At 39.1% G+C, this 115343-nt stretch carries 97 protein-coding genes and 1 other RNA gene (2 of these 98 only partly in view); 31 read left to right on the top strand and 67 right to left on the bottom strand.

The annotated features are described in order from the left end of the window. Positions 1-436: the 3' end of a branched-chain amino acid aminotransferase gene (locus ACP6L2_RS09175; protein WP_440508928.1), read on the top strand. 638 nt of this gene lie to the left of the window's left edge; 436 of the gene's 1074 nt are visible here — the last part of the coding sequence; its start codon lies off the left edge, out of view; it ends in the stop codon at positions 434-436. 256 nt (positions 437-692) lie between these two features. Here the strand turns inward: ACP6L2_RS09175 and ACP6L2_RS09170 are convergent, their stop codons facing one another. From ACP6L2_RS09170 to pdxA, 6 genes are all read right to left on the bottom strand, one after another. Continuing rightward, a complete protein-coding gene (locus ACP6L2_RS09170) occupies positions 693-2207 on the bottom strand; it encodes an alpha-L-fucosidase (RefSeq protein WP_440508927.1) in 1515 nt (504 codons plus the stop codon). A gap of 21 nt (positions 2208-2228) precedes the next feature. Then, on the bottom strand, positions 2229-4325 hold the full coding sequence (locus tag ACP6L2_RS09165) for a glycoside hydrolase family 2 protein (RefSeq protein ID WP_440508926.1): 2097 nt from the start codon (positions 4323-4325) through the stop codon (positions 2229-2231). A 388-nt stretch (positions 4326-4713) separates the two neighbouring features. After that, positions 4714-5631 (bottom strand): tRNA (adenosine(37)-N6)-dimethylallyltransferase MiaA, encoded by a 918-nt coding sequence (gene miaA / locus ACP6L2_RS09160; RefSeq protein WP_440508925.1) that lies wholly within the window; start codon positions 5629-5631, stop codon positions 4714-4716. A gap of 71 nt (positions 5632-5702) precedes the next feature. Beyond that, positions 5703-6278, bottom strand: coding sequence for an IS1096 element passenger TnpR family protein (locus tag ACP6L2_RS09155; protein ID WP_440508924.1), 576 nt, complete (start codon positions 6276-6278; stop codon positions 5703-5705). Positions 6279-6340: 62 nt separating this feature from the next. Continuing rightward, entirely contained in the window at positions 6341-7753 is a 1413-nt protein-coding gene (locus ACP6L2_RS09150) for a CCA tRNA nucleotidyltransferase (RefSeq protein ID WP_440508923.1), read from the bottom strand. A gap of 73 nt (positions 7754-7826) precedes the next feature. Continuing rightward, positions 7827-8882, bottom strand: a complete 1056-nt coding sequence (gene pdxA / locus ACP6L2_RS09145) for a 4-hydroxythreonine-4-phosphate dehydrogenase PdxA (protein WP_440508922.1) — start codon at positions 8880-8882, stop codon at positions 7827-7829. 136 nt (positions 8883-9018) lie between these two features. Between pdxA and rsmA the strand changes: the two genes are divergently transcribed. From rsmA to ACP6L2_RS09130, 3 genes are read left to right on the top strand one after another with little or no spacing between them, the layout of a single operon-like run. Beyond that, the gene (gene rsmA, locus ACP6L2_RS09140; RefSeq protein WP_344673143.1) at positions 9019-9798 is read left to right on the top strand and encodes a 16S rRNA (adenine(1518)-N(6)/adenine(1519)-N(6))-dimethyltransferase RsmA; all 780 of its coding nucleotides are present in this window, start codon (positions 9019-9021) and stop codon (positions 9796-9798) included. A gap of 1 nt (position 9799) precedes the next feature. Beyond that, positions 9800-10966: an FAD-dependent monooxygenase gene (locus ACP6L2_RS09135; protein ID WP_440508921.1), complete on the top strand. Its 1167-nt coding sequence runs from the start codon at positions 9800-9802 to the stop codon at positions 10964-10966. Then, the gene (locus tag ACP6L2_RS09130) at positions 10959-11900 is read left to right on the top strand and encodes an NAD(P)-dependent oxidoreductase (RefSeq protein WP_440508920.1); all 942 of its coding nucleotides are present in this window, start codon (positions 10959-10961) and stop codon (positions 11898-11900) included. Before ACP6L2_RS09135 ends, ACP6L2_RS09130 begins: the two co-directional genes overlap by 8 nt. Positions 11901-11978: 78 nt before the next feature. Here the strand turns inward: ACP6L2_RS09130 and ACP6L2_RS09125 are convergent, their stop codons facing one another. From ACP6L2_RS09125 to ACP6L2_RS09090, 8 genes are all read right to left on the bottom strand, one after another. Continuing rightward, on the bottom strand, positions 11979-13124 hold the full coding sequence (locus tag ACP6L2_RS09125; RefSeq protein ID WP_440508919.1) for a BACON domain-containing protein: 1146 nt from the start codon (positions 13122-13124) through the stop codon (positions 11979-11981). 10 nt (positions 13125-13134) lie between these two features. After that, entirely contained in the window at positions 13135-14442 is a 1308-nt protein-coding gene (locus ACP6L2_RS09120) for a DUF4302 domain-containing protein (protein WP_440508918.1), read from the bottom strand. 10 nt (positions 14443-14452) lie between these two features. Then, positions 14453-15331, bottom strand: coding sequence for a zinc-binding metallopeptidase (locus tag ACP6L2_RS09115; protein ID WP_440508917.1), 879 nt, complete (start codon positions 15329-15331; stop codon positions 14453-14455). A 16-nt stretch (positions 15332-15347) separates the two neighbouring features. Then, positions 15348-16895 carry a RagB/SusD family nutrient uptake outer membrane protein gene (locus ACP6L2_RS09110; protein ID WP_440508916.1) on the bottom strand — a complete coding sequence of 516 codons (1548 nt, stop codon included), beginning with the start codon at positions 16893-16895 and terminating at the stop codon, positions 15348-15350. Positions 16896-16911: 16 nt separating this feature from the next. Then, positions 16912-20565 carry a SusC/RagA family TonB-linked outer membrane protein gene (locus tag ACP6L2_RS09105; RefSeq protein ID WP_440508915.1) on the bottom strand — a complete coding sequence of 1218 codons (3654 nt, stop codon included), beginning with the start codon at positions 20563-20565 and terminating at the stop codon, positions 16912-16914. A gap of 112 nt (positions 20566-20677) precedes the next feature. Continuing rightward, positions 20678-21835, bottom strand: coding sequence for a FecR family protein (locus tag ACP6L2_RS09100; RefSeq protein WP_440508914.1), 1158 nt, complete (start codon positions 21833-21835; stop codon positions 20678-20680). A gap of 130 nt (positions 21836-21965) precedes the next feature. Beyond that, positions 21966-22523 (bottom strand): RNA polymerase sigma factor, encoded by a 558-nt coding sequence (locus ACP6L2_RS09095; protein ID WP_440508913.1) that lies wholly within the window; start codon positions 22521-22523, stop codon positions 21966-21968. A 255-nt stretch (positions 22524-22778) separates the two neighbouring features. Further along, on the bottom strand, positions 22779-23609 hold the full coding sequence (locus ACP6L2_RS09090; RefSeq protein ID WP_440508912.1) for a hypothetical protein: 831 nt from the start codon (positions 23607-23609) through the stop codon (positions 22779-22781). 215 nt (positions 23610-23824) lie between these two features. Between ACP6L2_RS09090 and acs the strand changes: the two genes are divergently transcribed. After that, the gene (gene acs, locus ACP6L2_RS09085) at positions 23825-25738 is read left to right on the top strand and encodes an acetate--CoA ligase (RefSeq protein ID WP_440508911.1); all 1914 of its coding nucleotides are present in this window, start codon (positions 23825-23827) and stop codon (positions 25736-25738) included. A 265-nt stretch (positions 25739-26003) separates the two neighbouring features. Beyond that, entirely contained in the window at positions 26004-27194 is a 1191-nt protein-coding gene (locus ACP6L2_RS09080; RefSeq protein ID WP_440508910.1) for an ATP-binding protein, read from the top strand. Positions 27195-27218: 24 nt separating this feature from the next. Here the strand turns inward: ACP6L2_RS09080 and ACP6L2_RS09075 are convergent, their stop codons facing one another. Both ACP6L2_RS09075 and ACP6L2_RS09070 read right to left on the bottom strand, forming a co-directional pair. Continuing rightward, a complete protein-coding gene (locus ACP6L2_RS09075; protein WP_440508909.1) occupies positions 27219-28634 on the bottom strand; it encodes a M20/M25/M40 family metallo-hydrolase in 1416 nt (471 codons plus the stop codon). Between the two features lie 806 nt (positions 28635-29440). Beyond that, the gene (locus tag ACP6L2_RS09070) at positions 29441-30523 is read right to left on the bottom strand and encodes a metallophosphoesterase (protein ID WP_440508908.1); all 1083 of its coding nucleotides are present in this window, start codon (positions 30521-30523) and stop codon (positions 29441-29443) included. Positions 30524-30668: 145 nt separating this feature from the next. On the opposite strand from ACP6L2_RS09070, the gene ACP6L2_RS09065 reads away from it, so the two are divergent. The 7 genes from ACP6L2_RS09065 to mnhG are packed head-to-tail and all read left to right on the top strand — an operon-like array spanning position 30669 to position 36428. Then, complete coding sequence (locus ACP6L2_RS09065) at positions 30669-32981, top strand: putative monovalent cation/H+ antiporter subunit A (protein ID WP_440508907.1); 2313 nt, start codon at positions 30669-30671, stop codon at positions 32979-32981. Between the two features lie 7 nt (positions 32982-32988). Further along, the gene (locus ACP6L2_RS09060; protein WP_344673159.1) at positions 32989-33402 is read left to right on the top strand and encodes a Na+/H+ antiporter subunit B; all 414 of its coding nucleotides are present in this window, start codon (positions 32989-32991) and stop codon (positions 33400-33402) included. Between the two features lie 4 nt (positions 33403-33406). Continuing rightward, positions 33407-33763 carry a Na+/H+ antiporter subunit C gene (locus tag ACP6L2_RS09055; protein ID WP_440508906.1) on the top strand — a complete coding sequence of 119 codons (357 nt, stop codon included), beginning with the start codon at positions 33407-33409 and terminating at the stop codon, positions 33761-33763. After that, positions 33760-35277 (top strand): proton-conducting transporter transmembrane domain-containing protein, encoded by a 1518-nt coding sequence (locus tag ACP6L2_RS09050; RefSeq protein WP_440508905.1) that lies wholly within the window; start codon positions 33760-33762, stop codon positions 35275-35277. Before ACP6L2_RS09055 ends, ACP6L2_RS09050 begins: the two co-directional genes overlap by 4 nt. After that, the gene (locus tag ACP6L2_RS09045) at positions 35274-35750 is read left to right on the top strand and encodes a Na+/H+ antiporter subunit E (RefSeq protein ID WP_344673162.1); all 477 of its coding nucleotides are present in this window, start codon (positions 35274-35276) and stop codon (positions 35748-35750) included. Before ACP6L2_RS09050 ends, ACP6L2_RS09045 begins: the two co-directional genes overlap by 4 nt. Next, complete coding sequence (locus tag ACP6L2_RS09040; RefSeq protein ID WP_440508904.1) at positions 35747-36019, top strand: monovalent cation/H+ antiporter complex subunit F; 273 nt, start codon at positions 35747-35749, stop codon at positions 36017-36019. The genes ACP6L2_RS09045 and ACP6L2_RS09040 overlap by 4 nt, the downstream gene beginning before the upstream one ends. Next, a complete protein-coding gene (gene mnhG, locus ACP6L2_RS09035) occupies positions 36012-36428 on the top strand; it encodes a monovalent cation/H(+) antiporter subunit G (protein WP_440508903.1) in 417 nt (138 codons plus the stop codon). The genes ACP6L2_RS09040 and mnhG overlap by 8 nt, the downstream gene beginning before the upstream one ends. Here the strand turns inward: mnhG and ACP6L2_RS09030 are convergent. After that, a complete protein-coding gene (locus ACP6L2_RS09030) occupies positions 36425-37519 on the bottom strand; it encodes a lactonase family protein (RefSeq protein ID WP_440508902.1) in 1095 nt (364 codons plus the stop codon). The two genes, mnhG and ACP6L2_RS09030, sit on opposite strands and share 4 nt — an antisense overlap. A gap of 172 nt (positions 37520-37691) precedes the next feature. Between ACP6L2_RS09030 and ACP6L2_RS09025 the strand changes: the two genes are divergently transcribed. Beyond that, positions 37692-39065: a peptidylprolyl isomerase gene (locus tag ACP6L2_RS09025; protein ID WP_440508901.1), complete on the top strand. Its 1374-nt coding sequence runs from the start codon at positions 37692-37694 to the stop codon at positions 39063-39065. Positions 39066-39193: 128 nt separating this feature from the next. Here the strand turns inward: ACP6L2_RS09025 and ACP6L2_RS09020 are convergent, their stop codons facing one another. From ACP6L2_RS09020 to tgt, 6 genes are all read right to left on the bottom strand, one after another. Further along, entirely contained in the window at positions 39194-40054 is an 861-nt protein-coding gene (locus ACP6L2_RS09020; RefSeq protein ID WP_440508900.1) for a DUF4440 domain-containing protein, read from the bottom strand. Positions 40055-40076: 22 nt separating this feature from the next. Further along, positions 40077-41543 (bottom strand): cysteine--tRNA ligase, encoded by a 1467-nt coding sequence (cysS, locus tag ACP6L2_RS09015; protein ID WP_440508899.1) that lies wholly within the window; start codon positions 41541-41543, stop codon positions 40077-40079. 18 nt (positions 41544-41561) lie between these two features. Then, on the bottom strand, positions 41562-42863 hold the full coding sequence (gene der, locus ACP6L2_RS09010) for a ribosome biogenesis GTPase Der (RefSeq protein ID WP_440508898.1): 1302 nt from the start codon (positions 42861-42863) through the stop codon (positions 41562-41564). 874 nt (positions 42864-43737) lie between these two features. After that, a complete protein-coding gene (locus ACP6L2_RS09005; RefSeq protein WP_440508897.1) occupies positions 43738-44616 on the bottom strand; it encodes a DMT family transporter in 879 nt (292 codons plus the stop codon). Between the two features lie 11 nt (positions 44617-44627). After that, complete coding sequence (locus tag ACP6L2_RS09000; RefSeq protein ID WP_440508896.1) at positions 44628-45710, bottom strand: LptF/LptG family permease; 1083 nt, start codon at positions 45708-45710, stop codon at positions 44628-44630. Between the two features lie 7 nt (positions 45711-45717). Next, positions 45718-46848, bottom strand: a complete 1131-nt coding sequence (tgt, locus tag ACP6L2_RS08995) for a tRNA guanosine(34) transglycosylase Tgt (RefSeq protein ID WP_440508895.1) — start codon at positions 46846-46848, stop codon at positions 45718-45720. A 130-nt stretch (positions 46849-46978) separates the two neighbouring features. Between tgt and ACP6L2_RS08990 the strand changes: the two genes are divergently transcribed. After that, positions 46979-48121, top strand: coding sequence for a glycosyltransferase (locus tag ACP6L2_RS08990; protein WP_440508894.1), 1143 nt, complete (start codon positions 46979-46981; stop codon positions 48119-48121). A gap of 31 nt (positions 48122-48152) precedes the next feature. After that, positions 48153-48788, top strand: coding sequence for a 16S rRNA (guanine(527)-N(7))-methyltransferase RsmG (rsmG, locus tag ACP6L2_RS08985; RefSeq protein WP_440508893.1), 636 nt, complete (start codon positions 48153-48155; stop codon positions 48786-48788). A 65-nt stretch (positions 48789-48853) separates the two neighbouring features. On the opposite strand, the gene ACP6L2_RS08980 is transcribed toward rsmG, so the two are convergent. The 5 genes from ACP6L2_RS08980 to dprA form a co-directional block, all read right to left on the bottom strand. Then, a complete protein-coding gene (locus ACP6L2_RS08980) occupies positions 48854-49612 on the bottom strand; it encodes a hypothetical protein (protein WP_440508892.1) in 759 nt (252 codons plus the stop codon). Between the two features lie 303 nt (positions 49613-49915). Continuing rightward, an RNA gene (gene ffs, locus ACP6L2_RS08975) (signal recognition particle sRNA small type) lies at positions 49916-50013 on the bottom strand. Between the two features lie 81 nt (positions 50014-50094). After that, a complete protein-coding gene (locus ACP6L2_RS08970) occupies positions 50095-50322 on the bottom strand; it encodes a DUF6814 family protein (RefSeq protein ID WP_344673176.1) in 228 nt (75 codons plus the stop codon). 3 nt (positions 50323-50325) lie between these two features. Beyond that, positions 50326-51861, bottom strand: a complete 1536-nt coding sequence (locus ACP6L2_RS08965) for an MFS transporter (RefSeq protein ID WP_440508891.1) — start codon at positions 51859-51861, stop codon at positions 50326-50328. Positions 51862-51876: 15 nt separating this feature from the next. After that, on the bottom strand, positions 51877-52977 hold the full coding sequence (gene dprA, locus ACP6L2_RS08960; protein ID WP_440508890.1) for a DNA-processing protein DprA: 1101 nt from the start codon (positions 52975-52977) through the stop codon (positions 51877-51879). Between the two features lie 95 nt (positions 52978-53072). On the opposite strand from dprA, the gene ACP6L2_RS08955 reads away from it, so the two are divergent. Continuing rightward, positions 53073-53303, top strand: a complete 231-nt coding sequence (locus ACP6L2_RS08955) for a hypothetical protein (protein ID WP_440508889.1) — start codon at positions 53073-53075, stop codon at positions 53301-53303. Positions 53304-53504: 201 nt separating this feature from the next. After that, positions 53505-54347, top strand: coding sequence for an acetyl-CoA carboxylase, carboxyltransferase subunit beta (gene accD, locus ACP6L2_RS08950; protein WP_344673180.1), 843 nt, complete (start codon positions 53505-53507; stop codon positions 54345-54347). 58 nt (positions 54348-54405) lie between these two features. On the opposite strand, the gene ACP6L2_RS08945 is transcribed toward accD, so the two are convergent. Then, positions 54406-54771 (bottom strand): hypothetical protein, encoded by a 366-nt coding sequence (locus tag ACP6L2_RS08945; RefSeq protein ID WP_440508888.1) that lies wholly within the window; start codon positions 54769-54771, stop codon positions 54406-54408. A gap of 105 nt (positions 54772-54876) precedes the next feature. Here ACP6L2_RS08945 and ACP6L2_RS08940 point away from each other — a divergent pair, with 105 nt between their 5' ends. Further along, positions 54877-55212: a MerR family transcriptional regulator gene (locus ACP6L2_RS08940; protein WP_440508887.1), complete on the top strand. Its 336-nt coding sequence runs from the start codon at positions 54877-54879 to the stop codon at positions 55210-55212. 84 nt (positions 55213-55296) lie between these two features. Here ACP6L2_RS08940 and ACP6L2_RS08935 read toward each other — a convergent pair whose 3' ends face one another. From ACP6L2_RS08935 to mutS, 3 genes are read right to left on the bottom strand one after another with little or no spacing between them, the layout of a single operon-like run. Next, positions 55297-55791, bottom strand: a complete 495-nt coding sequence (locus ACP6L2_RS08935; RefSeq protein ID WP_440508886.1) for a metallophosphoesterase family protein — start codon at positions 55789-55791, stop codon at positions 55297-55299. 18 nt (positions 55792-55809) lie between these two features. Continuing rightward, the gene (locus tag ACP6L2_RS08930) at positions 55810-56514 is read right to left on the bottom strand and encodes a tRNA1(Val) (adenine(37)-N6)-methyltransferase (RefSeq protein WP_440508885.1); all 705 of its coding nucleotides are present in this window, start codon (positions 56512-56514) and stop codon (positions 55810-55812) included. 16 nt (positions 56515-56530) lie between these two features. After that, complete coding sequence (gene mutS, locus ACP6L2_RS08925; protein WP_440508884.1) at positions 56531-59107, bottom strand: DNA mismatch repair protein MutS; 2577 nt, start codon at positions 59105-59107, stop codon at positions 56531-56533. 168 nt (positions 59108-59275) lie between these two features. Here mutS and mtgA point away from each other — a divergent pair, with 168 nt between their 5' ends. Then, positions 59276-60019, top strand: a complete 744-nt coding sequence (mtgA, locus tag ACP6L2_RS08920; protein WP_440508883.1) for a monofunctional biosynthetic peptidoglycan transglycosylase — start codon at positions 59276-59278, stop codon at positions 60017-60019. Positions 60020-60173: 154 nt separating this feature from the next. Here the strand turns inward: mtgA and ACP6L2_RS08915 are convergent, their stop codons facing one another. From ACP6L2_RS08915 to ACP6L2_RS08855, 13 genes are all read right to left on the bottom strand, one after another. Then, complete coding sequence (locus tag ACP6L2_RS08915) at positions 60174-61703, bottom strand: PKD-like family lipoprotein (protein WP_440508882.1); 1530 nt, start codon at positions 61701-61703, stop codon at positions 60174-60176. A gap of 16 nt (positions 61704-61719) precedes the next feature. Continuing rightward, positions 61720-62493, bottom strand: coding sequence for a DUF4843 domain-containing protein (locus ACP6L2_RS08910; protein WP_440508881.1), 774 nt, complete (start codon positions 62491-62493; stop codon positions 61720-61722). 11 nt (positions 62494-62504) lie between these two features. After that, complete coding sequence (locus ACP6L2_RS08905; protein ID WP_440508880.1) at positions 62505-63968, bottom strand: RagB/SusD family nutrient uptake outer membrane protein; 1464 nt, start codon at positions 63966-63968, stop codon at positions 62505-62507. A gap of 10 nt (positions 63969-63978) precedes the next feature. After that, positions 63979-67302, bottom strand: coding sequence for a SusC/RagA family TonB-linked outer membrane protein (locus tag ACP6L2_RS08900; RefSeq protein ID WP_440508879.1), 3324 nt, complete (start codon positions 67300-67302; stop codon positions 63979-63981). A 256-nt stretch (positions 67303-67558) separates the two neighbouring features. Beyond that, entirely contained in the window at positions 67559-68677 is a 1119-nt protein-coding gene (locus tag ACP6L2_RS08895) for a FecR family protein (RefSeq protein WP_440508878.1), read from the bottom strand. A gap of 87 nt (positions 68678-68764) precedes the next feature. Beyond that, positions 68765-69358, bottom strand: a complete 594-nt coding sequence (locus ACP6L2_RS08890) for an RNA polymerase sigma factor (RefSeq protein ID WP_440508877.1) — start codon at positions 69356-69358, stop codon at positions 68765-68767. A 1121-nt stretch (positions 69359-70479) separates the two neighbouring features. Beyond that, the gene (locus ACP6L2_RS08885; protein WP_440508876.1) at positions 70480-71514 is read right to left on the bottom strand and encodes an isoaspartyl peptidase/L-asparaginase family protein; all 1035 of its coding nucleotides are present in this window, start codon (positions 71512-71514) and stop codon (positions 70480-70482) included. Positions 71515-71613: 99 nt separating this feature from the next. Continuing rightward, positions 71614-72948, bottom strand: a complete 1335-nt coding sequence (locus tag ACP6L2_RS08880; protein WP_440508875.1) for a DUF5121 domain-containing protein — start codon at positions 72946-72948, stop codon at positions 71614-71616. Then, entirely contained in the window at positions 72945-74438 is a 1494-nt protein-coding gene (locus tag ACP6L2_RS08875; protein ID WP_440508874.1) for a glycoside hydrolase family 30 protein, read from the bottom strand. The genes ACP6L2_RS08880 and ACP6L2_RS08875 overlap by 4 nt, the downstream gene beginning before the upstream one ends. An 11-nt stretch (positions 74439-74449) precedes the next feature. Then, positions 74450-75970 (bottom strand): RagB/SusD family nutrient uptake outer membrane protein, encoded by a 1521-nt coding sequence (locus ACP6L2_RS08870; protein WP_440508873.1) that lies wholly within the window; start codon positions 75968-75970, stop codon positions 74450-74452. Between the two features lie 18 nt (positions 75971-75988). Then, a complete protein-coding gene (locus ACP6L2_RS08865) occupies positions 75989-78958 on the bottom strand; it encodes a SusC/RagA family TonB-linked outer membrane protein (RefSeq protein ID WP_440508872.1) in 2970 nt (989 codons plus the stop codon). 195 nt (positions 78959-79153) lie between these two features. Beyond that, complete coding sequence (locus ACP6L2_RS08860; protein WP_440508871.1) at positions 79154-80788, bottom strand: DUF6377 domain-containing protein; 1635 nt, start codon at positions 80786-80788, stop codon at positions 79154-79156. A gap of 15 nt (positions 80789-80803) precedes the next feature. Continuing rightward, positions 80804-81217 (bottom strand): RNA-binding S4 domain-containing protein, encoded by a 414-nt coding sequence (locus ACP6L2_RS08855; RefSeq protein WP_344673193.1) that lies wholly within the window; start codon positions 81215-81217, stop codon positions 80804-80806. A gap of 103 nt (positions 81218-81320) precedes the next feature. Here ACP6L2_RS08855 and ACP6L2_RS08850 point away from each other — a divergent pair, with 103 nt between their 5' ends. The 9 genes from ACP6L2_RS08850 to ACP6L2_RS08810 all read left to right on the top strand — a co-directional run bounded on the left by ACP6L2_RS08850 (position 81321) and on the right by ACP6L2_RS08810 (position 91332). Continuing rightward, positions 81321-82148 carry a 2,3,4,5-tetrahydropyridine-2,6-dicarboxylate N-succinyltransferase gene (locus ACP6L2_RS08850; protein ID WP_425565264.1) on the top strand — a complete coding sequence of 276 codons (828 nt, stop codon included), beginning with the start codon at positions 81321-81323 and terminating at the stop codon, positions 82146-82148. Positions 82149-82168: 20 nt separating this feature from the next. Next, on the top strand, positions 82169-82753 hold the full coding sequence (locus ACP6L2_RS08845; protein ID WP_440508870.1) for an L-threonylcarbamoyladenylate synthase: 585 nt from the start codon (positions 82169-82171) through the stop codon (positions 82751-82753). A 1-nt stretch (position 82754) separates the two neighbouring features. Beyond that, positions 82755-83234 (top strand): DUF4920 domain-containing protein, encoded by a 480-nt coding sequence (locus tag ACP6L2_RS08840; protein WP_440508869.1) that lies wholly within the window; start codon positions 82755-82757, stop codon positions 83232-83234. A gap of 73 nt (positions 83235-83307) precedes the next feature. Then, on the top strand, positions 83308-84147 hold the full coding sequence (gene folP / locus ACP6L2_RS08835) for a dihydropteroate synthase (protein WP_440508868.1): 840 nt from the start codon (positions 83308-83310) through the stop codon (positions 84145-84147). A gap of 15 nt (positions 84148-84162) precedes the next feature. Then, positions 84163-85464 (top strand): branched-chain amino acid transport system II carrier protein, encoded by a 1302-nt coding sequence (gene brnQ, locus ACP6L2_RS08830; RefSeq protein ID WP_440508867.1) that lies wholly within the window; start codon positions 84163-84165, stop codon positions 85462-85464. 524 nt (positions 85465-85988) lie between these two features. Then, positions 85989-88241, top strand: a complete 2253-nt coding sequence (locus ACP6L2_RS08825; protein ID WP_440508866.1) for a nitric-oxide reductase large subunit — start codon at positions 85989-85991, stop codon at positions 88239-88241. 178 nt (positions 88242-88419) lie between these two features. Further along, the gene (gene nirK / locus ACP6L2_RS08820; RefSeq protein ID WP_440508865.1) at positions 88420-89859 is read left to right on the top strand and encodes a copper-containing nitrite reductase; all 1440 of its coding nucleotides are present in this window, start codon (positions 88420-88422) and stop codon (positions 89857-89859) included. A 50-nt stretch (positions 89860-89909) separates the two neighbouring features. Further along, positions 89910-90683 carry a formylglycine-generating enzyme family protein gene (locus ACP6L2_RS08815; RefSeq protein WP_440508864.1) on the top strand — a complete coding sequence of 258 codons (774 nt, stop codon included), beginning with the start codon at positions 89910-89912 and terminating at the stop codon, positions 90681-90683. Between the two features lie 10 nt (positions 90684-90693). Next, positions 90694-91332, top strand: coding sequence for an SCO family protein (locus ACP6L2_RS08810; protein WP_440508863.1), 639 nt, complete (start codon positions 90694-90696; stop codon positions 91330-91332). A gap of 82 nt (positions 91333-91414) precedes the next feature. On the opposite strand, the gene metG is transcribed toward ACP6L2_RS08810, so the two are convergent. Then, positions 91415-93481, bottom strand: a complete 2067-nt coding sequence (gene metG, locus ACP6L2_RS08805) for a methionine--tRNA ligase (RefSeq protein ID WP_440508862.1) — start codon at positions 93479-93481, stop codon at positions 91415-91417. Between the two features lie 181 nt (positions 93482-93662). Between metG and ACP6L2_RS08800 the strand changes: the two genes are divergently transcribed. Beyond that, positions 93663-94058: a DoxX family protein gene (locus ACP6L2_RS08800; RefSeq protein WP_440508861.1), complete on the top strand. Its 396-nt coding sequence runs from the start codon at positions 93663-93665 to the stop codon at positions 94056-94058. A 69-nt stretch (positions 94059-94127) separates the two neighbouring features. Here the strand turns inward: ACP6L2_RS08800 and ACP6L2_RS08795 are convergent, their stop codons facing one another. From ACP6L2_RS08795 to ACP6L2_RS08700, 20 genes are all read right to left on the bottom strand, one after another. After that, positions 94128-94589, bottom strand: a complete 462-nt coding sequence (locus tag ACP6L2_RS08795) for an Hsp20/alpha crystallin family protein (protein ID WP_440508860.1) — start codon at positions 94587-94589, stop codon at positions 94128-94130. Positions 94590-94608: 19 nt separating this feature from the next. Beyond that, a complete protein-coding gene (locus ACP6L2_RS08790) occupies positions 94609-94902 on the bottom strand; it encodes a hypothetical protein (protein WP_440508859.1) in 294 nt (97 codons plus the stop codon). Positions 94903-94991: 89 nt separating this feature from the next. After that, the gene (locus tag ACP6L2_RS08785) at positions 94992-95345 is read right to left on the bottom strand and encodes a hypothetical protein (RefSeq protein ID WP_440508858.1); all 354 of its coding nucleotides are present in this window, start codon (positions 95343-95345) and stop codon (positions 94992-94994) included. A 10-nt stretch (positions 95346-95355) separates the two neighbouring features. Beyond that, on the bottom strand, positions 95356-95931 hold the full coding sequence (locus ACP6L2_RS08780; RefSeq protein ID WP_440508857.1) for an RNA polymerase sigma factor: 576 nt from the start codon (positions 95929-95931) through the stop codon (positions 95356-95358). Positions 95932-96106: 175 nt separating this feature from the next. Then, positions 96107-96571 carry an ABC transporter ATPase gene (locus ACP6L2_RS08775; protein WP_440508856.1) on the bottom strand — a complete coding sequence of 155 codons (465 nt, stop codon included), beginning with the start codon at positions 96569-96571 and terminating at the stop codon, positions 96107-96109. Positions 96572-96598: 27 nt separating this feature from the next. Then, positions 96599-97141 (bottom strand): DUF420 domain-containing protein, encoded by a 543-nt coding sequence (locus tag ACP6L2_RS08770; RefSeq protein ID WP_440508855.1) that lies wholly within the window; start codon positions 97139-97141, stop codon positions 96599-96601. 2 nt (positions 97142-97143) lie between these two features. Further along, positions 97144-97866: an SCO family protein gene (locus tag ACP6L2_RS08765; RefSeq protein WP_440508854.1), complete on the bottom strand. Its 723-nt coding sequence runs from the start codon at positions 97864-97866 to the stop codon at positions 97144-97146. Between the two features lie 14 nt (positions 97867-97880). Beyond that, positions 97881-98255 (bottom strand): cytochrome C oxidase subunit IV family protein, encoded by a 375-nt coding sequence (locus ACP6L2_RS08760; RefSeq protein WP_344673211.1) that lies wholly within the window; start codon positions 98253-98255, stop codon positions 97881-97883. Between the two features lie 31 nt (positions 98256-98286). After that, positions 98287-99024, bottom strand: a complete 738-nt coding sequence (locus ACP6L2_RS08755; RefSeq protein WP_344673212.1) for a cytochrome c oxidase subunit 3 — start codon at positions 99022-99024, stop codon at positions 98287-98289. A 9-nt stretch (positions 99025-99033) separates the two neighbouring features. After that, on the bottom strand, positions 99034-99636 hold the full coding sequence (locus ACP6L2_RS08750) for a cytochrome c oxidase subunit 3 (protein WP_440508853.1): 603 nt from the start codon (positions 99634-99636) through the stop codon (positions 99034-99036). Between the two features lie 5 nt (positions 99637-99641). Then, complete coding sequence (gene cyoE, locus ACP6L2_RS08745; protein WP_344673214.1) at positions 99642-100547, bottom strand: heme o synthase; 906 nt, start codon at positions 100545-100547, stop codon at positions 99642-99644. A 19-nt stretch (positions 100548-100566) separates the two neighbouring features. Further along, positions 100567-101625, bottom strand: a complete 1059-nt coding sequence (locus ACP6L2_RS08740; protein ID WP_440508852.1) for a COX15/CtaA family protein — start codon at positions 101623-101625, stop codon at positions 100567-100569. A 51-nt stretch (positions 101626-101676) separates the two neighbouring features. Beyond that, positions 101677-103551 (bottom strand): cytochrome c oxidase subunit I, encoded by a 1875-nt coding sequence (locus ACP6L2_RS08735; protein ID WP_440508851.1) that lies wholly within the window; start codon positions 103549-103551, stop codon positions 101677-101679. 25 nt (positions 103552-103576) lie between these two features. Next, complete coding sequence (locus ACP6L2_RS08730) at positions 103577-104917, bottom strand: cytochrome c oxidase subunit II (protein ID WP_344673217.1); 1341 nt, start codon at positions 104915-104917, stop codon at positions 103577-103579. A gap of 41 nt (positions 104918-104958) precedes the next feature. Beyond that, positions 104959-106194: a quinol:cytochrome C oxidoreductase gene (locus tag ACP6L2_RS08725; RefSeq protein ID WP_440508850.1), complete on the bottom strand. Its 1236-nt coding sequence runs from the start codon at positions 106192-106194 to the stop codon at positions 104959-104961. Positions 106195-106213: 19 nt separating this feature from the next. Further along, entirely contained in the window at positions 106214-106843 is a 630-nt protein-coding gene (locus ACP6L2_RS08720; protein ID WP_344673219.1) for a c-type cytochrome, read from the bottom strand. Continuing rightward, a complete protein-coding gene (locus tag ACP6L2_RS08715) occupies positions 106836-107372 on the bottom strand; it encodes a DUF3341 domain-containing protein (RefSeq protein ID WP_440508849.1) in 537 nt (178 codons plus the stop codon). Before ACP6L2_RS08715 ends, ACP6L2_RS08720 begins: the two co-directional genes overlap by 8 nt. 6 nt (positions 107373-107378) lie before the next feature. Continuing rightward, positions 107379-108863 (bottom strand): NrfD/PsrC family molybdoenzyme membrane anchor subunit, encoded by a 1485-nt coding sequence (gene nrfD / locus ACP6L2_RS08710; RefSeq protein ID WP_440508848.1) that lies wholly within the window; start codon positions 108861-108863, stop codon positions 107379-107381. A 26-nt stretch (positions 108864-108889) separates the two neighbouring features. Then, on the bottom strand, positions 108890-111901 hold the full coding sequence (locus ACP6L2_RS08705) for a TAT-variant-translocated molybdopterin oxidoreductase (RefSeq protein WP_440508847.1): 3012 nt from the start codon (positions 111899-111901) through the stop codon (positions 108890-108892). 40 nt (positions 111902-111941) lie between these two features. Then, on the bottom strand, positions 111942-113225 hold the full coding sequence (locus ACP6L2_RS08700; protein WP_440508846.1) for a cytochrome c3 family protein: 1284 nt from the start codon (positions 113223-113225) through the stop codon (positions 111942-111944). A 241-nt stretch (positions 113226-113466) separates the two neighbouring features. Between ACP6L2_RS08700 and ACP6L2_RS08695 the strand changes: the two genes are divergently transcribed. Further along, entirely contained in the window at positions 113467-113928 is a 462-nt protein-coding gene (locus ACP6L2_RS08695; protein WP_344673224.1) for a methionine-R-sulfoxide reductase, read from the top strand. A 522-nt stretch (positions 113929-114450) separates the two neighbouring features. Here the strand turns inward: ACP6L2_RS08695 and ACP6L2_RS08690 are convergent. Beyond that, positions 114451-115343: the 3' portion of a LacI family DNA-binding transcriptional regulator gene (locus ACP6L2_RS08690; RefSeq protein ID WP_440508845.1), read on the bottom strand. 127 nt of this gene lie beyond the right edge of the window; only the last 893 of its 1020 coding nucleotides appear in the window; the start codon falls outside the window, past its right edge — the gene reads right to left on this strand; its stop codon occupies positions 114451-114453.

Here is a 115343-nt window from a genome sequence, read left to right as displayed (position 1 = left end):
TAATGAAGGATATGATCAAATCATGTGGACTGATGCCTTAGAGCATAAATACATTGAAGAAGCTGGTACTGCAAACTTGATTTTCCGTATTGGTGATACGATTATTACGCCACATGGCGATACCATCTTACATGGTGTAACCCGCAGAACCATTATGGAACTTGCTGAAAAATGGGGTTATAAAGCAGAACAAAGAAAAGTATCTGTACAGGAATTAATTGATGGCATTAAAGCTGGAAAAGTTACGGAAGCTTTTGCTGCCGGTACAGCTGCTACCATTACACATATCGACCGTATTGGATTTGAAGGAACAGATTACACCTTGCCTCCAGTAGAAGGTCGTGAATTCTCTAACAAGGTTCTTACCTATCTGAATGACCTTCGCTATGGAAAAATCGAAGATCCTTACGGATGGAACATGTTGGTGGGGTCTTAGGTCTTAGACAATAGACGTCAGACATCAGACGTCAGACATCAGACATCAGACAACAGACGTCAGACATCAGACAACAGACGTCAGACAACAGACAACAGACGTCAGACAACAGACGACAGATATTAGACTTAAAAAGGGATGAATTCAATAAGAATCCATCCCTTTTCTTTATATATACTATTATATTTTTCTAGCAGAGTTATCGACATCAGATTTTCAAAGTCTGTTGTCTGTTGTCTTTCATCTGTTGTCTCCCCTACATCTTCGCGTCCATTAGCTTTTCGCTTTGGGATTTTGGATTACCCATTTTCATCTTAATTACAAATGCTCGATTTGATTTGTAGGTTTCTGGGATATACACATCATAATAAGTTTGTTTATCCAAGTCCAGTCCTATATCTGCATGCTTTACTTCCAAAGCCTTTCCTTCACCTAAAATCTGTGCCGCTACAGGTACTAATTTTGCATTTTTAGCAACTGCAATTCTAGCAATATTATTTACTGGTCTATTGAATACAGTCAGGTATACGGTTGTGGAATCTTTTTGGGTATAGTAACCAAGTTTTGAAAGCGGCAGATCAACATGTCGCACACCATAAACAGCTTCATGGTTTACTTTCATCCAATCACCTAACTCTTTAGCAAGCTTATCTTCTCCTGGGTGCATATTCCCGAGTCCATCAGGACCGAAATTAAGGACAAAATTACCATTCATCGAAACGGACTGCATCAGCATATCCAATAGATCATCTGTCGTTTTGGTATATAGTCCAGACCAATCTTTCATATAACCCCAGCCATTTGGAGGTATAGTCATAACCGCATCCCAATCATTACCATCTAACCAACTGTAATCCTTAGGAAGCTTTCTTTCCCAGCCTTGTTCATAATCACCTAAAAGATTACCGTTGCTATCAAAGTGACGCTTACCATATTCATCATTTCTAAATCGTGATCCGATAATTAATCCAGGGTGTTTTGCGCGCAGTTCTTTCTCTAAATTATAGGTAAAATCATAAGATTGAATCCAAGCCTGATCCCATGTACCATCAAACCAGAATCCTTTTATTTTCGGGTAATTATCCAACAATTCTAATAATTGTGCACGAGTATATTGCAGAAACTTATTGTATTTTGCTTTCTCTGCCTCTGTTTGAGGTGCTTTATAGAAGTAATCAGGATTATTCCATTCCAAAACCGAGAAATATAAGTAAACATCAATACCTTCTGCGGTATAAGCATCCACAACTGCTTTGACTACATCCTTTTTAAAGGGTGTTTTCGTAATGTTATAGTCAGTTGTTTTGGTTGGCCAAAGTGCAAATCCATCATGATGCTTTGTTGTAAAGATCATGTATTTAGCACCCATAGCTTTTGCTTGTTTTGCCCAACGTTTTGCATCAAAATCCTTTGGATTAAATTGTTTATAGAGATTATCATAAGTCTCTTTCCAATTCTTTGGTGCATTTGGGCCACTCCAAGAGCGAATCCACTCCGATGCCGCTGCTCCTTTACGCGCACTGACACCTTCCCACTCATTCCCTGGAATCGCATATAGCCCCCAATGAATAAACTGTCCCAAACCATAGTTACGGAAAGCCTCCATATTAGCATCCTTACGGTTTTTATCGGTCAGTGGTCCATACTTAATTTCCTTTTTCTCCGTAGGCTTTACCTTTGGCCCTGTCCATTGCGCCTGAGAGGTCTGTCCAAGTAGGATAAATCCCAACAAAGCAAGCGTATATTTTAACATCAACTTATTCTTCATCATATATTAATCGCTTTTTTAAGATTAGTTTAAGGTCCAAACCATTTCGTCTGTCAACTCTCCCTTAGCACCTTTTCCCTTAGCGACGATCTTGTTTTCTCCTTTTTGCAACTGCACTTGATTGACAACCCAATGTTTATCATTCTCACCTTTAACAGCTTGGTATGACTTTCCATTTACTTCAACACTAACATCTTTCAAATTGGAAAACAATTGAATCTTTGTTTCTGCTTGCGTACGTTTATTATCTCTTCTATTAGCCAGATAAATCATAGGCTCTGGATTCCAGTTAGCCTTATACCAATAGAAAGAATCCTTTTTCCTTTGACGATCGAATGTAATTAAGCCTTTTAGGTTTCTTGCATTCACTCCTCCTCTATTCCAAGCAGGAACAGCAAATTCAAACATATTCCATACATAGGAAGCTACAATAATTGGATTCTTCTCAATGGCAGCCCATTGTTTGATATGTGTCTCTGTCTGATAGTTCTCCTGAAAGGATTTTCCAGTCACCACATCCTTCGGTTTTTCAGTAGATTCTTGACCGATATCGATATTTCCATCTGCTCCATATTCAGATAGCATCACTTTATAGTCAGGAAAATTCTGTTGTACCTTCTCTGCCCAAGGCCCTAAATCCTCGATTTTACCACCATACCATCCGAAGTAATGGTTGATACCTTGTACATCGGTGGTAAGGTTTTCTTGACGATCAATCACATTATATCCTGTCACGGCTACAGAATAACGATCTGGATCGATGGTTTTGATAATATCGTTCATCTCGCGAGATAATACAGGCACTTGCTCATCAGCTGTTTTAGAATACACTTCATTATGTACACCCCAGATGTAAATGGAAGGGTGATTGAAGTTCTGTTTCACAAGCTCTGCAATCTGCTGCTTAGCATTGTCATTTTCGTAGTAAGATACGCGGTTTACAAATGGTACTTCTGCCCATGTAAGGAAACCTAATGTATCTGCTAGTGAATAGACTTCAGGTGATTGCTGGTAATGCGCTAAACGAATAGTCGTTACACCCATTTCCTTCATCAATTCAAAATCTTCTTTATGTTGAGCAAAGCTTAATGCAGATCCAAAACCTTCACGATCTTGGTGTCTACATACGCCATACATTGGGTACTGTTTATCATTTAAGAACACCCCTTTTCCTGCAATAATCTCCACTTTACGAACTCCTAAAGGTTGTTTTACCGCATCCAATTCCTTTCCATTTGACATCAAACGTGCCGTTAGTGAATATAAATACGGATCACGAACACCATCCCACAAACGTGGTGACTTCATCTTGATTTCTTGGTTCACATAGGTTACACCTTGCGGACTGATTTTGACAGGCTGTTTATCCGTACTGATTACTTTACCATCAGCATTACGAATCTCCACCCATAACTCTGCATTTTGCGTATGCTTTTCTTTGGTTTCTAATTTTGCCTGTACATGAATGTTCGCTTGTTTAGCTGAAACATCCTTCTGACGAATGTAAATACCCGACGAAGCAAGATCTGTAACTACGAAACCAGTCTTATTTGTTTGAATAAAGTGAACCGGACGGTAAATACCGCCATATACTGGAAATAAAAATTGGTTGATTGGAATAATATCCTTGCGTGATTTATTGTCCGTAACAACAACCAAGGTATTCTCTTTTTCGTAATCTACAGAATTTGTGATCTCAAAGGCAAACATACTGTAGCCACCTTTGTGTTCTCCTATATAATTCCCATTAATAAACAATTGGGCAACTGCTCCTACACCTTCAAACTTAATGAAACTACGTTTCTCTTTATCTCCCGGTTTCATCGTGAATTTCTTTTGGTAAACAGCTTTACCTTCATAGAAATTCCGATCTTTCTGCATGTCATCCTTATTATAAGTATGCGGAAGATTGACATTTTCCCATACTTCAAGACGCGTCCATTGATCTTGGTTCTCAAAATACTTGGAACCGTTGTTAAAATCAGTGAAGAAGGTATTATTATTGGCTTTGTAATATTGCCAATCACTGTTGAAAGGAACGTCCGTTCTTGTTTGTCCGAATGAGAAGGAAATGCCAAATAGGCATCCTGCAGCTAAAATGAAAGATTTCTTAAAAAACATAGTTATTTAGGGTATAACAAAAAGCAATATACATATTCTCTTTTCCAAACCAATATATCAAACGTTTGCACGAGATTATATCTATTGGGTTACAAAGCCATCACGTTTAAAATTACATCAAAGACTTGAAACTGTCAGATTATACAATTGACAACATAGATAATTGATAATTTTAATTTTCCTGCATAAAACGTACTATAACGTTTTCGTGAATCCGAAACTATAGAAATTGAAAGGAGAGTTGAAACTAGTAGACACGAGGAAATTCATAGCATATTGCCATTATAAAACAGTTTAATAAGGAAAATGAAGTAAAAAAGGTGTTCGTAAAAATAAGGTTACGAATGTAAGAGGTTTGGATAAAAATTTAAATCTGCTCGTTGTCAGACTATATAGACCTTTCTTGAAGAAAGGCTAATATTCCATTTAAATCATTGGGTTCAAACCAAGTCGTATCGCCGTATTTCTTAAACCATGTAATCTGTCTTTTGGCATAACGCCTTGAATTCTGCTTGATCTGCTCAACAGCAGTTTCCAAACTGATATTCCCATCAAGGAAATCGAATAATTCGGCATAGCCAACGGTTAACAATGCTGGTTTATGTCTATAGTTCGCCAAACTTTTAACCTCATCCAATAAACCCTCTTCCATCATGATATCCACACGCTTGTTGATGCGATCATATAAGAATTTACGATCGGTATTGAGGCCAATGGTAATAATCTGAAAAGGTCTTTTCGCTTGACCTTGTTTTAGGAAATAGGAAATAGGTTTACCAGAAGTTTCAAACACTTCCAATGCTCGAATGACACGTTGCGGATTATCAATATCAGCTCGTTCATAATAAGCAGGATCGACAGCTTTTAAGCGCTCCTTCAAAGGTTCGAGCCCATTGGTATGAAATTCCGTATTCAGGCGATTACGCAGCTCCTCAGGTGCCTTAGGTAAATCATCAAGACCCTCACACAGTGCTCGAACAAATAAGCCTGACCCTCCGACTGCAATAACCACATCCGTACTTTTAAACAATACAGCCAAACGGATTAAAGCTTCACGTTCAAAATCTCCAGCCGTATAATCTTCCTCAATAGAGTGCGAGTCAATAAAGTAATGATTTGCTTGTTCCAGTTCCTCTTTACTGGGCTTGGCTGTACCAATAGCCATCTCCCGATAGAACTGTCGGGAATCTGCAGAAATTATAGACGTATGAAAGTGTTTGGCCAAGGCAATTGCCATAGCAGTCTTGCCGACTGCAGTAGGTCCAACAACAACAATTAAAGTCTTCTTCTTTTCTGCTTGATTCATTTTGTATTTAAAAAAATAGATGATAAAATTGCTTTATCATCTATCCTATCTAGTAAGTTAAAGATTTCTTTTTAAAATTCCTCACTGGAATTATTGTTTCCCTCTCCCCCTTCTTCACCTTCCTCGTCATCAAACATATCGTAATCATCCTCCTCATCTACACCGTATTCCTCTCCTCCTTCTTCTACATAATCATCATCGTCATCTTCTTCACCTGCTACCGGGAAGTTAGCAGCTGTAATAGCCTTCGGTGCCTCACCAATCTTCTTGAATAATGATGGATACTCTTTTCCTTCCTCTTCTTTTAAGATTTTGATAAGCTCCACATGGAAATCATAGGGACGATCAAAGTTATAGATGTAATAGAATTTCTGATGCGGATCATCAATGAATTTGCTCAAACGAATATCTTCCATTAATAGAACACCTGCATCTTTTTTGCGAGCGTTTGGTTGAAAGGCTATTTCTGTTCCTTTCTTCCATTGGTCATTACTTACATAAAATGACGATGATTTTTCTAAATCATACCCTGTCGTTTTTTGTATCATTTCATGTAAGTCTAAGAATGTAGCTTTCGAAGGCATATCAACTTCTCTATATACATCCTCATAATCTTCAAATGTTATCCTAAATCTATAAATTGCCATGGTATTAATTCCTTATTTATTGCTAAGATTCGAGCAATAAAGTTACGATTTTTTTAAAAATATTATGCTTCTTTAAGTGGTTCTAAGCCTAAGCTTTTCCCTTTTTCAACCATGAAGGCTAAAGCTTCATTTCGAGAGTTTGGAATATCGCCTTCTAATATGGCCTCTCGTATGGCATTCTTTATTTGTCCCACATGTCTGCCAGGTCCAATACCGAAAACCTTCATAATGTCATCTCCATCAATAGGAGGCTGCCAATTACGTATTTGATCTCGTTCTTCAACATCCTTCAGCTTCTGTTTAACCAGGTCAAAGTTCTCGCGGTATTTCTTTTTCTTGTATTCGTTTTTTGTGGTCACATCGGCATGACACAGCATCATTAGTGCATCTATATCATCCCCTGCTTCAAACAATAAGCGTCTTACAGCAGAATCAGTCACGATATCTTGTGCTAGTACAATAGGTCGCAAATGCAATAGAACGAGTTTTTGAACAAACTTCATTTTCTCATTCAGCGGTAATTTGAGTTCGGCAAATAGTTTTGGAACCATCTTTGCCCCGCGATCCTCATGACCATGAAAGGTCCACCCGACCTTTTTATCAAAACGCTTGGTAGCAGGTTTGGCAATATCATGCATGATAGCAGCCCAACGCAGCCAAAGATCCTCTGAAAGCTCAGAAACATTATCTAACACTTCCAAAGTATGGTAGAAATTATCTTTATGACCTTTACCATCCACATATTCTACTCCATAGAGTTGACTCATGGTTGGAAAGATCAGTTCCAACAAACCAGTATCAAACAGGTATTTAAATCCTATAGATGGTTTTTTGGCTAGAATAATTTTATTTAATTCATCGATTACACGCTCCTTAGAAATGATCTTAATGCGGTCTGCTTGTTCAGCAATGGCATTTAAGGCTGCAGCATCGATACGAAAGTTCAATTGTGTTGCAAAGCGAATAGCACGCATCATGCGTAAAGGATCATCAGAAAATGTAATTCCTGGTTCTAAGGGAGTGCGTATAAGCTGATTTTTAATATCTTCAACCCCATTGAAAGGATCTACTAAAGCACCATAATCTGCATCATTCAAGGAGAATGCCATCGCATTGATGGTGAAGTCACGACGATTTTGATCATCTGCTAGTGTGCCATCTTCTACTATCGGCTTACGGGAATCACGACGATAAGACTCTTTTCGAGCACCAACAAATTCAACCTGAAGACCTTGATAGTTTAACATGGCGGTACCGAAGGATTTATATACCGCTACTTTCGTATGCAGTTTCTCCCCCAGCTTATTGGCAAAATCAATCCCAGATCCTAAGACTAATATATCGATATCATCTTTTAAGGGTCTCCCCATTATTCGATCACGAACAAAACCACCAATCACATAGCAGGAAACCTCTTCTTCCCTCGCTAATTCTCGGATAATGGAAAATATAGGATGACTTAAATTCTCACTCATAGCAACAAAGTGCAAAAGTAATGAAATTTATAGACAACAGATACGCTGTCTTTGCTTAAAATTAGGAAAATGCTTAGTCTCTATCCTTGCTTAGTCTACGGAAGGCTAAAGGATTCTCCGATAAGACCGCTTGTTCTCGACGACGGTTCACAATATGAACTGCTTCAAAAATAGCCGATAAGAAAGAAGTTTCAGAAGCTATGTTTTTACCAGCAATATCATATCCTGTACCATGATCTGGAGAAGTACGAACATCAGGTAACCCTGCTGTGAAGTTAACCCCAGTACGAGAAGCAATATGCTTGAATGGTATTAAGCCTTGATCATGATACATCGCTAGGACCGCATCAAATTTCGTATAGGCATCATCTGCAAAAAAGCCATCAGCAGGGTAAGGCCCAAAACAAAATATACCCTCCTCATAAGCTTTCTTAATGGCAGGAGCGATGATATCTTGGTCCTCTGTTCCTATTAAACCATCGTCACCAGCGTGTGGGTTTAAGCCTAATACAGCAATCTTTGGTTTTTGAACCCAGAAGTCTGTTTTTAAGCTCTCATTCATCATTCTGAGCTTCTCCAAAATAGCCTCTTCAGTAATAGAAGCTGCGATTTCTTTTACAGGGATATGACCCGTAACAACGCCAATCCGAAGATCTTCACTGACCATAAACATTAGCACATCTTTGGCTTCAAAGAAATTCTGCAAATATTCGGTATGCCCTGGGAAATTAAAACCTTCTTGTTGGATATTGTGCTTGTTAATAGGAGCTGTTACTAAGGCATCAATTACACCAGCTTTAAGATCTTCTGCCGCACGCTGAAGGGAAATAAAAGCATATTTACCGCCGATTTCGTTTTGCTCACCTAAGCTAATCTTCACATCCTCTTGCCAACAATTGATCATGTTGGGGCGTTTAGGATTTGCCTGATCAGCAGAATTGATCACATTAAAACTAAAATCATTGACGCCTATGGCTTTCCGATGAAATGAGGCTACTTTGGTATTCCCATAAACAATGGGGGTAAAGAAATCTAGAATTCGGTTATCCATTAAGGACTTAATAATAACCTCTAATCCAATACCATTTATATCACCTACAGAGATTCCAATTTTTAGCTTTTCACTCATCTTTATTGCGCATTTTATAGTCAAAAATAACAAAAAATAGCAACAATAGGCTCAAACTTGCTAAAATGACTCTTATCCAACTGCATTCGCCCTATCTGTCCGTTTAAAAAATAGTATCTTTGCGTAATTTAAGCTTATGGGATCAGTTCGTGCAAAGAAACATTTAGGCCAGCATTTCCTCAACGACAAAAATGCAGCTCAACGTATAGTAGAAGCCTTAACCCCTTCCTTGGGATTTAAACAAGTGTTAGAAGTAGGTCCAGGAATGGGCGTACTCTCCGACTTTCTATTGCAACATGAAGAATATGAAACCTTCCTAATTGATGTTGATGATGAATCCATCGCCTATTTGGACGAGAAATACCCACAAGTGGGAAAACGTTTAATACATGGTGACTTTCTTACGCTAGATTTTTCTGCCTACTTTCCAGATAAGATGGCAGTTATTGGAAACTTCCCTTATAACATTTCATCGCAGATTCTGTTTAAAATCTTGGAGGAACGAAACAAGGTGGTTGAAATGGTTGGTATGTTTCAGAAAGAAGTTGCCGAACGCTGTGTGGCAAAACCAGGCAGTAAAGAATATGGAATTCTCTCTGTCTTTTTACAGGCGTACTATGATGTTTCTTACTTATTTACCGTAAAAGCAGGTGCGTTTAACCCACCACCAAAGGTATTATCAGGGGTCATGCGCATGGTACGAAATGATCGAGAATCCCTAGACTGTGATGAAAAATTGTTTTGGCGTATTGTAAAAGCTGCTTTTAATCAACGCAGAAAGACATTACGCAATGCCTTATCAGGTGTTATTCCAAAGGATCAGATGAGTGATAATCCACTTTATGAATTGCGGGCAGAACGATTATCCGTCGCAGATTTTATTCAGTTAACCAACGAAATAGGAAATAAAGAATAGCATGCATACAGACAGTGAATTTGCGATTATTGGTGGAGGAGTAGCAGGATTAGCCACAGCCATTATGTTAAAAGGACTAAATCGTGAATTTACATTGTTTGAACGAGTCTCTAATCTCCGCGGAATTGGTGCTGGATTTGGTTTAGCTGCCAATGCTATGCAAGCCCTAGAACTTCTTGGTCTCCGAAAGGATGTGGAAGAAATTGGCTATTACCTCGACTCCTTTGCTATTCTCAACCAAGATGGAGAAATCTTGGTGAACCCAGATACCCAAAACATCAGCAAACGCTATGAACAGCAAAACTTCGCTATTCATCGAGCTGACCTCCACCTTTATTTATTAAGTCAGCTTGCACAAGATCAGCTTGTCCTTGGAAAATCTGCCCAAAGGATTGAAAAATCCGATAATCAGATTCAAGTATTTTTTGAGGATGGCACAACACATACTTGTAAGTACCTGATAGTTGCCGATGGAATTAAATCTCCAATTAGACAGCAACTCCTACCAACATCACATCCACGCTTTAGTGGCTACACCTGTTGGCGAGCAACCATCAATAACAGCGATATCAAACTTAAAAAAGGGACTGAAACCTGGGGAAAACATGGTCGATTTGGGATGACTCCGCTAAAGAACGACCGAATCTATTGGTACGCTTGTATCAACGGACCGGCTAATTCCACAAAATTCCAAAATTACACCATACAGGATCTTCAAGATAACTTTAAAAATTATCATAACCCGATTCCAGAAATTCTTGCACAGACGAATCAAGACCAGGTAATCTGGAATGATATCATTGACCTTAAGCCTTTGAAGCAATTCGCTTTCGACAACATCCTACTTATCGGAGATGCGGCACATGCCTGTACCCCGAATATGGGGCAAGGAGCATGTCAAGCACTAGAAGATGTAGCAGTCCTTCAAGATGAATTAAGAAAGAATAAGTCCGTAGAATTAGCCTTTCAACATCTGGAGAACCGACGTTTGGCTAGAACCAAATACATCATTGATACTTCTAGAAGTATTGGATCTATTGCCCAATGGGAGAACCCGATTTTCATTGCCATTCGAAATGGCTTGATGAAGCTCATGCCTCCAAACATGGGTAACAAGGCCTTGGAAAAGCTCTTCAAGGAAAATTTTATGACCATAAACAATGAATAACATGCGCATATTAATCGTAGATGACCTACATGATATCTTATTAGAAAAGTTTCAAAAGGCTGGAGTAGCTTTTGACTATCAACCCGAGATGGAAAGAACTGCTGCAGAACAAGTAATTGATCAATATGAAGGTTTATTGATTCGATCCAAGTTTCAGGTAGACCAGGCATTTATTGATTTAGGCAGTAAGTTAAAATTCATCGGTCGTTCAGGAGCTGGTATGGATAATATTGATGAAGCTTATGCTACTAATAAGGGCATCGCCTTATTCAGTGCAAACGAAGGCAATCGAGATGCTGTGGGAGAACATATGATTGGTATGTTGTTAAGCTTGATGAATAATTTAAACCGAGGAGATCAGGAGGTCCGTCATGGACAATGGCGTAGAGAGGAAAACCGAGGATACGAATTAAAAGGTAGAACTGTAGCCTTGATTGGCTATGGTAATAACGGTCAAGCCATGGCGAAAAAACTCTCCGGTTTTGATGTACAAGTCATTGCTTACGATAAATATAAAACAGGTTTTTCCGATCTGTATGCTCGAGAAGTCTCAATGGAAGAAGTTGTTCGACAAGCCGATGTATTGAGTTTTCATATCCCATTAACAAGAGAAACTAAAGGTATGATTGATGAAGAGTATTTGTTCCATTTCCGAAAGCCTATCTTCTTTTTAATGGGTGCTCGTGGAGGTATTGTTCAAGTGCCAGCTGTTCTAAAGTACTTAGACGAAGGAAAGATTCTCGGAGCTGCTTTTGACGTATTGCCTGTAGAGAAGTTCCCATCATTAGCTGAACAGGAATGGTACCAAAATTTAATTAGCAGGGACAATGTCTTATTAAGCCCACATGTTGCTGGATGGACCTTTGAAAGCTATTATAAGCTATCATCAATCCTAGCTGACAAAATAATAGCTTGGTTAAAAAACCAAGAATAATATCAGCTGCTGGGTAGACCAATAAAAAAAGGGACATCATCACGACGTCCCTTAGCAATTATTAATAAAACATTGAAACTACTTTTCTAATCGTAAATCCAACATATACACATATGGTGCAATGGTACTGTAACGGCTCATAGACACCGAACTGAATCGATATGCACTGATGGCCAATCCATCTGCCGTATAGTATTTTAATAAGGATGGCAATAAAGCGCCATTATCCCATTCGTTGAATTTCTCAAATTTATATTGTGTACCAGTACCCACGGATTGACCACTTGCTTTTAACAAAGGATCAGCTTTGGTACTAAATGCCTTGGCTGCTATATTATAAGCTGCAGCATAAACTTTCACCATATTATTATTGATGATGTCATTCGCTTTAGGCTCTACTAAACCACTCACTATTAACTGACCAGAATTAATCTGTATCGATGCGTCAGGGTTATAAGTAACATCAATATTAATGCGGTTATTACCCAAGACAGCCATAGGTGCCGTAGTAACCGTAAATACTGTACCTGGAATCTTCTCCTTAATGGTAACAGGAATTCTCACGCGCTTGCTCTCATCCAATGTTGCATGATCAACATAGGAAAGAAAAGCAGCACCCATAAAGTCTTCATAAGAGAAGATATTAAACTGTGCCAATTCCAAAACAACCTCTTCATTTCCATACATCAAAGTTGCTTTAGCTGTGCGACGTTCATTAAGATCCGCAGGAGCGAAATTATTCGCTTTTAAAAGTAATGTATCACCAACGATCTCGTAACTCAACCAATCTTGATCAAACTTTACCTCATAATCAATATTGCTGATCACATTGATTTTTTTGACTCCACCCTTTAAGGAATAATTAAGATTACTCAATGGGGAATTCACCTCAAACAACAAACCTCTTTGCGTTATTGGAACTACCAATTTCTTACCATCATTAGCAGTGATATGAATTAATGTAGTTCGATTTGTCTTGGAATCGTTTTGCTCCATGCTGACATGAATTATATTTCCCTCAGTTTGGATGGTACACCATTCATCTTCTACCGTAGCAGAAAAATTGGTTGAGGATAACTCAATTGTCCCGGTATTAGCCAATGGACCATTGGCTACTTTCGTTTCTAAAACAGCAAGCTCGGAAGCTACATCATCTTTTTTACAGGAATACAGCACGACACTAAGAATACTTAGCATCAAAATGCCTTTTATTATTTGCTTCATTTGCTAAATTTTATTGTTTAGTAAGCTTCATGTTAATCATGAAATGCACACCTTGTTCATTATCATAGAATTCTTTGTTCGTGCCAACCACTTTATGTAGCGCCAAGTACTTCATCGGGAAACTTCCCAAGATTCCTTGTCTAGTATATTGCGACATAATATTTAAAATAGGTTTTTCACGAGTTCCTTGCATCCACAAGCCGCCCATCACAAAGGTGGTACTGGTTTCAAATGTTGGAATGACATAGCCCAACAGGTTTGAATCATAACCAACAGTCATCCATAGATTCCCGGATGAACCATTAGGAACTTTGCCTAAATTCTGTGGTTTAAACAATAAGTTTCCATTGGAATATTCTAACTGAATCGGTTGAATAAATGACTTGGAAGTCAAAGTAAAGGTCTTGCCTGCAACTTTCTCCGTAATTTTCACCACCTCATTTTTAGAACCAACATTACTTACGTAAGAGAATACATAATCACCAGGGATGTCATTGTATTCCAATTGTACAGCTTGAAGTGCAATTTTAGCATCGTCTTTGGCTGTAAATCTTCTTTCCTCCGGGTTGAAAACAAATTCATCATATTCCTTTACTTCGATGCTTACAGGAGACTGCAAATCAATTCCCTTATCCGAGACAGCATAATAAGTCACTTCTTCTGGTTTATCGGTGTTATACCACTTACTCTGATCTAAATTGACAGCTACCCCATTAGTTGATCCATTCGCTAAAATATCGAAACGCATCATTTTACTTAAAGTCGTTTTTAAAGCCTTTACTTCATTAACGTAAGTCTGGAAATCCTTTTCTTCTGCTAAAGGACGCATGATAATCTGATTCGCGAATTTCTTTCCTCGAAGAATGATTTTTTGTGGAGTCACAGAGACCATAATAAACTCAAAGTCTCCTCCTAAACCAGAAGGATTGGAACCTGTTGCTTCCGAATAGTAATGCAATATTGGATTGTAACTATCAAAACTTAATATAGGACCATTCTCCGAAGTAAATGAATATGTAGAAGAAACGGTAGTCCCGGCATTCACCTTATTGGCGGTCAGTTCAGATGCTAAATCAACTTTACCATCCTTAAATTTCGCCAACATCTTATAACCGCCTTCTGGGCTATTAAAATCTCCGTAATAATAATCTATACTCCAACCATGTGCTGCATTCTGTAGGATCTCATTATAGGCTACAAAAGCTTCATTCATACGTTGGGCTGAAGATTGATCAAAAGTCGCATCTTCAAAACGACTACATGCATTCAGTGTCAATGCGAACACCAGTAATAATGCTATTTTTTGTAATTGCTTCATGTATTCGTTATTAATTAAAGTCCTCAAATTGAAGTTGAGCTACTCGTTCAGAACGACGTAAAACCGTAGCACGTAAATTATCTAATTCAAAACCCCATGAGTTTCGAGCATATTCCCTGATGATCTCTAATTTCTTATTGATCAAAGCTGACCCTGTAGTTCCTGCTTCATTTAAAATAGTGCTCCACTGCTTATCTGTAGAGGTAATAAAAATCGAATAGGTCTCTGCGAAATCCTCATTAGGTTCATTCATCGCATAATTTGAAACAAATCCTTTGTTACGGGCATCAGCAACACTTACGTAAGACCAATCATCCTTAATGTATTCCGTTTCTGTAATCTTCTGAAAATCGGTACTGAAATTCTTATTCTGATGTAAAATATGTGAGAATTCGTGGTGAATAATGTGGAAGTAATTCTCAATTTGCTCTGTCGCATCCAATGAAACAGTATTGATCTCATACATCGTGATCTTAACACCTCCTTCAGCTGTAGCCATCACTTTCGTATTTCCACTTTCAAATGCTGACGAACCTACGAACATAAATTGTTTTGGAGCATATTTACGGGTAAAGTCCACACCAATTACTTCATCATACGCTTCCAGCCACGCATATTTCAGAACCTGAATCATTAATTGTGATTTTTTAATATCAGCAGGCACCAAAACAAATCTAGGATCAGTATTGATATCGTTGTATTTGTATAATACATCGATATTGTATGGATAGGAAACATTCTTCGTTATCCAATGATCAAAATTCGTGAGTGTAGCCGGGTCAGTTGGCTGAAAGATGGAGTTGTTCTCATCTACAGCATCATCTTTTCGGCATGAGCCTAGAAAGATTGCCAATACTGCTAGGATATAGATTATATTAAATTTTTTCATCTCTTTATAATTGAAATTATCTTGGGTTTGGCGTCATACCTGCACCTATGATTTCTTTAGGTATTTGAAATGCACGACGAGGATCATCTACTTTCATTTCATCCATGATACCCACCTCGTTATTCTGTACCAAACGGCGGTAAATCACCATACCGTAACGTTTGATATCATTCCAACGCAATCCCTCATGCATGGTCAGGATTCTACGCATATGTAATACCGCATGTACCATATTCTCTTGATCCGCTGTAAGCGCATAATCAACATTTAAAGCTTTTTTAGGCGTAGGAACATCATGCTTGTAATAAGCAGTGTTCTTATAGAAATCCAATATTTTTTGCTTCGTTATGTTCTTTTTGATGGTATAATTGCCATAGAAAGTCAACATATCTTTTGCAGCATTGTCTACATCTCCTTTAAGGGCATACGCTTCTGCACGGGTTAACAACGTCTCATCTGCTGTGAAAATAGTCTGAACAGAATGTACATAACCAATCTTGTTGATGATATCGGTAAACTCGAAATAAGCACCAATTTTATAGGAAATCATCTTCTTGATATTGGCATCATAATTCATGGCGCGGAAGTTCAACAAGGCATAATCTTCCCATGGTCCTGAAGAGTTTGTTGCTTCGTTATCAGCAATGTACTTCGTATAGGAATAACGACCACCTCCACGGTATGGACCATGACAATATCCCCAACTTGAAACCGCATCTATCAACAAATAATTTGCCTTTTCATCCTTACTGATGTAAGCATTTGGCTTAATAAAATTGTTGGCACTTAATTTCTGTAAGGCATCCCAATTTCTCAAATCCGCACGTGCATCTGCACCCAATGCTTTCGAAGCAGCTGTAATAGCTTTATCGTACTCCCTATGGTAAAGGTAAAAACGTGCTGCAAATGCATTTGCTGCTTTCACGTTAAAGTGGAATTTTGGTTGGCTATAATAGGAGTCACTGATCAATGGTAATGCCTCCTCAATATCAGCTTTAATTCGTGCATAAGTCTCTTCCACTGTACCACGCTCATGCTTTGTGATCAGATCCTTTTCAATCTTATCGGAATATGGAATTCCCAAATCCGTCTTGCTTGTCGTGTTGTTATAGGCATGGCTGAAGGTATTGACCAATACAAAATGACTATAAGCACGGCACATCAAAGCTTCTCCGCGAACAGCATCTAGATTAACTGGATTACCCAATTTCGCAATAGCCTCTAATGCCGCATTCGCTGTTCCAATCGCTCCATAATGTTTAGACCAAATCTCGTAGGTGTTGTCATTTGAAGCCTCCGTAATATCTTGCCACAGGAAAGATTGCACATGAAAACGATCGTATGCTGTAAAAGCATCACCGTTGTAATCCGCATTATCCGATGCCATTTCATTGACCCAATAAACAGATGCTCCAGGATAAGCAGAGATCAACAACTTCTGAATCTTCTCCGGCGTATCTAACTCTGTTCTGGAATCTGGCGGGGTATCCAAGGTCTTGTCACAAGAACTCAAAATAGCCGTTGCAGCTAATGCAATTAATATTTTATTATATGTTTTAATCATGATATTTCTAATTTTATTAAATGCCCACTCGTACAGTTAAGGTGTATTGTTTTGGTACTGGCGCAGCAACACCTCCTGAACGGAAGAACTCTGGATCCTGACCATTCAATTTCTTATCCGCATAAATCAAGAATGGATTCGTCGCTTGTAATTTCACCGATAGATTATTCATTTTTGAACCAATCCAATCTTTAGGGAAATCATATCCTAAAGAAATTTCCTTCATACGGATAAATCCACCATCAGCTACTCGGAAAGAAGAGAAGTTGTAAGCATTATAGGCAATTTTCATATCTGGATTGTCATCCGCATACCAACGGTTTACAATTGCTGGAATAGAGGTTACACCCTCATCTCCTGGTAGCGTCCAACGGTTACTGAACTCTCTTGGCATAGCACGCATGTCATCATATTTACTCTTGAAAACCTGATCTAGACGAATCACATTCCCAAAAGAATAAGTCATAAATACATTCAAGCGGAAGTTTTTATAAGTAAAGATATTCCCTAAACTTCCCATGGTATGTGGATCTGCTGAACCTTCATACTTCAAGAACTTCAACTTCTCAATAGCATTCTGCTGAAAGTCGATGTCAAAAGTTGTCTCCTCACCATCTTCATTAATGAATACTGGAAGACCTTCACGATCCAATCCAACAAAAGGAATAGAGAAGATGGATCTAACTGGATAGCCTTCTTTCACATAACCTGTACCTTTTACCAGGTCTACCACACTTGATGTCGCATCCAATTTGGTAATATTCGTTTGGTTCCAAGCCATGGTAAAGCTGGTATTCCAATTGAACTGCTCGTTCATGATATTTTTAGTGGTCAAGGTGAATTCCACACCTTTAGACTTCATAGCCGCTACGTTACCCCATTTCAAGGATTTACCAGCAACCCCATCGGTATAAATTGGACCGATCAAATCAAAATTATCACGTGTATACCAGTCTGCAACCAGGTTAATGCGGTTTGAAAGAAAACCCATATCAACACCCACGTTTAACTCATGTTTCTTTTCATAAGTCAAGTTATTGTTTGGAAATTCCGTAACCATCAATCCACTTTCCTTCATGTCGGAGAATGGACGCCAAGGATTGTAACTATGAATAATCATATTCGCATTATTCACATAGTCAACTCCCGATTCACCCGTCAAACTATACGATGTACGCATGGTCAAATGAGAAAATACAGGCTTTAAATTATCAAAGAATGTTTCATCATGCGCATTCCAAGATGCCCCCACATTCCATGTCGGTAACCAACGTGCAGAATTTGCTGAACCTAATCTGTTACTACCATCATAGCGAACGGTAGCCGACAAATTATATTTGTGCTTGTAAGAATAGGTCGGGTTAGCATAAAAACCTACTTTACGCGATTTGGTATGGTTCAAACCATAATAGTCTGTCCCTTGCTCAATACCTTGTTTGAAGAATTCATAAACATAAAAAGGAATTTCTCCTAATGCATATTGCATTCCCCAACCATTGAAAAAAGATCTTTCACGGTCATAAGAATTGTATTCCCCACCTACGTTCAAGTTTAAAACATGCGTATTGGCAATGGTTTTAGTATAGGCTCCTGATACTCGGAAATCTTGCCCCATCATACCATAGTCTGTACGGCGATAGATACCTCCTTCTGGTAATACAGAAATCGGCAATGCATACGGATTATTTGGATCTAGGTATAAGAAGCTGTTATTATCGCGAATGGTAGCATCATCCATAGAGCGGTAAGCCAAAGCCTGGTTAGCGTTGTCTAAGATGTTATGTTGTTGCGAAGAATTTTCGTATTTGAATGCTCCTAAGGCAGAGAACTCTAAGCCTGGCATAGCGCGCCATCTCAATTCTCCTTGAAATTTCAACCCTGAAACGTCGATATCGATATAATTGTTCTCCAACTCATGAAGAATATTAAATGGTGCATAGTTACGCGTATAAAATGTATTCACTTCCAATGCACGCGAAGTATTCATCGCGTAGTTGTATGGGTTGATATCAAAATTACGCTTCACCTCACCAAATACTGGGTCAGTTTCCTGACTTAAAGTACCGGGAGCACGTTGCTTACGGTTCGAGGCATTTGCAATTAAGTTTAAGCTCAAATTAGGGATGATCTTATAACTCATGTTGAGGTTGGCTGTATAACGATTGGTCTTACTTTGCTTAGTCCATCCTGGATCATTCATTGCCGATAAGGAAGCATAATAAGTGGAACGCTCAGTACCATTGGTTAAACTCAAGGAGTGGTTTTGCATGATGTTGTCATTGAATAACACATCAAACCAATCGGTATTGCGCATTTCTGCTGCACGTAAATATGCCAACTTCTGTTCTTCCGTATTCGCTAATCCAAACATTCCTGTTGTAGGATCGTATGTATTCAAAAGCTTATACATATGACCATAAATTCCGGAATTCTGCGCTCGGTAGGTCTCCCCAAAGTTCAACCATCCCTTGCTTTCCATCTCCTTATATATACCCATCTGTTCCTGCGAATTCATAATATTGAAGTCACCATAGCTAGGAATCTGACGTGTAGTATACTCACCGGTATAGCTTAAACGGCTCACACCTGCCTTACCCTTCTTCGTGGTCACAACGATTACCCCCGCCATAGCGCGTGCACCATAGATAGAAGTTGCTGAACCATCCTTAAGGATTTGGAAACTCTCAATATCGTCAGCATTTAAGCCTGCGACCGCAGAACTGATCAAAGTAACCGCATCCCCGGATGATAAATCATCTGCACTCACTTCCGTCACATCTTCCATGATAACCCCATCAACAACCCATAATGGTTTAGAACTACCATAAATGGATGTCGCTCCACGAACACGGATCTTTGGTGCTGTACCAAATGTTCCCGATACGTTTTGTACAGATACCCCTGCAACACGGCCTTCTAAGGAACGGCTAATCTCAGGCATACCGTCGATTTTCATGTCCTCAGCATTCAATTTTGTTGAAGCACCAGTAAATAATCGTTTATCAGTCTTTGTTACCCCTGTAACTACTACCTCCTCAATCACATCTTCCTTCTTCACCAAAGTCACACGGATATCTAAGCCTGCAGATACCTGTTGTCTATCATAACCCACATAGCTGACAATTAACTTAGCATTACCATTTGGAACAGCAATACGGAAATGTCCTAAATCATCCGTACTTACGCTGGCAGTTCCTCCAACCAAAGTAACGGATGCACCGGCGATGGGTTTACCATCTTCCGAAACAACACGCCCTGAAGCTTCTAATTGCTGCTTTTCACTGCTGTTGTTTTGCCTGGGGTTCGCTGTATTGACACGCTTGATGAACACCTGTCTTCCTTCAATGGAATAGGTATTCTGCGTCCCTGCAAGTAAACTGTCGAATATTTCTTTTAAGGTTTTATTATCCGCTTTGACTTGAACCTGTTTGTTCGGATTGTCAATATTGCTGGAATAAAACACCAAAACACCATAGCTCTCTAACTTTTTAAAGGCATCCACTAAACTGGTGTTACTGATATTGACCGTCACCCGTGTTACAGGATTTTCGATCTCTTTTTGCGTAGCAAAGGCTTCGTTCGTGCTGTAGAAAAGAAGCAGCGAACTTAAAACAAGGCTTTTGCAATACCGTTTTGTAAAGGTATAGCTGGCCTTTTCAAATTCTTTCATAAATTTGTTAATCAGAGTTATTAATAATAAGATGCGCGACAACGCATTTTTTAGGGCAATACAGAAATCGTATTGCCTTTTTTTTGATTAGCTAGGTTCATTACTCATTTCTTTACATAGGCTTCTGGTATAGTTTATATGTGTTGTTTTCTTTTCTCATTTGTATATCCAAGGAGAATGCTACTCCTCGTAAAACTGCCTGCAGATCCTCCTGTAGATCCAAATAGCCAGAACATTTTAATGTCGCAATTTTTGGCTCATAGGCAATACTTGCCCCATAATACCGCTCCAAATTGTGGATTACATCCTGTAGCGGCTGGTCTTTAAACCGATAAAACCCATCCTTCCAGGACGTGAAAAATGTTACATCCACTTTCTTCACCTGTTCTACTTGACCATTTTTAAAATATGCCTGGTCAGGGCTTAGCAGATATTCACCTGCTTTACTTTTCATCCGCACACTTCCTTCCACCAGCGTAACTTGATGTTTTGCATCTTGCTCATAGGCATGAATATTCAAGCTGGTACCCAAAACCTGTACATCAAACTCTTTGGTATGGAATACAAAAGGTTTCTTCGGGTCTTTAGTCACATCCGCATAGACCTCACCATTGACGCGGACCTCTCTTTTATTGTCGGAAAAATGACTTGGAAATTGAATCGACGAACCTGCATTCACCCATAGTTTTGTACCATCTGGAAGTACTAAGGACATTCTTTTTCCTAGTGGAACATGAACCTCATGTTGTATGGCTTCTTCTTTCTTGGAAAGCTCAATGGTTTGGGTATTGAGCTTAACATTCTCTGCATTCGAGAAATCCAACACCGCTTCTTTCCCTGAAATCTGTAGCGTTTGATCGCCGTTCGTTACTAAGCGTATCCCGGTACTATCTTCTGTTGCTGCTAATATTGCTTCTGAATTATCGCTAATCGCAGTGCGTTGAAAGTAAAACCATAAGGATGCTCCCACTGTTGCCAATATGATGGCTGCAGCATAGCGATAAAGATTTCGGATTTTTGGCTTTGTCACCTGCGCATCTTGAATGCGCATAAACAACTCCACTTTCCGCAAAGGATCCATTGGTTGTGGAACACCCAATAATTTCTGACGCGCGTCAAGAAAGGTAGCCTCCGATATTTTACCTTCAGCAAGTAGGTTTTGCCAAAACAAATCACTTTCTGCTGTTGGATCAAGCATGGAGCTGATGAAAAATTCATCACTAAGGAATTCCGTAACGGTCGTATGAAAATGGTAGTTATTTACATTCATAAATTAAAGGTCATTGAAGGCCTGTTAATTTAAGGACAGTAGCTTTTCTAAAAAGTACTCATGGAAATGAAACTTTATTTTAACTTTTTTAAAAGAAAAGATTTAAACCGCTGAAAATAAGCGAGATTATTTATGAAAAAAGTAGAACCAATAGGATCAAAAGGGTTAGGAAAGCCTTAAGTTTTTTAACAGCCGACTGGGCAATATTTTTTGCAGACTGTGGGTTGATCTGCAAGTGTTCGGCAATCTGCTTAAAGCTCATGGTTTTAAAAAACCGAAAATACAATACTTGCTTTTGTCGTGGACTTAATTGAGCTAAACCTTCTTTTAACAATTGTCGATCAATTTGAGATTGCTCCTTCAAGATCCATTGTTCTTCCATACTAGCCTCCTCGGCATCGTGCAACTCCGGATTTAGTTCAATAACCTTGACTTTGGAACGCTTGTTCAACAAGGTATTTTTTAATGCAATAAATAGATAGACTTTTAGATTTTTGACCGTTTGGTACTGTCCTCTTTTATGGTAAATCTTAACGAACAATTCCTGGATAGCATCTTCAATATCTGCAGCCTCATAGCCTAAATTTTGGCCATAGCCATACAGGGCATCCACATATTGATGGTATACCTGTGCAAAGGCAGCTTCATCCCCCTCTTGCAACAAATTCCATAATTCGAATTCGTTCATTCTCCAAGAATATTTCTTTGAAACCCTAACCTATTGAAAACAAACAGATAGGATTAATAACCATTCATTAATTCAAGATAGACGTCCTCTTCTGAGGAAAAATTTAATAATTATTTAACAAAAGAAATAAAAATAATTTTGTATTGCAATAACGGAGTTAATATTAGGCGATGCTTGGAAAAAATATTGCCATTCAATGAAAATTTAGCAATTTACAAGCTTGTAAAAAAATTGTTATTAGGAAAAGAATCGGACTCAACCCTGCCAAACCCAAACCGCAAACCATTGTACAATCAGTGCCATGTCCAATAAGTAAACATGGTGATAATGTTTTTTGTCGGTGAAAATAACAAACTTAAAAAGCAGTAACACGAAAACACTGGTCAGCACCATCCCCCATTTTACAGCAGGTGAATAAGGTGATACCAGCATTAATAAAATATGGAAAAGGCCCATTCCATAGGAAAGTAAAATAGCCTTTTCCTTACCCAAGATTATCGGTATAGTCTTTAACTTATAATAACTATCCTGTTCATAATCTCTGATATCAAAAGGCAGGGTACATAAGAGTAAAAATAGAATTTTGACCAAGCCCAAGTAATTTGCCATATACCAATCAATAACAGCATGATTAGCATATAATTCCACAACCGGCAAGCCCACACTACTTAAAGACCAAACCAAGGCTATATAAAAGACCTTTAAACCTGGAACTTGTCTTAAGCCTATTTTTTTACCTGCAATCTGTACTATTGGAACAGCATAGGCCAAACTGACCATACCCACAAAACCTAAGAATAAGAGCGTCAGTATATGCAAATGTAACAAGGCCCAGGCGGTTAATAGCACAGCAAGAATGCTGAAGGCCCAAAGAAATCGCAAGTTTTTACCAATCCATCGGGTCCGCTGATAAGGAGATGACTGCGGATCCTTGGGCAAGGAAAGATAAAGACTCAGGTTGTATAAAAGTAAGGTTGTAGCCCCTTCTATCACTAAAATATAGGGATTAACCGGTAAATCTAAGATGATATAGGTTAAAGCACATTGCGCAACAGCAGCCATCGCAATAAGGAAGTTGCTATTCACAAAAAAATAATATAGGCGCTTTAATATTTCCACAATAAATCCTAAACAAAAATGCAATTTATTCAATCAAGCCACCTAAAAATTAGTAAAACATATTAAAAAAAATTAAATTAGCTCTGCTGCAGGCCTATTTAACGTCATTTAATAAGTAATTGACCGAATTAAATAATTCCTAAGGCAAATATAATGTAGACCTATAATTTTATTTTAGAAAGATGAGTTTTCAAATTAAATCTTTTGAGGAGTATCAAAAAGCTTACAAAGAGAGTGTAGAAAATCCGGAGCAATTCTGGGGAGGAATTGCAGAGAATTTCTTTTGGAAGAGAAAATGGACAAATGTCCTAAAATGGAACTTTAAGGAACCGGATATTAAGTGGTTTGAAGGGGGAAAGCTAAATATAACCGAAAACTGTTTAGATCGTCATATCTATCAATTAGGTGACCAACCAGCTATTATCTGGGAGCCTAACGATCCACATGAAGCTCACCGTGTTCTTACCTATAAGCAGTTGTTACAAAAGGTAGAGCAATTTGCTACTGTGCTAAAAAACAACAACATCCGTAAAGGAGACCGTGTTTGTATTTACTTACCAATGGTACCTGAATTGGTTATCGCAGTTTTAGCATGTGCGCGAATTGGTGCTATACATTCCGTAGTATTTGGAGGATTCTCCGCACAATCTATTGCTGATCGTATCAACGATGCCGAATGTAAATTGGTTATCACCTCCGATGGTGGTTTCCGTGGAAAGAAAATCTTAGAGCTGAAAAGTATTGTTGATGATGCCTTAATGCAGTGTAAATCGGTTGAAAAGGTTATTGTATTGACTCGCACGCGTACGCCTATATCTATGATAAAAGGTCGTGATGTATGGTGGGAAGATGAAATTAAGAAAGTGGAAACTCAAGGCAATCCAGCTTGTCCTGCTGAAGAGATGGATGCTGAAGACACCTTGTTTATCCTTTATACTTCCGGTTCAACAGGCAAACCTAAAGGGGTAGTGCATACCACGGCGGGTTATATGGTCTATACTGGATACACCTTTGCCAATACCTTCCAATACCAACCTGGGGAAATCTTCTTCTGTACTGCAGATATCGGTTGGATTACGGGACACTCTTATATTGTTTATGGACCGCTATCGCAAGGAGCAACATCCTTGATGTTTGAAGGTATCCCAACCTATCCAGATGCTGGACGTTTCTGGGATATCGTTGATAAATACAAGGTAAATACGCTGTATACCGCTCCTACAGCTATTCGTTCTTTGATGGCGTTCGGAGATGAGTATTTAGAAAATAAAGATCTTTCCTCGCTTCGTGTATTGGGTTCAGTAGGTGAACCTATCAATGAAGAAGCTTGGACTTGGTACCATGAGAAAGTGGGTAAAGGTAAATGTCCAATTGTGGATACTTGGTGGCAAACGGAAAATGGTGGACACTTAATCACACCTATTGCCGGAATTACACCAGAAATCCCAGGATATGCAATGCTACCTTTACCAGGAGTTCAGCCTTGCTTAATGGATGATACCGGACAAGAGATCGAAGGAAATGATGTGAGTGGTAACTTATGTATTAAGTTTCCATGGCCAGGTATGCTTCGCACCACTTGGGGTGACCATGAACGCTGTCGCCAAACCTATTTCTCTACCTATGAAAACATGTACTTCACAGGAGACGGCTGTTACCGCAGTCCGGAAGGTTATTACCGTATTACCGGTCGTGTCGATGATGTATTGAACGTTTCAGGGCACCGTATCGGTACCGCGGAGGTTGAAAATGCCATCAACATGCACGCCGATGTGGTAGAATCTGCCATCGTAGGATACCCGCATCCAGTGAAAGGACAAGGTATTTATGCTTATGTGATTGCTAATCACCATATCGACGAAGAAAAAACACGTCAAGATATCTTGCAAACCGTGACACGTATCATTGGTGCTATCGCTAAACCAGATATTATTCAATTCGTAACAGAATTGCCGAAAACAAGATCTGGAAAAATCATGCGCCGTATCTTACGCAAGATCGCAGAAGGCGAATTAAATAGCCTGGGTGATACTTCAACCCTACAAGACCCTAACGTGGTGGAATCCATCATCGAAGGCTCCAAGAAAATGAAATAAGCTCTTCGGACTTATCCCCATAAAAACCCTATCGTTTTGATCAGAAGTCTTATGACTTTTGACAAAGCGATAGGGTTTCTTCATGCTATAAACTTAGACATTTTTCCCTCTCTTTACATGAAACTTCGAATCTCCTTTAATAAATAAACTCTTTCCATATCTTAAAAAATTTCAATATTGCTCTTTACAAAAAGCAATAATAAATATAAAATGCTTTTTATAAAAAGCATTAATTACCTATATTTGCTTTATATAGAAAGCAATTATGGAAGAATTATTATTGGAATTTCAGGCTAAACTTCTCCGTCAATCCTTGGAATTTCAACGGTATTTGTTGAATGAGTTGGATTTAAATAACCGCTTGATAGCGATTAAAGGCGCGCGGGGTTCTGGCAAGACAACACTTCTATTGCAATTAGCAAAGCTCCATCTTCCACAATCCTCCAGTCTGTATATTAGCTTGGATCATATTTACTTTTTTAACCACAATTTATATGAACTGGCCAAGCAATTTGCTTTGATGGGGGGAACACATTTATTGCTCGATGAAGTACACAAGTATCCCAATTGGTCCAGGGAAATTAAACTGATTTATGATAACTTCCCCGAGCTGAAAGTCATTTTTACCTCCTCCTCCATGTTGGAAATCTACCAATCAGAATCCGATTTAAGTCGAAGAGCTGTATCTTATATCCTAAAGGAATTGTCTTTTCGGGAATTCATCCAATTGGAGACGAAAAAGAATTTACCAAGCTATAGTTTGGAAACGATTTTAAATGAGCATCAACAAATTGCTGCTGCTTTACTCCAAGACATCAAACCCATACCTCTTTTTGAAAAATACCTGCGAATTGGTGCATATCCCTATTATCGGGAAAATGAACAGAGTTATGCGCAAAAACTGATTAATACCATTAATCTAATTATCGAAATCGATATCCATGCGGTTGAAGATATGCAGTACGATAGCTTGGTAAAGCTAAAGAAACTATTGATTACCGTGGCGACAAGTGCACCCTTCACACCTAACATTAGCAAACTCAGCGAAAAAGTGGGTGTTTCACGTAATATGTTGGTGCACAGCATCAAGCTGTTGGAACGAGCAGGATTGGTCAACGAATTATACAAAGACAATAGTGGTATAGGTGTCTTAACCAAGCCAGAGAAACTTTATTTGAATAACAGTAATTTGATGTATGCCCTTGCTAAGGAAAATACCAATATCGGTAATGTACGAGAAACCTTTTTCTTGAATCAATTTAAAGGTTTGCATGAAATAAATCTTGCCGAAAAAACTGATTTTATCATTGACAAAACCTATACCTTTGAAATTGGTGGAAAGAATAAAACCAAAAAGCAAGTAGCCCAACTAGATAAGGCATACTTAGCAAAGGATGGAATCGAAATAGGGTATTCCAATATCATTCCCATTTGGCTTTTTGGTTTTATGTATTAGTGTTTTTGTGTCTTATTATAAACCTTAAAAGCGATAGCCTAAATAGAATCCAGAACTTGTCGGTACTATTTTAGGTCCATTCTGCATAATGGAATTAAAAGCCCCGCGGTAGTTCACACCAAAAATATACTTAGAATATTCAAATCCAAATCCTGCCTGGAATCCCCATTCATCTTTTCGAAAGTCGGAGTTGAAGTCCAATTTTTCAGCACCGTTCTTTCCATTAAAGTGATTCTTATAATAGGCACCGGCATTAACATAGAACAGGTGTCCAAATTTCAAATCCAACGGTACCATCAGTGAATTGCGATAAAATCTTCCTGCAGCAGATCGACTGGCATTTTGATCAAAATGAACACCCAAATCTAAAGCATACATCTTGCTTAACCTGTAACTTGCGCGAAGTCCTAAAGCAAATCCTACTTCGGCTTTGGCATCGTAGAACTCTTCCTGATACAGATGCTTTCCGGTATTCAATTCTCCTAAAACCGCAAAACGTAATGGTCTCATGATTGCTCCTGGTTTCTTTTGTAAGCGCTTCATCACGTTTTCGGCACCCACCTCTGTATGATTGGCCAAGGCTTCAACAAAACGTGAACTAAATTTAGCAATGCGCTCCATTCCATGATAATCCAACAGATCTGCTTTATCCTCAGGTTTATGATAAGGCGACTTCAAACCCGTAAATACATGTATGGCAGGTATTCCAGATGTCCCAAAAGGTTCAGTATCGGTATATGCCTCTGTAGATGCGGATAGATCTTTCAATGGTATCCCTTGAGCGAGTTCCTTTGCTAATTCAGCACCCCCTTTGATATGCCCAACACCCTTTAACGTCAATCCCTCATTTTTCTGCAACATACCAACCATATCAAAACTAAACATGGCCTTCATACTTAAACGCTCCTCCTTAGTCAATTCCTTAACAAAATGATTCGAACCGATCAGACCAGACTCTTCAGCATCAAATGCTATAAAAAGTATAGTACGTTTAGGCTTGTTCTGCTGAAAATATTTCGCCAACTCAATGATGGTTGCTACCCCGGATGCATTATCATCTGCTCCAGGATAATAAGTTGAGGTTCCAGGCCTATATCCCAAATGGTCATAATGCGCCCCTAAAACTATAATCTCCGATTTTAAAGCCGGATCTGTCCCCTCTACCATTCCAACTACATTTGTGGCCTTCACAACAGCTAACTTAATCCGCAAATCAAAGTTTTGCTCATAAGAACCTTTGTAAGGTTGTAATTCTGCTTGTTTGAAATGCTGAAGAATATAAGCCTTAGCAAGCTCCTTCCCTTCAGTCCCTAAACCTCGCCCCTTCAATTCTTCCGAAGCCAAATAATGAACGTGTTTCGACAAACTATCCTTAGAAAGGCTTTGCGCATGAACCTGAATGGACCATATAGCTAATACGAGTAAAAATAATTTCTTCATAAATTGGTTTTTAAAACAAAAATAGAAGATAAATTAAAATGATAAGCAATACTATTCGTTAAATAGTGTCAAATATCGGATTGCTTTCAAATATCCCAATTGTCCACTTCTTTACCAATCTTCAATTAGGAACGGAATGTATTTCCCTTGGTTCAGGCTCTAGTTTTATTCGAGACGCCTAGGGAATTTCTAGGGATCTGATATGGATCTCCTTCGGATCTCGTTCGCTTCTAACCGAACGAGATCCGAAGGAGTTCCGAACAAGTTCCGAAGGAGATCCGTAAGAGTGTCGAATAAAACCAAAGGAGAGACTATTAGACAACAGACAAAAGACAACAGAATTTAGAAACGAAAAAGGGGGAAATAGATGTGAGATATGAGACCGCTACGCTATTAGATTTGAGATAGAAAGGGTGTTAGGTATAGGTATTAGGTTGGGATTTCCCGTTTAATGTAGGGGCGATGCATGCATCGCCCGCCATGCAAAATTAGTTTTACCATGCCCAACTCAGAGCAAAGCAAAGAGTCTTAGCCCTATGGGCAGTAGTTAGTATTTAGTATCAAGTAATTAGACCTATGGCAGGATAGTAATTATACTGTTTACCACTCAGGGCGAAACAAAGGGTCTTAGCCCCATGGGCAGTAGTTAGTAGTTAGAATATTTTTTTAATAAAGAAAAGAGACTATGTACAACACAATGGGGCATTATTTTTTGATTCATAACCTTAAACAAGAAAGGGTCAACACCGTGCGTTGACCCTTTCTTATGGCAAATTATCCTCTGTTATTTTTCAACTAAATCGACTTTAGTCAATCGAAAACTCAAACTCTTGGTTCTTTTCTGTTTTATAGGCGAGATGTTGTGTTGCTGGGGAGATGGCGAAAAGAGGTGAGAAGGTTTTTACTTTCACTGTTTTTCCATCTGGCAGGAATTCCAAGTATCTTAACCAGCCATCACCACCATTGCCATGCCAGCCTCCGCCCATTGCTTGCGCATTGAAGGTCATCTGAGATACTGTTTTTCCGGCAGCATTCTTATCCTGACGGAAACCTAAGTGTCCATCGAATTTATCGGCTTCTCCAATATGTCCAGAAAATACCAAGCGGATGTTTTTAGAAGGTTTCACTAATTTCTCAAAAACCGCAGCACCATAATTCGCATCTTCGATTTTATATCCTTGCTTTACAATATGTTGACTCTTCTTATCCAAGAACACATGGGTTAACAAGATCACTTCATGATTGGCATAGATAGGTTTATCCACGATCTTTTTTGCCCATTGCAATACAGTATCTCTAGGAGCAAATTCCAATACCATAACTAGTATCTTTTTACCGGAAGGAACCTGGAATTCAAAGGTTGCATTGACTGCAGTAGATGCTCCATTAAGGTTTGGACCTACATCACGTAAGGCACGAGCATTCAATCCGTTTTGTTCTGCGGAAAAATATTGGTCATAATGCGTAGAACGATATTCGGCACTCACATGTCCATAATCGTGGTTTCCTGTAGCCAAGACGTAAGGTAGGTAGCCATCCAAACGTTGGAAAGCACCGCGGATGTTCGTCCATTGTTGACGGCTGTTTTGGTTTGCGGCTTTACCATTGGGATTCATTAAGTCGTTCTGTTCCACTAAATCGCCGGTACAGAGGACAAATTGCGTATTCAATGAGTCTGCAGTTTCTTTGACCCAGGTGGTCATCATATTGATGATGCCCACATTACGTTCAAATTTGACATAAGATTGCGGGTCTGGCAATAAAACCAGGGACCAGGAATTTTTATCACTTAGTTTTGGTTTTTGATAAACCTGCTGTGCGAAAGTTTGTCCCACAGTCAGAAATAGTCCTAGTAAAAGAACATAAATTAGGATAGGTTGTTTTTTCATAACGGTGTTAAATTGTATCTATAAAACTAAGGATAAAACCTAAGGAATGGGATAATTTTTTCAGTTTTAACCTTAATTTAACCGGGAAAAATGCAACATTTTTATTATTTTTAGCCGATTCCCTTAATTTTCTAATTGTTAGTTCATGTTATTTACTATACTTCTTGGTCTGCTTTCTGCTCTCCTGTTAATACCCTTCGGTTCGAGGCTTAAATCCAAGTGGAGTATAATTTTGCCCTTAGTTCCTACAGGGATTTTCGCCTATTACCTTGGTTATTTGCCCAATATTGTTGAAGGTTCTTCTGTGATCCAACAAATTAAATGGGTCCCAAGCTTAGGGGTAAATTTTGACTTACGATTAGATGGATTATCCATGCTTTTTATGCTATTGATCACGGGCATAGGTGCTGGGATATTCTTCTATGCAAGAACTTATTTGAAGGGTCATCCCTATTTCGACCGCTTCTTTGGTTATTTATTTCTGTTTATGACCGCAATGATGGGTTTAGTCCTGTCTGATAACATGTTGTTGTTATTTATTTTCTGGGAATTGACTAGTATTAGCTCCTTTTTCCTCATCGGATTTAACAACGATCAAGCGGCTTCTCGAAAGAGTGCCATGACTGCTCTCACGATTACCGGGATGGGTGGTTTCTTTCTTCTAGCAGGATTAATTCTATTGGCGAATATCGCGGGGACCTATCAGATTTCAGAACTTATTGAGCATAGGGAGCAGATCCTTAATCATCAAAGTTATCCACTAGTCCTTCTTTTCATCTTCTTAGGTGCTTTTACGAAATCGGCTCAATTCCCATTTCACTTTTGGTTACCGGGCGCCATGAAGGCACCGACTCCAGTATCGGCCTACCTACACTCAGCAACCATGGTAAAAGCAGGTATATATCTGCTCGCTCGATTCTTCCCTATTCTAGGAGGTACGGATTTATGGTCTTATCCTTTGATGATCGTCGGTGGACTAACCATGCTATTTGCAGCGATACATTCGCTATTTCGAATTGATTTAAAATCCATTCTTGCATATACCACCATTTCAGCCCTAGGGATCTTAGTATTTCTATTGGGTTTAGGCTCCAGAGAAGCTATTATTGCGGCTTCAGTATTTATTCTGGTGCATGCCTTATACAAAGCTACCTTATTCCTTGTGACTGGAATTATTGACCATGAAACAGGAACCAGGGATATTACGAAACTAGCTGGTTTAAGAAAAGTGTTACTGCCTGTAGCAATAGCCGCAGGTTTAGCCGCATTGAGCAGTGCGGGCCTACCATTAACCTTTGGATTCATTGGAAAGGACTTGATTTATGAAGCAACCCTTCATGGACCTTCAAACTTGATTTGGATATTGACGGGTATTGCCGTCGCCACGAATATCTGCTTAGTTGCAGCTGGATTTATGGCCGGAATAAAACCTTTCTCTGGTAAATTACCTGATCAGTTTAGTAAGCTACACCTGCCTTATCCATCCATGTGGATACCGCCATTGGTATTAGCCTCATTGGGACTTCTATTCGGGATATTTCCTGGATATGTAGGAAAATGGTTTAGCATGGCGACTGCAGATGCCATTTTTGGGTCAGAGACCCAAATGAAATTGGCGATATGGCATGGTTCCTTTAATACCGTATTGATCTTAAGCTTAGTTACCTTAGCCGTTGGAACCCTGCTTTACTTGGCCAACAAACCAAGTACGAAGAAATTAGGACTGATTGAACAGTTCAATGGTATATCAGCACAGAACATCTTAACCCGTTATAGCAACGACATACTACGTTTTTCCAATTGGTACACCAACCTTTTACACAATGGTTTTCTACGCTCCTACTTACTAAAAATCATTGTCTTCGCAGAAATACTTTTGATTTATAAGCTTTGGGTGAGTGGACCGATATTAATTGATTTCGACAACCTTACTCCATTAACCATCTACGAAGTAGCTGTAGTCATCATATTATTAGGAGCATTGGTAATTGTCGTTACGACGCCATCCCGATTAACCTCCGTGGTTGCGATGAGTGTCATCGGATACTGTATCTGTTTGATGTATGTATTCTACAGTGCACCAGATTTGGCCATGACGCAATTCTCCATTGACACCCTGAGTACAGTCTTATTCGTATTGGTTTTGTATAAGCTTCCGGGCTTCTTAAATCTAGCATCTGCGAAACAGCGTTATCGAGATACGGTAGTCGCATTAGGTTTTGGAATTATATTATCCATCATCGCCTTGAAGGTAATGTATGAACCTATACAAACGCAGACCAGTGATTTCTATGGGGAGAACGCCTATATCATGGCAAAGGGGAAAAACGTGGTGAACCTTATCTTGGCGGATTTCCGAGGAATCGACACAATGTTTGAAACCGTGGTATTGGGTATTGCTGCCTTAGGGGTTTATAGTTTATTGAAATTAAGGTTAAAATCGTCAGAAAAAGAATAACAACATTATGCGAAGTATCATATTACAGACAGCAACACGATATTTATTGCCCATATTGCTTTTATTTTCATTTTTCCTATTACTTCGGGGCCATTACTACCCAGGAGGAGGCTTTGTTGGCGGCTTAGTGGCATCCATTGCTTTTGTCTTACATAGTTTTGCCAATGGCGCTGAAGCGACCATGAAGATTTTACGTAGAAAACCCTTGTCTTTAATTCCTATTGGTTTGGGAATATCAGCTGTTAGCGTGGTGTTACCAACGTTTTTCGGTTTACCACCGATGACAGGATTGTGGTGGGAAGAGAAAATCCCCGTAATAGGCATGATTGGTTCCGCCTTATTTTTTGATTTAGGCGTTTATTTGGTCGTTGTAGGCGTTGTATTAACCATATTGTTCACCATTTCATTAAATAAAGACTAGGCCTATGGAGTTATTATTGGTCGCGGTTCTGGGTTTACTGTACGCTGCTGGGGTTTTTTTAATCCTGAGGCGAAGCATGGTGAAGCTATTGCTGGGTATTATGTTGCTTGGTAATGGCACCAACATTCTCATTTTCCTTTTAGGGAGCATCACCAAGGGGAAACCTCCGGTTATTGATGCAGACCACAATGTATTTCAAGATATTTATGCAGACCCTATTCCACAAGCGTTGATCCTAACGGCTATCGTTATCAGCTTCGCTTTGACTGCATTTGCGATTGTATTGCTAAAAAGGGTTTATGCCCTAGTGGATACTGATGATTTAGATGACTTAAACACGCCGGAAGAAGAAGATATATGATCGATAACCATATTTTAGCCCCTGTATTCATCCACCTATTCACAGCAATCTTACAGCTGATTGCTTGGCGGAAGACCATCTCTCAGCGTTTCCTGAGTGTGGGCGGAGCTTTTATCGGTCTGCTTATTGCCATCCGATTGTTTGCCCAAGTTTATAATGAAGGTCCATTGCATTTGAATGCGTCCAATTGGGATGCCCCATTTGGAATTGTCTTTGTGGCGGATCCACTAGCCACCACTATGGTGCTCTTAACTTCCATTGCAGGCTTTGCCGTATCCATCTTTTCATCCATCGGATTGAATAGACAACGAATGCTCTATGGCTATTTCCCGATTTTCCACTTCTTATTGATGGGATTAAATGGTGCCTTCTTAACAGGAGACATCTTTAACCTGTATGTGTGGTTTGAGGTAATTATCATTTCTTCTTTTGTCTTAATGACCTTAGGTGGCCGAAAAGCACAATTAGAAGGGGCGGTGAAATACATGTCCATGAATATTCTGGCATCGACCTTCTTCCTAACCGGGATAGGGATATTATACGGTATTACAGGTTCCTTGAATATGGCAGACCTTGCTTTAAAGATTCGGGATTTCCCCAATAAACCTTTGGTTGGGGTGACCTCCATATTCTTTATCATGGGCTTTGGTATTAAATCCGCTGTATTTCCGCTGTATTATTGGTTGCCTTCATCCTACCATACACCACCTTCCGCAGTTGCGGCAACATTTGGTGGTCTATTGACCAAGGTAGGTATCTACGCTATTTTAAGGGTGTTCAGTTTGATTTTCATCCCAGATGATTTTACACGGACTTTATTTATGGTTCTGGCAGTTCTAACCATATTGACAGGCGCTTTTGGGGCAATGGTCAAGCCGAACATACGTCGCCTTTTTTCCTATCTCATTGTTTGTCATATAGGATTTATGCTTGGAGGTATAGCCATGTTTAGCAAGATTGCATTGATGGGAACCGTATTTTACTTGATTCACGATATCATCGTAAAGACCAATATGTTCCTGATTGCCGGATTTATCCGTCAGGTTCGGGGCACGATGGATATGAATAAATTAGGTGGCTTGTATAAGGATTATCCAATAATTTCACTCATCATCGCACTGGTACTCTTCTCCTTGGTTGGTATCCCCCCATTATCGGGATTCTGGCCAAAGATTTACTTGTTTCAGGAAGCTTTTATCGAGAAGCAGTATTTCTTTGTTGCAGCCCTGATTATTGGAAGTTTAGTAACCTTATATGTCATTGCTAAAATGTGGGCCGATGTTTTTTGGAAAGATGTTCCAGCAGATGTCGAGGTGGAAAACAAGTTTGAGACCATGCCCCCATTCAAGAAGATATTATTGGTCTTACCGATTTTGTTATTATGCGGGGTGACACTATATATCGGTATTCAAGCCGAAAACATCGTTTTGTTGGTGGATAAAATCACCAACGAGTTAATGGACACAAGCCCATACATCCGTACCGTGTTGGGCGATAAAGCTTTTGAACAATGATCAAGTTTTTTCTAATGAACCTCCTGCTATCCTTTATTTGGGTAGCATTGACAGGCCAGATGAACTACTCGAACTTTGTGTTCGGCTATTTATTAGGTTTTGGGGTGCTATTTATCATGAATAGGAATGAAACGGATCAACGGTATTTCTATAGGGTACCCAAGATTGTTAGTTTCTTCTTCTTCTTTCTATATGAATTAATCAAAGCGAATGTGCAAGTTGCATATGACGTTATTACGCCTAAATACTTCTTTAAACCGGGTATTGTGCGTTATCCGGTAAATGCTACAACAGACTTTGAGATTAATCTATTAGCAACTTTTATTTCTTTAACACCAGGTACGCTGATTATGGATATCAGTGATGATAAAAAGGCCATCTATATCCATGTGATGTACCTGAAGGATGAAGAGGCATTTATTCGGAGTTTAAAAACAGGGGTTGAACGTAAATTATTGGAAATATTGCGATGAGTTTAGAGACCTATTTTGATTTTGTAATTCTCCCGATATTGACCATTTCGGTTTTATTAGTCTTTATCCGTTTGTTTAAAGGTCCTTCGGTGGTGGATCGGGTGATTGCCTTGGACTTGATTATCACGATTGGGATTGGGATTATTACGGTTTATAGTATCCGGCAGGAACAAGAAGTTCTATTGGATGTTGCTATTATTTTGGCACTGATTGCTTTCTTAGGCACGATTGCCTTTTCGTATTACATAGAAAAACAACAAGATGATTGATTGGATATTGGGATTTTTGAGCACCGTAGGTGCCTTGTCTATATTGTTTGCATCCATTGGCGTATTAAGGATGCCCGATTTCTATCTGCGCCTTTCCGTAACGGTAAAAGCTTCAACATTAGGCGTAGGGCTCTTGTTGATCTGTGCAGCGATTATGTTCCCGGATGATGTATCGGTAACCACCAAATCCATAGCAATTATATTTTTCTTGATCCTAACGGCACCTATTGCGGCGCATATGATTGGAAAAGCAGCCTATTTCATTGGCACTCCACTTTGGAAAGGCACAGTAACCGATCAACTGAAAGGCATGTACAACAAAGAAACACATTGCTTAGAAAGTGACCCTAAAAAGGCGCAAAAGCATCCCGAAGAGACCATCTCCAATGATGAAGACGAAACGGATTAAAAGATTAAACAAACGGGTTTAAAGGCTTTAATACGTTTTCCAGAATCGCTCAATAACCCAGTCTTTTTATCACGTTTAAAAATTATCACCTCATTGCTTAATTGATTCCCCACCAATACGAAGTTTTGATCTGGAGAGAAATTAAAATTACGCGGCCCTTTACCAAGAACAGACTGAACCTGAATTTTATTTAAAGTACCATCTTTTTGAACAGCAAAGGTACTAATCGTATTTGCATCAACCCGATTGCTGGCATAGACAAACTTGCCATCTTTGGATATCTTAACATCTGCTGCACCATCCTTACCTAAAAAACCTTCTGCATTCATGTTGATGACCTGCTTTTGTTTCCAGGAATTTCCTGTTTTTTCATAAACAACGACATCAGCAGACATTTCCATCAGTGCATAGAAATACTTTTTGTTAGGATGAAAGGCGATGTGTCTAGGACCAGCCCCCTTAGGGGTTTGTATGGTCTCTATTTCATTAAATTGGTATTTCCCGTTTTCTAACTTCACCGCTAAAACATGGATTAAATCTGTACCTAAATCAGAAACGTAGATATTCCCATCAGGACCTTGAAAGGCGGAATGTATATGCGGTGCCTCTTGTCTTTTGGTATCGACACTGGAACCGCTATATTTTTTAAAATCATCTTGGCGGATGTGGCCATTCGTATCGATAGCATACAAATCTAAAGCTCCACCCAAATAATTGGATACAACAGCATATTTCCCTTTTTTGTCGGTTATGACATGGCAAGGTGCCGAGCCTGTGGTTGGTAGTTTATTTAAAAATTGTAGTTTCCCATCTTCTATACGGAAAGCCGAAACGCTTTGATTTCCATCGGTCAGTTCATTTGCTGCCAACAAGATGTTTTTGTGACGAGCAAGGAAGGAAGGTGAAGCAGTTTCAGTTTCTGACAACAAAGTAGCATCTCCAGTTTTGGTATCGAATGCGAATGTATAAATCCCCTTACTTTCATTCTTTTGGGTGTAGGTACCGATATAAAGTGGAATTTGTTGAGCTTGTATGTGTTGGCTATGGAGCATAGCAAAGAAAATTAAGATAGGTAAAAGGCGTTTTATCATCTGTTAAATATGGTTAAATCAGCCTAAATGTATAATGCAATGATTATTTTAGCTGAACTTTTAAAACGGTTGATTAAGAATATTATTTTATTTCAGTCATAAAAGTAGAAAAAAGGCATAATATTTAATAATTTTGCCGGAAGACTATCTAAAATAGCGCGTAACAAACAGAATGAAAAACCTTTCAAAGATTATTATATTACTTCTTGCTGTATTTACTGTACAAGCAAATGCACAAGAAAAGCTTATTGACCGTGTGGTGGCTACTGTGGGTTCCAATGTGATTTTACAATCGGAAGTGGAAGCTCAATATGCCCAATACCTCATGAATGGTGGTACACCGGATGAAAGCTTCAAATGTACAGCCTTACAACAATTAGTTATCACCAAATTATTGGCTCAACAAGCAGCTATCGACTCGATCGAAGTTTCTGAATCAGAAGTTGATGATCAATTAAATGCCCGTATGCGCGAAATGATTCAACGTGGTGGTGGTCAAGAGCGTGTAGAAAGCTTATTGAAACGCTCCATCTTACAGTACAAGGAGGAAATGCGTCCTGTATTGGCTGAACAGTTAAAGGCTGAACGTTTTCAACAGAACCTAACACAGAAAGTTACCATTACTCCTCAAGAGGTAAAACAATATTTTGAGTCGATTCCTAAAGATAGTTTACCTTATTTCAATACAGAGGTAGAGATTGGTGAAATCGCTATCTTCCCAGAGTTGACCAAAGAAGAGAAGAATATTTTCAAAGAACGTGCAGAGAAATACCGTCAACAGGTTTTAGCAGGTACTGATTTTGGTACAGTTGCTCGTTTCTATTCAGAAGATAAAGGTTCAGCATCACGTGGTGGTGAAATGGATTTCCAACCAAGGGAAACATTTGTAAAGGAATTTGCTGCCATGGCATTCCGTTTAAAAGAGGGTGAAATCTCTCCAGTTTTTGAAACCGAATATGGATTTCACTTCTTACAGGTATTACAGCGTCGTGGTGAGGATGTAAAAGTGAGACACTTATTGATCTTGACTCAACCAACTCAAGCGAGCTTAGACCGCGCAAAAGCGAAATTAGACTCGGTACAGAATTTGGTAACTACCGGCAAGATGAGCTTCAGTACTGCAGCTTCGGTGTTCTCGGATAATAAAGAGACCAAATTTACTGGTGGTATGGTTATCGACCCAAGGTCGCCAACTCGTTCTACTGTAATTTCCGTAGATGGTTTACCGAAAGAATTGTTCTTGGCGATTGACCCATTGAAACCAGGTGAATATTCTAAACCTTACCAGTTCCAAGATGAGCGTACAGGTAAAGTAGGATACCGTTTCAATTTATTGAAAACTCGTATCCCTCCGCACCAAGCAAGTATGGAGCAGGATTTTGCCAAAATCAAATACTTCGCTCAAGAGGATAAAGTTAGACGTCGTATGAGTGAATGGTTTGAAAAGAAAATGAAAACTACCTTCGTAAGCATCAATGAGGACTTCGGAGCATGTGATGAGTTAAGACTTTTCCAAACCCCAGCAAGCGATATCGCAGCGAAGTAATTCGCACAATGACCATATAAAAAGGGGTGAATCTTATCGATTCATCCCTTTCTTTTTATTCTTGATTGAAAACTCCAACTATCGAAGTTGTTTATTTGCTAGCTCAACAGTAATTGTTTCAAACTTGTTTATCTTTCGAACATCATCTCTAGAATGACCTTCCAGTTGAAATCGTCTTTTAGCTGCCATATACGGACATAACTAAATTTAACCACCTTGTCCTTCATCCCTACCGTTGCAGTTCCGTAGGTGTAAGCAAATTCACCACTATAGGCACGTCCTACATCGCTAGGCTTAGTGTCGATCTCAATACGTTCTTTTTTAAGAAAATTCAGGATATTATCTCGACCCTCAATCTCATTCTGCCATGGGAAGTAAAAACGAGCATCATCGGCTAAGAATTCTTTATAACCTGTTCTTGTATCAGCCTTCAGGATAGTAGAGAATAATTCATCCGTTTGGAATACCACCTCCTCACGTTGTTCCAATCGTTTGGTAGAACGGTGTTTTAGATAGTTTTTATCATCTGGTTCGTAATACTCTAGTTCTCCAGCTTTTTTCTTACCGAAGTTTTCCACTTCAGTACGAATATGTACTTTCCAATTACCTTTTTTATCACGGCGCCATACGGTCAAATATTGGCCATAACGTTTCGGGGATCCTACTTTTTGGAATTCCATAGGGCCTGAAGTCACCCCCCAATCTAAACTCCGAGATACCAACACTAGATTGGGATTCCAAGTTAACAAATCAGGAATGTTAGGTCTATTATCGAGATAATTAACCGCATTCACGGGTGATGGCACGTAAAACGTGGATAGTTTATCCACCATATATTTAAATCCGGTATGCGGACCTTCCGTTTTGGATAGATTTGCTGCTGTTTTATCCACATTTAATAACCCACCTACCTTATCTGGTAGTTGGGCAAATGCAGATACAGATACTAATGCAGCGGCTAATAGAGTTAAGCCTTTTTTATAGATCATTCTTAATATTTTCTCTACTTAATCAAATCTTATTCCAAAGTGTTCCTTCCTTGCTATCCTTTAGTTGGATACCAATCTCCGTCAATTTCTCACGGATGCTATCGGAAGTCACAAAATCTTTGTTTTTCTTGGCGTCATTACGGATTCCAATGATGATTTGCATCAAATCATCCATGCTGTCCACATCTCCTACTTGGTCATCTTTAAGACCTAGGATATCAAATACGAAGGCTTGGATAAAACTGCGTAATGCTTCCAAATCTGTAGCATTTATGGTCAGTTTATTATCGTAAATGGAATTAATGATACGCACAACTTCAAATAGCTCCGCTATTAAGACAGGGCTATTGAAATCATCGTCCATGGCAGCATAACATTTGGCCTTAATTTCTTCCAGATTGCCAAAGTTAGATTTTGAAGACGGGCTGATTTTTTCCAATAAACTAATGGCCGTCATCAGACGTTTATAGCCTTTATCGGCTGCCTCTAATGCTTCATTGGAAAAGTCCAGGGTACTTCTATAATGCGCTTGCAGCATAAAGAAACGAACAGCCATTGGAGAATAGCCTCTAGTCAACAATGGATGGTTACCAGTGAATAATTCACCTGGAAGGAAACCATTTCCTGCTGATTTAGACATTCTTGCTCCATTAACAGTTAACATATTCGTATGCATCCAGTATTTAGCCGGTGCTGTATGGTTACATGCCTCTGATTGTGCGATTTCATTGGTATGGTGGGTAGCGGCTAAATCCATTCCTCCACCGTGAATATCGAATTGATCACCCAAGTATTTGCGACTCATGGCTGAACATTCAATATGCCATCCTGGGAAACCTACTCCCCATGGTGATGGCCAACGCATGATATGCTCCGGTTTAGCCTTGATCCATAACGCAAAGTCCAAACGACCACGTTTCTCGTCTTGTCCACCTAATTCTCGGGTATTGTTCAGCATATCCTCCAAATTGCGGTTGGTCAAGATGGTGTAGTTGTATTCCTTCACATATTTCTCTACATCGAAGTAAACAGTACCATTCACTTCGTATGCAAAACCATTCTTGATAATCTCTTGAACCATTTCAATCTGCTCGGAGATATGTCCGGTTGCAGTAGGTTCAATGCTAGGCGGCAAGGTATTGAACATACGCAATACATCGTGGAATCCTAAGGTGTACTTTTGTACAATCTCCATAGGTTCCAATTGCTCTAGCTTGGCCTTTTTAGCAAATTTATCGTCTCCCTCATCATTATCACCTTCTAAGTGGCCAGCATCCGTTATGTTACGAACATAACGAACCTTATAACCAAGGTGAAGGAGGTAACGGAAAATCAAATCAAAAGAAACAAAGGTTCTACAATTCCCTAAGTGCACATCACTGTAAACAGTGGGTCCACACACATACATCCCTACCATATTTGGATGGATAGGCACAAATTTCTCTTTCTTACGTGTTAAGGTATTGTATAATACGAGATTATGATTCATATTGATCTGCTGATTCGTTTATTTTTGTCTAAAGAAGATTTGGATAGGAACTCCAGAGAAATCAAAGTTTTCTCGAAGCTTATTCTCAATAAATCGCTTATAAGGATCTTTAATGTATTGTGGCAAATTACAGAAGAATGCAAACATTGGTGATCTTCCTGGTAATTGCGTAACATATTTAATCTTGATGTATTTTCCTTTGGTTGCTGGTGGTGGATATTTCTCAATAATCTCTAACATCACATCATTTAATTTGGATGTAGGGATTTTCTTAGTTTTATTCTCATACACCTCCATAGCTGTTTCTACAGCTTTGAAAATACGTTGTTTCTCTGTAACAGAAGTGAAAATAATTGGCACATCGGTAAATGGCGCAATCTTCGACTTGATAGCATCCTCAAATGCTTTTGCTGTCTTATGGTCTTTCTCTACGGTATCCCATTTATTCACAAGTAGCACAATACCTTTTTTGTTTTTCTCCGCTAAGTGGAAGATATTGATATCCTGCGCTTCAATACCATCTTTGGCATCAATCATCAGGATAACTACATCAGAATCCTCTAGAGCTTTGATAGTACGCATGACCGAGTAGAATTCGATATCCTCATTTACTTTGGATTTACGACGAAGTCCTGCGGTATCGACCAAAAGGAATTCATGTCCAAATTGGTTATAATGAATACGGATGGAGTCACGGGTTGTACCAGCGATAGGAGTTACGATATTACGTTCCTCACCTAAAAGTGCATTGGTTAAGGAAGATTTACCTACGTTAGGTCTACCAACAATGGTAAACTTAGGTAATTCGTCCTCATCTTCCTGATTTTCATCCAATCCTTTAACAACCTCATCAAGTAATTCACCGGTTCCAGAACCAGTCATGGAAGATATGTTAAACACTTCGCCTAATCCTAAGGAATAGAATTCATGTGTATCGTGGGTTTGCTTTGCACTATCTACTTTATTGGCAACGACAAATACGGGTTTACTGCTACGACGTAGAACATCGGCAATTTCATCATCAAGATCAGTGATCCCAGTTGTAGCATCTACGACAAAAAGAATCGCGGAAGCTTCATCGATAGCAATTAATACCTGGTCGCGGATAGCCGCTTCGAATACATCATCTGATCCGTGAACAAAACCTCCGGTATCAATGACAGTGAATTTTTTGCCGATCCATTCGGCTTGTCCGTAATGACGGTCACGGGTAACACCACTAAAATCATCTACAATAGCCTTACGACTCTCCGTAAGACGGTTGTATAAAGTGGATTTGCCAACATTTGGCCTCCCTACAATTGCTACAATATTTGCCATATTTTGTTATTCATCTGTTACCTCACGGCAACAGTACAGTTCTTTGTAAAAGTACAAAGTTACGCAATAATCAAACATAATTGGTCAGAAATCACAAATAGGAATACATTTTACAGCTAATATGTCAAGCTTTTACATCCAATTTACATGACTCCCTAAATTATGTAGCACAGCAAGGAAGTTCACAGCCATGAAAAAAGACTTATTCTAGCTTATTAACAATGGAATACACCTTAATAAGCATAAAAAAAGGTTGCCTGAAGATCAGGCAACCAGACATTGATGTGTCTTGAAAATTAACAGTTAGAAATATTGTAATTACTATTTGTATCCGTTACCGAAATACAGCAGTAAGTTTTATTGTCAAGTATAGTAATCCCCCCATATCCTTCTCCTATTTCCCTCCAGTTTATCATTATTATTCAGGTCATATTTCTTTGATTTTCTATGGAAAAATTAACCCATTTTGTTAATAAATCTCTGAAATAAACACAAAATAAATATTATTTCAACATATAAGAAAGAGTGCTTTCCTATAAATTCAATGAAAATATACGACATTCTTTCTAAGAAACAAAAATCAAAAAACACGCAACCGTTTGATTGCAATTAAATATAAAGTAGCTATACACTACCATGTAACCGCAAATTATAACGAATAAAAGAAATAAATTAAAAACGGAGCAACTTAGTTTCATTTATGAAACAAGGGATTCGTGTCATGAAAATAACGACACTTAAAAACTTTTTAAAAAAAGTTTTATTTATTAGGAAAAACAACAGAAATATTACGTAAAAATATTAAAATCTCAAGCGATTCTATGAAAAGCAGTTCTACCTGAATAGTTCTATTTAATAGATCGAGTTCTACTGGCTACCACTTTAATTTTGTTTTTAGATATGGATATATAAAAACAGCTCCCAAGATGATAATGGCACCAAAATAAAATCCGGTACTCATCGCTTCCCGTTGACCAAAAATCATCAATGCCAGGATAATTCCATACACTGGCTCCAGGTTAGTGGTCAATGCTACGGTGAAAGCCGATAGCTCCTTCATAACCGCAACCCCCAATACATAGGCAAAGGCAGTACACAATCCACCCAACAACAATAGATACAATAAATCCGATTGGCTAAGGTAGAGCTGTTCATCAAATTGACCAACCACAGCCAACATGATGGAAACAACAATAAACGCACCTATCATCTCATAGAATGTGATGATCGTTGGGCTGGCCTTTTTCACCATCCTTGCATTAAATATGGAGAATATACTGGCACAGAACGCACAGGAAAGACCATAGACTATCCCCCAGAAATATTGAAATTCAAATTTAAAGATGAGGTAAATTCCAAAGATTATCAGAAGGCCGACCATCACATCAGAAATAGCAATTCGCTTCCTGTTGATGATAGGTTCCAAAATGGACGTAAAAAGCGTTACGGAGGACAGCGTAACGAGCGTCACAGATACGGTAGATATTTTAATCGCATGAAAGAACAATACCCAATGCAGTCCAACTAAACTTCCGACAGCCAAATATTGACCCAACTGCGCCTTAGTGACACGGATACTTCTACGCTTAAACATAAAGAAAACCCATAGCGACAAGGCAGCAATCAATACCCGATACCAGACCAAATGTAAAGCTGATACAGAAATCAATTCACCAAGTACCCCGGTAAATCCCCAGATAAGGACCGTGAAATGCAATATTAGGATATTGCGATTAATCGTAAGGTTTGACATGTTAACCGCCTTTATTTAGGCGCCTTCTTTAATAGATAAAAACTAATGAATAGAAATATTACGTTTGGAATCAACACCGATATTAAAGGATCCAAGCCTCCCTTGATGGAGAACATACTCGAGAATCTTTCCAATACGATGTAAATACAGCTCAGGGCAATTCCTAGACCCAAACTTAACCCTATACCTCCTCTGACTTTTTTCGAGGACAGGGAAACCCCAATAATGGTTAGGATAAAGGCTGAAAAGGGATTGATAATGCGTTTGTACTTCTCAAGAAGCAACTCATTCATCATTCCTGTACCACGAATTTCTTCCTTACTGATGCGGCTTTCCAATTCTTTTTGACTCATGGTGGTAAAGACATTCTCGTAGACATCAAAATCCTGAGGCGCCATATCTAAAGTGGTATCCCGCTTCTCACCGGAATCCATACGTTCTTTCAAACCGTAAATATGTCGGTTGGTATAACTGTGGATACTCCATTTATTTTGTGTAGAATCCCAAGTAATACGCTCAGCCATTAACTTTTCAGTCATCCTGTTGCCGTCAAACTTCTCCAAACTGAAGTTGTACCCTACTTTAGCCTTGGTATCGAAAGAACCCATATACACGTAGGTATTGGAGTCAATCTGCATGTGTGTAGAAGACGATGTATTGGAAACTTTATTTGGCTTGACATAGACATTCTCAAAATCAACTTTGACCTTATTGGTAAAAGGAATGACATAGACGTTGGAAACCAAGGTCATTGCACAGATTAATCCCGAACACAACAGATAAGGCCTAAGCATTCTATTGAAACTCATCCCTCCACTGAGGATCGGAACAATCTCCGTTTGGTCAGCCATCTTGGAGGTAAAGAAAATAACGGCTATGAAGTTAAATAGCGGCGTCAGCATGTTGATAAAGAAAGGCAAACTCCCCAATGCATAGTATTGTAGGAATACCTTGGACATGGGTGCCTTATACTTGTTAAAATCATCGATTTTCTCCGAAATATCAAAGATTACGATGACCACACAGAAGATGGCTACCGTAAATACAAAAGTAGACAAGTACTTTTTAATGATATAACGATCGATAATTTTCATGCTTCGATTATAATCTTTGTCCTAATTTTACAACCATCTTGTTCTTCCAATCATAGAAAGTACCATCGATGATGCGTTCTCTGGCTTCATTTACTAACCAAAGATAAAAATGTAAGTTATGTAATGATGCAATTTGCGCTCCTAAAATCTCTTGCGAGCGAATTAGGTGGCGTAAATAGGCTTTGGTATGGATTTGATCAACTAATAAATCGCTTTCTGCTTCGATCGGACTAAAGTCATCCTTCCATTTCTCATTCTTGATATTGATAATACCCTCACGAGTAAACAACATGCCATTACGAGCATTTCTGGTTGGCATCACACAGTCGAACATATCAATACCCAAAGCGATATTTTCTAAAACATTTACTGGAGTACCTACGCCCATTAAATAACGCGGCTTTTCTTTAGGCAGGATGTTGGTCACCACTTCAGTCATGGCATACATCTCCTCCGCAGGTTCACCTACTGATAAACCGCCGATAGCATTCCCTTCGCGATTAAATGAGGCAATTTTCTCAGCAGATTTCTCACGAAGATCTTTGTAAACTGACCCCTGCACAATTGGGAATAAGGTTTGATCATAACCATACAAAGGTTCTGTACTATCAAATCGATCACAACAACGCTTTAACCAGCGGTGCGTCATATCTAACGATCTACGCGCATAGTTATAGTCACATGGGTATGGCGTACATTCATCAAATGCCATGATGATGTCTGCACCGATGATACGTTGAGTGTCCATCACATTCTCTGGAGTGAATAAATGCTTGGAACCATCGATATGTGAGCGAAAGGTTACCCCTTCTTCTTTAATTTTACGGACTTCGGTTAAGGAGTATACTTGATAACCCCCAGAGTCAGTCAAGATGGGACGGTCCCAATTGATGAACTTATGTAAACCCCCAGCCTTATTCAACACATCTAAACCTGGACGTAAGTACAGGTGATAGGTATTCCCTAAGATGATTTGTGCTTGAATATCATTAACCAGTTCATGTTGGTGAACTGCTTTTACTGTTCCCGCAGTACCAACGGGCATGAAAATAGGTGTTTTTATGGTACCATGAGCAGTTTCTATCTCCCCTGCTCTTGCTCTTGAAAAATTATCTTGTGCCTGAAGCGTAAATTTCATACTTATCCTTAATCGACCGCAAAAATACTATAAAATTCCGAGCGATTGATATATCCGGCATTTAATTAGTAATTCTTAACAACCTTTCACCCGTATTATTACGATAACCTGTATCTTTGCCCCTACTTTTATGTTAGCTAATTTTCATATCGACCTGAACAGCGACCTAATTCCTTATGGAATTCTCTTGCTGTTTTTGGTATTCCAACTTTACTTTATCCTGTTTGTGTACAGCAAGCTTGCACGCTATCGTGTTAAATCCTATCAGGATCTTGCGGATAAAAAGCCGGTTTCTGTACTAATCTGTGCCCATAATGAGCAAGACAACTTACAACAATTCCTTCCGAGCATATTGAATCAAGATTACCCAGACTTTGAGGTAATTGTAGTGAATGATTGCTCCAGTGATGAAACCAAATGGATTTTACAGGATTTTGCAAGTAAATATTCTCATTTACGAATTGTGGAAATCAAAGAGCACATTCAGCTTAAGCATAGTAAGAAATTTGCACTGACCATGGGTATCAAGGCCGCGAAAAATGAATACTTGCTGATGTGTGATGCAGATTGTGAACCAGTAAGCAGAAATTGGATTAGCGAATTAGAAGGAGCATTTCAAGAGAAGAAAGAGATTATCCTTGGTTATTCCCCGTATTTCAAATACAAGGGATTTCTCAACAAGCTGATTCGTTTTGAAACCAGCCATACAGCCATGAGCTACCTATCTTATGCCTTAAAAGGAGATGCTTATATGGGAGTAGGTCGTAATCTTGCTTATACCAAATCTCTATTTTTCAAAGGCAAGGGGTTCAATGCGCATATGCATATTAAATCGGGCGATGATGATTTATTTGTAAACAGCAATGCAAATTCATCGAATGTGGCTATTGCCATTCATCCCGATGCGATTGTGGAATCAGCTCCTAAGACGACTTGGAAAAGCTATTACAAACAAAAGGCTAGGCATTCCGGAGCTTCCGTGCTTTATAAAACCAGACATAAAAATATGTTGGGCATCCAATTGGTTACTGCTGTTTTGTTTTATCTGGCTATAATCGCTGCTGTAGTGATAACACCTCAGTATTGGTACCTGGCATTGGCAGCTTATTTAATTCGATTAATTTGCCAACTGCTGGTCTTCAAGCCTATCTATCGTAAATTACAGGTAGCTGACCTTTTAGTTTGGCTTCCCCTTTTAGATTTCTATTATTATTTTTACATCTGTTTCAACGGTCTCTTCAATCGAAAGAAAAAACAAAAGACCTGGAAATAGCATCCTATTGAACATTTAACAAAGCAATACCGTGAATCCAACTGTAGATATTATTTATCAATATTTCCCAAAACTTACTGAGAAGCAAAAGCAACAATTTGCCCAACTCGAAGAAGTTTACCCTTTTTGGAACGACCAGATTAATGTGGTTTCTCGCAAGGATATCGAGAGTTTATACTTGAAGCATGTCTTACACTCTTTGGCTATCGGCAAGTTCGTTGGTGAGTTCAGCCCGAAGACTCGTGTGCTTGATGTAGGTACCGGTGGTGGATTCCCAGGTATCCCATTGGCGATTTTATTTCCGGAAGTACAATTTCATTTGGTAGACTCCATAGGGAAGAAAATTAAGGTGGTTAGGGAGGTTGCACAAGCATTAGGATTAACAAATGTGGAAGCTGACCACATGCGCGCAGAGGAACTGGATTACAAATATGATTTCGTGGTTTCTAGAGCAGTAACCCGTCTGGGAGATTTCCTGCCATGGGTTAGAAACAAGTTTGAGAAAAACGACAAAAATAGCATTCCTAATGGCATATTATATTTAAAGGGAGGTGACTTGAAGGAAGAGATCAAAGAGGCTAGAGTCAAAGCTGAATTACATCCTATCTCCAGTTATTTTAAAGAAGACTTCTTTGACACTAAATATGTCGTTTATATTCCAATGTAAGCGGAAATATATAAAACAAAGAAAAGCCAGTATGTAAAAATATACTGGCTTTTCTTTTAGAACTTTTAAATGGATAAATTCTCTTTCTTTTGTTTTTGAAACCAATCATAAAAGAAATTGGCCAATTTACGTTCTTCAGGATCAACATTACGATTATAACTAAATCCAACCCTTTGAACAGTTTTCTTTTGATTATTCATATTATGAAAATCTATTGCTACACAAGTACCATTAAATCTTTCTTCTAAGGAATTTGCCATCACATTCATAACCTTTTCACCTTTTATACGCTCAGCAATGTAGGCAATGTGTGAAATGGCTTCTCCATTTTCCTCAGCCTCGTAAACAACTTTCTTACATTTTTGGCCATTTAATAATGTATCTCCTTTCAACACATATTTTGGAGCAAGTGTCGACATTAAAGAATCAGTTTTTAAAAACATAAGTCCCATTTGGTCCGTTGAATTATTTAAAATCTTTACAAGGTTTTTATTTGTATCAAACTCATATGTTTTTTTAGTCGTATAATCTGTCAGGAAATAACCTCCTAAAGAATCTTTGGAACTAGAAACAATTTTTTTAAAATCATTTTCCCCATCTAATTCAATATCTGATGTAGTTTTATATATAGTATTTTTTTGGATTGCCAAACCCTCTATCATCAGAACTTCTGTTTGTTTTAATACGTCAGGGATATTATCAAATTCCCATTTTACCTTCAGTAAATAAGGGTTTGGTTTATTGCTTTGCTCCTGAGCAATTAACAATTGCAATGAGCCTAATGTGACTAAAGTCAACAAAATAAAGTTTTGGAAGATTTTCATTACTTAGTGCTGTTAGTGTGTGCTTTAGAAAATATAAATTGTTTACCGAAACTACATTTTTTAAGGACTCAACACAATAGGGAACAGCTAAAAACATACTCAGGAAGGAAAATATAATATTAAATTAACATCGTACAGAAAAAACCACAGGCCATCTAATTTAAATTAAAGATGGCCTGTAAAATTCAATCAATGATATGTGACCGATTGAATGAATAATTAAGGAAATATGTATAATTAAAAAATTCGTTGAGAATATGCTGCGGTGAATGTTTTTTATATCCTTCAAAAAAAGGCATAAAAAATGGGTAAGCCCCCTTTATCGCACCGCTCAACCAAATACCCTTGCTTTGTTCCCAACCTGGGGGAGTCAATGGGAGCTGGTCGTAAAGGACTTACCCACGGCAAAATTAACAATTTTTTAATGTTTTCGAAAAGAAAATAGCACTTATGCGCTATACCGCTGACATTCAGCCAAAAAATTACATCTTGTCTTCCCGATATTCTCCTTTTAAGGCAAAATAACCGAACACCGCCAAGCCAATACTGATGATGGGTGTCAGGATAAACAGGATAATTATCCCAAATACCACATCTTCTTGATGACCGGACATAATCTTGGGTAAACCAAACTTCGCAATACAGAAATATGCCGTAAGTAATGCCAAGGCTATCCAGACAATACCTAATATTTTTTTAATGTTTTCCATAGTCTAACTCAAATCTTTTGCTACCATATTCTTATTGATATATAAAGCCCCTATCACAAAACAAACTGCGGATATAATAATGGGATACCATAAACCTGCTAAATAGAAATTAGGGTCTGCTGCTGTTTTAGCTGTAGTAGCCAAATAAGTGGATACCGCAGGTAAGAGCCCTCCAAAAATACCATTACCTATATGGTATGGTAAGGACATGGAGGTATATCGAATCTTAACCGGAAAGATCTCAACCAAAAAGGCTGCTATCGGACCATATACCAAGGTGATGTAGATAATCTGAATGAAAATCAAAGCAATTAATGCCACATAATTACCTCCTGAGAGATGGACCGTAGTTTTCTCCAACATCTTCACCTCCCCAACTACCGCTTGACCATCTTTCTCCAAGTAGCGTCGGTGTTCCTCTTTTAATGTGGTTCCATCAGTAAATACACGGTTTATCGTATGTACTTCCAGCAAATCATCATCAATTTGTTGTTCTTTGGTATCTTCTGATCTGGAAGCAACAACCTCTTCTTTTAAATCTGGGTTACTCAGCTTATACATGGCTTGATAAATCGGCCTATAGGTCAATACAGCAAGTAACATCCCGATTAACATCACCCATTTACGTCCAACCTTATCCGAGAGTTTACCAAATACCACAAAGAATGGAGTGCCAAATAGCAGCGCTATCCCCAATATGGTATCCGCTTGATCGGAATGTACCATCATGACCGTCTTCATAAAAGACATGGAATAGAACTGGCCTGTATACCAAACCACCCCCTGCCCCATAGCGGCCCCAAATAAAGCCAATAGAACAAATTTCAAGTTGTATTTATTACCAAAACTCTCTTTCAAGGGGTTTGTTGAAGTCTTACCCTCTGCTTTCGCTTTTTTAAATTCAGGCGACTCATCCATGTTTTTACGAATCAGGTACGATACATATACCATTAATATTGATAACAGGAAGGGTACTCGCCAACCCCATTGGTCAAATTGTGTTTCAGTCAAAACTAACTTTGTCAACAAGATAACCACCAAGGAAATAAAGAGTCCGAATGTTGCAGTGGTCTGGATCCAGGAAGTCCAATAACCCCTCTCCCCATGAGGAGCATGTTCAGCAACATAGGTCGCCGCACCACCATACTCACCTCCCAATGCTAAACCTTGCAATAGACGCAGGATAAGCACAATCAGCGGCGCAAAGAAGCCAATCTGTTCATAGGATGGTATTAGCCCTATCAGGAAAGTAGCACCACCCATGAGCATTAATGTCACCATGAAGGTGTATTTACGCCCTATCAGGTCCCCTAGACGCCCAAAAAATAAAGCCCCAAAGGGGCGTACGACAAAGCCAGCTGCAAAAGTGGCTAATGTGGATAAAAAGGCTGCAGTAGGATTATCTGCTGGAAAGAATTTGGTGGAAATAACCACCGATAAACTCCCGAAAATAAAAAAATCGTACCACTCAATGAGGGTTCCTAAGGAAGATGCCCCGATAACCTTCCAGATCCCTTTCTTACTTACTTGTTCTTGCATAGATGTTTATTAGGTTTAAGGTAATTTATATATTTTCCCCGGTAGGGACTGTACTATTCCTTTCATCTCCATTTCCAACAATACGAGCGCAATTTTACTCTGTTGCCAATCACAATAAATAGCCAATTCGTCAATCGAAGCATGCTCTACCTCCTTCAAATAGGTAAATATGCGTTCTTCATCATTATTCAAGTCTGCTAGCAGGCTTAATTGCGTTCCTACATCTTTCTTGCTTGCTGTATCCAGATCCCATTGCATCAATTGAATAAGATCTTCCGCATGCCGTATTAAATGCGCTTTATTATTCCTGATCAACTCATTACAACCTACTGAATAAGGTTGGTCAACTGGACCAGGAAAGGCACATACATCACGATTATAACTGTTCGCAATCTCTGCTGTTATTAATGCGCCTCCCTTATTTGCTGCCTCTACCACCACTGTAACATCCGATAGACCTGCAATAATGCGATTGCGCATTGGAAAATTAACACGGTCAGGCAATGTTCCTGATGGGAATTCAGATAATAAGCGCCCATTCTCCAGAATCTTTTCAGCGGTCTCCCGATGCTCAAAAGGGTAAATCCGATCAAGACCATGACCTAATACGGCCACATTTCCTATTTTCTGTTCTACTGCTGCACGATGAGCCAGGATATCAATTCCAAAAGCCAAACCACTCACCATTAATACATCCAAATCGGATAAACCCTCTAGTAGAGCTTCAGTCAATTTGCGACCATAATGGGTCGCATTTCTAGTGCCTACAACACTTACTATTCTTTGCTTATTCAGGTCTAAACTCCCCTTGCTGTAGAGAAGCATAGGCGCATCATCACAATTTTTCAGTCGATGAGGAAAACGATCATCCTCATACCAAAACAATTCAATTCCATGGTCTTGTATATACCGATATTCTGCTTCAGCAGCTCGCATATGGGCACCTGAAACCAATTCATCTATTACAGAACGCGTAATCCCCGGTATTCGTTTTAATTCTGCAGGTTTACTTTTAAAAACTTCTTCTAAACTGCCAAAGTAGGCCAATAATAGTCGACTTGATTTAGGTCCGACACCTTTAATCTTAGTAATTGCAATCTGCTCTATGGCATTCATTCTTGGCTAGTTGAGTCTAAATATAAGGAATCAGACTACCTTCTGCAACATCCTTAAAACTTAAATGCTTAACTTTGTGCTTCTAAAGAAATAAAATGGAACTACAAGAACCTTTTGATATTGAGATCAACGGAATTACTTATTCCGTATTCCCGGACGAGAAAGATACCTATACCGTTTTTAAGGATGGACAAGAATATGTGCAAATCATTAAAGACACCGAAACTACTTGGTTAAAGCTGAATCCTGAAACTGGACTTCCGATGTTCGGAATGGATGAAGAAATCAACCTGATCGGTTCAGAAATCAATAAAAATATTTCATAATAAGCCCATAAGCACAATTTCTCCAAACTGAAAATGGAGAAATAACGGAATTGAAATGCATCCTATGCTACAATCGATAAATAGTCTAAGCAAATGAGGGCTAATTGCCAGTTAGTCAATCAGCTTTTGGGGGCAATAACAATTCCTCCTACACATATTAGATATTTTTTGTTTATTTGTAATCCGAATTAACACGAGTCTATGAGTTGGTTTAAAAGAAACAAAGCAGGAATACAAACTGCTACGGAGCATAAGAAAGAGGCACCTGATGGGATGTGGAACAAATGTCCTAACTGTAAAAAGCCCCTTTTGAATGTGGAGCAGGTAGAAAACAAATACGTTTGTCATTATTGTGATTATCATATTAGAATAGGCTCTACCGCATATTTTTCGATTTTATTTGATAATAACGAATACACGGAACTCTTCCCGAACCTGAAAGCAGGTGATCCCTTACATTTCGTCGACACCAAACCTTACAAAGACCGTTTGCTCGATAGCCAAGCAAAGACTGGCTTAAATGATGCATTACGTGCTGCTGTTGGTAAATTGGACGGTCAAGAAATCGTAATTGACTGTATGGACTTCTCCTTTATCGGTGGATCTATGGGATCAGTAGTAGGTGAAAAAATCGCACGTTCCATTGATTACTGTATCGAACATAAATTACCTTTTATGTTGATCTCTAAATCTGGTGGTGCACGTATGATGGAAGCAGCTTTCTCTTTAATGCAGATGGCTAAAACATCCGCAAAGCTAGCTCTTTTGGCACAAGCAAAACTTCCTTATATCTGTTTATTGACTGACCCGACTACCGGAGGTGTAACTGCATCTTACGCGATGTTAGGTGATATCAATATCGCTGAACCAGGAGCATTAATTGGTTTCGCAGGTCCTCGTGTCATCAAAGAAACCATTAAGAAAGACCTTCCTAAGGGATTCCAAACTTCTGAATTCGTATTAGAACACGGATTCTTGGATTTCATTGTGGATAGAAGACAATTAAAAGAAAAAGTATCGACCTTCTTGAAATTAGTGAAATAACCTAATTCCAATTGAGACTTTAAAAAATAGAAAGCCGAACATTTGATGTTCGGCTTTTTTATGACTTCTCTTTCCAACTTCGCAGATATTTAAAAGAACTAAAGACCTTGCGATCTCGGAGGTAATACAAGTTTTCTTCATTTTGAAATGCCTCTCTTTCATAGGAGATATTCAAATAGGCTTTGAAAAAGTGTCGATATTGAATCAATCGGAACATAAACTCCGTCAGATAAAGAAAATAGAAAGGAATAATCAACAATTCTAAAGCTTGACGAATGTGAATATTTTCATGGTTTATCAGCACCTTATCTTTCTTATAAGCAGGGTGTTTTAAGAAAATAAAAGGAAAAATAGTAATAGCTTGCGCTTTACCCCAAGAGAAGAACTTCGTCCAAAATGCACTGACAATAACTTTTCCTTTCATAGATATTTCTTGCTTTAAAGGTATAAATATCCCCTTTAATTTATAGTTTTTTTGAATATCAAACTTAGGTTGTATATTTGTTTAGGTCACCAAATGGATAAATAGATGCCGTACAAAGAACGCGAAATCAACAAATTATACTATACAATGGGCGAAGTAACCGAGATGTTCGGTGTAAATGCTTCTCAAGTTCGTTTTTATGAGCGTGAATTTGATATTCTTCAGCCTAAGAAAAACAAAAAAGGCAACCGTCTATTTACTCCAGATGACATCGCGAACCTAAAAATAATCTTCAATCTTGTTAAAGACAAAGGTTATACCCTACAAGGTGCCCGCGATTTCCTTCGTAACAATAAAAACGAAGCAAAAGAAAATCAACGTGTTGTAGATTCATTAGAAAAACTAAAAAGCTTCTTATTAGAGGTTAGAGATAGTTTGTAAGAAATATTCCTTGATTTAATTCTCTGCTTTCTTTTTCAAAAAAGCTTATACTTTTTCGAATATAGAATGGTGAAATGATGTGATTTACCACCTAGGGTTCAACTCGATCACTTCCAGATTCTCAATGCGGTCAGCATGAATGTCAAAGCGCATTAATGTCCTTTGCTTATGCCACCCTTGCTTTCCGGCAGCACCTGGATTCAAATGCAATAACTGTAATTTGGCATCAAATTGCACTTTCAAGATATGAGAATGCCCGCAAATAAATAGCTTTGGTGGATTCTTCTTAATCTCCTCCCTAACCAATGGGCTGTATTTACCGGGATAACCCCCGATATGTGTCATCCACACATCAACTTCCTCACAAGTAAAACGCAGATTCTCTGGATAAAGATTTCGGATATCTTTATTATCAATATTACCAAAGACGCCTCGCAATGGTTTAAAGGCAGCTAATTGTTCAATAACTTCCATAGAACCAAAATCACCGGCATGCCAGATTTCATCACAGTCTTTGAAGTACTCAAAAACAGCCTCATCCAAATAACTGTGGGTATCCGATATTAAGCCAATTTTCATAAGGTAATGCGGATCGAATTAAAAAGCTAAAAAGAAGGGTTGGAGCAAATGATTATAGGCATCCGAATAGATTCCTCGACCTTTATAGATGATAAATTCTTCCGTTTTCTGGTCTTTAGAATGACGAGCAAATCGAATAATACAACGGAAGCTTTCTGAATCGGCAAAAGAACGAATATTTACCTGTCCATCCCATACTAAACCCAATTTATCCGCTTCGGTTTTTAAGAAATCTTCCAATTCTACCGGAACGATTAATTGAAAAGAACCTTGCTCAGTCAGGTGTTTGGCAGCAAATTCCAACATCCCGATAAAGAAAGTATCATCGGTATGTTTTGCTAACTTCTTACGCTCGTCAGGGTTATGTAGGGAATTGATATAAAACGGTGGATTGGAAACAATTAAATCAAATTGCAAATCATTCTTCCAATGAAAGATATCGGAATGCAACAAGTGCATGCGATTAGTAAAAGGCGACTGATCAAAATTCATTCTAGCGGTTTTAGCGGCAAGATCATCAATCTCCACGCCCCAAACCTCGGCATCCTCAAAACGCTGAGCTAACATCAATGCAATGACTCCTGTACCGGTCCCTATATCCAAAATACGATTCACGGATTCCGCCTCTGCCTGTGCTCCTAACAAAACACCATCTGTGTTGATGCGCATAGGAACATTATTCTGATCTACTGCGAATTGTTTAAACTGAAACACCTGACCCATAACCTACTTACTAGAATTAATTCTTTAATAAACGCTGTATCTCATCCAACTTCATCAAGGCCTCTACTGGAGTTAAGGTATTGACATCCAAATTATTCAGCATATCCCGAATCTTTTCCAAAACCGGATCATCGATGGAAAACATTTGCAACTGATAAGCTTGCTTCTGGATCTTACGCATACTATCCTTGATCTTCTCCCCTCCGGTACGCTCCTGTTCCAATCGTTTTAAGATGTCATTGGCGCGCGCTATAAGCTTAGGAGGCATTCCAGCAAGCTTGGCTACGTGAATACCAAAACTGTGCTCAGAGCCGCCCGGAACAAGCTTACGAAGGAAGATCACCTTGTTGTTCAATTCCTTCACACTGACATTGTAGTTCTTGATACGCGGCATGGAAGTACACAACTCATTCAATTCATGATAGTGCGTAGCGAATAAGGTTTTTGCACGACAGGTAGGATGGCTATGTAAAAACTCCGCAATTGCCCAAGCAATGGAAATACCATCATAAGTACTGGTACCACGCCCAATCTCATCCAACAGAATTAAACTTCGGTCAGAAAGGTTGTTCATAATACTCGCGGTCTCATTCATTTCCACCATAAAGGTCGATTCTCCAGATGAAAGATTATCTGAAGCCCCAACACGGGTGAAGATCTTATCCACGATTCCTAAGGTCGCTTCCTTGGCAGGAACAAAACTACCTATCTGTGCCATAAGGACAATCAATCCAGTCTGACGCAACAAAGCCGATTTACCCGCCATATTGGGTCCAGTGATGATAATGATCTGTTGTCCCTCTGGATCCAAGAAAGTATCGTTGGTAATGTAGTCCTCACCTATAGGCAATTTCTTTTCAATTACCGGGTGGCGACCACCTTTGATATCAATGATTCTGCTATTGTTGATTTCCGGTTTTACGTAATAATTCTTTTCAGCGATCACCGCAAAGTTTAACAGCACATCCAGTTTGGCCAACAATTGAGCATTTAACTGTATGGGCTTGATATAAGCTGCGATATCTTGCAACAATTCGGCATAGATTCTATTTTCAATGACTTGAATCTTCTCTTCTGCCCCTAAGATTTGTTCTTCATATTCCTTCAGCTCCTCGGTGATATACCGCTCCGCATTAACCAAAGTCTGCTTACGAATCCATCCTTCTGGCACCTTATCCTTATGGGTATTGGTAACTTCCAGGTAGTATCCAAACACATTGTTGAAAGCAATTTTTAAAGAAGGAATACCAGTGGCATCTGATTCACGTTTCTGAATCTCCAACAAGTAATCTTTCCCACCGAAGGCCACCTTACGCAATTTATCCAAATCAGGATCTACCTGATCAGCAATTACATTTCCTTTATTCAAGGCAACCGGTGGTTCCGCTTGTACTGTATTCTCTATTTTATCGCGAATAATCAAACAAGGATTCAGTTGTTCGGCAATCACCCTTAGGGATTCCGACTCTGCACCCGCTGTTAATTCCTTTAACTTTTCAACTGCATATAGGGCTCTCTTCAATTGAATGATCTCCCTAGGATTTGCTTTGAGTAATCCTATCTTGGAAATCAGTCGTTCTAAATCCCCGACATGTTTAATCTCTCGAATTAATTCTTCCCTCACATCCCGATGCTTATGGAAGTAATCAACTACTTGCAAGCGTTCGTTGATCGCCTTCTCATCCTTCAATGGCATGATAATCCAGCGCTTTAACAAACGAGCCCCCATTGGGGAAGAGGTTTCATCCAATACATCCGCTAAAGTACTTGCATTCTCATTGGCAGAACCTACTAATTCCAGATTCCGAATCGTAAAACGATCCAACCACATGTAGCGGTCTTCCTCAATTCTGGAGATATTGGAAATATGTTGTAGATTTCGGTGCTCTGTTTCATTCAGGTAATGCAAAGCTACACCTGCTGCAATTAAACCAACATTCATGCGGTCAACACCAAAGCCTTTCATGGACTTTACCTCAAAATGCTTCAGCAACTGTTCATCCGCATAATCGCCTGTATAAGGCCATTCATCCAAGGTATAGGTATAATAACTGGAACCAAACTGTTCCATAAATTCCTTAGCTTGTTTCTTCGGCATAATCACCTCGGTCGGCTTAAAGCCTTGAAGCAACTTATCGATATACCCCACATTCCCTTGTGCCACCAGGAATTCCCCGGTTGAAATATCCAGAAAAGAGACCCCAACTGTACTTTTATCAAAAAATATAGACGCTAAGTAATTATTGGACTTCTGCTGAACGATATTCTCACTGTACGACACCCCAGGCGTAACTAATTCGGTTACTCCACGTTTCACAATGGTTTTCGTTTGCTTAGGGTCTTCCAATTGATCACATATAGCAACCCTTTGTCCTGCACGCACTAATTTTGGTAAATAAGTTTCTAGGGAGTGGTGTGGAAATCCTGCTAATGCCGTCTCCGATTCGGTACCATTTCCACGCTTTGTCAAAACAATACCCAATATTTTGGCGGCCTTTACCGCATCTTCTCCAAACGTCTCATAAAAATCCCCCACCCTAAACAACAATAAGGCACCGGGGTACTTGGCCTTTATTGTATTATATTGCTGCATTAAGGGAGTTTGTTTCTTCTCTTTTGCCAAGGTATGCTTATTTTGAATGTGATGTAAAAATAGCAGAATTGTCCCGATTTGCAAAACCGAACAAAAAGCAATGTCAACAGTGAAATTTGACCCGAAAATTAAAAAATACCTCTTATGTTTGCATAAATTTTCAATGCCATGGCTATCAAGCGTTCTACCAAACAGAACAAGATCAAGCAAAAAAACAGTAAAGGACAATCTTTTTTCAAAACGAAGATATGGCCTTACCTGTGGCGTGCCGTGTTAACTCTCATTGTACTCAGCATACTCTGGGTGATAGCCTTACGTTTTACCAATCCTCCGATTACTTACTTGATGTTGAAGCGTGGCTTCGAACGTAAAGCTGCTGGTAAGGAATGGAAGATTGACCGCAAATGGCTGGATTATGAGGATATATCCGATAATTTAAAAAGAGCTGCCCTAGCTGGTGAAGATGCCCATTTTATGACTCATAATGGCTTTGACACCAAGGCCATCTTTGAAGCAATCGAAAAAAATAAAGGCGGCAAATCCCTTCGAGGAGGAAGTACCATCAGTCAGCAAACCGCCAAAAACGTATTCCTTTGGCCTGGCCGTTCTTGGATACGCAAAGGCCTGGAAAGCTATTTCACGGTTCTGATTGAAATCTTCTGGAGCAAAAAACGAATCTTAGAAGTCTACCTCAATGTCATTGAAATGGGACAAGGAGTATATGGTGCTGAAGCAGCTTCCCAATATTATTTTCATAAATCCGGGAAAAGCTTAACCAAAAAAGAAGCAGCACTTATTATAGCCATTCTACCAAGCCCACAGAAATGGGATGCCAGAAGACCTTCGAATTACATCAATAGACGTGCAAACAGCATCGTTCGTTATTTGAATTATTATAAAATTCCGGAGTAGACTATTATTCCTTCTAATGAAATAAAAACAGCTATTATAACCAACGCGTCAAAATTAAGGCGGTTAAGCAATGCTATAACCGCCTAGGAATTACAATCAAACTAAATAATAAATTCTAAAACTCTTTTTTGAAACAATCTCCTAACTGCTTTTATTAAAAAGTTGGGGTATAGGTAAATTCATTCACAACAGGAGAAACGTACATAACATCACGAGCTACTCCGGTTCCCTCGAGTGTAAATGCGGGACTTGCGCTCAAATTGCCTGAAGCCTTAGTAAACATTCTAATCTTATAATTATTACCCACCTTTGTTCCTACCATCACATAATTATAAGAAAAGACATCTTCAGTATATTTTCGGTGCCTAATAAAGGTCACCTCCTCACCTGCAGGCAAAGCAAATTGACGTTGCTCAACTTTGTTGGACAAATTTCTTGACCAAATCTCATTTGCAGTAGCAAAATATAGCATGTTTTCATCTCCGTCTAATAAGGTGTAATTGCTGGCATTATACAGCTTATCCGTTACTTTCAACGTATCATTATCCATCTTAAAAGCTGTCTTACTTGGCGTAATGTCAGTAAGTATCTTCAAGGCTTGATTTGTTTTATCCTGAAATACAGCATAGGCTTTGGCGGTTGTTTTAAAGCCCATAAAAAGCATGGTTTTGTTGTTTTTATTTGCGGACATCTCCGTTTGTGGGCGTCCGTTACTAAGACCGATATCATTTATACCCGTCATTATGGCACCTGTACCTGTCGTCGATACAAAAGAACTGCTGGTCTGATCAAAAAAGTATGGATCAATATTCCGCCAAGAATAAAAATATTTCGATAACTGATATGGCGAATTCTTATCATCTCTGATCTTAGCTACGCCAAATTGACCTGTATTAGCGGAAAGTGTATAAAGACTGTGGCAATGACCATCATTCACCATATAAATTGCAGACTGCCCTAAAGCAACAAGACTAGGAGATTTTACAGCTGGTGGTTCATAAAATAAGGTATTATAACCGCGTAATTCTTTTAACGTATTGATGTAAGTCGCAGAAACATCCTTATCTGTAACAAAGAACAAAGTTCTAGTGTTCCCTAACACACCAGTTACCTCGGATCGATAATTAGAGAAAAAGGATAATAATTGCGCCTTCCCTTGTAATTTACGGCCATTCTGCACACTATAGACATTCTCCAATTTGGAATCAGGAATGATATTCTCCGGAGTAAGAAACAAATCCAAGTCCGCTTGAGTACCATCATCCTTAGCAACATACCACCCTCGGGTAAAGGAGGTAATGATATTCACATCCGCGGTAAAATGCTTCGTATATTTCGTATTCTTATTGGTCACACTAAAAACCAATACCCAACCTTTGGCTGGTTGTGTCACCAGGTAATCCAGTTTTCGTTCATGACCAATGGTATCTACAATCCGAAATGAACCAGGAACATCGGCTTCATAAATCCACCATTTATATTCAAAATTCGCATTGGGATCATTTGATTTGACAATTGGATCGATATCAAAACGATCTGTACCTGATAATATAGTATAATCGCCATCAAAACCTTCAACAGTAATGATTTCAGGATCTAAAAGGCTATAATTGGTCTTATCCTTGACACATGACATCACTAAAAACGTAAGACCTAAATAAATTATATTGTGTAATAACTTCATGATCGTATTTTTTTAATTACGGAAAAACAACCAGGTTGCCGTTTTCATCGACTAGTGGATTACCCGGATGGGCATTATTATAGTTTACAAGGTTTGTTTTCAGCTTGCCAAGCCAGAACTGAAGTAGTCCATATTCAGATGGCAACCCGACCATAAAATCTTGATCCCACCGTTGTCCGGTACTTTCCACCATAAATTGATGCTTTACTAAACTGTACTCACCATAATAGTAGGTTGAAGCACTAGCACTCCAGGCAAGAGGTCTGCTTAATTGATCAGTAAATTCAATTTTTCGCCATAACTTACTCGCTTCACCAGTTTTAAACTGGTCATTTTCAATTACCTTAAACTTCAACAACATGGTACTGCTTTTTAAACTGGGGTCTCTCAACAATATCACGGGCACCCGTGCATGCATGGAATCAGCCTTAATCACATAATGTTTGCTTGCCTTTGAATCTGTAAAGGCAACATAGTGTTTGCCTGCAACAGCATTCTCCCCTTCTGTTACATTTTCTTGTTGTAAGGTAAATGCGCGATCTACTTTAGCTAGCTCGCCAACGGTATAGATATCAAAAAAGACGGTATCTTCCTGAACCGAAGGCTCTTCATAATAAAATGTATAGGGCTTAACCGTATCTGCCATTTCATAGCCCTTAGCGTATAGTCTATAAGGTGTTGGACCAAATTGAATTCTTGCCGATTCATTAAATTTAAAATACGCATCCTGTTTACATGAGGTTATGGCAATAGCAGCCAAAACAACCATGATGTATCGTAAAAATCTCATTTGAAAATCTTTTAGTATGAATTAATAGATTCTGTTCTTGGCATTGGAAACAAGTAAGTAAGTTTTGCCGATGCGGGACTGAATAAGACATTTGCCTTAGGGGCATTTAATCTTTTATAGGCAAAATAGGATTGTCCTTCTGCATAGAACTCTTTTCTAAACTCCTTTAAAATCTCAAACTTCCTCGCTTCAAGATCACTCGGCAAAGTCGTAGTCGCAATATTCCTAGACTGTTTGAAGGTAGTCCAATAATTTTGCGCTTCAGATAATGGAGCAGCCTCACTGGCAATCATGTACATCTCACTCAGCCTAAGCATAGGGATTTGCTTATAGTCAACTGCAATACTTGATGGACTCTGTGCAACTTTATATTTCTTGATTATATAGCATTTCGCTTGATTTGGTAATACGATTAATTCCCAAAGATTCGCCTCACGGATATCTGTACCGGTATTACCATACAATTGATTGGTTATGATGGTAGCACTAGTCCCCTTTTTAATGGTTCCCATTGCATATGTGCTAGCATACCTGTTATACATACTAAAATCATATAAACCAAAAAGATGTTCATTAGTCAATACAAAATCCCCTGCAGTTGAAAAATCAGCAGCAGATCCCAACCTAAACTTAGTAGTACCATCCTCATTTTTCGCATCTATAACCAGCTTGGCACTTTCATAAGCTTTCTCTGGCTCATTAAACCACATATAGGCTCTAGCTTGAAGCCCTTTAATAGCAAAATAATTCATCCGAATACCACGATAGGCCATATATGTATCCACAGGATTGTATCCAGAAGAAATACCTGGATTTTTAAGTTGGGTTAAGGAATATTTTAATATTGGGTCAACATCCTTAACCAAATTTTCAGCATCTGAAAGATCCTTTAGCAACAGTTGCTTATAAGAATCAAAGGAAATCCCTGCATTTGGAACTTTAGAAACAGTCGTTACATAGGGAAACTTATTTCCTTCTTCAGGAGCTGTGGGAACCGGTCCAAATAACCTTATAATATCCAAATGACAATAAGCACGAATGGCTAAACATTCTGATTTTATAGTTCTATATAATTCTTCGTTTGTAAAAACGGCCTTATTAGCATCGATATGCTCAAGGATTGAATTGGCACTAGCAATTATACTGTATAGCTTTCCGTAGACTGTTTCAAAGGAATTCAACACGCCTTCATCAGCAAAATTATACAGTCCAATACGCTGGGGCGTAGAACCCGATACCACATCCCAACTTCCTATCAATTGTTCCACTGTAGTTTGGGTCATCGCAGCCCCATAGGCATCCGAAGAATTCATCTGTATGTATAAGCCTGTCAAGGCATCTTTAAATCCACCTTCTGTACTAAACAGCTTGTCTTTAGGCATTTCTGTTTTAGGGGTTACCGTTAAAAACTTCTCACATGAAGTGAATAAAAACACCCCTATAAAAGCCAGAAAAATAAAAAATAACTTTTTCATGTCTAATTAATTAAAAGGTTGCATTGACTGTAAATGAAAGTTGTCTTGAGAATGGATAAGATGTACCCCTTTCTCTCCTGATTGAAGACATATAAAATGGCTCCGCCATATTTGCACTGAAATTAATTGCCTGCAATCTTAGTTTTCGTAATACATTCTCCGCTCGTAAATCATATTGTAAGCTGATATTATTACAAACCAGTGTATTTTCATCCTGTACAAAGCGTGAGGTTTTATAGGTTGGCGAGGTTACTAGCAGCCCTTTGAAAGCAGCCATATCCCCCGGCTGTTGCCAACGGTCATCGTATACCCGTGAGTCAACATTGTACTTATAATTGCCACTTTCTACTTTGTTAACCAAGGTGCTATTATACTGTTGTCCACCAAACCTATATCGGAATGAAGCATTGATCGCAAAGTCCTTGTACCGGAACATCGAGCTGAAATTTCCAAACAACAATGGATCTGTAGTACCAACCGATTTAATATTTGCAGCATCCCAAGTGTAAGTAGGTAAACCATCAACCCCAAGGTATAGCTCCTTTCCGGTACTTGGATCAATACCCAAGGATGGAACCACCCAAATGTCATTGCTCGAATAGCCTTCCATATATAAAACTCCAGGGTCTGTTGTTCCATTCAATATGATACTCTGCGCATCTTTCAGTGCTTTGGATGTCTCTATGACTTTATTTCTATTACCCAATACTGCAACAGTCACACTCCAAGTATACTTTTCAGGATTAGCCAGAATTAAACCTGTTGCTTTAATTTCAAAACCCTTATTTTGCATTCGACCAATATTTTCAATATAGCTCGCAAAACCGCTTGACGCAGGTAAGTTGATCGATGAAACCAGATCTTTGGTTGTTTCCAAGTAAATGTCTGTTGTCAATTTCAATCTTCTTTGTAAAAACTCCGCATCCATACCAACATTGTATTTCATGGCTTGTTGCCACTTCAAATCCTCATTACCTAATCCTAACAGATAAGAACCCATCCAATTGAAATACCTTTGGTCAGTATAATATCCATATGTTGATAAGGCTTGGTAAGCATTGAAGTTTTGAGATCCTGTAATACCTGTTGACCCACGAATTTTAAGTCGATTGATATAAGGGTTACCGAGGAGAAACTTTTCGTTATGCAAGTTCCATCCAAGGCCTGCAGACCAGAATGGCGCCATCTTCGTTTTTGCACCAAACTGCGATGAACCATCTATGCGTACTGAAAAATCTGAAAAATAGCGGTCGGCATAGACGTAGCTAATGTTCCCTGTTAAACCCACAGCTCTCGACAAACTCTCCGAACCCGATGGCTTACCATTTTCACTGTATTGCAAGGCCATGGAAATAAAGTCAAAATCTGAATTTGGGAATCCTTCCGCCAGAAAATTATATCGGGATAATTTACTTTGTCGAACATTAAAATCTACCCCGCCAGTAATTTGATGTACCTGTGAGAATACTTTGGAATAAGCCAAATTCAATGAACCATCGTACCTAAAATTATTGTCTATGCTATAGGCATAATCTCCTTTTCTGAATACATCATCAACACCGTAATTGGCAAATGCCGTATGTTCAGCAGGTCTAAATTTATCATATTGGACATTTCCTTTAATAATACCCAGCTGTGCTCTTAAGGTTAGTTCGTCTATAATATTCCATTCTACTGCAGTATTGTTTACCAATTCAGAAGTCTCTGATTTTTCAAATGTATTCAGGTTGGCGTTAAATAGTGGGTTTACAGGTAATGTATTCCAGTAATATTGGTAATCCATATTTCCAGGGTCTCCTAATACCTTCAACACATTTCCATTTTCATCAAAAGCTCGCCAGTAGGGATTCATTCTTGCATATTCACTGAATGTTCCATAAGGTGACTCATTTGATTTCCCTTGGGTAATTTGTAAATTATTTCTAAACCGCAAATTATTGTAGGTGTAAGCCAAGCTAATGTTCCCGTTAATGGTATTCCTGGAAGAACCCTTCATAACACCTGCGATATTATTTACTTGCGCGGAGGCCGAGTATCGTAGAGATTGGTCACCACCTTCTACTCTTAAATTATGTCTTTGACCAATACCTGTTCTCAAAGGCAAAGCCATCCAGTCTGTTTCTACCCCTCGATTTACTTCATTCAAAAGGTAGCTGTAATATTTTTTCAAAGGAAAATCTATCTCTGTATTGGCGTGGTTATAGTAATTAGCTTTCCACTCCAAGTCCAATTTATCCTTGGCATTCAACAAACTGTAATCCGAAAGATCAGGCATCTCTAGGTTTACATCAGCACGATAGTTAAGCCTTAGTTTACCCATTTTCGGAGGTCTAGTTGTAATAACGACTACCCCATTGGAGCCTCGGGAACCGTAGATAGCAGTTGCTGCTGCATCTTTTAACAAGGTGATTGATTCCACCTCATTTTCATTCATATCATATAACTTCTGAAGGCTAGATTCAAAGCCGTCCAAAATAATCAAGGGTGTATTCAAACCCACACGTGTTTGATCTTGAAGCTCTCCAATATTTGGGATACTGGAGCTTCCCCGCATTTGAATCTCAGGTAAACGGTTAGGATTTGACCCAAATGTATTGCTCTCAATGATATTGAATGATGGATCTACATTTCGTAAAGATGTAATCAAATTTCGATTTCCAAAATCTCGAAGCTCTTTTGCTGTAACGGTGGTTGAAGCTCCAGTAAAGCTTTTATCTTCTTTCTTAAAGATACCGGTCGTAATAACCACCTCTTCTACTTTCGCTTCCTTTCTTATCAAGCGTATAATCATCTTATCACGGTCTAAGCTTGCTTTTACTTCCTTACTTTCAAATCCGATATAAGAAACTACCAACACTTCATTCAATGCTGTTATCGGCAAATAAAAGGACCCGTCCTTTTGGGATAGTGTGCCTTTTGTCGCATCTGATTTTAATTTAATTGATGCGCCTTCAATGGCATTCCCCTGCTCGTCGACAACTTTACCAATGATTTGTGTCTGATCCACTTCATGCTCCCCAAGCACAGGTTCAACCTTATTTTCATTGAATCGAAAAATAATACTCTTCTTATCTACTTGATAATTGATATGTTCATTTTCCTTTATCCAATCCAAAGCTTCCAAGAGCGGTTTGTTATGGAACTGCACTTTTATTTTCTTGTCTAAATCAAAGTGGGTGGAATGCAATAACACATCGTATCCTGTCTGTTTTTGAACTTCGCGAAATAGCTGTTTATAGCTTATTTTACCACTTTTGATGGTAAGCGTTTGTCCAAATGACGAGGCACTTGCATGTATCATGCCGACAAGTAAAAATAACAGCGTCAATTTCATAGCGAGCAATAACCGTGTTGGAATACCCAACGGATTTATATATTTCCTTGTAATATAAATTTTATACATTTGTACATACGATTTTTGAATCGCTTTAGGTTGTTTGACCTAAAACGTTCTCATTAATTAAATCTGTGTTCTTCATAATACAGTATCAATAAGGGCTTCTACTTGCCAGACGGAGCCCTTTTTGATTTATAGAGTACCTTGAAAATTAGGGGCTTTTATTTTTCATAATTGGCTTATAATAATTGGTTTATTTCTTACTTATTTCAACGCCATCCTTCCCAATAGTGAATTTCGCAACACCAGTGGATTCAATTTTTTCGATAACAACCGAAATATTTTCACTCCTGTTAATCAGCCCGAAAATTTTCTCCTTTCTCATCTCAGCATCCTTAAATGTATACTTGATGTTGTACCATTTCGCTATTTTGAGCATAGCGGATTCTAAAGTCTCATTATCAAATAAAAACAATCCATTTTTCCAGGCAATGGCGTCTTCTGCATTTACTTGGTTAACCTCTAATCCTGTTGTTGATAAAGCAAGTTCTTGCTGTGGTTTAAGATGACTGACCCCTTGATCAGTGACAATTTTTACACTCCCAGAAAGAAGTGTTGTTTTATTTACTTGTTGCTCACTATAATTCGAAACATTAAACTTCGTCCCCAAAACATAAATCTGCTGTTTGCTTGTTTTTACGATGAAGGGTTTTTCATCATGTTCCACCTCAAAATAGGCTTCTCCTTCTAATTCAACGGTTCTTGTTTTCGCTTCAAATTGCTTTGGATACTTTAATGTTGTCCCTGCATTTAACCACACCTTAGTACCATCTTCCAAAGACACTTGATATTGTCCGGCATTTGGTGTTTGCAAGGTCAGAATAGCATGCGGATTATCAACCTGATCAGTAGAAACCTGACTTCCATCAAGATATTTTATATGGTCTCCCATTTGTATTCCGGCATGAGCAGAACTTAAGTCTACACGTTCACCATTTTCCAAAATTAATTGAGCACTATTAGTCCCCGCTTTATAATCATAGCCTTCTGTGGTTACAATTCTATTGGTGACTTCAGCCCTTTCACTTTTATAATACGTTCTAATCCCAAAGGCAATAAAAATTAATATAACAGCAGCAATACTATAGGACCATGCAGTTTGCCATATTGATTGCTTATCATCATTGATATAGCCAGAGTCTTCCATCAATCTATAAAGCATTCTAGCTTTAACCGTATTCTCCTCTTCTGGATATTCGTTATCCTGCTCGGCAATAGAATAATACCAAGACATCAGCTCCTCTCTTTCTGAAGCTGTTATGTTTCCTGATTGAAAAGCGTTAATTAACTTATTTAAGCGTTGGCTATTCATTTCCTTAGGTCTTTATTATACGGAGTCATGAAAAAGAAAAAACCCTACATCATAAAAAACAATTATTTTTTGGAAAGTCTGATTACGCTATTTATGTAGGTATTTGTTGATAAATTCGATAGATATCAACAGAAGAAGGCCATCTTCTGTCATGCGCTTTTTTATAAATTTAATGGCTCGAGTTAAATTAGCCTCGACACCTTTCTCGGAAATATGAAGAATATCTGCAATTTCCTTGTTTTTCATACCTTCAAAACGACTCAACTTAAAGGTCAGCTGACATTTGTCGGGCATGGTACTTAGAACTTCCTGAATGTATTCTTCAAGGAATATTTTATCGATTATAGCCTCTCCATCTAATACATTGTCGACCTCTAAATTTTTGGCTATTAATTCTTCTCTGTTTTTCCCCTTTCGGTAATAATTGAATATCGAAAATTTAATGGATGTCATCAGAAAACCTGGAATATTAACAATTTGCTGACTACTTCTATTATCCCATAGTTTCATAAAAACCTCATGAACTATATCTTCAGACAGTTCAATATCCTTCGTATGGTTCCAAGCATGCATTAAGAGCTTCTTCCAATATTTATCGTATATCCCAGCAAAAGCCAAGTGATCTCCTTCACTCAATCTCTCTAAAATCTCGGACTCATTGCTGAAAGGTATGATGGACATTATTAGACTATAATTTGGCTTATGTTAAAGCAAGTATAATTAATTATAGTAAAATATACAATTGTTAATTAATTTGACAAGCTCTGTTTATAGGTTAACAAAAAGAGTATCAAGCGAGGAATTCTTGGTCTGGAGTATGAGGTGTGGGTTAGAGGTGTGGAATGTGGAGTGAGCGGTCGAAGCATGCTTCGACCCTACTGTTATGGTAGTAAAAAATAAAAAAATTACGAACGTCTGTAGGGGCGATGCATGCATCGCCCGCATAAAATAGAATCAAATTAATCTTTATGAAACTATTTGATTTAAAAAAACGGGCGGACATTCCGTTCGTTCTCGTCGGGGATAAATCCCCTTCCCTCGAACTCACTCAGTACCGCCCCTACCTTACGTGCTATCTAGATAGTTTGTTCTTAGGTGATTAGTAGCACCTATGCGTAAGGGATTGTTTGCTGGAAATTATTAACGGTCGAAGCATGCTTCGACCCTACTGTTATGGTGGTAAAAAATAAAAAATTACGAACATCTGTAGGGGCGTTGCATGCATCGCCCGCCCATTAACAAACTAAAAAACTTCATAGTTTAAAGATCTTCCACTTTCGGTGGAAGATGACGAGCGAAAGGGGGATGAATTGAGACTCTTCGCGTTGCTCTGAGTTGTAAATAACGAATTTGGTGTCCAACATAGGTCTATTTACTAAATACTTTCTACTATATACTGCCCATTGGGCTCAGGCTCTTCGCTTCGTTCTGAGTTGTAAGTGACGTGATATCTATCCCGCCAATAGGTCTAAATACTCCGTACTATATACTTAATACTGCCCATTGGGCTATGTCTTTTGTCTGTAGTCTCATCGTCTCTCCTAAGGGTTTGCTAGGGGTTTCATTAGGGTTTGCTAGGGGTTGGATTCGAGAACCCTTCGGATCTCCTTCGGAACTTGTTCGGATCTTCTTCGGATCTCGTTCGGTTCCGACCGAACGAGATCCGAAGGAGATCCCTATCAGATCCTTAACAATTCCCTAAGCGTACCGACTCCAACACGAACCAAATACGAGTTCAATACGACCACAACATAACCGAATTCACTTGCTCGTTGAATCCAAAAGAATATTTAAGAGAATGGTTATTTATAGATGAGCACTTCGATTTTTCCATCAGCAGTAACTGTACCACGGTACATGCCTTCAGTATTGAATGGCATGGCAACTTGGCCATTTTTATCTATGGCAATCATACCACCGTCGCCTCCCATTTTTCCTATTTCGTCGATGGCCTCTTGGCTAGCTTGTTTGAGTGGTAGTTGACCGTATTTCATTTTCGCGGAAACATTAAATGCCGCTGCGGTACGGATATAATATTCGCCCCAGCCGGTACAAGAGATCGCCACAGTTTCATTGTCAGCATAAGTTCCAGCACCAATAATAGGCGAATCACCTACACGTCCAAATTTCTTGTTGGTCATGCCGCCAGTTGAAGTGCCTGCTGCTAAATTACCTTGCTTATCAAGTGCAACACAACCTACGGTTCCAAATTTCTCATCCTTAAATACTGGAGGCAGTTGGCTTTGTTGTGCATCATGGTCTAATTCCATGCGTTCCTTATCGCGTTCAAGTGCTTTTTGCAGACCATCCCATCGAGATTGTGTCCAGAAGTATTTGGGATCTACGATTTCCAAGCCTTGTTTTTGAGCAAATTCCTCAGCGCCTTTGCTGATCAACATGACGTGCTCTGTCTTTTCCATCACAGCTCTAGCGGCTTTTATGGGGTTCTTGACATTAGTTACTCCGGCAACAGCACCCGCTTTGCGGTTCTTCCCATCCATGATCGAGGCATCCAATTCATTTTTCCCTTGATTGGTAAATACAGCACCCTTTCCAGCATTGAAAAGTGGGGAGTTTTCCATCACCTCAATGGCAGCAACTACCGCATCCAAACTTGTTTTGCCGGCTTTAATCTGATCATAGCCTTTTTGCAATGCCTCGGTTAAGGCTTCAACATAGGCCTTTTCCATCGCTTCCGACATGTTTTTCTTGAGAATGGTTCCTGCTCCACCGTGAATGGCTAATACATAGCTTGAACCATTTGCAGTTTGGGCGTGACTGGATTTTATACTGCTCATCATCGTAAAAATCAATAAAATTAAACTGATGCTTTTCATAAAATAGAGGCTTTATACAAACATACTCAATATTGCCTTAAAAAAATAGACCGGTCCTTTGCAGAACCGGTCTATGCTATATGAATAGTTAGTGATTTATTACTTCTTGGTTACTGTTAATACACCTTTGGTATTTCCGGCGGATAAATCAACAATAAACTCATAAGTAGCACCTTGTTCTAAGGTTTTACCAGCAACCAGACCTAGGTTACCAGGGTCACGGCCATTTTTACCATTACCTACAAAAACAATATCGCTTGTCGTCGTCAAATCATCTTTTATTTCCCCACCCCAGTTTTTCTGGTGGAAGAATTTGAAATTGATGTTATCAGCTTTAATGGATTTACCGGCAACTACAGTAACACGGTATTTCTTGCCACCAATTGGCGCCACACAAATCGCATTTTCAGGGGACCAGCCAACTTGGCTACTCGCTACATCCGGTTTACCGATACCTTCTCCGATAATCCAGATTGCTCCAGTTCCATCAGCATTTAAGGTCGCCAGGTTATTGCCGCTCATTGCTTCTGCATAAATGTATTTCTTTTCGAAATTGGCATAGAAACGATATTTACCAGTCAAAGCATTGAAGGAGAATTTAGATCCATCCTTACGGACAAAATCACCATCAACCGTCCAAGTAGCCACATCCTCAATTCCATCAATAACAATTTCCTTATCTTTTTCGATCTGCAGATCTACACTGTATAAATTATCGTTGATCTGCTTCATTCCTTCACCATTAAAAGCATAGCCAATAATAAATGGAGCAGCTTCATAAGTCAAGGTATTGAAGGAAATAGTATATACACCAGAAACCGAGTTGGAAAAAGGAATGTTTTGTGTAATTCCCTGAGTCACTGCCTCACTCTCCCAACCAAAGTTGATGACATTACCATTCGCGCCAAATTTTGGTGCTTCCAGATAGCCACTTACCTTGAAAGGAAGGTTTTCGGTCAACTCATATTTATTCAAGGCAACACGATTCATTTTATAGGTTTTCGTTGCAGTTACCAAGTTGATAAATGGAAAATCAGGTCTGGTAATCGCTACTTCCTGTTCCAATTCCTTCTTCACGAGCTCAACGTTCTCTAAGGTAAACTTCAGTGCAGCTGTACCATTAGGAATGTTCTTCAATAAGGGAACAAATAGTTTTCCTGAGTAATCCGCATAATACTTGGTACGGATTATTTTTTCGGCAACCACTTCACCTGAGAAAAGTAATTGCGCTTTCAATGTCGACAAGGCTACCCCTTGATCCTTAACATTGACCGTAAATTGCAAGCTATCTCCCATAAAGGATGCTGTAGGAGCGGTTTTCACCTCAATAGTTGGGGATCCTCCTCCGATAGCCACAATAAACTCATCCTCCTTACACGAATACAACAGTGTAAAAAGACATAATAAGGCGGTATAATTGATTAGTTTTTTCATTTTTTCCAAGTATAAGAGACTACGGAATTTGCAGGGATTTCATAACCGAAGTTATTTTTTCCATCCTCCAAGACAATGCGTGTAGCCGATCCAGAATCATTTGTAATTACAAAAGCGTAGGAGTTATCGGTGTTTTTAAAGGCGGCATAAGTCAGTCCATTACCTTTAAAGCCCTCTGTACCTATGCGTACGGCACCAGGTTTAACAACCGATGAAAGATGCCCGATGATGTAGTAGTGAGAATTTTTACGGATGGTTTTATAATCGGATTTGCTGATATCTACTGCACCATAACAAGTTTGGCAACCACCCTCACGGTTAGGCCCTTTCTCCGAGTCTAACATCAAGTTCCAAACAATGACTGCCTTGCTGTAATTATTCACTGTACCTAAAGCCACTTCTCGCATATCTTCTGTCAGGCGTTTTCCCAACACATTACCATCATTCCAAGTACCGATAGAGGTCTCGGTAAAGACAATATCCTTCTGTGGTGCCTTTTGGTGAATATCCAATAACTCTGCTTTATCCCCACCGTAGTTATGGTAAGCAGCACCGGCAAAGAAAGCTGCTGCTGCAGGATCCTCATAAATCTTGATCGGGTAATCTTGCTGATCCGGCATATCGTCATAATTGTAATTATGGTCAAATGCATAGATTTTAGTGCTTAAACCAGCAGCTTTGATTTTTGGACCTAAAGCGTTCTTTACAAAAGCCTGTTGCTCGGGCCAAAACATCAACATGGATGCCGAGTTCTTATCGTTCAAGGGTTCGTTCTGCGGTGTAATGGAATAGATATTAATACCTTCTGCAGCCATTGCCTGAATCCATTTCACAAAATAAGTTGCATAATCCTGGTAGTATTTCGGGTTTAAATGACCTGCAGTCCAAGAATTAAATGGTTGTAGGTCGGTCAAGTTATTAACCTTCATCCACATGGGTGGTGTCCATGGGGAACCCATAATCTTGATGGTCGGATTAATAGCAATAATCTCCTTCAAAACAGGGATTACATATTTCAACTCTTCTTCTTGAAGGGCGAAATTTTCAATTCCGGGTTTATCCGCAAGGGAATATTCAGACAGGGAGAAGTCAGAACAACCAATTGCGATACGGATATAGCTTTGTCCCATTCCCTCAGTTGGAGAAAAGGTTTCTTTTAAAAACTTAGCCCGATCGGCACTGGTCATTTTTAACAGGTTATAGGCGGTAGAACCTGTAATAGCAGAACCAAAGCCATCCATGGTTTGGTATTTGGTGTTCTCCAATAGCTTTATGGTCTGCGAGGACATATTGCTGGTCTTATTGAAATTCACAAAAGACTTTTTGAAATCATGACTTAAGGATCCCGTAGTTGTGTAGATCATTACATCGCCTGAGGTTGGTCCTACAGGAACAACAGGTTCACCTCCATTGCCTACATTGTCATTGCCACAAGCGGTGAATACGCTGGAGAATATGCTTACTGCTAAAATATATTTCTTAAAGTTCATACGTCAAAAGTTTAGTATCCTAGGTTTTGTTTGATTTTAGGATTTTGGTCAATAATAGCTTGCGGAATAGGCAGGCGATAGGAATTTTCATTGAATTGATACACTTGGGCTTTACGTCCTGAATCCTTAGCATAAACGGCATTCATAACCGATTCTACTTTGTTCAGACGAACTAAATCAAACCAACGCTGTCCTTCAAAGGCCAATTCTAAACGGCGCTCTTTTAATAAAGCTTCCAGCATCGACTCTTTGCTAGCCTTTGCAGCAGCAGTGAGAACAGGTAGTTTTACCCTCGTGCGTACCTTATCAATAATTTCGGCAGCAGCCGGTAAATTCGGTGCATCACGCATGATCAAAGCTTCTGCTTTTAACAACAGAATATCAGCATAACGGAATTTGATAATATTACTAAACGCCGAACGGGTCTTGTACATGAATGGATAATTGTTGGAAGGGTAATAATTACTCCATTTTGCTTGGTAATACACTATGGATTCGGTGTATCGAATATTATCTGCTTCCGTAGTAAATGCCTTGATTAAATCACGAGACGGGGTTACCCATTTTGCCCAATCAAAAGCATTGTTATAATTGGAAAGATCACGACCGAACATCCAAGTTACCCAGTTGCCATTACCACTAAAGAATTGTGTTTCGAGGATACTTTCTTTTGAATTACGTTTCTTGGCATCGGCAGTACCTTCCAATACTCCGAAAAGGTCGCGGTAGTCTGCCTCCAAATCAAAACCTTCTGTTGCCAATTCATCAGCATATTGAATCACTTTTGCGTAGTCACGTAAAGGTTTTTCAGCATATACCTTAGCAAGAAGTGCTTTTGCCACTGATTTACTGAACTTTGTTTTATTCGCCGGATTATTAGCTGGCGCATCAGCAATCGCATCTAACAAATCTTTTTCAATTTGTTGATAGGCTTCTTTCTCTGGTTTTTGATCTGGAAAGTAATCATCATAAACATCTTCCAGATTATCTGCGGTAATATCATCCGCAACAACGGTTACAACCGGGATATCTCCCCAAGTTCGTACCATATCAAACATGACCATTGCACGGAAAATCTTCGCCTCAGCCTTATACTGCTTACGGACCGCCGCGGTTAATGAATTGTCCTTTACAGAATCAATAAAATTGATGAGGATATTAACACGAGCGATATCTTCCATAAAGCGGTTCCAATCACGCTCCATCACCGAGTTGGAGCCTTCAATCGCATTTGATTCATAAGGTACAACCTCAGCACCGGTTGTTCCGGCATAAGCATTATCCGAGTGGGATTCTGCAACCAATAATTTATCCAAATACCAGTGTTCTTGACGATCACGCATTTGGTTATATATGCCCGTCATGGCACTTTCTACTGCCGCACGGTCTTTAAACACTTCTCCTTTTCCTTCCTCATCAATCCCCTCGGTAACATCAGAAAAGTCCGAAAGAGGATCTTTATCCAATGAACAGCTCGTTATGATGCCCAACAGCAGCATAAGGAACAGACTATTTATAAAATTTCTTTTCATGGCTTTCATTATTAAATCCTAAAACTCGACACTTACTCCTAAAACCAAGGCTTTACTTTGCGGATAGGTTCCCCAATCTACACCCTGTACACCACCATAGCCACCCCACTGGTTAACCTCCGGATCAATACCTGTGTACTTCGTAAGAGTCAACAAGTTACTTGCCGATACAAATGGTTGTAATTTATTCACCCCAATTCTACTTAAGACTGCTCCTTTGATGTTGTAGGACAAGGAGATGTTTTTCAAACGTAGGTAGCTTCCATCTTCAATAAAATACGTGGAGTTCAACATGTTATATCCTGCTTTAGGCACTTCGGTAACTTGACCAGGTACGCGCCATCTTTGTAATACTCGGGTTGATTGGTTTTTACCGTCATACATCCCTTCTGTGTCCATACGGGAAGCATTGAAAATATCATTGCCTTGAGATCCTTGAATGAAAATATTTAGGTTAAATCCTTTGTAGCTAAGGCTATTGTTAAATCCATAAGTAAACTTCGGATTCGGATCTCCGATAATGGTACGGTCAGAAGAGGAAATACGTCCATCACCGTTGATATCTCTATAGTTCATATCACCTGTCTCTGGATTTACACCTTCTGCAATATAGCCGTAGAAAGTTCCCATCGGGTTTCCTGGAGAATTGCGCACTGCGTAATCATTCACATAGTCCACAGTTTTCGCATCCGGGTAGAATGCTTGTGTAGCTAATTTCTCTAGTTTATTCTTATTGAAGGAAATATTGAAAGTAGATTTCCAAGTCAAAGGTCCACGTAGGTTATCGGTATTGATGTTCACTTCAAATCCTCGATTGGACATTTCGCCTTCATTACGTGTAATGGAGTTCAGCTGACCGGCACCAGGAATATTTACGGTTGTCAAAAGACCGGTAGTTAGCTTGTAGTAATAATCCAGGTTCACCGTAACACGATTGTCAAATCCGGTAAAATCTAGACCTACCCCTGTTTGCGTGGTGGTTTCCCAAGTTAAGTCCTTGGTTCTTAAGTTCGCTGGTGATATGGTTACAACGGAATTCTCTTTTCCTTCCTCAAACCAAGGAACGCGGGTAATGTTGTATCGTTGTAGATAACTATAGTCATGAATTCCGGACTGATTTGCTGTTTTACCCCATCCTCCACGAATTTTCAGGTCATTAACCCAGGTGACATCTTTCATGAAATCTTCTGCCGAAGGACGCCAAGCGGCGGAGAAAGAAGGGAAGCCTGCCCAACGGTGATTTGGATGCAATCTGGATGAACCATCTGCACGCATATTGACCGTGATCAAGTATTTGCTATCGTAGTTATAAGCAAGACGGCTGAAATAGGATAATACGGCCCATTCAGAAGCACCTGTGCCAGTGCCTGTCCAGGAGATTTTATTAGCAGCATTTAATGTCTCTATTTGATCAGACCGGAAATGAGAACCATTAATCCAACTGTTCATGTATTTGGAATCACTCCAAGAAGTACCTCCCATTACCAAGACATTGTGTTTACCAAAATCTTTATTGTAGGTCAACACATTATCAAAGGTCATTACGGTATTCATCGCTCTGGTATCCGAAGCTTCACCGTATTGGTTCCTGCCCCAAGATGTGGATAATGGATCCAAGAATGTAGTAGAAAGGGTATTTCGACGATCGAAGGCAATGGAAGTTTTAAAATTCAATTCTGGAAGAATATGAATTGTTCCACTTCCTGCTGCTAAGATTCTGTTTTCACGGTTTTTGTTTTTGGCTGTTCTAGCCATGTTCTCAATGGGGCTAGTCAGGTTTAAACCGTAGAAGTCATTGTAATATTGACCTGCATTGAAAGCATCCCAAATAGGCGCATAGGTTGGCGTATTGATTGTTGCTAGCACGACACCACCACGGTTTGAACCCGTACCCGAGATAATATCATTGCCGTTATAGTCAGCATAGGATACATTGGCGTTCACCGTTAACCAATCGCGTACTTTATTTTCAATATTTGCACGGAAGTTATAACGCTTATAGAAAGCAGTATTGATAATTCCTTTATCGTTGACATATCCACCTGAAAGGTAGTATTTCAAGCGTTCTGTACCATCGGAAATAGCAACTTGATAATCCTGGGTAACACCATTCTGAAAGGTTTCATCAAACCAATTGGTTTGATCGGTCAGGTTATCCGGTAAGCTGATGATTCCGATTTCATCCATTAAATCCTTGTACTGTGCGGTATTCAATGGATCCAATACAGAAGTCACTCGGTTATGGGTAGCCAAGGCATTGAAGTTTATTTTTGGATTATTTGTTTTTCCACGTTTGGTGGTAATTAACACAACCCCATTAGCTGCTCTGGAACCGTAGATAGCGGCTGAGGAGGCATCTTTCATGATTTGAATGTCAGCAATATCGGATGGTGCTAGGAAGTTGATGTTATCCACTGGCACATCATCGACCACATATAATGGGGCATTGCTTCCATTAAAGGAGGTTGTACCGCGGATACGGATAGATGTCTCACCGCCTGGTTTACCGTTTGGCTGCGTGACAGATACCCCTGCTGCTTTACCTTGAATTGCTTGGTTGGCATTGACAATAGGTCTCTCCTCCATATCATCGAGCGATACGGAAGATATAGCCGTGGTCACATCCTTTCGCTTAACAGCGCCATATCCGATGACCACGATTCCTTCTAAAGCCGTACTCGATGCTTGCATGGAAATGGTCATTTCCTCTGATTTGGCAATCACTTCCTGGCTGTTGTAGCCTACGAAAGTAATACGAAGTTTAGAATTTGAGGGAACATTCGCCAAGGTGAATTGTCCATCAACATTGGTTGAGGTGGCTGAAGAACCACCTACTAAGTGAACCGAAGCCCCAGCTATCGGCGCGCTTGTGGATGCATCAATTACTCTTCCGTTGACCGTTAGGTTTGTCTGGGCATAGGTGTCGCCAAAACTTAAGGTAAAAAGAATAAGCAAAAGACCATAGGTTACTCTGGTAAAAAGTTTCATAAGGACTTATAGGGTTATAATTTAAAATGATTCAGGTAGATCCTGTTCTCACTCTAACAAAGTTAAGCATGGAATTAGCCTATATTACGAAATCATAAGGTAAGAAAACAAAAAAGTAAACCAGGTAAAGCTAAAAACACTACATATCAACGCTATAGCATTAATAATTTTAAAAAAAAGTAAAGTATTTTAGGCTTAAATACTAGGTTTTCCAATCTCTTTGATGCGTTCATCAAAGTCTTCTTTGGATCCAACAACCTTATTTTTCACTTTGACACGGTAGTTGTAAACTGTCCTTAGGGAGTAGCGTAGGAAGCGTGCAATTTTAGTGGAATCGGAAATTCCCAAGCGAATAAGGGCAAAGATCCGGAGCTCTGAATTGAGGAGTTCATCCGGCTTTAAGGTTATCTGTTCTTCCGGTTTTAGTAGTTTATTGAACTCATGGATAAAGGTCGGATAGAGACTGAGAAAGATCACATCGAAATTATGGTAAAGATCATCCAGCTCTGTCTTGATGTAGTCTTGAGATTTTAATTCCTTATTCAGCTCATCGTATTGTTTGTTCGACAATTTCTTGAGCATACTTTTCCGATTATGATCCAACTTATCGATGTAAGAAGAGCAGAGTTCAAAGAATTGAGCCATATACTCTTCCTTGATCAGGTTAGTTTCCTGAAGATCTTTATTCACTTTAAGCAGCTCTGCATTCAGCAATTGTAATTCCTGATTGACATCACTGACATGCTTTCTTGCTTTCTTGATGTGCTTCATTTGCAAATAAACAATAATCAACACCAGAAGTAGAAGAAAGGACATAATACTAATCGTATATAAGAAACCGGTTAATTGTTTCTTACGGGCTTGTTCTTTCTCTTGGAAGGCAGAATTGATAATGGGGTAAAATGAGGAATTCTCAATGGTTCTATATCGCACATTACAGAACAAGGCATCATCTAAGGCCTCCTGAATATAGATATAAGCCTTATCAATATCGTTTTTCTCAAAATAGACTAAGGCTAAACTCTGTAAGGAAGCGTTGTCTTTTACGGAGTTTTTGATATCAGTAATGGCCGACATGGCAAAATAATAGATTTGCTTCTCTCGATCAGACCTGCTTTTGTGGACTATCCCCAATAAGTAGGCTATTACAGCACGTTCGTGCTGGGGCTCTTTGTATTCTTCGAGCAATTGTAGAAGTTCTGCTTCAGCCTTATCCTGGTTATTACTGAATACATTTCTTGTCGCCAATATAAGACGGTAATCAACCGAGTTCTTCGGAATAACAGCGAGTAAGGAATCCCGATATATCTCGCTTCTTGTAAAGTATTCGATGTAGTTGGTACTCTGACCATAGTGCGAATAGAAGTCTGAATAGGTGCGGTAATAATCGGCTAAAAGCTCTGTTTCAAGACCATTACGGGGAATTCCTTTGAGGATATCATTGGATTCGATGAATCGACCAGCTGAGGAATACAAGCCAGCAAGCTGAATGGCAGATTGGTTATGTTTGAATTTATCCTGCAGGTCATTGGCAATCTTCAGGTTGAGATTGACATAGTAAATCGCCGAGTCCATTTGGTAGGTCCTGAATTCCTCATAGAGCTTGGTATACAGTTTATATCGGTTCTCAGGTTCTACATTATTATGGAGTCGCTGTTTCGTTTGAAAGATTTCACGAAGTTTAATGCGTTCAAATTCAAGTTTGCGAGCTAGGGTATTTTGCAATTCTTTTTCCACGGAATCCACAGCAAGGCGATTATCAACTTGGTTCGCCAAGGCAAACTGACACAAGGCCAATAGCATTCCTAGAAAAACTGTTCGCAAAAACATAATAAAGGTTATGGTTTAATCTTCCTCTTTCTCTGCATCCCACCAGTCGCTCTTGAGGTCATCAATTTCACGACGGTCTTTTTTAGTTGGTCTACCTGTACCCCGATCACGCTTCAATATTGGTGCGTGGAATACAGATTTGAAACCATAGGTTTCTTCTACTGGCGTTCTATCTTCGTAAAACTGTACTGCGGTTTTAGCATCGGAACGACGCTCCAATAATCCAGTTACATAAATCAATTTACGCTCAATTCCTTTCTGTACGGAATATTCATCCCCTACTTTCACAATAGCGGAAGGTTTCACATTTTGCCCGTTCAATTTCACCTTTCCGGCCTTACAAGCCTCTGTAGCTAAACTGCGGGTCTTGAAAATGCGAATTGCCCATAAGTATTTGTCTATCCGTAATTTCTCTTTCACTTCTGCCATAAGACCAAAAATAAGCATTATTCTCAATTTTAGCCTCTGCATGACCGCAGTTGTCATCAAAAATCTCCATATTTGTGTCCTATAAAATATAAGTTCAATAAACATGATGACAGAAATCAACAACTTAAAAAAACTCGTAGAAGAAGCTTGGGAAAACAGACAATTACTAGAATATAAAGAATATTTTGAAGCCATTTCCTTTGTTATCCAGATGTTGGATGAAGGAGATCTACGTGTAGCAGAGCCAGTTGGCGAGCGTTGGCATGTGAATGACTGGATTAAGAAAGCCGTAATTCTTTATTTCCCTATCCGTGGTATGAAAGAGATCAAAAACGATCCATTCGTTTACCACGATAAAATGAAATTAAAGACCAACTATAAAGAAATTGGTGTTCGCGTAGTTCCTGGTGCATCTGCACGTTACGGAGCATACTTAGCAAAAGGGGTTATTATGATGCCTTCTTATGTTAATATCGGCGCTTATGTAGATGAAGGTACGATGGTTGACACTTGGGCTACTGTAGGTTCATGTGCGCAAATCGGTAAGAATGTTCACCTAAGTGGTGGTGTTGGTATCGGTGGTGTATTGGAACCTGTTCAGGCATCTCCAGTTATTATTGAAGATAACGTATTCGTGGGTTCTAGAGCAATTGTTGTAGAAGGTATCCGTGTAGAAGAAGAAGCTGTATTAGGAGCAAATGTCGTATTGACCGCATCTACTAAAATTATCGATGTATCGGGACCTGAGCCTATTGAATACAAAGGATATGTACCTGCTCGTTCAGTTGTTATTCCAGGATCTTACAGCAAGAAATTCCCTGCTGGTGAATACCAAGTACCATGTGCTTTGATTATCGGTCAACGTAAAGAGTCTACAGATAAAAAGACTTCTTTAAACGATGCCCTACGCGAGCATAACGTAGCAGTTTAATAAATAGAACATAAAGATTGATGCAACAACGCGTAGCCATAGATCGGGAAGACTTTAACCAAGCTTTAGAGACACTTAAAGCTGGTGGCATTATCCTATATCCCACAGATACTATTTGGGGATTAGGCTGTGATGCAACCAATCCGGATGCCGTGGAGAAGATTTTTAATCTGAAAGGTCGGGATAAAGGAAAGAGCATGATCGTCTTGCTGGGCAATGACAACCAATTGCAGAGCTATGTGCAAGAGATTCCTGATGTGGCTTATGAATTAATTGATGTTAGTGAAAAACCGCTAACCATTATCTATTCAAATGCAAAGAATCTGGCAGCGAATGTAGTTGCTGAAGATGGCTCCGTAGGAATACGAGTTGTCAATCACCCTTTTTGTGAGCAATTGATTCAACGCTTTCGCAAGCCTATCGTTTCAACATCGGCTAACTTTTCAGGACAACCATCAGCTAGAAACTTTGCTGAAATTGACCCTATTTTGATAGAATCTGTGGATTATGTTGTTAAATTTGGTCAAGATGATCTTACCGAAGGTAAAGCATCGACCATTATGAAGTTAGACCCCAGTGGTAAATTTGAGTTTATTAGAAAATAATATGAAAAAACTAATCGCCATTTTCGTGGCTGTATTTGCTGTAATCAGCGTCAGCCATGCACAACAAGCTATCACTCCAGCAAAGGTTGGTGTGAACTACGGTAAGAAGATTGATAAAAAAGGAGCAGTATCTGTTCAGCAATTGGAGAAATCCTTAGCTAAACAGGAAAACTTCAATGGTAAAATCGAAGGACAAGTTGTTCAGGTATGTACCAAGAAGGGATGTTTCCTAACGATCAAACGTGAAGGTCAAGAAGAGCCAATTATGGTTCGTTTTACCGATTATGGTTATTTCGTTCCTCAAGACTTAGTTGGTAAAACTGTCGTAGTAGAAGGAAAAGCTAAAGTAAAAGAAACTACCGTAGAATGGCAAAAGCATTATGCCGAAGATATGGGTAAAAGCAAAGAGGAAATCGCTAAAATTACCAAACCACGCAAAGACATTTCTGTAGTTGCTGATGGGGTTTTAGTTGTAAAGTAATCTTAAAAACCTTATTTTGGAGGCTGTAAATGAAAATTTACAGCCTTTTATTTTTATTAAGCCCTAGAACTTTATGTCTTTATTTCATTCAGCAGCCTGCCAGAGCATTCAAGTCAATGGTGAATTGATGGATTTCCTTAAACCAAAGGTAATGGGGATCCTTAATTTGACACCTGACTCTTTCTTCGATGGCGGACAGCATGAAGGTGTTTCAGCAGCGTTGGAGCATGCTCAGAAACTCCTGAATGAAGGTGCTGATATTTTAGATTTAGGTGCTTATTCCAGTAGGCCAGGTGCCAAAGAAATCTCCGAGCAAGAGGAACTGGATCGAATGCTTCCAGTTATTGAGGCGCTGAAAAAGGAGTATCCAGATGCTATATTATCCATTGATACCTTCCGTGCGAAAGTTGCTCGTGAAAGTATTCAAGCAGGTGCTCATATCATCAATGATATTTCTGGAGGGACATTAGATCCCAATATGTTTCAGACTGTAGCCGATTTGCAGGTTCCTTATATTTTGATGCATATGCGCGGAACTCCGTCTACCATGACGAAGCTAACGGATTATGAAGATGTAGTCAATGATGTTGCAGTACATTTAGGAAATGCTGTAGCACAACTACGTTCCTTAGGCGTAAAAGATATTATTCTGGATCCTGGTTATGGATTTGCAAAGACAGTTGCACAGAATTACGAGCTATTAATGCGTGTGGATGAATTGCATTATTTTGGACTGCCTATTTTAGGGGGGATATCCAGAAAGTCCATGCTTTACAAGAAATTAAATTTGAAACCTCAGGATGTACTTCCGGGGACTATTGCCTTAAACACCTTACTATTAGAACGCGGGGTACAAATCCTACGTGTGCATGATGTAAAAGAAGCCAAACAACTTATTGACATATTTTACTAAAAACAAGCCCTTATTTTGAAAAGAACTAGAGACATTATCACCATTGGTTTTGCCCTATTTGCCATGTTCTTCGGAGCAGGAAACTTATTATTGCCGCCATATATTGGTATTCAAATTGGCGACCACGTTCCACTGACCATCTTAGCATTCGGATTAACAGGAATCTTATTACCCTTCTTTGGGATACTTTCCATTGTCAATTCTGGTGAAGACTTCAACGATCTTGGCGATCGTGTTCATAAAAACCTTGCCCCTATATTGGGAAGCATTATTATGTTGTGTATTGGTCCAATGATTGCCATTCCGCGAACTGCGGCAACAACATTTGAGGTTGGAATTCTTCCCTCCTTCCCTGATGCAAAGCCAATCTGGACTTCCATTATCTTTTTTGCTGTTACATGGGCATTGACCATAGCACCTTCCAAAGTTGTAGATATCATCGGTAACTTCCTTACACCACTACTCTTAGTTCTTTTAATCGGGCTAATCGTAGTTGGGGTATTAAACCCAATAGCTGATTATACACATACTGATCTAAACGCCGGAGAATCTTTTACCTTAGGTTTTATTGATGGCTATCAAACCTTGGATGTTTTAGCCTCGGTTATTTTTGCCGGGATTATTATTACGGCCTCAAAAGCTAAAGGCTATAAAGACATTAAATCTAAAAACAAGGTAGTAATTGCAGCAGGTGTGCTGGCAGCAGTCTGTTTATTTATTATCTATGGTGGATTAATCTATTTGGGTGCTCGATCAGGTGTTGAGGATCCGAGCATGAAAAGATCGGAATTATTGATCTTCATCTCCAGATCCATTCTTGGACATTATGGTACCATTGCCATTGCTATCAGTATTGCGCTGGCATGTTTAACAACGGCCATTGCTTTAACTTCGGCTATTGGGACTTTCTTCTCGGATTTGACCAATAATAAATTGGGCTATAAAGTACTTGTAACACTTTGTTGTGTTTTTTCCTGTGTACTTTCCATAACCGGTGTAGATAACATCATCAGCTTTGCCTATCCAATATTGAGCTTTGTTTATCCCATCGTCATTACCTTGGTGATCTATTATGTCTTATTTGGTAAGTTGGTGAAAAGTAGGCTTCCATATTGGTTGGCTTTGGCGGGATCTACCTTAATGGCCATTGTAGGTTTGTTTAAGCAATTCAATCTGCTTTCAGCGAACATTATAGACAAATTGAATCATATTCCTTTCTTCCAATATGATCTGGGATGGGTAGTCCCTTCTATTGTATTATTTATTATCGGGATATTAATCAGTGGCCTAGGAAATAAAAATACTGAAACAGTATAATTCATCTGCTGGCTTATTCTCCTTAAGGTTATTCGAAATAATAAGCTTAACCTTTACCTCAAAAATAAGCCAGCATACCATTAATTCTAATAATTACTGGCATTATTTGCTTCGGAAGAAGGCTTATTGAATTTTATAGCAAAATTTGACTACTATCTCCTTGCCTTCTTCTCTAAACCTTCCCTTTTCTTCTTTAATTATTTACCTCGGCAAATTCTGTCTATTGATATCTTCAAGATGGTTATTTATCCTATTTAAGGTTTAAGCTGACTGGCTCCTATCCTACTAACCCACCCAAAAGTTTAATTAAAAATTGTTTTATGAGATAAATAAAATCATCCTTTCTTTTAAAACAATTGATAGTAGGGTCAAAAAATTAACGTAAAATCTCTTTCCAATCAAAATTATTGCAGGCATCACTTTTAAATGTGACGGATCAAATTGTGTAGTTAGCGTATAAAAGACATTTTTGTCTTAAATAGAAAATATAATATATATCCTCCTCACTATTTGAACGAAAAGCTATGAAAAAAGAAAAGAAACTCTGGTGGACCTTTATCCTAGTCGTCCTCCTTTCCTTTACCGTATTACTCTATTACGGTTATGAGATTTATCAAGTCTCTCCTCCTATTCCTGAACAAGTTGTTGATGAAGCTGGTGAAGTTATTTTTACAGCTGAAGACATTAAAGATGGACAAAACATTTGGCAAAGTATCGGTGGCCAGGAAGTAGGGTCCATTTGGGGACATGGGGCTTATGTAGCTCCCGATTGGACTGCTGATTGGTTACATCGGGAAGCATTACATATCCTTGATCGCTATGCACAAAAAGAATATGCCGCAAATTATGAAGAAGTAAACGACGAGAAACAAGCCTTATTGGTTACCCGTTTAAAAAACTATATCCGTAAGAACACCTACAATCCCATTACAAAAAAACTAACGATTGATGCAGATCGTGTAGATGCCTTAAAAGCTTTATCCAATTATTACAAAGGATTATTCACAGATGATCCAACATTTGATCAATTACGGAAGGATTATGCTATTCCGGTGAATTCTATTAAAGATGAGGCAAGAATGCGTAAGATGAATGCCTTCTTTTTCTGGGCAACATGGGCTACGGTTACAGAACGCCCGGGTGCCAATGTTTCCTATACCCACAATTGGCCGAATGAGAAGCTGGTAGGAAATGATGTGACCATGGATTTATTGGCTTGGTCAGGTGTAAGTATTATCCTATTGATCTTTTGCGTTGGTGCATTGGTATTATGGCAAGTAAAACAAGGCGAAGATGATGAACTGACTTATCCTTCTGAGGATCCTTTATTAAGACAAGGGATCACCCCTTCGATGCGATTGGTGAAGAAATACTTTTGGATCGTCAGCCTATTGATGATCGTCCAAGTGGGCTTGGGTATTGTCACAGCACATTATGGTGTAGAGGGTGATGGTCTTTATGGCATCCCAATCGATCAGTTCTTGCCTTATGCAGTTACTCGAACTTGGCATACACAATTGGCAATTTTCTGGATTGCTACTGCATGGTTAGCAACAGGTTTATACATTGCCCCTGCAGTTTCTGGGAAAGACCCTAAGTTCCAGGTATTCGGGGTTAATTTCCTTTTCATTGCATTATTGATCATTGTGGCAGGTTCTATGGTTGGCCAATGGTTTGGTGTGATGCAGAAGCTGAATTTGGTTGAAAACTTCTGGTTTGGTCACCAAGGTTATGAATATGTTGATTTAGGACGCTTTTGGCAGTTATTCTTATTTGTTGGATTATTTGTGTGGCTTGCTCTTATGGTAAGACCACTCCTACCAATCTTAAAAAAAGGTGGCGAAGAAAGAAATCTAATCATCATGTTTTTGATATCCTGTTCAGCAATTGCCTTATTCTATGGCGCAGGATTAATGTGGGGAAGACAAACCAATCTTGCTATTGCTGAATACTGGCGTTGGTGGGTAGTACACTTATGGGTAGAAGGATTTTTTGAAGTCTTTGCCACAGTGGTTATGGCTTTCCTATTTGTCCGTCTAGGTCTATTAAAACCGAAGAGCGCAACAGCTAGTGTCTTGTTCTCCACCATCATTTTCTTAGCTGGAGGTATATTAGGTACTTTCCACCACTTGTATTTTTCTGGGACTCCAACAGCTGTCATGGCATTAGGCGCTACTTTCAGTGCTTTAGAGGTCGTTCCATTAACCATCATTGGCTTTGAGGCCTACCATAATTACAAAGTCTCCAAAGCCACTAAATGGCTCGAGGATTACAAATGGCCAATTTACTTTTTAATATCAGTAGCTTTTTGGAATTTCTTAGGAGCCGGAGTATTTGGCTTTATCATTAACCCTCCAATTGCTTTGTATTACGTGCAAGGCTTGAACACCACTCCTCTTCATGGACATACCGCCTTGTTTGGCGTATATGGTATGCTAGGAATAGGACTGATGCTCTTTGTACTTCGCAGCTTATATAGAAATGTCAAATGGAATGACAAGTTATTACGAATAGGATTTTGGAGCTTAAATATAGGACTTTTGGGAATGGCTTTATTGAGTTTACTTCCTGTTGGGATATGGCAAGCTATTGAAAGTATCTCCAAAGGCATGTGGTATGCTCGATCTGCTGAATTAATGCAAGAACCAGGAATGGTATTCCTCAAATGGATGAGAACTCCTGGGGATGTAGTATTTGCCATCGGAATATTTGCCTGTGCCTGGTTTGTGTTTGATTTGACATTGAAGAACAAAACACCAAAAGAACCCAAACAGTAAATAACACATTTTGAGCTCATTCTGTTAATGGATTTTAACTCAAATCGCTGATTTGTCATAAAAATGTAAGTAAAATTACTTTTTTCTAGAGGTATATATCATGGTAGATTTTACCGAATTGGCGGAAATTTACTCCAAAAGATAGGATAACAATTTTTGCTCATTAAAAGCAAGTAATATGAAAGAACACATGAAAATATGGAGTCTGTTTGCTCTCCTAGCCTTAGGGTTATGGTCTTGCAAAGGCTCTCCAGGAAACAAAGGTCCAGATACTTCAAAAATTGAAGTCAAAGGGGAAACTTTAGCTGAATTAACATCACCTCCTTTTGTTCCAAAACCAGTTGGAAAGCGTGAGGCGACTAAGCTTAAAGTAAGTTTGGAGATCCTTGAATTGGAAGGTGAAATGGTGGATGGTGTGAAATATACGTATTGGACATTTGGAGGTTCTGTACCGGGACAGTTTATTCGGACACGTGTTGGGGATGAGGTGGAGTTCTTATTGAAGAATCACCCAGATAATAAATTACCCCACAATATTGACTTACACGCCGTGACAGGACCAGGTGGAGGTGCTGAATCATCTCTAGTAGCACCAGGACATGAGGTTTCCTTTTCCTTTAAGTGTCTAAATCCAGGCTTGTATGTTTACCACTGTGCTACTGCACCTGTTGGTATGCACATTGCCAATGGAATGTATGGTTTGATCCTAGTAGAACCTGAAGGTGGATTAGAACCTGTCGATAAGGAATACTATGTGATGCAAGGTGATTTCTATACAGAAGGAGCTTACGGAGATAAAGGTCTGCAAGCTTTTGATATGAATAAAGCTATTAAAGAAGAAGCAGATTATGTGGTATTTAATGGTAATGTGAATGCCTTGGTGAATGACAATGCTTTACAAGCTAAGGTAGGACAGAAAATTAGGTTGTTCGTAGGTAATGGTGGACCAAACTTAGTTTCTTCATTCCACGTTATCGGAGAAATCTTCGACAAAGTTCATGTAGAAGGGGGCGACTTAATCAACAACAACATACAAACAACCTTAATTCCTGCGGGTGGTGCAGCTATTGTAGAATTTAAAGTGGATGTACCAGGAACCTTGGTTATGGTCGATCACTCCATCTTTCGAGCCTTTAATAAAGGTGCCTTAGGAATGATTAAAGTAAGTGGACCAGAAAACCATAAGATCTATTCCGGTAAAATTATGGAGGGAATTTATCTACCTGAGGGTGGTACCATCCAGAAAATGCCTGGAAAGAAGAAAGAAGAGGTCATTGTTGCTAAAACACCGGAACAATCCATTGCTGATGGTAAGGCAATATTCAGTCGTACTTGTTTAGCTTGTCACCAAAGCGATGGTAAAGGTATCAAGGCGGTATTCCCTCCATTAGCCAATTCAGATTACTTGAACAAGAGTAAAGACAAGGCTATTGAAGCTGTTATACATGGTTTGAAAGGTGATATTATGGTAAATGGTGAAAAATACAATTCGGTGATGCCTAGTCAATCTTTATCCGATCAAGAGGTTGCCGATGTATTGAATTACGTTTATAACAGTTGGGGTAACAATAAAACAATTATTGCTCCTGCAGATGTCAAGAAAAAAAGAGGTGGTTAATTAAATAAATAATTCTGGGGTAGTTAACTGCCCCAGAATTTATCTTTATTATGGCAAGAAGAATCTACTGTGGAATATATTTACTGTTGTTAATCAGTTTAAGCTTTGCCAAAGTGCAAGGACAGGAAATGGTAATGGTAAAAAAAGGAAGTTATGTTCCTTTATACGGATCAGCAGATAAAAAACCTGTTCAGGTAAATTCTTTTTTCATGGATGTATATCCTGTAACCAATCAAGAGTACCTTCTCTTTGTACAATCCAATCCCAATTATTCCAAATCAAAAATCAAGCGTCTATTTGCCGATAAGTCTTATTTGAATTATTGGGTATCTGACTTTGATTACGGGCAAGCAAGTCCAAAATCGCCAGTCACAAATGTTTCTTGGCATACAGCTAAGAAATATTGTGAATCCAAAGGCAAAAGATTACCAACTATGGATGAATGGGAGTATGCGGCAATGGCTGATGCAAAGAATATGGATGCTAGAACACGAAAGTCATACAATCAATATATCTTAAAATGGTACGAATCTCCAAAGACCTATAATCAGGAAGTGGGAAGCACCTTTAAGAATTATTGGGGAGTATACGACCTACATGGTTTGGTATGGGAGTGGACAGCTGATTTCAACTCTATGTTTCTTTCTGGAGAATCCAGGAAAGATAAAGGAAATGATGATGAATTGTTCTGTGGGAGTGCTTCTATTAATGCCAGTGATTTAATGAACTATGCTGCTTTCATGCGTTATGCATTCCGTGGAAGTATGAAAGCACCTTATACCGGTAGAAATTTAGGTTTCCGCTGTGTAAGAGATATAAAATAAACTGCTTATTATGAGAAAAGCAATGAAAATAATCAGGATGCTACTTTGTATAGGGCTTCCTGTATTCTTCTTCTCCTGTCAGTCAAACAATCAGGAAGAAAAGAAAGAGCAAGAACAAGCTTTAAAAGAGGCCAAAATAAGTACAGATCTATCTGATTTGTCCATTTATAACTTGCCTTCTACTTGGCAAACTCAAGACAATAAAGAAATCGAATTAAAAGATCTGAAGGGTCAAGCTGTTGTTGTGGTTATGATATATACCTCTTGTCAAGCTGCCTGTCCTCGTTTAGTAGCCGATATGAGACATATTGAAAAAACAGTTCAGGCGAAGTATAAGGATAAAGTGAAATATGTATTAGTAAGTATTGATCCAGAAGTTGATACGCCAGAACGTCTGAAAACATTTGCTAAAGAGAACGAAATGGATGGTCCGCAATGGTTATTCCTTCGCTCCAACGAAGACAATACCAGAGAGTTTGCAGCAACGTTAGCAGTAAACTATAAAAAGATATCACCAATAGATTTCTCGCATTCCAATATCATCAGCCTATTTAATGAAGAAGGTGAATTGGTTTATCAGCAAGAAGGTTTAGGAGTAGATTACAGCCCTACCATCAAAGCTATTGAAGAAACAGCAGAGAAGATATAATAGGAATGTTATTTAGTAATCAAAAGGGGCGTAGAAATAATCTACGCCCCTATTTTATGTTTATATTGGAGTAATATACGACTTATCGAATAATACTACCAGCAGATACATCCGAGATAGGATTTACAAAATCAAGTCGACCATTAGCGTCTTCAGCCATTAAGATCATACCTTGAGATTGAATACCTTTGATTTCACGAGGCTCTAAGTTCACTAAGATAGAAACTTGTTTACCTACGATTTCCTCAGGCGTAAAGTGCTCAGCAATACCTGATACAACTGTACGGTTATCAATTCCTGTATCGATGGTCAGTTTCAACAACTTCTTCGTCTTTGCTACTTTTTCAGCAGTTAGAATCTTTCCTACACGGATATCCAACTTACCGAAATCATCAAAAGTGATATTTGCTTTCTGAGGAGCTTTAAGTGCTGATGCAGCATTTAAAGCTTTCGCATTCGCTAATTTGTTCAATTGAAACTCAACCTGTTCATCGGTGATCTTGTCAAATAACAACTGCGTTTCACCTAGAAGATGTCCACTTTCCAATAAATCAGACTTACCTGCTTCATCCCAATTCTTCGCAGCAAGATTTAGCATTTCAAAGATCTTGGTACTTGTGAAAGGCAAGAATGGTTGTCCCATAACCGCTAGGTTAGCCACGATCTGTGCAGCTACAAACAAAACAGTTTTAACACGCTCTTCATCGGTCTTAATCGCTTTCCAAGGCTCTTCATCCGCTAAGTATTTATTTCCTAAGCGAGCAGCATTCATAAAGTTTGCTAAAGCCTCACGGAATCTATATTGCGATAAGGATTGTTGAACCTGTCCTGGGAATTTAGAAAGCTCAGCAAGTACTTCTTGATCTCCGGCTGTCAATGGAGATCCCATTAACACCTTCCCATCAAAATACTTGTGTGAAAGTACCATTACCCGGTTCACAAAGTTTCCTAGAATAGCTACCAACTCATTATTTACACGAGCTTGGAAATCTTTCCATGTAAACTCACTATCTGAAGTCTCCGGTAAAATAGAAGTCAGCATATAGCGTAACTCGTCTTGTTTACCAGGGAATTCCTCCAAATACTCATGTAACCATACCGCATGATTTCTTGAAGTTGAAAGCTTATCCCCTTCTAGGTTCAAAAATTCATTTGCAGGTACATTCTCTGGAAGGATATATTCACCATGGGCATGTAAGATAGCGGGGAAGATAATACAGTGGAATACAATATTATCCTTTCCGATAAAGTGAATCAAGGTAGAATCATCTTCCGGATTAGCTTGTTTTTTCCAATATGCTTCCCAATCTTTACCTTCATCAATCGCCCATTGCTTTGTAGCAGAGATATAGCCTATCGGCGCATCCAACCAAACGTATAGTTTTTTGCCTTGTGCTTCATCCAACGGAACATCCACTCCCCAATCTAAATCGCGGGTCATAGAACGTGGTTGTAAACCTGATTTCAACCAAGACTGACATTGACCAAATACATTGGATTTCAATTCATCTTTCTTGCCTTCAATTAACCATTTCTCTAACCAAGGTTGGTATTTATCCAATGGTAAGTACCAGTGTTTGGTTTCCTTTAAAATTGGCGTTTTACCACTTAATGTCGATTTAGGGTTAATAAGATCCGTAGGATTTAAGGAAGTACCACATTTTTCACATTGATCGCCATAGGCACCTTCATTATGACAATGCGGACAAGTACCTACGATATAACGATCCGCTAGGAACTGATGATATTCTTCATCATAATACTGCTCTGAAAAGCGTTCGATGAACTCACCTTTTTCATACAAGTTAAGAAAGAACTCTTGCGATAATTGATGGTGAATAGGCTCCGAAGTACGGTGATAGATATTGAAAGATATGCCGAATTGCTCGAAGCTTTCTTTAATTTGTTGATTATACTTGTCGATAATCTCCTGTGGAGTTACCCCTTCTTTTTTTGCTTTAATGGTAATTGCTGCCCCATGCTCATCTGATCCACAAACATAGACTACATCTTTTTGGTTCAATCGTAAGAAACGAACAAAGATATCTCCGGGAATGTAAGCACCGGCCAAGTGACCAATGTGCAAAGGACCGTTTGCATATGGCAATGCAGAGGTAATGGTATAACGTTGTTTGCTAAATATATCCAATGGAGTGAGATTTTATTAATTCTGCTAACAAAATTGTTAGGCTAGCAAAGATACAGCAAATTGGCTTATTTCACTAAGTATTAGTACAAATTCCATGTCCTCAGAAGTGCTTTTTCGACAAATTTTAACCCTAAAGAATTTTATGTATATTGGGACAACATTACACTAAATTAAAGAAGCTATGCAAAATTCAAAGACCGACACGGGGTTATTAATTATTCGACTGGTATTAGGTGCTACAATGCTAGCCTTTCATGGTCTCCCTAAATTAATGGGAGGAGTAGAGACTTGGACCAAGATTGGTGCTTCCATGAGCCATCTAGGTATTAATTTTATGCCTACGGTATTTGGATTTTCTGCTGGTTTGGTAGAATCTTTAGGCTCTGTATTATTGATCTTAGGTTTATGGACAAGACCTGCAGCTATTTTCCTTTCATTGACGATGGTTGTTGCTGCTGCTAATCATTTAGCAAAAGGTGATGGATTATCCGGAGCTTCCCATGCCATTGAGTTCTTAGCCGTATTCGTAGCTTTTGCCATTATGGGGCCAGGTAGATTGAGCGTCGATAAGAAATAATAAAAAGAAATATAGCATAAAGGGCATCCCGATTTGGAATGCCCTTTATCTTTACATCTCTGGCTGCTATTATGAAATAGCAACCTCTACATCTGCTTCTTGTTTACTTGGGTCTTTCTTTAAGATGACCGTCAATACACCATCCTCATAGCTCGCATGAATACCATCCAATAGAATCTCATCTTCTAATTGGAAAGATCTTTCAAATGCTCCGCAGTCAGTCTCTTGGTAAACAATCTTCAAGTCCCCATCCAATTCTTGAGCTGTACTGCTGATGGTCAAAATCTGGTTTGCAATAGCGACTTTAAACTGATCCTTCTTACGTCCTGCTGCAAAAACCTGAACTTGATAATACAAATCATTCTCCAAAATATTTGCTGCTACGCTATTTCTACGGTCTTTCATAAAACCAAAGCCTTCCGTGGAGTTACAAAAATGTTGCTGTATGCGATCAAATGCATTTCTACCAGCGCTGGAACAGTTCGCCTTATTCATATGATATCTGCCAAATGTGTTATTTCTTCTAAACATGTTATTTTATTTTTAATGATTAATAAATAGGGATAATACTAGGTTTTGCCGATTTCTTAAAACCAACTACAGGCGCTACAGCCTGTCTTTGCTGCGTATGCATGCGTAAATACGGATCTTCATGCAATAGCTCTGAACCAGTGCTTTCTTTTTTCCAGGAACGGATAATCCAAGCGAACAACATCCCTAATGCCAATAAGATGGTTCCGAAGAATAAGAGCTTAAATAATGCGCTGATAATAATACTTGCCAATCCGACTATAGCTGTTAGTCCGATCAAGCGTGGGATAATCAATTTCAATTTATTTTTCATGTGTTTTATTTTTAATCTAAAAAATTAAAGGCCTTTGTTCTGGTAGACGACAAAGACCTTTAATTACTTTAAAATATTTGGAGAATATTTTATTTACCCTCTTCTTCTCTTGGTTTACAACGATCAGCAAACCTTCTCCTCCACTCTTCGCGGAACCTTGATTTATCCTCATCATCCAATGTTGGACAGGAATCATTGCCTCCGCGGAATCGACCTCCACAGCGACCCTTAGATTTAAAGCCACCACCCCCAAATAAAATCTTGGAGAGGACTAGTAATCCCAATGCCTGCCAATAGCTAATCGCTTTGAGATTAAATATATCTGTCATCAACTGGTTCCATAGAAATTGTACTAAAGCTACCAACAGTAAAGCTCCGACAATCATGGCTAAACCTATAAAGACAAACTTGCCTTTTCTTCTTCGTTTCCAATTCTTTTCCATCCTTATTTCCTTAATGTTTTAATTCATCATATAATCCCTGCAACCGCAATCGCAGGTGTTTGACCGCATAACCTTTACGGCTTATGATGGTCTTTAAATTCTCTTGCTGCAAATCCGCTATCTGTTGTAGGGTGAGCTGTTCAATTTCATTTAATAAAAATACCGAACGCTGCTTCTCGGGCAATTCATCCAATGCCTTATACAACTCATCCCAAAAAATATCCTTGAATAATTTAGCCTCCGGGCTATTAGAATAATCGGCTATTAGAAACTTCTCGAGTACAGCAGTCTCTTCTTCCAGGTTCTCGGTCAGCTCGTCAAGCGAGTCTGTCTTCTTCTTACGGTAGCTATCGGTAATCTTGTTTCGGGTAACAGCATATAACCAAGCCCCAGCATTCTCCAACTGATCTATATTCGTAAGTCGTGAGAACTGAAACCATACCTCTTGCAAAATATCTTCAGCATCAGCAGTCTTTCGAACCCTGGCTTTTACAAAGCTCATCAATTGGCTACTGTATTTCTTTACCGTATCCGAAAATGACTTGGAATTCTTTAACTGCATTTCTTCTGGCTGTATGCTGTCCATATCCACGTAGACGAATCAAAAAGCTTTTTACTCTAAAATATCTTGATTTATTTTTTGTCCTGTGGATTTATGAATAATTCTGTAAAACTAAACATTAGTAGATACACTTTAGCAAAACCAGCAGGCACAAAAAAAGTCTCCCCAATTGGAGAGACTGCTATATTTTCAGAATGCCTTATTTACATTGGAATACCGAAGCATGCCAGCTGTCTTTAAAAGGCACTTCCCACTTGGTGGAAATATCATCTGCTGATTGAATCAGGTTATTGAATACAGGAGTTTCGGCATTTATTTCACCTTCTTGACACTGTGCTGCAAACACATCTCTAGAAACCAATTGAATATTGCCTTCTTTATCACGATAGGAAATCAACATGCGATTAAATAAACCGATGTTCAAATCCTTTTCCAATTGCTTTAGAATGTGTACAGATTTATCAATGGAACATCCCGTTACTTGGGCCATGGCCTCATCCACCGTAAAAACAACAAAAAGATTATGCTTGATTTCTGCCTGTCCTGCTAACTGGCTACCATGCGCAGTCCATTCCCGAACAAAATCAGCCAATTTCTCTTCCGCCAAACGTAATTCCGGCTGCGTAAAAAAACGATCTGCTTGATAAATCCAAACTCTTTTCATCTGTTGGCTTGCCAATATTTTAAAGAATTAATGTGCGTAATAAGGAGAAATCATCAAATAAACGATGACACCAGTTACAGCTACATATAACCACATAGGATAAGTAATACGAGCTAACTTCTTATGACGCTCATACGCTCCAGCTATCCCTCTTACAAAGGTAAACAATACAAAAGGTATAATAACCACCGAAAGAACGATATGCGTGATCAGAATGAAAAAGTATATATATTTAACAGCACCTTCTCCACCAAACTTAGTGGATTCCGAAGTCATGTGATAACCGACATACATCAATAGAAACAAGGAAGAAAAAACCATGCATAACTTAATCAAGTTTTCATGGACCTTTACATTACCACGTTTTATAGCTGAAACAGCAATCACCAAACATACTGCTGTTAACCCATTAATAGTCGCATAAATCGGAGGAAGGAAACTTAGTGGTTGCACATCATATCCAAGATCTCTCAAATTCACACGAAACAATACGGCAACAGCAAGTGGAATTATGATGGCTAATGCCCAAATAATACCTTTATACTTCTTTTCTTCAGCGGTCATTCCCATGTCTACTTTCTTTCTACTTTTAATGGATGATTACGAACTTCTTCAACCAATTGTACTTTTACTTCATCTTCCAAGCGATCTATCTCTGAGCGAAGACTGATGTCATAGAATCCACGAATACGCTTCTTGGAATCTATTAATACCAATTGATTACTGATAACAAATTTATTAGGATCTCCTACTACAGGCATAGCCTCGATTAACATGCTCTCTCTAGCATAGCTAAAGATATCTACATTTGGCTTGTTTACCACAAACCAATGTGGATTTTTACCTTTCTTAAACGAACTGATGTACTTATCCATATCTGCAGGTGTATCCGTAGAGTCTACATCTATTGAGAAAAGCTGCACTTTGGGATTGTATTTAAAGCGCTCAGCAATAACATTCAAGTCATGCATTAACTGCTTGGATAAGCCTTCGTCTTTGGTATAGAACAAGTGAGCGACGGTAATGATGGTATCAGAACCTAAAAACTGAACCGGTTTACCATCATAGTTGATAAAATCAACGGTTTTAAGCTCATGAAATGCAGTGTCGGGTATTTCTCTACCCATCACACGTTTCATCTTTCCAGTGAGGTGTTTTTCACCATATACTGGAAGTTTAATGTACTCATTGGAGCCCATTTTATTAACCAGTATATATAAAAATCCTGGCACGAATAGAACCAATGCCAGGATTATTAATTTCGATATATTTTTCGAACGAGTATTTTTACTCATTAGCAATAGATATATTAATGAGGGAAAATCGGTTGATGATTCATTGCTCCGTGTAAGAAACCACCTTCAATTAACATTAAGATGATGAAATAAACGATAAGAATGAACCCTACACTACAACATACAATAAAGCTTGATTTCTCAAATTTCAAGTGCATGAAGAATGCGATAATATAAAATGCTTTTACTAATGTTAAAATGATATAGATAACATTTACTAAAGTTCCTTTTTGAAGGATACCCCAATGGTGTACAAAGCCTAGAGCGATTAAGAATTCTAATGCTGTTAAAGCTAATAGTACAAAGAATACGGACCAGATACGTTTTTTATCCATTCCTTCGCCGTGTGCATGTGCATCGTGGCTTGCAATATGATCGTGATTACTCATTTGTCTTATATATTTTATTTGTCCGTAATGATTAAACTAAATAGAAGAAGGTAAATACGAATACCCAAACTAAGTCTACAAAGTGCCAGTAAAGACCAACTTTTTCAACCATTAAATATGTTCCTCTTCTTTCGAATGTATTGTTCAAGGTCATGGAAAGCACGATGATGTTTAATAAAACACCGATAGTTACGTGGAAACCATGGAAACCTGTAATCGTAAAGAATAGATTAGAGAATTGAAGTGCTGCTGTATAAGATACTTCTTTGGTGAAGTAAGGACTCAGTGCTTGCACGATGGCATTGTCATCGGTAAGACCAGTTGCAGGGTTATGTCCGAACCAGAAGCCCATATGGTGTAAGTGATACCACTCCATAGCCTGACAGCTCAAGAAACATAGACCTCCTAATACAGTCCATAACATCCATTTTACAACTTCCTGTTTGGAGTTACGATGGCCTGCTTCTACGGCTAATACCATTGTAACGGAAGACATAATCAAAATAAAGGTCATGATACCTACGAATACCAATGGCTGTCCGGAATCTGCGATACCTGGAATCGATTGGAATACCTTATCGGCATCGATCCAAGATGGCTGCGCAAATTTCTGTGCTCCATAATAAATAAGGAACGCAGAGAACGTAAATGCATCCGATACCAAGAAAAACCACATCATGATTTTTCCATACTCTAAATTCCAAGGTGATTTACCTCCGCTCCAAGGTCCGTCTTTTACCTTATCCAATTGCGATACTGTTGTACTCATTGTTTACTGTTATTGATTCAAAAGTAAGAAAACATAAATATATATCCATAATAGGTCTAGAAAATGCCAGAAAATAGTGGCAAGTTCCATCCGGAAAACATTACTGTCCTGTGAAATGTTTTTAGACGCTCCAACAAAACTACGCACTAACACCAATATTCCGGCTATGATGTGTGCCAAGTGAAAACCTGTAAATATGTAAATGAACGATTGTGAAGCATTCGAGTTAATGAAGAATATTCCACGTTCTGTTAACACGTTCCAAGCTTGAAACTGTATGAAAAAGAAAACTATCCCTAAAGCTATGGTAGCTAATAAGAAAAGCTTTTGCTTTCCAAAATTGTGATCTTTAGCGGCTTTATAAGCCAAGTGCATCGTCAAGCTGCTGATTAAGATAACAGCTGTACTATACATGAAAGCATAAGGAAGAATTGTTTTGATACCCTTATCTACCCCACTGTTCGTATATACGATAAACCCACTTGAAAAGGCCGCAAACATCATGAACATCCCAATCATGCCTAACCAAAGGTTAAACTTCTGGGCTTTTCTTGATTTTTGTAAGTCTGCGTTTAGCAATTCCTGCTTATCCATTGCAATATTTAATTCCATCTATTTTAAAAAGGTTTAAAATCTAATAACAACAACAATTGTGTTATCGGTAAGTATGCAAAAGAAGTAAACATAATCTTCTTTGCCGTACTCACTTCCATTTTAACCAAATGCTGGTACCCATACCAAGTAAACAGCAATCCGCCAAGTAAGGACACGGATGTAAACACCCAGCCTCCTATCCCGTAGTACATTGGCAATAATCCTGCGGGTATCATCAACAAGGCTGATATAAATATGAACCAAGCTGATAACTTATCTTTTCTCGTTGTTGGTAATAAACGAAAGCCTGCTCTTTTGTAGTCTTCATCTGAAACCCAGGCAATAGCCCAGAAATGTGGAAACTGCCAGAAGAATTGAATAGCAAATAACACCAAGGGTGTGATCACTACAGCTTGTTCGCTTACCTCAGCATACGCTAAACCAAAACCTGCAGATTTAAATGCTGCATAATAGCCAATCAGTGGTGGTAATGCTCCAGGAATGGCGCCTACCCAAACGGCTATTGGTGATTTCTGCTTTAACGGTGTGTAGACAAATGCATATAAGAATATGGAAAACACAGAAAGTAGTCCAGCGATGAAGTTTAAATTCACTAAAACCAACGTTCCAAAGATCCCCATAAATACACTTAAGATTAAGGCTTGACCTGTAGTCATACGACCAGCAGGCAAAGGTCTATCCATTGTGCGCTTCATCAACTTATCCAAATCACGCTCAATGATCTCGTTAAACCCATTGGCCGCTCCGGTAACTAAAAATCCACCGAATGTAAGCAAAGCCCAGTTATACCAGATAATATCTCCTTGCTGCGTAGCACCAATTAAAAATGAGATCGATGCCGAGAAAACTACCGTCAAGGTAAGACGTAGCTTGACAAGCTTGTTAAAATCTGAAATAAATTCCTTCATAATCAAAATAATCCCCTACCTAATCCTCTACAAGTACTGGCTTTGGTGCATTCAACAATAACAATAAATAGTATTGTGCACCTACGAATAAACTTGCGACAACCAAATGTACCGTCTGCGCGACAGCGGGAACATGAAACCTTGCTAATATAATCCCTGATAACATTTGAATACAAACCAACACAAAAGAAATCAATGCATACTTATATTGGACTGTATTTTGAATATTCAATGACTTGACTTTTAAAAACAAGAACACCGTAATGGCCAATGTTAAATAAGCTAAGATCCGGTGAATATGATAATTCAAACCGATTGAATCAATCCATTCAGAACGCATGATATCCGTTTGTTTAAGGTGATCAATTATCTCTCTAACTTCTGTTCCATATACTACTTGTATAACTAATAGTACGATGGATCCTAAGGTAATCAGCTTTAATCCTTTTGGGATACCAGCTTTCAGAATAGAACCATTTCGAAGTGTTGTAGCCCAATAATACGTATGAATACTTATACAAACAATTACTAAAGCCAACAACATGTGAATGGTAATTACCCATGGTGTTAAGTTGGTAGATACGACAATTGAGCCTAGCCAGGCTTGTATCACAACGACAATAAGATTAAGAACGCTCCATATTGCTATGGCTTTTTTCTTTTTCCAATATGTAAAAGAGTAGAATGCAGTAAACAGCATACAAAATCCGGCAGTTACACCAGCTAAACGATTCACATATTCCGTCCAGGTCTTGGCAGCATTGAATTCCTCATGAACTAAGATCGACTCATCATGACGAATCTGATCCGCGAGATTTTTGTAACCAAAAAACTCAATCATATTGGCAAATCGTTCGTTCTTTTTAATCCTTCCCTCTACATAATGTTGCTCATAACCTTGCGGTAATTGAGAAACATCGGTAGGTGGAATAATACGGTTAAAACATTTGGGCCAGTCTGGACATCCCATTCCTGAACCTGTACTTCTAACGATTCCTCCTGCTGCTATGACAATAAAAAGAACGAATATCGTGATCTTATTTATCCGAATAAAACGCTTTTCAGCTGCTGGATACATGGATCTCTACTTTTACAAATGATAATCTATAAAAGAGAGGTAGGTTTTACCCTACCCTTCTGTTTCTCTGTTATGCTCACGGTTATAAACCTTTTGAGCTTCAATTCCTTCTTCGTTGCCTTCCCAATCATGAATCAAGTTAGAACTCATGGTTTGTGAATGCGGAACGCTTTGAGGAATAAAATCTTCATCATGTCCTGGTTTAGAGTAATCATACGGCCAACGGTAAACAGTTGGGATTTCTCCTGGCCAGTTACCATGGATATGTTCTACTGGAGTAGTCCACTCTAAAGTATTCGCATGCCAAGGGTTTTGAGGAGCACGTTTTCCACACCAGATCGAAGAGAAGAAGTTCCATAAGAACGCTACTTGACCTACTGCTGAAACAATCGCTGCCCAAGTTACTAACAAGTTAACCGATACCCATTTCTCCATGAAAGGGAACTCAGTGAATGCGTAGTAACGACGTGGAACACCATCAATACCCATAAAGTGCATTGGGAAGAATACCAAGTAAGCACCAATGAATGTTAACCAGAAGTGGAAATAACCTAGACGCTCATCCATCATACGGCCGAACATCTTAGGATACCAGTGGTAAACACCAGACAACATACCAAAGATAGACGCAGAACCCATTACCAAGTGGAAGTGAGCTACTACGAAGTATGTATCGTGTAAGTTGATGTCTAATGTTGCATTACCTAAGTATAATCCTGTCAAACCACCTGATACGAAGAATGATACCATACCGATAGCAAACATCATCGCAGGAGTGAAACGGATATTACCTCGCCATAAAGTGGCAATATAGTTGAAGGCCTTAACAGCTGAAGGTACCGCAATGATCAACGTGGTGATCATGAACACCCCACCTAGGAAAGGACTCATACCTGTTACGAACATGTGGTGACCCCAAACGATGAAAGACAATACGGTAATACCTACTAGGGAGTAAACCATCGCATGGTAACCGAAGATCGGCTTACGTGAGTTTGTCGAGATAACCTCAGAAGTCAAGCCTAATGCAGGCATAACTACGATATATACCTCAGGGTGACCTAAGAACCAGAATAAGTGTTGGAATAAGATTGGTGAACCACCTTCGTTAGGAAGGATTGTACCACCAACTACTAAGTCTGATAAGTAGAATGATGTTCCAACCGAACGGTCAAAGAACAACAATACTACTGCTGATACCAATACTGGGAATGATAATAAACCTACGATAGCTGTTAAGAAGAACGCCCAAATTGTTAAAGGCATTTTCCATAACTCCATACCTTTTGTACGCATGTTTAACACGGTACTGATGTAGTTAACACCACCTAATACCTGAGAAGCGATAAACAAGGTCATACTGATTAACCATAAGGTCATACCCAATCCTGAACCTGCAATGGCTTTCGGCACGGCAGAGAGTGGCGGGTAAATCGTCCATCCTGCTGATGCTGGACCACTTTCAATAAAGAAAGAAGCAACCATAATCACACAGGCAGTGAAGAAGAACCAGTACGATAACATGTTCATCAATGGTGATGCCATATCACGTGCTCCCAATTGATAAGGGATAAGTAAGTTACTGAATGTACCTGATAGACCAGCTGTCAATACGAAGAATACCATCATGGTACCGTGGATCGTAACTAATGACAGGAAGAAGTCAGGTTTGATACGACCGCCTTCAGCCCATTTTCCTAAGAATACTTCTAGAATAGGAAATTCTTTATCAGGCCAGGCAAGTTGAATCCGGAATAGGACCGACAGGATCATAGCGAATACGGCCATAATGATACCTGTGATCAAAAACTGCTTTGCAATCATCTTGTGATCCTGACTGAAGATATACTTCGTCAAGAACGATTCATGATGGTGACCATGGTCATCGTGATGAGCTGCGTCGTGCGATATAACTGTAGTTGACATATGTTATTATATATTCTCTATTCGATTAATTAATTGAAGCTGTTAAGTCTTCTTTCTTCTTTCCTTCAGCGCCATTAAGCTCAGCAAATTCCTTCTGAATATCTTCCGTATAGAATTTAGCTTGTTTGCTTAACCACTCTGCGTATTCAGCTTCAGTTACCACTTTAACTGTTTTTTGCATGTTATAGTGGGCCTCTCCACAGATCTTCGCACATAACATCACGTAATCGTATTGAGGATCATTCATCTTATCACGCATTTCCTCCGTTGTTGTAGTCGGAGTAAATTGGAAATAATTCGTCATACCTGGTACCGCGTTGATTTGTACACGGAAATCTGGAATGTAGAATGAATGGATAATATCTTTTGATAAAATATGGAAACGAACTGGTTTGTTAACCGGAATAACGATCATATCACCTTTAACATCGTCCCAAGCAGCTTTGTCATTGAAGTCAATACCATAACCGTTTAATGGAGTCGTTAATTTGTAATTACGTTTACCGATTTTTCCGTCAGCTCCAGGATAGCGAACTGTCCATTGGAACTGCTCTCCTAATACCTCTACTTGTAATGCTGATTTCTTTAAGTCCTCAGGAATGTTGGTGATTTTACGCCAAGTAAAGAAACCAAACAATACTAAGATCGTTAATACCACCGCAGGAACGATTGTCCATAAACGCTCAATCGCATCGTTGTGAGGGTAGAAATAAGCTTTGCGTTTTGCACGCATTCTGTAGATAAAAGAGAATACCAATAATAAGATGTGAACCAATACCAATACCACAGTAATGATGATGGTTGTGATAATAAACATGGTATCTACTTCTTTACCGTGCTCGGTTACTGCTGGTCGCCAAGACCAAGCTCCCCAAACGGCATATCCGTAGTAAACAAATCCTAAGAAAGCAATTAAGAATACCAACATCAAGGTTGCTTGAAGGGTATTGTTTGCCAAAGGATTATATGTTCCATTCACGCGTTTTGTCAACACGTAAATTGAATGTACTTTTCCAATTACTGCTACTACAGCACAGATTACCAAGAAGAATAAAATGTAATAAGTCAAGTTTTTGTAAACCTGAGGATCAGTTACTTTTTCTTCTTTTTGTGTGCCAGAAGCTACAGGCGTCACACTAGAGCTAGCTGTAGATGCTGCTGCTACGGAAGCTGTATCCGTTGCTGCTGCTGCAGTCGTGTCTGTAGCGGTCGCTGCCGAGTCCGCTGTCACTGCTGTTTGCTCCACCGCAGTAGTTGCAGCTGTTGAATCTTGTACCGAAGCAAATGCCGGCGCTGCAAATAATAGGTTAATAGCTAATAAGCCTCCAAACAAGGACTTAAATCTGTTATTTATTTTAAACTTCATTTTTTATAAGACGTTTGAACGTTATTTCAACTTAATCTCTATTAAATCTGATGATGCAAGCTCTCATCCAAGAATGGATGATTCTTAGGTGCCAAAGCATGTTTGCTTATTTTGGTCATGACCAAGAAAGTGAACAAGCCCACAAATCCTATTGCAGTACCGATCTCAATAATACCGAAACCTCTTTCAGAACCTACGGTACCAGGCATAATCATAATATAATAGTCTAACCAGTGACCACATAATAACAAGATCGCTACGAATAACATCATGTTTAATTTACGTTTTGCATCACGGTCAACCAATAATAATAATGGCGCCACAAAGTTAATGATAATGTTTAACCAAAACCAAGGTTTGTATTCTGGTTCCCAACGTTTGTAGAAGTACACGGTCTCCTCTGGAATATTCGAATACCAAATCAACATAAATTGTGCAAACCAAACGTAAGTCCAGAAGATGGAGAAACCAAATAATAACTTACCTAAATCATGTAGGTGGTTTTCATTAACCCAGCTCATGTATCCGCCTTTTTTCAAAAGAACCAAGATAACGATGATTACGGCTAATCCACTTACCCACATCGCTGCGAAGTTATACCATCCGAACATGGTCGAGAACCAGTGAGCCTCTAAAGACATCACGGTATCAAATGACCAAATTGGAGTAGTAAATCCGAAGATTACTAAGAAGATCGCAGAAAGCTTAAAGCTCTTTTTGTAGCCGTTAAGACCACCTGCTAAATCTTCGTTATAAGATAACTTAGCTAAAATGAAAGCAAAAATAGCGTAGCTTCCCATGAACAAGATCTGACGGATCAAGAATCCTGGTACATTTAAGAAAGCAGCTTTACCAGCAACTAAGGCATCATAATTAGGGCTGCTCGGGTCAGTTAACCCATCAGCGTGCCAGTGGTGGTATAGGTTGTGTGAAGTTAATCCTAAGCCTACGATAACCAATAAGATGATGGAAGCAATCGGAAGGATGCTAGCCATCGCTTGAGGAATACGTAGAAGGCCTGCAGACCAACCAGATTGAGTAACCAATTGTAAGGCGATGAAGAAAGCTCCAGCAGCACAAACACAGGTAAAGTAATATCCCATCAATAATAAATTGGCATATGTACGCTCAACCATGATATGGTCACTAGAAAGTAAGCCGAATGCAATAGCGGCTATTCCTACAACGATTGCAACCAAACTCAGGACCTTAGCGATACCTGCGAATTGAAATTGCTCGCTGAAATTATAATCGTGATGATGATTGTGAGTTCCCATTTATATTATCAATGTTAGATTATTTTTTTTGTAATTCATGAACGAACATTACCACTTTCCAACGTTCCTCTGGATTTAACTGCGAAGCGTGAGAACCCATCGCGTTGTATCCATAAGTAATGGTGTGGTAGATTTGACCATCAGATAGATCGGCCATTAATGTTCCACGAGTTGATTTTGCTCCTGAAGATCTATGATAAGATGGTGGCGGTGGGAATTTCTCCAATTCACGCTCTCCTCTTGAATCATTAACCTTTCTATCTTTTGTCAATGGGCCATCACCATTTCCATCTTTACCATGACATACGGCACAGTAAACTTGGTATAATGCATCTCCTTGTTTCAAGTTAGCCTCAGTTACCGCTAAAGGATTCTTAACTTCTAAGCCAGCTTGTTGGTATCCTTCAATCGTATTCGGATAGTCAAAGCGTACAAATCCAATAGGATCTGTTGCTGCCGGTGGTAATTGTGCTGTTTGGTTATTCTTAAAATTTGGGTTTGGCTGATCGGGATTAAAAGCGATCGGCTCATACATATTAGGCGAGAATTCCCAGCCTGCACTACGCGAAGTTCCATCCCCGCAAGCAGAAACAACCGCTGATAAAGCGACAGCTACACATACAGTTCCAAGAAAATTCTTCTTATTCATAACTAACATATTTTCTTTCATTGTATTTAACTTCAACTGCGCCTGCTTCTTTCAATAAGTTATCGATCAAAGCATGGTCAGTATTTTCTTGGGCATCAATTGCTACGATAAAACGATCATCTGTCGCTCTTAAATCCATAACTCGTGGTGTACGGCCTGGAAATAAATGGTTACGGAAGAAGAATGTTGCCACCATGCCTAAAGCACATAATAAGATGGTAACCTCAAATGTAACCGGTACAAAGTTTGGCAATGGCATCGATGGTTTACCACCAATGTTCATCGGCCAATCGTAAGCCATCGTATAAAACAATAAGCTAAATCCCAATGTAGTTCCTAATGCGCCAAATATAAATGCTGCAATTGGTAAACGTGATGGCTTTACTCCTAACTTCGCCTCAATTCCGTGGATAGGCATTGGAGTGAAACAATCAAAAATGCTAATGTTATTCGCTTGCAACTTATCGATCCCGTGCATCATTTCATCAGGATCCGCAAAACTTCCTAGTATATATTTTGTATTGCTCATTGCTTATTAATTTTTAATCTTTAACGCCTTAATGTCTTCCTCTGTCACTGAATCATACTTATCCAACGAGTTTCTGAAGTATTCCACTTGATCCTCAGGGAAAGCTCCTTCTTGAACCAATTTCGTTTTCTGTTGTAAACTCGCGCTCTTCAACAACAACTTAACCTCTGCAATCGCAATACCCGGTAAGAAACGTAAGAACAATAAGAATAAGGTAAAGAACAATCCGATAGATCCTACGAAGATGCCTACGTCAACCCATGTAGGGTAGAACATTGCCCAGGATGATGGCAAGTAGTCACGGTGTAGCGAAGTAACGATAATTACGAAACGCTCAAACCACATACCGATGTTTACAATGATGGACAATACCCAAGAGATCGGAATACTTGTACGGATTTTCTTGAACCAGAATAACTGAGGAGAAATCACGTTACAGGTCATCATCGCCCAGTATGCCCAAGCGTAAGGACCCGCAATACGGTTTGCAAATGCATACATCTCGTATTCTGAACCGGAGTACCATGCAATGAATAACTCCGTTAAATAGGCGATACCTACGATTGAACCTGTTACCATGATGATCTTGTTCATCGACTCGATGTGGAACATGGTAATGTAGTTCTCAAAGTTCATCACTTTACGAAGGATCAACAATAAGGTTTGTACCATCGCAAATCCAGAGAAGATCGCCCCTGCTACGAAGTATGGAGGGAAGATCGTCGTGTGCCATCCTGGGATAACCGAGGTAGCAAAGTCCATGGATACGATTGTGTGTACGGAAAGTACAAGTGGAGTAGAGATACCTGCTAAGATCAAGGAAACGATTTCAAAACGTTGCCAAGTCTTTACAGAACCGTTCCATCCAAAAGACAATACCGAATAGATTTTTTGTTTTAATCCAGTAGCACGGTCACGTACTGTCGCGATATCAGGTAACAAACCACAGTACCAGAATACTAATGATACAGTGAAGTACGTGGAGATCGCGAACGCATCCCATACTAGTGGGGAGTTAAAGTTCACCCAAAGTGATCCGAATTGGTTAGGCAATGGGAAAATCCAGTATGCTAACCACGGGCGGCCCATGTGTGCTACAACGTAGGTAGCGGCACAGATAACGGCAAAGATTGTCATCGCCTCAGCCGATCTGTTGATGGAGTTACGCCAGTTTTGACGGAATAATAATAATACTGCGGAGATTAACGTACCGGCGTGACCAATACCTACCCACCATACGAAGTCGGTGATATCCCAGGCCCAGCCTACTGTTTTGTTTAATCCCCAAGCGCCGATACCCGTCCAGAACGTGTATCCAACACTCACTACCCATAACATTGCTCCTAAGGCGGCAACCGTGAAACCGATCCACCAAGCTTTGTTAGGCTTATTCTCTACCGGAAGTAAGATATCATCTGTAATTTGTGCGTAGGTGATATCCTTGCCGGTGATTAATGGTTCTCTTAATATTGATTCGTTATGCGATGACATAGTTCTTTTATTTCAGTCTGAATAAATTAAGCTTCAAATGTGTTTCTTACCTTCGTCATATAACCAATATTTGGTTGTACGTTGATTTCTTCTAGCACGTAATAAACGCGTTCGTTACGTAATGCTTTTGAAACTTCTGACTCCGGATCGTTTGCATCTCCAAAGATGATAGCATTTGCAGAACATGCTGCCTGACACGCCATTTTGATATCCCCGTCCTTAACTTTACGGTTCTCCATCTTCGCGTGCAATTTACCTGCTTGGATACGTTGAATACACATTGAACATTTCTCCATAACACCACGTGAACGTGTAGTTACATCTGGGTTCAATACCAATTGCGTGAACTCGTTGTTTAGATAGTTATCAAAACGTGAGTCATTCCAGTAGTTGAACCAGTTGAAACGACGTACTTTATATGGACAGTTGTTCGCACAGTAACGTGTTCCAAAACAACGGTTGTATGCCATATGGTTAAGACCTTCTGATGAGTGTACTGTTGCCAATACCGGACATACCGTCTCACATGGTGCGTGCTCACAGTGCTGACATAACATCGGTTGGTGTACAACTGTTACATCTTCGTAATCAAGACCATCTGCTTTTGCGATTTCTTTTTCTTTCGTTAAAGAAGCCTCACCATTGTTTAAGGTATAATAACGGTCAATACGCAACCAGTGCATTTCACGACGACGGCGAACCTCGTCACGGCCTACAACTGGAATGTTATTTTCAACGTTACAAGCTACAATACACGATCCACAACCTGTACATGCGTTCAAGTCAATCGCCATCACCCAACGGTGACCTGGTTGCTCAAACTTGTTCCATAAATCATATGTCTGGTGCGTATCAGAGAAACGACCTGACTCCGAGTTAGGATCTTTTAAGTATTTCGCGAATGAAGTCTCACGTACAATGTTACGTCCTTCAATCGTGTGGTGTGTTTGTGTTTGTGCTAATTCATAGATTCCTGATGCTTTGCTTACCGTCGCTTTAGCCGAAAACTGAATTGTTCCGTTTACTAAGCTTGCAAATGGATAAGCATTCACACCTACATCATTTCCTGCTTTTCCTACTTTCGTACGGCCATAACCTACAGCTACTGAAACAGTACCTTTAGCTTGACCTGGTTGTAAGACTACCGGAAGATCAACTTTATAACCGTTAGCTTCAACTGTTACTTTTCCAGTTTCTTTAACGCCTAACTCTTCTGCATCAACCGGGTTAATAGCAGCATAGTTGTCCCAAGTTACTTTAGATACTGGATCTGGTAACTCTTGTAGGTAAGCGTTATTCGCATAACGTCCATCACGGATGGAAGTTGATTCGTATAATTTTAATTCTACGCCTCCAGCTACACGTTTGCTATCGTTAGTGATCGCTGTAGCAGCTGCATTTACATCTGCATTAGCTGTGTATGCTGAACCTGTTGTAGAACCTTTGAATACAAAACCTTGTTGCAATACATCTTTCCAAGTTTTTCCTGTACCTGCAAGGATATTTGCTTCCCAAGTTTCTTTAACAAAATCATGAATGTTTTTGTTAACACCAGCCCAGATCAATAAAGATTGTTCTGCTTGACGTGTGTTGAAAACCGGGTTAATGGTCGGTTGAATGATAGTAAATAAACCTTCTTTAGCGGATGAATCTCCCCATGCTTCTAAGAATGTACAGTTTGGAGCAATTGCTTTCAATTCTGAAGCAGTCTCATCTGCGCGGTCTGAGAAAGATACCGAGTAATCAATTTTTGCTAAAGCAGCTTTTACATCATCAGCTTTGTAATAACTGTAAACCGGGTTACTGTTCAAGAAGAATGCTACCCCTACTTGTCCAGCTTTTGCAGCTGTTAAGAAGGTTTGGAAAGCAGCATCAGATCCCTGATGTTGTTTAGAGAAGTTATCTAAGTCAATGATCGATCCGTAAGCTCCAAGTGCGGAGTTGATCGCATTAACCAATACTTGTGTGTTGATGTCGTTCGAACCGGAAACAACCACAGCAGCACCTCTTGCATTTACCAGCTCTGCAGCTGCCAATTTCAAGATTTTAGTTGCTTTTGCATTGGTTGTACCACCTGCTACCGAAGAACCTGTCACCGCATTGTATAATGCGATTAATACTGCTCCTTCTTCTGAAGGCTTGATTGCTGCACGAACGTCTGCATTTGAACCAGTCATCGATAGACCAGACTCAAATTGAATATGACGTGACATCTTACCACCTTTAAGTGATTTGTGGTCACGGTTTTTAATGTAATCTTGCGTATGCTCTTCACCCGCTAACCAAGAACCTAAGAAGTCTGCTGCAACTGATACAACAACTTGCGCCTTGTCAAAGTGGTATGAAGGGATAACAGCTTTACCGAAAGAAGCTCTGTTGGCTTCTAGTATACCGCTGTAAGAAACTGCATCAACCTGTACATGGTTAGTAGCAGGATATTTTGCTGCTAGAGCAGCAATTGCAGCTAAAGTAGAAGGACTGTTAACACTGTCAGAAACAATAGTAATTTGTTTACCTGCCGCTTGCGCTTTGTTTAAGGCATCGATAACTGCTTTATCCATCTGCGCCCAACTTACATCCTTACCACCGATTTGTGGAGCTTGTAACTTAGACATGTCGTAAAGATCCAAGATAGAAGCTGTTGTGCTAGCATCTGTACCTTGGTTCAATCCAACTGCATTTGGGTTCGCCTCTAAGGAAATAGGACGTCCCTCACGAGTTCTAACGATTACACTCTGACCATTGAAGGAGGAAGCGTAGAAGTTAGGGATACCCGGGGTAATTTCTTCTGGTTTGATAACATAAGGAACTGCCTTATGAATTGGTGTACGGTTACACGCAGCTAATGTTACAGCGCCTAAACCGAAACCCAAAGCCTTTAAGAAATCACGACGAGGCGTCTTTGTACTTAAACCAGCTTCGTTTAACACATCTTCTACAGGAATAGACTCAGCAAACTCCCCTTTGCTTCCTTCAACAAAAGCAGGTGTTTGATTCAATTCTTCTAAGCCTTTCCAATATTTTTTATTGCTTTCCATTTAAGCTATATATAAGATTCTGTATTTCTAAATTAATTCATTAATAGTGACACTTACCACACTCTAATCCACCGATCATTGCAGCTGTCATTTTCTCACCTTTTTTCAATTTCTCGTGAGCTTCAATCAATTGATCGTAATAAGCATTGTCCTTATTAACTTCAGTTGATTTGTGACAGTCCACACACCATTTCATGGTTAGTGGCGAGTATTGGTAAACTTCTTCCATATCCTGAATAGGACCGTGACATGTTTGACACTCTACACCTGCAACAACTACGTGTTGTGAGTGGTTGAAGTATGCAAAGTCAGGTAAGTTATGGATTCTAACCCATTCGATAGGTCTAGTGTTTGTTCCATAAGTTCTTGTATCTGGATTCCAGTCTACTGCACGGTATAATTTAGCAATCTCTGGTGAGATGTTTCCATCATAGTGATCTGAAGCTGTTACGGTGTTGTGACAGTTCATACACACATTAGCAGACGGAATAGAGGCATTTTTCGATTTAAATGCACCACCGTGACAGTACTGACATTCAATCTGGTTAACCCCAGCGTGAATTTGGTGTGAGAATTTAATCGGCTGAACTGGCTTGTAACCTTGGTGAACACCTACGTTCCACATAGTCTGCCATCCCATTACACCTAATAAACCAACCACCATTAAGACTACAAAACCTACTAACTTCTTGTTTTTCAAGAATGCCTTAGCAAATTTCGCAGAACTGCTTTCACCAACTTCTTCGTGTTTTGCTTGCGCCTCAGCAATTGCTGCTTGGTTGTTCGCAATAACACGCTCTAAAGTTTTTGTAACACGGTTCAAAGCAAAGATAACAGCAACAGCAACTACGAATAAAGCTACTAAGCCGATGATCATCATCGTATTAGCATCTGAACTTGCAGCCCCACCACCAGTTGCACCAGCAGCAGCTTTCTTTTCTTCCATCTTCACTTTCTCAGCATCCAAGTAAGCTACGATGTCTGCAATGTCGCCTTCAGATAAACTCGCAAATGGAGTCATCACTGTTGGAAACTCTGCTTTCAACGCTACAGCTTGCTCATCGCCAGAATCAATCATGCCCTGAGGGTTGTGAATCCATTTCACGATCCAGGCCATATCTCGACGCTCGGATAAGCCAATCAAATCTGGACCAACACCTTTTCTTCCCATAGTGTGACACGACTGACAGGCGTTAGCCTTGAATAGCGCAGCACCATTCGCAGCATCCTGCGCATGCGTGGTTGTAATAACGGCAAAAAACAATACCAAACTGATTGATATTGACTTCGCAAGTCTTCCCAAAACGGATGAGATATTTCTCATATTTAGCACTTTATACTATTTTATGTGTAATAATTAATTGTTGACTCTCTACTACTGGTACACAATACCGTACAAAACAATGCACAAAAGTATAACTTATTAAGCAATCCCTGACAATTTGATGACGTAATTTATCAATTTATAATCATTCTAAATAGGTTGCTCTAAATAGCCCCAAACGCTCGAAAAATAACATTAGCCTGATCTTTCTCCTCAAATTTTTTCTTAACTTAGTCTACTCATGAAAACAATATTTTGCATATTATTTACTTTCATTTTCTACGGTTGTGCACAGTCGCAACCGCCTAAATCTACTAAGCTTATGAACGACAGCAGCAAATATAACAGCCTTACCCCAGAAGAACAGTATGTCATCCTCCAAAAAGGCACCGAAAGGCCTTTTACTGGCGAACTATTAAACAACAAAGCCCAAGGGACTTATGTCTGCAAGCGCTGCGATGCCCCATTATACCTTTCCAAGGACAAATTTGAATCGCACTGTGGATGGCCAAGTTTTGATGATGAAATCAAAGGGGCCGTACGCAGAGAAACGGATGCTGATGGACGTAGAACGGAAATTTTATGCGCCAAATGTGGCGCTCACCTTGGCCATGTTTTCGAAGGTGAAGGCTTTACCGCCAAAAACACCAGACACTGCGTCAACTCTATTTCCATGAAATTTGTTCCTCTTGAGAAAAAATAATCAAGAACAAGGAAAAATTTAATTTAAAAATATTTAAAAGGACGAAACTCAATTCGTCCTTTTTTTGTCTCTAAAAATTATTGCAAGTAGTCAAACTTTAAAAATAGGATAAAATAAAAGCCATAATAACTGGATATTTTACAATACTCAATAATGAAGTCTTCTTGTATTTCAATACTAGATCTTTTGTCTATTGTCTGTTATCTAATCGTCTTTCTAAGGGGTTTTCTTCGAGACTCCTTCGGATCTCCTTCGGAACTCGTTCGGATCTTGTTCGGATCTCGTTCGGTTAGAAGCGAACGAGATCCGAACAAAATCCTATAAAGATCCAAGGAAATTCCGAGAGAATATCAAAAGAAAACCCAAGGAAACCCTAACCTAACACAAGGTTAAATAGAACAAAAGGATAAAAGAATAGCCCCGAAAGTGGAAGGGTTTGGTTCTTACCACCTTTTGGGGCTATGTATAAATTTTATGAAGAGAAATAGCTGTTCTCTTACTTATGTAAACGGATTAATTCGCTTAGCCGACTACTTCTTCTGGAATTCGAGATGAACCGCGGATTTGCAATTCACTTGGAATAACAATCTTTTGCAATTCTTTATTTTTCCCTTTGATCTCATTCAACAAGGTGTGAATCAATTCATTGGCAATAGCTGCAGTATCTTGCGTCACAACAGATATACCTGGTTCATACAAGCTGAATAGCGTGTGATCATCAAAAGCAACCATATGTGGCAATTCCATATTATATTGTTTCACCGACATTAGTCCTTTAATAGCCAGGTAATTGGTCGCAAACAATACCGCATCCAAATTATTGCTGTCTATGAAATCGTGCAATTGCTCGATTGAGGAATCTTCGTCCTCATCAATCTTGATTTTCTTAATGAATGCCTGTTGTTCAAAATCATCGATTGCTTTCATGTAACCATCTAAACGGTCGCGCATTTGGGTTTGGTTCGAGAATAACGAAACAAAACCAACACGCTTATTATTTGGGTTTTCCAATAGATGTTTAGTAGCATTAAAAGCGCCGTTGAAGTTATCCAGAACAACATAGTTGGTTTCTAGACTTGGAATGTACCGGTCAAATAAAACTACTGGAATATTGTTTTTCAGCAGGTTCTCTACGGTATCATCCAATCCTTCAGGAGGCGTAATAATATACCCATCTACTTGACGGTCATAGAACAATTGAATTAATTCCTTGGCTTTGGTCACGTCATTATCCATGCTACAATAGATGATGTGGTAGCCATTATCATAGGCAATTCGTTCAATAAATTTTGCTACATTCGAGAAAAAGGGATTGGAAATATCTTCGACGATCAGGCCCAATATCTTTGATTGACCAGTACGTAGACTTTGTGCCAATTGGTTAGGCTTATAACCAACCTTCTTAACATAGTCCA

The organism is Sphingobacterium lactis (genome assembly GCF_051951495.1).
In the GTDB taxonomy this organism is placed as follows: Bacteria; Bacteroidota; Bacteroidia; order Sphingobacteriales; family Sphingobacteriaceae; genus Sphingobacterium; species Sphingobacterium lactis_A.
The sequence above is the reverse complement of the archived record's forward strand: the minus strand, read 5'-3'. Positions and strand labels throughout refer to the sequence as shown.

Coding starts and splice junctions, on each gene's coding strand:
- ACP6L2_RS08870 (WP_440508873.1), bottom strand. CDS start 75,970: ATGAAAAGAAATTTTATAAATAGTCTGTTCCTTATGCTGCTGTTGGGC.
- ACP6L2_RS09110 (WP_440508916.1), bottom strand. CDS start 16,895: ATGATTAAAACATATAATAAAATATTAATTGCATTAGCTGCAACGGCT.
- ACP6L2_RS08900 (WP_440508879.1), bottom strand. CDS start 67,302: ATGAAATTGACGCTGTTATTTTTACTTGTCGGCATGATACATGCAAGT.
- ACP6L2_RS09105 (WP_440508915.1), bottom strand. CDS start 20,565: ATGAAAGAATTTGAAAAGGCCAGCTATACCTTTACAAAACGGTATTGC.
- ACP6L2_RS08715 (WP_440508849.1), bottom strand. CDS start 107,372: ATGAGCAATACAAAATATATACTAGGAAGTTTTGCGGATCCTGATGAA.
- ACP6L2_RS09075 (WP_440508909.1), bottom strand. CDS start 28,634: ATGAAGAAATTATTTTTACTCGTATTAGCTATATGGTCCATTCAGGTT.
- mnhG (WP_440508903.1), top strand. CDS start 36,012: ATGATTGATTGGATATTGGGATTTTTGAGCACCGTAGGTGCCTTGTCT.
- ACP6L2_RS08735 (WP_440508851.1), bottom strand. CDS start 103,551: ATGTCAACTACAGTTATATCGCACGACGCAGCTCATCACGATGACCAT.
- ACP6L2_RS08910 (WP_440508881.1), bottom strand. CDS start 62,493: ATGAGATTTTTACGATACATCATGGTTGTTTTGGCTGCTATTGCCATA.
- ACP6L2_RS09040 (WP_440508904.1), top strand. CDS start 35,747: ATGAGTTTAGAGACCTATTTTGATTTTGTAATTCTCCCGATATTGACC.
- ACP6L2_RS09060 (WP_344673159.1), top strand. CDS start 32,989: ATGCGAAGTATCATATTACAGACAGCAACACGATATTTATTGCCCATA.
- ACP6L2_RS08965 (WP_440508891.1), bottom strand. CDS start 51,861: ATGCAAGAACAAGTAAGTAAGAAAGGGATCTGGAAGGTTATCGGGGCA.
- ACP6L2_RS08845 (WP_440508870.1), top strand. CDS start 82,169: ATGCAACAACGCGTAGCCATAGATCGGGAAGACTTTAACCAAGCTTTA.
- cysS (WP_440508899.1), bottom strand. CDS start 41,543: ATGAATCATAATCTCGTATTATACAATACCTTAACACGTAAGAAAGAG.
- ACP6L2_RS09165 (WP_440508926.1), bottom strand. CDS start 4,325: ATGTTTTTTAAGAAATCTTTCATTTTAGCTGCAGGATGCCTATTTGGC.
- nrfD (WP_440508848.1), bottom strand. CDS start 108,863: ATGTCATCGCATAACGAATCAATATTAAGAGAACCATTAATCACCGGC.
- ACP6L2_RS08855 (WP_344673193.1), bottom strand. CDS start 81,217: ATGGCAGAAGTGAAAGAGAAATTACGGATAGACAAATACTTATGGGCA.
- ACP6L2_RS09150 (WP_440508923.1), bottom strand. CDS start 7,753: ATGAGTGAGAATTTAAGTCATCCTATATTTTCCATTATCCGAGAATTA.
- ACP6L2_RS09005 (WP_440508897.1), bottom strand. CDS start 44,616: ATGTCAAACCTTACGATTAATCGCAATATCCTAATATTGCATTTCACG.
- ACP6L2_RS08780 (WP_440508857.1), bottom strand. CDS start 95,931: ATGGACAGCATACAGCCAGAAGAAATGCAGTTAAAGAATTCCAAGTCA.
- rsmA (WP_344673143.1), top strand. CDS start 9,019: ATGGGATCAGTTCGTGCAAAGAAACATTTAGGCCAGCATTTCCTCAAC.
- ACP6L2_RS09050 (WP_440508905.1), top strand. CDS start 33,760: ATGATCGATAACCATATTTTAGCCCCTGTATTCATCCACCTATTCACA.
- ACP6L2_RS09030 (WP_440508902.1), bottom strand. CDS start 37,519: ATGATAAAACGCCTTTTACCTATCTTAATTTTCTTTGCTATGCTCCAT.
- mtgA (WP_440508883.1), top strand. CDS start 59,276: ATGGCTATCAAGCGTTCTACCAAACAGAACAAGATCAAGCAAAAAAAC.
- ACP6L2_RS08940 (WP_440508887.1), top strand. CDS start 54,877: ATGCCGTACAAAGAACGCGAAATCAACAAATTATACTATACAATGGGC.
- ACP6L2_RS08865 (WP_440508872.1), bottom strand. CDS start 78,958: ATGAAACTTTTTACCAGAGTAACCTATGGTCTTTTGCTTATTCTTTTT.
- ACP6L2_RS09115 (WP_440508917.1), bottom strand. CDS start 15,331: ATGAAAAAATTTAATATAATCTATATCCTAGCAGTATTGGCAATCTTT.
- ACP6L2_RS08860 (WP_440508871.1), bottom strand. CDS start 80,788: ATGTTTTTGCGAACAGTTTTTCTAGGAATGCTATTGGCCTTGTGTCAG.
- ACP6L2_RS08980 (WP_440508892.1), bottom strand. CDS start 49,612: ATGAAAATCTTCCAAAACTTTATTTTGTTGACTTTAGTCACATTAGGC.
- ACP6L2_RS09065 (WP_440508907.1), top strand. CDS start 30,669: ATGTTATTTACTATACTTCTTGGTCTGCTTTCTGCTCTCCTGTTAATA.
- ACP6L2_RS09100 (WP_440508914.1), bottom strand. CDS start 21,835: ATGAATGTAAATAACTACCATTTTCATACGACCGTTACGGAATTCCTT.
- nirK (WP_440508865.1), top strand. CDS start 88,420: ATGAAAGAACACATGAAAATATGGAGTCTGTTTGCTCTCCTAGCCTTA.
- ACP6L2_RS08800 (WP_440508861.1), top strand. CDS start 93,663: ATGCAAAATTCAAAGACCGACACGGGGTTATTAATTATTCGACTGGTA.
- tgt (WP_440508895.1), bottom strand. CDS start 46,848: ATGAAATTTACGCTTCAGGCACAAGATAATTTTTCAAGAGCAAGAGCA.
- der (WP_440508898.1), bottom strand. CDS start 42,863: ATGGCAAATATTGTAGCAATTGTAGGGAGGCCAAATGTTGGCAAATCC.
- ACP6L2_RS09025 (WP_440508901.1), top strand. CDS start 37,692: ATGAAAAACCTTTCAAAGATTATTATATTACTTCTTGCTGTATTTACT.
- ACP6L2_RS08990 (WP_440508894.1), top strand. CDS start 46,979: ATGTTAGCTAATTTTCATATCGACCTGAACAGCGACCTAATTCCTTAT.
- ACP6L2_RS09120 (WP_440508918.1), bottom strand. CDS start 14,442: ATGAAGCAATTACAAAAAATAGCATTATTACTGGTGTTCGCATTGACA.
- ACP6L2_RS09045 (WP_344673162.1), top strand. CDS start 35,274: ATGATCAAGTTTTTTCTAATGAACCTCCTGCTATCCTTTATTTGGGTA.
- ACP6L2_RS09135 (WP_440508921.1), top strand. CDS start 9,800: ATGCATACAGACAGTGAATTTGCGATTATTGGTGGAGGAGTAGCAGGA.
- ACP6L2_RS08785 (WP_440508858.1), bottom strand. CDS start 95,345: ATGGAAAAGAATTGGAAACGAAGAAGAAAAGGCAAGTTTGTCTTTATA.
- ACP6L2_RS08930 (WP_440508885.1), bottom strand. CDS start 56,514: ATGGGTCAGGTGTTTCAGTTTAAACAATTCGCAGTAGATCAGAATAAT.
- ACP6L2_RS08705 (WP_440508847.1), bottom strand. CDS start 111,901: ATGGAAAGCAATAAAAAATATTGGAAAGGCTTAGAAGAATTGAATCAA.
- folP (WP_440508868.1), top strand. CDS start 83,308: ATGTCTTTATTTCATTCAGCAGCCTGCCAGAGCATTCAAGTCAATGGT.
- ACP6L2_RS08815 (WP_440508864.1), top strand. CDS start 89,910: ATGGCAAGAAGAATCTACTGTGGAATATATTTACTGTTGTTAATCAGT.
- ACP6L2_RS08915 (WP_440508882.1), bottom strand. CDS start 61,703: ATGAAGTTATTACACAATATAATTTATTTAGGTCTTACGTTTTTAGTG.
- ACP6L2_RS08970 (WP_344673176.1), bottom strand. CDS start 50,322: ATGGAAAACATTAAAAAAATATTAGGTATTGTCTGGATAGCCTTGGCA.
- ACP6L2_RS08810 (WP_440508863.1), top strand. CDS start 90,694: ATGAGAAAAGCAATGAAAATAATCAGGATGCTACTTTGTATAGGGCTT.
- ACP6L2_RS08790 (WP_440508859.1), bottom strand. CDS start 94,902: ATGAAAAATAAATTGAAATTGATTATCCCACGCTTGATCGGACTAACA.
- ACP6L2_RS09020 (WP_440508900.1), bottom strand. CDS start 40,054: ATGATCTATAAAAAAGGCTTAACTCTATTAGCCGCTGCATTAGTATCT.
- ACP6L2_RS08880 (WP_440508875.1), bottom strand. CDS start 72,948: ATGAAAAAACTAATCAATTATACCGCCTTATTATGTCTTTTTACACTG.
- ACP6L2_RS08725 (WP_440508850.1), bottom strand. CDS start 106,194: ATGGGAACTCACAATCATCATCACGATTATAATTTCAGCGAGCAATTT.
- ACP6L2_RS08905 (WP_440508880.1), bottom strand. CDS start 63,968: ATGAAAAAGTTATTTTTTATTTTTCTGGCTTTTATAGGGGTGTTTTTA.
- ACP6L2_RS08760 (WP_344673211.1), bottom strand. CDS start 98,255: ATGAGTAATCACGATCATATTGCAAGCCACGATGCACATGCACACGGC.
- acs (WP_440508911.1), top strand. CDS start 23,825: ATGAGTTTTCAAATTAAATCTTTTGAGGAGTATCAAAAAGCTTACAAA.
- mutS (WP_440508884.1), bottom strand. CDS start 59,107: ATGCAGCAATATAATACAATAAAGGCCAAGTACCCCGGTGCCTTATTG.
- ACP6L2_RS08775 (WP_440508856.1), bottom strand. CDS start 96,571: ATGAAAAGAGTTTGGATTTATCAAGCAGATCGTTTTTTTACGCAGCCG.
- ACP6L2_RS08945 (WP_440508888.1), bottom strand. CDS start 54,771: ATGAAAGGAAAAGTTATTGTCAGTGCATTTTGGACGAAGTTCTTCTCT.
- ACP6L2_RS08730 (WP_344673217.1), bottom strand. CDS start 104,917: ATGAAGTTTAAAATAAATAACAGATTTAAGTCCTTGTTTGGAGGCTTA.
- ACP6L2_RS08695 (WP_344673224.1), top strand. CDS start 113,467: ATGAAAACAATATTTTGCATATTATTTACTTTCATTTTCTACGGTTGT.
- ACP6L2_RS09155 (WP_440508924.1), bottom strand. CDS start 6,278: ATGGCAATTTATAGATTTAGGATAACATTTGAAGATTATGAGGATGTA.
- ACP6L2_RS08700 (WP_440508846.1), bottom strand. CDS start 113,225: ATGAGAAATATCTCATCCGTTTTGGGAAGACTTGCGAAGTCAATATCA.
- dprA (WP_440508890.1), bottom strand. CDS start 52,977: ATGAATGCCATAGAGCAGATTGCAATTACTAAGATTAAAGGTGTCGGA.
- ACP6L2_RS09000 (WP_440508896.1), bottom strand. CDS start 45,710: ATGAAAATTATCGATCGTTATATCATTAAAAAGTACTTGTCTACTTTT.
- ACP6L2_RS08795 (WP_440508860.1), bottom strand. CDS start 94,589: ATGTTTAGAAGAAATAACACATTTGGCAGATATCATATGAATAAGGCG.
- ACP6L2_RS08890 (WP_440508877.1), bottom strand. CDS start 69,358: ATGTCCATCATACCTTTCAGCAATGAGTCCGAGATTTTAGAGAGATTG.
- ACP6L2_RS08750 (WP_440508853.1), bottom strand. CDS start 99,636: ATGGAATTAAATATTGCAATGGATAAGCAGGAATTGCTAAACGCAGAC.
- ACP6L2_RS08755 (WP_344673212.1), bottom strand. CDS start 99,024: ATGAGTACAACAGTATCGCAATTGGATAAGGTAAAAGACGGACCTTGG.
- ACP6L2_RS09130 (WP_440508920.1), top strand. CDS start 10,959: ATGAATAACATGCGCATATTAATCGTAGATGACCTACATGATATCTTA.
- ACP6L2_RS09170 (WP_440508927.1), bottom strand. CDS start 2,207: ATGATGAAGAATAAGTTGATGTTAAAATATACGCTTGCTTTGTTGGGA.
- accD (WP_344673180.1), top strand. CDS start 53,505: ATGAGTTGGTTTAAAAGAAACAAAGCAGGAATACAAACTGCTACGGAG.
- ACP6L2_RS08840 (WP_440508869.1), top strand. CDS start 82,755: ATGAAAAAACTAATCGCCATTTTCGTGGCTGTATTTGCTGTAATCAGC.
- ACP6L2_RS08770 (WP_440508855.1), bottom strand. CDS start 97,141: ATGGGAATGACCGCTGAAGAAAAGAAGTATAAAGGTATTATTTGGGCA.
- ACP6L2_RS08740 (WP_440508852.1), bottom strand. CDS start 101,625: ATGTATCCAGCAGCTGAAAAGCGTTTTATTCGGATAAATAAGATCACG.
- ACP6L2_RS08720 (WP_344673219.1), bottom strand. CDS start 106,843: ATGAATAAGAAGAATTTTCTTGGAACTGTATGTGTAGCTGTCGCTTTA.
- ACP6L2_RS08895 (WP_440508878.1), bottom strand. CDS start 68,677: ATGAATAGCCAACGCTTAAATAAGTTAATTAACGCTTTTCAATCAGGA.
- ACP6L2_RS08825 (WP_440508866.1), top strand. CDS start 85,989: ATGAAAAAAGAAAAGAAACTCTGGTGGACCTTTATCCTAGTCGTCCTC.
- ACP6L2_RS09125 (WP_440508919.1), bottom strand. CDS start 13,124: ATGAAGCAAATAATAAAAGGCATTTTGATGCTAAGTATTCTTAGTGTC.
- ACP6L2_RS08765 (WP_440508854.1), bottom strand. CDS start 97,866: ATGAGTAAAAATACTCGTTCGAAAAATATATCGAAATTAATAATCCTG.
- ACP6L2_RS08875 (WP_440508874.1), bottom strand. CDS start 74,438: ATGAACTTTAAGAAATATATTTTAGCAGTAAGCATATTCTCCAGCGTA.
- ACP6L2_RS08955 (WP_440508889.1), top strand. CDS start 53,073: ATGGAACTACAAGAACCTTTTGATATTGAGATCAACGGAATTACTTAT.
- ACP6L2_RS09070 (WP_440508908.1), bottom strand. CDS start 30,523: ATGAAAAAACAACCTATCCTAATTTATGTTCTTTTACTAGGACTATTT.
- ACP6L2_RS09095 (WP_440508913.1), bottom strand. CDS start 22,523: ATGAACGAATTCGAATTATGGAATTTGTTGCAAGAGGGGGATGAAGCT.
- ACP6L2_RS09055 (WP_440508906.1), top strand. CDS start 33,407: ATGGAGTTATTATTGGTCGCGGTTCTGGGTTTACTGTACGCTGCTGGG.
- miaA (WP_440508925.1), bottom strand. CDS start 5,631: ATGAATCAAGCAGAAAAGAAGAAGACTTTAATTGTTGTTGTTGGACCT.
- ACP6L2_RS08935 (WP_440508886.1), bottom strand. CDS start 55,791: ATGAAAATTGGCTTAATATCGGATACCCACAGTTATTTGGATGAGGCT.
- cyoE (WP_344673214.1), bottom strand. CDS start 100,547: ATGAAGGAATTTATTTCAGATTTTAACAAGCTTGTCAAGCTACGTCTT.
- ACP6L2_RS09080 (WP_440508910.1), top strand. CDS start 26,004: ATGGAAGAATTATTATTGGAATTTCAGGCTAAACTTCTCCGTCAATCC.
- ACP6L2_RS08850 (WP_425565264.1), top strand. CDS start 81,321: ATGATGACAGAAATCAACAACTTAAAAAAACTCGTAGAAGAAGCTTGG.
- ACP6L2_RS08885 (WP_440508876.1), bottom strand. CDS start 71,514: ATGAAAAGCATCAGTTTAATTTTATTGATTTTTACGATGATGAGCAGT.
- pdxA (WP_440508922.1), bottom strand. CDS start 8,882: ATGAGTGAAAAGCTAAAAATTGGAATCTCTGTAGGTGATATAAATGGT.